Source organism: Pontibacter roseus DSM 17521, assembly GCF_000373265.1.
Lineage (GTDB): Bacteria > Bacteroidota > Bacteroidia > Cytophagales > Hymenobacteraceae > Pontibacter > Pontibacter roseus.
This window is the reverse complement of the sequence record NZ_KB890766.1, coordinates 346,029-461,371: the sequence shown is the minus strand read 5'-3', so window position 1 is coordinate 461,371 and position 115,343 is coordinate 346,029. Positions and strand designations below refer to the sequence as shown.

Below are 115,343 nucleotides of genomic sequence, written 5' to 3'. Positions count from 1 at the left end.
ATACCCTGAACGTGAATACCTCCGGCAACGGCACAGTAGTCAAAAGCCCGAACCAAACATCTTACACCAGCGGCAGCACCGTCTCATTGACAGCCTCGCCGGCAGCAGGATACCAGTTCGTGGGTTGGTCGGGTGACGCCTCTGGCACGGCAAACCCATTGTCAGTGACCATGACAGCCAATAAGTCCATAACGGCTACGTTTCAGGCTATCCCAGCCAGTGGCTATACCTTAACAGTCAATACGGTAGGCAGTGGTACGGTTATCAAGAATCCGAATCAAGCCACTTACGCCAGCGGCAGTTCCGTCACACTTTCGGCCACGCCAGCCAGTGGATTCCGTTTCGTGGGCTGGCGTGGCGACGCCAGCGGCACGCAAAACCCCTTGACGGTGATGATGACCGGTAACAAATCTGTGACCGCTACCTTCGAGGCCATCACAACGACCGGCTATACCTTGACTGTTTCGACAGTTGGCAGCGGCACGGTGGCCAAGAGCCCTGACCAGAGCACCTACGCGGCTGGCAGTACCGTCAGCCTGACGGCCTCTCCGGCGGCGGGCTATCAGTTCGCCGGCTGGAGCGGCGCGGCCAGCGGCACGGCCAACTCCACTACCGTCACCATGGATGGCAACAAGGCCGTGACGGCCACCTTCACGGCCGTCTCCACAGGGGGGGCACAGGTGACGGGCTTCGTGCTGGTGAGCGCGACCACCGAGCAGGACCTGCAGCCCCTGGCGGACGGGGCCACCATCAACCTCTCGGCGCTGGCCAGCCCCAAGCTCAACATCCGGGCCACCACCTCGCCGGCCACGGTGGGCAGCGTCAAGTTCGAGCTGACGGGGGCCATGAGCAAGACCTACGCCGACAACGCCCCTCCCTACGCCCTGCACGGCGACGACGGCTCGGGCAACTACTTCTTCGGCAACTGGAACCCGCCGGCCACCGGCACCTACACCCTCAAGGCCACCCCCTATTCGGGCGCTAAGGCCACCGGCACCCCCGGCACACCTATGACCATCTCCTTCACCATAACCTCTGGAAGTAGCCTAGCGGCGACTTCCGTGAGCACACTGCAAGACGTGAGCCCGGAGCCGGAGAAGCTGACGGTTTATCCAAATCCATTCTCCGATAAGGCGACAATAAACTTTAGCCTGGAAGAGGATAGCGACTATACGGTGAGTCTGTATGATGCCAAAGGAACTTTGGTGGCCTTGCTGAAACAAGGTCGGTCCAAAGCTGGGGAACGCAATACAGTAGAAGTGGACGGCACGAAGCTTCCTAGAGGGCTATACCTGGTCAGGCTGCAGGCAGGTTCCAGCGTAAACACAGTCCGGTTGATATTAGAACGCTGACGCTATCAGTCATCAACAAGGCACAGCATATGTAATGAGAATTCTATTTAAAAACGCAAAAAATACACCATGAAACTTCTCTTAGTAGCCCTATTCAGTATCCTCCCTTTACTGTCTTTCTCACAAGGCTTCAGTGTGATGATAGGCAACACTGCCTACCCAACGGACAAGGTGCCCGAGCATGTCACCTTGCCCGATAAGGTTAAGAAGCTCAGGATAAAGACAGATAGAGCGGAGCCAGCCTCCGGACCCTTCATTGTACAGATAGGAGAGGAGGAGCACAGCTTTGCAGGAGATGGAGCTTACCATGATGTGGAATTCTCCCATGACATACGGGGCCTGGTGGTATACCTCATGGACAACAAAAGAAAGGTACGCGGAAAGCCCTTCATACTGAAGAAAAGAAAATAGCCAATTCTGCAAACCATACGGGGGGATACCAGCTGCACTGCCTTGTCTGAGGCAGTGTAGCTGGTATATGAATCACGGTGATGCCCGGGCGCCTGCTCAGGCTTGGGGAACAGAAAAAGTGAATGACAAATGCGCGTGCCATAAGAAACACATAGAATCCACATGAAAAAGAAATCCAACCCTGGAAGCAGTGATTTGGCTCAGAAACCGAATCAGGATGAAGTCATACCTGCAGCAGGCATCAAGAAGTTTTCTGGGAGCTGTTTTTCATCGCAGCGTATACCTGTAAAGTCATTCTGGCTGCTTCTGTTGCTATGGGCCACGAGCCTGATGCCTGTGGCGGCACAGAATCCCATTGTAGTAGAAAATGCCAAGGCGGGTAACCCTTCCTCTGAGTGGCAAATAAGCGGGGCAGGTGACCTATCCATCCAGGGCTTCGCGACGGACATGAGCTACAACGTAGGCACTACAGCGCGCTTCAAAATCAAGACAAGTGCACGGGCCTATACCATCAGAGTCTATCGCATCGGGTATTATGGAGGAAACGGCGCTCGTCTTCAAGGTACGGGAACTGTAACGGCCACTTTGCCGCAGAGCCAGCCCAACTGCCTGACCAACTCCACAACAGGTTTGGTAGACTGCGGAAACTGGGCTGAGTCAGCGAGTTGGGCTATACCTGCCACCGCTGTGTCTGGCATTTACATCGCCAAGCTTACCCGCACAGACACAGGAGGCTCCAGCCATATCACGTTCGTTGTTCGTAACGATGCCAGCACATCCGATTTGTTTTTCCAAACCTCTGATGCTACCTGGCAGGCCTACAACGTGTACGGGGACAACAACAATGGAAAGAGTCTTTATACAGGTGCCGGTGGCAAAGCCGTGAAGGTAAGCTATAACAGACCTTTCCTGACCCGGGATGGCGGTGGGGGAGGTGGCCCGCAAGAAGACTGGCTCTTCAATGCAGAATATCCAATGGTCAGGTGGCTTGAATCCAATGGCTACGATGTTACCTATACCACAAATGTAGACAGCGATCGCAGGGGCAACCTGATAAAGAACCATAAGGTGTTTCTCTCGGTAGGCCATGACGAATATTGGTCTGGAACCCACCGGGCACACGTAACTGCCGCCCGCGATGCCGGTACTCACTTGGCATTTTTCAGCGGCAACGAGGTTTACTGGAAAACACGCTGGGAAAACAGCATTGACGGAAGCGGCACATCACACCGAACGCTGGTTTGCTACAAAGAAGGGGGTTCTGGGGAGAACACCTGTAGCGGTAAGTGCGACCCAAGCCCAGAGTGGACTGGCCTGTGGCGTAGTGGGTGTGAGTACAGGACAGGCAATCCCTTAGTGGATGGTTGCAACCCCGAAAATGAGTTAACTGGGCAAATCAGCTGGAAGGAAAACACGGTGGCTCTTCAGGTTCCTAGTACCTACAGCAGGCTTCGCTTCTGGCGGAATACGAGTGTTGCATCCTTGGGCAGCGGACAGACAGCCAGCATGACCTTTGGAACCATCGGCTACGAATGGAACGCGGAACAGGAGCAGTTTAGGTCAACCTACCCCAGCGGCAGAATCATTCTCTCCAGAACTGTAATTGATGGCAATAACCACCATCTGTCGCTCTACAGGCACAGTAGTGGAGCACTTGTTTTTGGAGCGGGCACTGTCCAGTATTCCTGGGGTTTGGACAGCAATCACGATCGGGGTAGCGCTGCGCCAAGTGTGGCCTTGCAGCAGGCAACGGTCAATCTGTTTGCTGATATGGGGGTTCAGCCCGGAAGCATTCGTGCCGGTTTAGTAGCTGCGACAGCCTCTACAGATGCGCAGGCGCCGGTAACGACTATTTCCTCCCCTGCAGAAGATGCTAGTGTACCCTTTGGAACCTCAGTCACCGTAACAGGCACTGCCACAGATAACAGTATAGTAGCAGGGGTTGAGGTGTCAACGGATGGAGGAAATACCTGGCGACTCGCAAACGGCACCACCAACTGGAGCTATACCTGGACGCCTGCGGTACAAGGCACTGCCACCATCAGAAGCCGCGCTTTTGACGACTCGGGCAATATGGGTTTACCTACAGTACGCAATGTGACCGTTGGCGGAACCGTGACCGTTAACTGCCCCTGCACGGTCTTTCAGCCATCTTCCGCCCCAACCGGGACTCTTCAGAGCGACGGACAAGCTCTACAACTGGGCATGAAGTTCCGCTCCTCAGTCAACGGGTTTGTGACGGGGGTTAAGTTCTACAAGCAGAGCGGCAACACGGGCACCCACACCGGCCAGCTCTACAGCGGCTCCGGGGCGCTGCTGGCCTCGGTGGTGTTCCAGAACGAGACGGCCTCGGGCTGGCAGCAGGCGGCCTTCTCCAGTCCGGTGGCCGTCACGGCCGGCACCACCTATGTGATAACGTACCACAGCAGTGCCGGCACTTACTCTGCGAATGATGATGGCTTCAGCCAGGCGATTCTGAACGGCCCACTAGCCGGTCTTCAAAATGGGACCGATGGACCGAATGGCATATACCGCTATACCTCCTCACCCGCTTTCCCTACGAACAGTTTTTCCTCCAGTAACTATTGGGTAGATGTCGTGTTCAATACGTCAACTTCTCCTGGTAACCAGATTCCAACGGCGGCGCTCACCTCCCCAGCTAATAATGCCACCTTCACCGCACCAGCCACCATTAACTTGTCAGCTTCAGCAGCTGATGCTGATGGAACCATTAGCAAAGTAGAGTTCTTTCAAGGCACCACGAAACTAGGGGAAGACCTGACCAGTCCCTATACCTTTTCTTGGAATAATGTTTCGGCAGGCACGTACCAACTCACTGCCAAAGCAACGGACAATGGAGGTGCTGTTACTACATCTGCTGCAGTAAATGTCACAGTTTCTGGTACTGCCAATGTTCCCCCGACGGTTGCGCTCACATCTCCGGCTAACAACGCCACGTTCACCGCCCCGGCGAGCATCAGCCTCAGCGCCACGGCCTCCGACGCGGACGGCAGCGTGGCGCGGGTGGAGTTCTACAACGGCACCGCCAAGCTGGGCGAGGACCTGACCAGCCCCTATGCCTTCAGCTGGGCCAATGTGCCCGCCGGCACCTACCAGCTCACGGCCCGGGCCTTCGACAATCTCGGCCTGTCCGCCTCCTCGGCGGTGGCCAGCGTCACGGTGGGCGGCGCCCCATCAGGTTGCCCCTGCACGGTCTTCCAGCCATCTTCCGCCCCAACCGGGACTCTTCAGAGCGATGGGCAGGCTCTACAACTGGGCATGAAGTTTCAGGCGTCGGTAAACGGCTTGGTTACGGGAGTTAAGTTCTACAAGCAGAGCGGCAACACGGGCACCCACACCGGCCAGCTCTACAGCGGCACCGGCACGCTGCTGGCCTCGGTGGTGTTCCAGAACGAGACGGCAACGGGCTGGCAAGAGGCGGCCTTCACCAGTCCCGTGGCCGTCACGGGCGGCACCACCTATGTGATAACGTACCACAGCAGCGCCGGCAACTATTCTGCAGACGACGGTGGCTTCAGCCAGGCTGTTGTCAATGGTCCGCTCCGAGGCCTTGCCAATGGTGAAAGCGGTCTGAACGGAGTGTATAGGTATACCAGTGCCCCCGCCTTCCCTAGCAGCGGTTATCAAGCCAGTAACTATTGGGTGGATGTGGTGTTTAATACAGGAACTACCACAGCCAACCAGCCGCCAGCTGTTAGTCTGACTGCGCCGGCTAACAACGCCACCTTCACGGCCCCTGCTAGCATCAGCCTTAGCGCCACAGCCTCTGATTCAGATGGCAGTGTGACCAAAGTAGAATTCTACAACGGCGATGCTAAGCTAGGAGAGGACCTGACCAGTCCCTATACCTTCAATTGGAGTAATGTAGCAGCGGGGACCTACCAGCTCACGGCCAGGGCTACAGATAATAGTGGGGTAGTTACAACCTCAGCTGCAGTGAGTGTAACGGTAAATCCGCCAGCCAACCAAGCTCCAGCAGTTGCAATTTCCTCCCCGGCAAACAATGCTACCTTCACGGCTCCAGCCTCCATTAGCATTTCGGCTAATGCCTCAGACGCAGACGGTACAGTATCGAAAGTAGAGTTTTACAATGGCTCCACAAAACTAGGTGAAGATTTGTCCAGTCCCTATTCCTATAACTGGAGTAATGTAGCAGCGGGCAGTTATCAATTGAGTGCAAAAGCCATTGACAATAACGCGGCTGTCACGACTTCAGCGGCAGTCACTGTTACTGTTACCGGAGCAGTCAATACGCCTCCAACGGTGACCATCATATCGCCTGCTAACAACGCCGCTTTTACTGCACCGGCTACCATTGCTATCAATGTGAATGCCTCAGATACAGAAAGTGGTGTAGCTCTCGTAGAGTTCTACAATGGGACCACGAAACTAGGGGAGGATGCTACCAGTCCCTATACCTATACCTGGAACAGCGTGGCAGCCGGGAGCTATGCTTTGACTGCTCGTGCCACTGACAATGCTGGTGCCAGTGCCACTTCTGCTGTAATAAACGTTTCGGTGAACGCACCCGCTAACCAGCCGCCAGTCGTGAGCCTAACCTCCCCGGCAAACAACGCCACGTTCACGGCCCCAGCGAGCATCAACCTCGGCGCCACGGCCTCCGACACGGACGGCAGCGTGGCCCGGGTGGAGTTCTACAACGGCACCGCCAAGCTGGGCGAGGACCTGACCAGCCCCTATGCCTTTAGCTGGGCCAACGTGCCCGCCGGCACCTACCAACTCACGGCCCGGGCCTTTGACAACCTCGGCCTGTCGGCCTCCTCGGCAGCGGCCACCGTCACGGTGGGCGTTGCTACATCAGGCTGCCCCTGCACCGTCTTCCAGCCGAGTGCGGCCCCAAATGGCGCTCTTCAGAATGACCGTCGGGCTATACAGTTAGGTATGAAGTTCCGCTCCTCGGTGAATGGTTTTGTCACGGGGGTTCGGTTCTACAAGCAGAGCGGCAACACAGGCACCCACACCGGCCAGCTCTACAGCGGCTCCGGGGCGCTGCTGGCCTCGGTGGTGTTCCAGAACGAGACGGCCTCAGGCTGGCAAGAGGCGGCCTTCTCCAGTCCGGTGGCCGTCACGGCCGGCACCACCTATGTGATAACGTACCACAGCAGTGCCGGCCATTATTCTGCGAATGACAATGGCTTCAGCCAAGCCATCGTGAATGGTCCTCTCCGAGGCCTTGCCAATGGAGAAAGCGGTCGCAATGGGGTGTATAGGTATACCAATACTCCTGCCTACCCAACCAGTAATTACCAAGCCAGTAACTACTGGGTGGATGTGGTGTTCAACACAGCCGTTGCCTCCAGCAGCCAGGTCCAGACTGCTGTGATAGTGAATGAGGTGGTGGAGGAGAGCGCTCACCCTTCTCTGCTTATATTCCCTAACCCTTCTTTAGGAGAAGGTATACAAGTGGAAGTTCAGGGACTGGAAAGCATGGAGGGATTCTCGATTACACTCTATAACAGCACAGGCAGCGAAGTGGCAGGCTTCATCATGCAGGCAGATGAGGATGGAAACTTTAAGGAGGAAATAAAGTTCTCACCAGAACTGCCTAAAGGAGCTTACACTGTCAGGATGCAAAGTGAAAAACATGCACTTGGACAGACGCTCATCATCAGCAAATAATCTATGGAATCAGGTATAGCGAGCTGAGGCAGAGGCATTATTTTGGCTCAAAAATTTGCTGTTGCAATTCGACAGTATCCTCAACAGCGGCGCCCCCCGTAATAATGCTGACGTAAAGCTCCTCCACTTTTTTTGAGTCGTCGGTTATCGTGCTCTCAATGCGTACGGAGGCGGCGTTCTCAGTGCTCAGCAGAATATCCAGAAACTCAGCCACTGTAAAGACGCCAAGTATGCTGTCATCTATGTCTACATGGATGATGGCGTTATCTGTGAAATAACGTCGGATTGACGGGCGCCATTGGTCTTTCGTTTCAAGAGGTATCTCGGTATTCAGTAGGCCGTTGAGGTAGCCATTCAGGCTGGTTGGCCGGGTATAGGCAGGTTTCCTCTGCGCTGAAGGCTTTTGCTCTACCACGGCTGGTGCTACCTTCGGGCTAGTAGCAGGCGCTTTGGTCTGTGTGTCCTTCTCCTGTCGGACAGGCGAGGAATTAGCCGGTTTCGGTATAGTAGTCTGCTTTGACGGGGAGGCAGTAGGTAGGCTAACATTTTCATCTGTTTCTGCGGCAGAGTCCTCAGCCGAATGTCCCGCATTCTGAGAGGTGCTCTTTAGAGTAGCCACGATGTTTTCTGGAAGTTTTCCGCCAAGCAGGTAGAAATACGCCCCCGCCAGCACCGCCAAGGCTAGCAGAGAGCCCAGCAGGATGGGTATCCAAGGTTTTCGCCTTTTGTAGACTATGGATTTCGCCGTTACATTCCCGAAGTTGCCATACGATTTCCATTTGCTATACTGCAGAAAATAATTCGCCTCCTCTTCCAATACATGGGCGCTGGGCCGTTTCTCAGGTTCGGGTTGCAGGCAGGCTCTGACCAGGTTACTCAATATGCGCGAGTAGGGGCCAGGCAGATAGGGTATCTCAGCTCCTTTGAGCAGGCTAACGCCCCCGTTGCCTAACCAGGGCAACTGGCCCGTACAGAGTTCATAGAGTACAACCCCGAGTGAGAAAACATCACTTGATTCACTGTGAACAGGATGCTTGCCAAACAACTCTGGCGCCGCATAGGCGGTAGCTGATAGCTGTTCTATACCTGCCGCTTTGTGCAACCTGTTGTGCAAGGGGCTGCTGACCTGTGGCGTGGTCAAAACATATAGCCCATCTTCAGACAATAGAATGTTATCCGGAGTCACCTGGCGGTGTATCACAGCAGGCTGACGGGAGTGAAGGTATGCAAGCGCACTGCTCACATGTGCCAGCACCTCTGCTACCTGCTGTTCTGAGAAGGCACCCGCTTCGACCAGTTCATCACTCAACGAGCCGTGCGCCATCAAGGGCATCACCAGGAACGGTACGTCGGTATGGATTCCAAACCGGATGGGTCGCAGCAGGTGTGGGTGGTCAAGAGAGGCCAAATCCTCTTGTTCCTTCTCCAACTGTTCCAGCGTACGGTTATCCAGGCGGATGTGTGGCGTGAAAATTTTGACCGCGACCCATGTGCCGTCTGCCGTCCAATCCTCTGCTCTCCAGACCTCCGCTATACTTCCTGAACTCAGCCGCTCCTTCAACAGGTAATGTTCAGCAAATATTTGGTTTGTATTCAGTGTACTCATAGATAAGGATTCCTCAAAGGGTAATACGGGAATTAGTAGGCAGGGGTAGGGGAATCTTAATTGCTTACGGTACAAGAAGGGATTTGCAATAGAAGAGAGGCCACAACTTTAGCACAAGTTGCAGTTTTAATTATAGGCTGTCATGGGTTACATGCTCTAATGTTGCTGTTTTAGCTTGATTAGGTGTAACTAAAATGTTGGATTATAAACGAGTTACCAATACAACAAAGTTTAGATAGGAGCCTTAGTCTGGCTTCGACATTTACATTAACTTCCAACAGTCGTTAGTAGTACTTACTCTAAAGCTCATGCACTAGCTTGATGCTTCTATCTCTATTGTTGGTTTGCAATTTCAGTAAATAGAGCCCCTTTGTAAAAGCAAAGCGCTCCAGGCTGATAGTGTTCAAAACACCCGCCACGGCGCTCCCTTCCTTGATAACTGCTATTCGGGCACCTTTGCTATCATACAGGGTTAAGGAATAATTATCGTCTTCGGGGATAACGAAATTGATAGTTGTCGTGAATGAGAATGGATTGGGATAAGCTATAAATAACTTGTCCTCTGATTCTCCGTCGTCCCCGGTACATGCTAAGGGGGGGTCTGTGTTGGAAGGGTCATCTGTCGCGAGTACTCCAACTACATTTGTTTCATTAGAAGCAAGTATAACTGCTTCATTATCAGTGCTTTTTTTGGTGGTTGTTGCATAATTGAAGAAACCACTCATTAGGCTATACTTTTTACAGAAAGATATACTAGAGAGAAGAGATTCCTTGTATACAATGTCTCCTCCATAGGTTTGTGAGGTATAGACAATGCGTATTTTACCAATTTTTTCATTTAGGAGGATTATGGGCAAGGTGCCTGATTGTGATACTTCGTAAAGTTTGTCCCATTCTCCTGAAGGTCGTCTCACCAAAAGGCCTATGAGCGGGTATCCCTTCGTGTTATAACCAGTTTTTATGGCACAATACAATGTACCATCACTTGCAACCTTCATGTTGATATGGTCATCAGCCATTCCTGAGCCTATGCCTAAAGCTGAACTGGAGGCAGGAACTTCATCGGCGGTCCAATCGGAGGGGCTTTTTCCATCCAAATGTGTCTTGAACCCCCACCTTTTTGTGTTTTGGTTTGACCAGAGAACACCTATTCTACTTGACTGAGGCATAGATATCACAGCACTCATGTCATCTCCCCTTACTCCAGAGGCAATCGTAATGGGGGAACTCCAGTTACTGTAAGGCGAATCACTCCAGCGGACGTTGATATCACCGCTAGCTCCGTTTGAGGCAATCCATAGCCTTCTTGTCTTGTCCATGTCCATAGAGGCTAACGCGACTCCTTCTTCGAGAGTGATTCCTACAGCAGCGTTTTCTCCCTGAACGTGTTTGAACGTAGAGTTTGACTTGTCATATTCAACAGATATGAACTGTGATGAAGTACCAGAGAATAGGAGGATGTGTACCAAATTCCCATCTATTACATAATCTGCCAGAGAGTTTCTGGTTACAAGCTTCAACACATGCTTCCAAGATGTTCCCTCCAATTGCCAGAGATGTGTGCCATCAGTATTTGCTAATATTGACCAATGTTTATCATCATATGTAAAAACCTTAGCCTGCTGTTTTTCCCGAGTAGCATAAGCCTGGGCCTCTAATGGCTCTAAATCAGTGACAGATGTGAACTGAGCAGCTAGTTCAAAAGAAAGAGTTAGGCAAAAAATCAAGATAAGGGTAGCTGTGTTTTTCATGTCGCGGACTTTGGGTCTAAATCAAAAATATGAGGTAATGAAATTTGAAAAAGCTTAATGTCTAATGAATGTAAGTGATAGCTCACACCATGAAAAATAATATTAAGCCAATTGCAAGGAGAAAGCGCTTATATGCATTTACGTATATAATAAACAGTAGATTCATTTAAACACTCTTAATAATATTTTTTAAAATTTATAATGATTTAAATTATAAATCGGATAAAACTCATTATAAACCCTACACGAACGCTAGTTCTGTTTTAGGCTTTAATCTATATTACTATGCTTCTGTAGTTCTATCAGGGTATATATTTTATACCTTTAGTTCATCCACCATATACTAATCTGCACCGTGGTTTTATGCTTATAGATGAATCAATTTGAATATGGAGTAGGTTAGTTATATATAAGGGCTGGATTTATATAAATCAATATGAAAAATCATCCGCTTTATATTTGAAGGCGACATAACACATTTATTTTTCAAACGAATACTCAAACAAGTTCTAGCAATTCGGGGCGAATAGCATGTTCCAGTTGTCCAACATCAAGGGACAGATGCTACTTATGTTGATTTAATAAATGGCATCTTAATTTGAGAATAGCTAGGCTAAATCACTTCAGATTGACTAATCATGGACATGGGCTAATTCCATTTACCGAATATGAGGCGATCCCAAAATAGAAGAGCTGCAGCACTTGCTGCAGCTCTTCTATTTTGGGATCGCCTCTGGACAATTCTTCTCACGTTCCATACGCATATGGAATTTGGGTGGAAGCGCTACCTGTTCAATATGAGTTTTACTGTCTGGGTAGCAGTCGCTGTTTGTAACCTGACAAGGTAAATCCCTTTGGGTAGATTGGCTCCGTCTACATCAAGTGAAATGTTTTCCCCTGTCGTTGCATTGCCTTGCGCCAGATTTCTAACTACAAAACCTCTCGCGTCATATAGAGAAACGGAGTATCCGCCCGCTTCAGGGAGGGAGAAACTTAGGTTGGCTCTATCTGAGAATGGGTTAGGGTATACCCTAAGATCGGCTTGTGGCATTCCAGGAGAGCTTTTGTGGAGGGTGTTACCATTGCTCCTGGAAAGACTATTAGAAGTGATGGTGAAGGAGATGGTCATGGGGGTGCCAGCCGTTCCCCTGCCCTTGGCCAGCGAGTAGGGTGTGGCCTTGAGGGTGTAGGTGCCGGTGGCCGGCGGGCTCCAGTTGCCGAAGTAGTAGTTGCCCGAGCCGTTGTCGCCGTGCAGGGCGTAGGGAGGGGCGTTGTCGCTGTAGGTCTTGCTCATGGCCCCGCTCAGCTCGAACTTGACGCTGCCCACCGTGGCCGGTGAGGTGGTGGCCCGGATGTTGAGCTTGGGGCTGCCCAGCGCCGAGAGGTTGATGGTGGCCCCGTCCGCCAGGGGCTGCAGGTCCTGCTCGGTGGTCGCGCTCACCAGCACGAAGCCCGTCACCTGTGCCCCCCCTGTGGAGACGGCCGTGAAGGTGGCCGTCACGGCCTTGTTGCCATCCATGGTGACGGTAGTGGAGTTGGCCGTGCCGCTGGCCGCGCCGCTCCAGCCGGCGAACTGATAGCCCGCCGCCGGAGAGGCCGTCAGGCTGACGGTACTGCCAGCCGCGTAGGTGCTCTGGTCAGGGCTCTTGGCCACCGTGCCGCTGCCAACTGTCGAAACAGTCAAGGTATAGCCGGTCGTTGTGATGGCCTCGAAGGTAGCGGTCACAGATTTGTTACCGGTCATCATCACCGTCAAGGGGTTTTGCGTGCCGCTGGCGTCGCCACGCCAGCCCACGAAACGGAATCCACTGGCTGGCGTGGCCGAAAGTGTGACGGAACTGCCGCTGGCGTAAGTGGCTTGATTCGGATTCTTGATAACCGTACCACTGCCTACCGTATTGACTGTTAAGGTATAGCCACTGGCTGGGATAGCCTGAAACGTAGCCGTTATGGACTTATTGGCTGTCATGGTCACTGACAATGGGTTTGCCGTGCCAGAGGCGTCACCCGACCAACCCACGAACTGGTATCCTGCTGCCGGCGAGGCTGTCAATGAGACGGTGCTGCCGCTGGTGTAAGATGTTTGGTTCGGGCTTTTGACTACTGTGCCGTTGCCGGAGGTATTCACGTTCAGGGTATACTGAGTCGGTGTCGGAGTTGTGCCCTCCTGCACAATCGTGAAGGAGATGGTCATGGGCGTGCCAGCCGTTCCCCTGCCCTTGGCCAGCGAGTAGGGTGTGGCCTTGAGGGTGTAGGTGCCGGTGGCCGGCGGGCTCCAGTTGCCGAAGTAGTAGTTGCCCGAGCCGTTGTCGCCGTGCAGGGCGTAGGGGGGTAGGTTGTCGGCGTAGGTCTTGCTCATGGCCCCGCTCAATTCGAAGAGCACGCTGCCCACCTCTCCCGGCGAGGTGTTGGCCCGGATGTTGAGCTTGGAGGTCGGCAGCGCCGAGAGGCTGATGGTGGCCCCGTCCGCCAGGGGCTGCAGGTCCTGCTCGGTGGCCGCGCTCACCAGCACGAAGCCAGTTATCTGCTGCGCGGATGGAACAACAGGCGGGTTGATTGTGATATTGAAGTTGTCAGTGGCGTTACCTCCCTTTCCATCATTGGCTGCTAACGCAATGCTCAGCGATGCTGGACTACCTGTAGGGGGAGTGCCACTGAACGTGCGTGTGGTTCCATTGAAACTCAGCCAGGCTGGCAACTGACCTCCACCTGCTAGACTAGCTGTGTAGGTCAACGGGTCGCTGTCCGGGTCAGAGAACGTGTTGGCGGCAAAGGTGAAGCTGAAGGCAGTTCCTATCGTGGCAATCTGGTCAGGCACCGGGTTCAGGACTATAGGTGCCTGGTTGGCTGGCGCATTGACCACAACAGTTACTGGAGCCGTCGTGCTCACCGCTCCGCTGTTGTCTGTGGCCATAGCCGCGATTTGATAAGTACCCGCAGCCACATTAGTCCATGTGAAGGAGTATGGGCTTGCGTTATCCACGTTTAGTTTGGTGGTGCCATTGAAGAACTCCACTTTGGCTATGGTACCATCTGGGTCAGAGGCCGTTGCAGCGATAGTGATGCTGGCAGGTGCGGTGAAAGTGGCATTATCAGCCGGAGATGTAAGTGTCACCACAGGTTCCTTGTTGGCAGGCGCTGTCACTGTTACGCCCACGGTAGTTGAGGTTGCCACGGCTCCGGCGTTGTCTGTGGCTTTTGCCGTAAGTTGGTAGGTGCCTACCGGCACAGCGCCCCAGTTATGTCCCCATCCGTCGAGGCCATTAGTGTCTTCACCTAGTTTGGTAGCCCCGTTGAAGAACTCTACTTTACTGATTGTACCGTCCGTATCGGAGGCATTCGCGCTGATGCTAATAGCGGCAGGGGCTATGAAAGAAGCGCCATCGACAGGCGAGGTGATGGCAATGACCGGCACCTGGTTGGCTGGAGGATTGACGGTAATGGCCACTGGAGCAGAGAACGCCTCGCCCCCTTTGTCATCCGTCGCCTTAGCTACCAACTGATAACTGCCCAATGGCACATCAGTCCAGGTATAGCTGTATGGGCTTGTGGCATCCTCACCCAGTTTCGTGGCGCCGTTGTAGAACTCCACCTTGGCAACGCTTCCATCCGAATCAGACGCCGTGGCCGTGATGGCAATGGTTGCGGGCGCTGTGAAAGTGGCATTGGCAACCGGACTGCTTATGGCGACTGTCGGTGCCTGGTTGGCTGGTGCATTCACGGTAATGTTTGCTACATTGGAGACCGTTACAGCTCCTTTGTCATCGGTGGCTTTCGCTGTCAGGGAGTAGGAGCCAACAGGTACGGCTGCCCAGGTAAAGCTCCAGCCGCCGCTCTCGTTTGTATCTTCACCAATCTTCGACTCCCCATTATAGAACTCCACTTTGGAAATACTACCATCCTCATCGGAGGCAGTTGCCGTGATGCTAATAGATGCCGGAGCTGTAAACGAGGCGCCTGCCGTAGGTGAACTGATGGCAACTACCGGCGGCTTATTCGCAGGGGCATTCACCACTATATTCGCCACGTTAGAAATAGTGACGGCGCCTTTGCTGTCGGTGGCTCTCGCGGTCAATGCATAGGAACCAACAGACATACCACTCCAGGTATAGGTATAGGGACTGTCCGTACTCTCGCCGATTTTGGTGTCGCCCTCGTAAAACTCTACCTTACTCACAGTGCCGTCGCTGTCTGAAGCAGTCGCTGTCAGGGAGATAACGGCCGGAGCCGTATAGGTGGCCCCATCTGCCGGTGCTGTCAGGCTTACGACAGGCGGAGTATTGGCTGGCTCGTTGACTGTGATGTTCACTGCTGCGGCAGAGGCCGCGGCTCCTTTGTTGTCAGTAGCCTTTGCAGTCAGGGCATAGGCCCCCACGGTCACGTTGCTCCAGGTATAGCTCCAACCATCACTGCCGTCCGAATCCTCTCCCAGCGGTATGTCACCTTGGAAGAATTCCACTTTGCTTACGGTGCCGTCTGAGTCCGATGCATCAGCGAGAAGCGTAATGGAGGCTGGCGCTGTGAAAGTGGCTCCGTTGGCGGGCGATATAAGCGCTACAGTAGGTGCCTGGTTGGAAGACGGTGTTTTGGAGTCAAATACCACATCTACCCAATAATTTGCCGCCCGGCTGTTATTATCCGTTGGGAACGTTGGGGTGTTGCCATAGGCGTACACTCCATTAGGCCCGTCCTCACCATTGGCTAGTGCGCTGAGTGGACTGGCATTAAGGGCAAGGGTGAAAAACTCGTTTGTGGCAGAGTAAGTTCCTGCGCTGCTATGGTAGGAGATGACGTAGGTAGTACCCGCCGTGACGGCCACCGGACTGGAGAAGGCCGCCTGCTGCCAGCCCGTTGCCGTCTCGTCCTGGAACACCACCGAGGCCAGCAGCGCCCCCGAGACGCTGTAGAGCTGACCCGTGTGGGTGCCCGCGTTGCCGCTCTGCTTGTAGAACCGAACTCCCGTCACAAAACCGTTGACCGAGGAGCGGAACTTCATGCCTAGCTGCAGACCTTGACTGTCATCAAACAGTGTGTTAGTGGGTGCATCAGCAGGTTTGAAAACTGTACATGGGCAGACCGCAGTCACGCTTATGCTGATTGGCTCAGAGGTTGTCGTGGCTCCTCCATTGTCTGTTGCACGTGCGGTAAGCTGGTAGCTTCCTCCTGTAGCAGCATCCCAGGTATAGCTCCAGCCGTCACTGTTGTCTGTGTCTACGCCCAGCGGTACGTTACCTTGGAAGAATTCCACTTTGCTCACAGTACCGTCTGAGTCCAGCGCATCTGCCGTGATGGTTATATTTGATGCGGCATCAAACGTAGCGTTGTTAGCCGGCGAAGTGATGGCTACGGTAGGCGCTGCGTTGGCCGTTCCTGAGACAGAGATAGCAACCGCTTCTGAAGTAGAAGACAGGCCTGAATTATCGGTGGCTTTGGCAGTAATTTGGTACGCACCTGCTGCTACCCCACTCCAAGTGAAGGAATACGGGCTGGTCAGGTCCTCCCCTAGTTTGGCTGTCCCATTGAAGAACTCCACCTTCGCCACAGTTCCATCGGAATCTGCGGCTGTGGCAGCAATGGTCACCGTAGCCGGTGCTGTAAAGGTGGCACCAGCAGCAGGTGAGGTCAGCGCTACGGTGGGGGTTTGGTTGCCCGGCGCAGCGGTGGTATTGAACACCGCATCTACCCAGTAGTTGGCAGCTCCAAAGCTTTCATTTGGAAATGCGGGGGAAGAGGTATAGCGGAATACGCCATTCGGTCCATCTGTTCCATTCTGGAGCCCACTTAAGGGCTCATTCAGAATAGCCTGTCCAAATCCGTTAGAAGTGGCAGAGTAAGTTCCTGCGCTGCTATGGTAGGAGATGACGTAGGTGGTGCCCGCCGTGACGGCCACCGGACTGGAGAAGGCCGCCTGCTGCCAGCCCGAGGCCGTCTCGTCCTGGAACACCACCGAGGCCAGCAGCGCCCCCGAGCTGCTGTAGAGCTGACCCGTGTGGGTGCCCGTGTTGCCGCTCTGCTTGTAGAAGCGAACCCCCGTCACAAACCCGTTGACCGAGGAGCGGAACTTCATGCCCAGTTGCAGGGCGCTATTGTCGTTATTCAGGTTGCCTGTTGGAGCGTCATTTGGTTGAAACACGGTACAGGGGCATACGGCTGTGACGGAAACAGTAATAGCTGCAGAAGTAGTAGTGGCGCCTCCATCGTCAGTGGCTACTGCGGTAAGCTCATACGCCCCCGCCTTAACTTCAGTCCAAGTATAGCTCCACCCGTCGCTGCCGTTCGTATCCACTCCTAGCAAAGCACCACCCTGGTAGAAATCTACTTTGCTTACGGAGCCGTCGTTGTCCAATGCGTTGGCTGTGATGGTAATGGAGGCAGGTGATGTGAAAGCTTCATTGCTGGCAGGTGACGTGATATTCACGACAGGCGCCTGGTTAGGAGTAGCATCTATATCATAGACTGCCACATAATTTCCCGAGGTACAAGGGAAAAAAGCATATTCTATACCCTTGATGGTCTCCATTCTGAAAGTGACTGGAGCCCCGTTTACTGTAAGGCTTAACAAGCGTCCTGTTGCCTCTGTGACAGGCAGCATCCCTTGCAGGTTTCGTGCCCCGCTTGCCACACTTGCTGTGAAGCTTAGCTCACCTCCATTCCAAGCCATGGAGCTGAAAGAGGAACCGTTTCGGCCATCGAGCCAGGTGAGCAGCTGCTTGGAAGAAATAACCGGCACGTTGCGGGACTTGGCAGAGGCGATGATGGCATCAGACCCATCGGAAGTGTTGGCATCCGTATGCATGTTCGCGCAGAACACCCCGTAATACCCTTCTTTTCCTAAGGCTTTGTTAAGCAACTGGTCTATCGTGTAGGGGAATGACTGGTCTGACTCGTCTGTCATCTGCGTGGCCAGTTGGTACACGTCGATGATGCCGCCATCCAAATCAGCGAAGCGCATGGGTATACCGGAACCTGTGAACATACCAGGTCTGTCCTGCACCCAGGGGCTGGGCCAGTAATAGTAATTGGCGTCTAGGCGTATACCCTTTGGTCTTATCACTTTGGGCTGCGTGTGCCAGTCGCTCCAGGCTATACAGTGTGTACGGTTGGTAGTGGGTGCGGCAACTCCAGAGTATTGTGACTTGAATTCAGCCAGTTGGCTGGTCAGGTTCTGCTCCAGGGAGGTTGGGGTGTAGTTGGAGCAGTTGGTGTTGAGGTGCAGTGCCACTTCAAAGCCCTGCTGCTCAAACGCCACTGCCTCTGAGTTTGTGAGTGGTGTGCCAGGGTAGATGTACGAAGTTCCCCTAATCGCTCTCCAGTCTGCCACCGCCGCGGCGCTGTTGTCGTCGCTCATCTGCAGGTATTGGTTGAAGCGGGCTTTCGTGCCACCGTTGCCATGGTCATCTCCCGTCATCACCACGGCCGCCTTAAGCCCCCTGGGCAGGTACCACAGACGGGGCATAGGCTTACGGGAATGAAGCGTGATGATGTTCGCCAATAAGCGCTGCTGCTCATCGGCCTGCGGGATGGCTACCTTGCTTAAATCCACCCAGTCAGGGTAGTATTGGTCATCGGAGCGTATAGGGCCAGCCTGCCCGTCCCTTTTCTGTCCTGCCCACTCCGGGTTCCCTTGGCGGGTATAGATGATTGATTTGGCCAAATCGAAAGTGAAGGCAACGGCTGTGCCTCCCAGATTGCCTACGCTGTTTGACGTAACTGCCGGGTAGGTAGTGGCTGAGTTGGCTGAAGAATAAAGCGTAGCTAATTTTGTGGCGCCGTTGACTGCATATAAATCAGCTTCGCCCTGGTACTGCATGGTCTGGCTGACGATTCCTTTACCGGGCCCGGTAGCGGTGTGTACGAGAAGGTACTTGTTTGCCAAGCTACCGCTTCCAGGAGTCAGGCCTAAGAGCGGCGCAAGTTTGGCGTCGGGCCTGAAAGCTATCAGTGTGCCGCCTGCGTTGGTCCAGTCGCTGAACATGGTCACCTGTGCGCTGGTAAGCGTAATATGTCCGAGGATTACCACATCATAGCTGCTGAGCATGTCTGCTGTGACGGCGCCAATGTCAGCGGTGGTGAAGCCATTCAAACCCTCTGCGGTCAGAATCTCAGAGGGATACTGGCTGAATTTGTTACCTGATGAACTTACCAGCAGGATAGACTTTCCGGATTCGGCAACAGCAGCCTGTGGCTGAACGGATACATCCACTGATGCATTTTCTCGTTGGCCAATCTCTTGAATGGCACCTCCCCTTTTCAGCTCCACCGTATTTTTGTTGGTGGCTAGAAGGTATGCCGGACTGCTTTCTGTCTCCTTCATGTAGCTGGAAGCAACAGCTGATGAGCTGGGCTGTGCTGGGCTCATCCTAGACACTAATTCCAGAAAGCTCTCAGGTAAAGCTTGATGCACCCTTAATTGTGCAGAAGCGACAAAAACGGTAAAAATGGCAATCAGGTGTAAGAGGAGCTGCTTCCTAGAAACAATTGCGGTAGATTTCATGCGCATAATGTTTTGTTAAAATTTAAGCGATGTGTTAGGTGAAAAGCCTAGAAAAGCTAAGTCGCTAGCGTAGGAATATCAGGTATGGCAACATGCGTCAAGCGGCCTGGTGGTAACAATCAAAATAACCAGGCAAGTGGTACTACAGCACTAATCGATACAATTGCACTTAAAACAGTAAAGCACAATTAGCTTGCGTGATACTAAAGGAGATTATGATAGATGCGGAAGTAAAGCAGTATTTACAAATATTATAAATCTGATATTTATTTTACTTTTGCAAGCAAATATTTACTCTAATTAATTACGAATGTAAATTTATATTAGATAGATGCAAGTTCAAGTTTTTGACGAAAATGATGTGCTGACTGGTAAAGGTATAATTTCAACTATGTTAAAGGCTAAAATATTAATAAGGTAATATAAAGCCAAAAGTGCAGCGTGTAGAAGCTTTTGGTTGTCCGAAGTAGAAACGTACTCAATGTGTTGTGATTACCAGTTAGCACTGTACCTGATTTATTTGAAAGGCCTGAGCACAACTGACACCTGTACTGACTCTAATTTGAATTCCTGGGCGCTGTTGCCATACTTAATGCCAATGTGATTGATACCATGCATGACCCTAGCATCAATTGAAAGTATACTCGTGGGACTGTACTCAATACCTGCTGCAGCCCCAATGTTCCTTGCTTCGGTTTCGTGCATGATGTCCAGCGAACTGCCCTCAAAATCCTGCTGAGCGTGTAACAACAAATCGAACTGTGGGCCAGCTAGAACCGCGATTTTGGGCATCACCTGGTATTTGAGCAGCACAGGCAGGGAGAGATAGCCAAGGGTATACCCGAGTCCCTCGGCTTTTGCTTCTCCTTGTAAGTGCGCATACAAGTACTCCTGCTGCAAGTACAGCCTTTTGTAAACCATGATTTCAATCACCGCGCCTCCTGCTGCACCTACACCCCAGAAGCCCTCCACTGGAGTGGCAGGCTTCGGATAGCCTTTGTTGAAATTCATGTTTGACAGGCCAATGCCCGCCTTTGCACCCAGGCGAACCTTTTTCTGAGCGGTTGCCTCCTGTGTTCTATTTGACAGCAGTGTGCTATCTATTGCCGGTCCGTCCGACAGTTGAGCAATATGTCTATTCCTCGCATTAGCCAGGCTGGGTAGAGCGAACAAGAGCAGGAAAAGAAGGGGCAGATGCATATAAAAAGAAAGATAGCCTATAATCACAGTTCATCAGAATGGCAAAGACAGCAGGTGTCCCCTACTGCACGAAGAGGAGACGTTCTCCCATTTACGCCCGCCCCTACATGGTTGAGCAGAAGTTATGGGTGCACTAACCGGTCACAACATTGTGTTTACCGACTTCCCGCGCCCACTCCTTTTCATTCGCTTCTTCATATGAGCGGCTTATACCTTCTTCCAGAGTGGTACTCGGTCTCCATCCCATCGAATGCAGTCGGGACACATCCAGTAATTTGCGGGGCGCTCCGTCAGGTTTGGATGGGTCCACGATAATTTCACCATCATACCCAACCGCTTTCTGAACTAGCTTTGCCAGTTCAAGTATGCTTATGTCTTTCCCAACCCCGATGTTGATGACTCCCGCCTCGTTGTAGGACTTCATCAGGTATAGAAGCGCATCCGACAAATCATCGGCGTGAAGGAACTCCCGCCTGGGCGTACCGCTTCCCCATATCCAGACTGAAGGCTCTCTTTTGTTGCGGGCTGTGATGAATTTTCTCAGCAAGGCAGGCAGGACGTGTGAATTCTGCAGGTCGTAGTTGTCATTCGGCCCATAGATGTTTGTGGGCATCACGGAGATGAAGTTGCAGCCATACTGAGCCCTATAGTAATCACATAATTTGATGCCGGAGATTTTGGCAATAGCATAGGGTTCATTGGTAGGTTCAATGGAACCGGTAAGTAGGTATTCTTCCTTCATGGGCTGCGGGCAAAACTTGGGATAGATGCAGGAAGAGCCTAGAAACATCAGTTTCTTTACGTTTTGTTCATAAGCAGCATGGATGACATTATTCTGAATCATCATGTTGTCGTAAATGAACTCCGCCTGGTAGGTACTGTTGGCAATGATGCCTCCTACTTTTGCCGCCGCCAGAAAAACATAATCAGGCTGTTCTTCAGCAAAAAAACGGTTCACTTGCTCCTGATTCCTTAGGTCCAACTCCTGTGAGGTACGCACCAGGATATTGGAATAACCCAAAGACTCCAATCTTCTTATGATGGCTGAGCCGACCATTCCTCTATGGCCGGCTACATAAACTTTGTCAGTTTTTTCCATTAGAATGCTGCTTATATGGATAGTTTAGTTTTAATCGGTTATGCTCGGGTGATTTCTCGCTCGTTTGAAAGCCTGTGTTTGAGCTTGTCTTCTTAACCTGCTAGCGGAGGATGGTTGCGATGCGGGCTGTTCGACAGGCTCTATGGACAGACATGATTTCTCGAAGCCTCTCATGATGCTTTCTATGGCAAGGTGTGACTCGGCATATCGCCGGGCGTTGTGCGTAAGTGCTTGAGTATCCTCGGTCAAGGCCTTAAGTATACCCTGGTTCAGCGCCTGCTGGTTCTCAGCTTCCACCACCAGCCCCATGTTGTGTTTTCGTATGAGCGTGTGCATGCCGGAGCCTTCGTTGGTAGTCACCAGCGCGAGCCCACCTATAGCCAGAACCGTGTTGAGTTTGGATGGCATAACCAGGTCACCGGCATTTGCTTTCTGAACAATCAGATGAACGTCGGCCATGTTAAGGAACTGGTTAAACTGCTCCATTGGCTGCAAGGGCATGAAAGTCACATTCTGAAGCTTCATTTCCTTTGCCAATGCTTGCAGTTTCTCTTTGTAAGGGCCTGAGCCGCAGATTACGAATCTCAGGTCGTGGTGCTGTTTGAGCTCTTCAGCTGCGTGCAGAATCGTTTCGACTCCTTGTTTTTCGCCGATAGCACCTGAGTACAATATTACCCTTTCGTGTGGCTCAAAACCGAACTGCCTTTTCAACTCCTCCCGGTTGTGGAGTGGGAAAAACTGCTCCAGGTCTGTCGTATTAAAGAACAGAGAAATGTCCTTTAGCGCCTTTTCCTTCACCTTTCGTGCCATACCTGCCCCTACGCAGGTTATCTTGTCGCACCTGTCAAACATGAATTTCTCCAGTTTGAAAAGAAGATTGATGGCTGTTTTGGATTTTATCATATTCAAATCCCGGGCCGCCTCTATCTGCAAGTCGTGCACGTGGCAAATAAGCGTTGTGCCCCTGATGGCCTTGTAGAAGAACCCCAGGAGCCCGAGGCTTATAGAAGGCAGTATGGCAATGGTAAAGTCATACCTCTTGCCCGGCAACAGGTATAGCAGTCGGAAAAAAGCTGTAAGGAAGAAAGTCAAATCGAGTAGCACCCGCTTCATGCCCGTTGGGTTTTTCGGGATGTACATAGGGCAGCGATGCACAGTCACCTTCCCCCCTGATTCGAAAAGCTCTACCTCAGTTTTATACCACAGCCTGCTTTTGGAATAAGGCTCCTGCACCTCCCAGAAAGGATAGTAGGGGTAAGAGGCAATTACTGTGCAGTCATACCCGTTGCGGGCCAGCCATTGCATCTGCTCTCCACTGTATCGTCCTATACCTGTTGGTTCAGGAGAAAAGTTATATCCGATGAGTAACACTCTCTTCTTCATGATTCGTACTCTTAAAAATGTAATAAAACCTCTTTGGGTATAGAGAAGGCATACAAGTAGTTATTCCTGAGCTGGGGCTAATACAGACAGGCGGGTAGATGGATAGCAAGAAAGAAGGGCTGCTGAGTAAGCTGGATAAGCTAGGTCTGGGGCGGCTTTGGTTGGTTTTTCTACTGGTTTATGGCATCATGGCTTTAGGTCATTCGGTTATAATCACGTTTGAGACGGCTCAGGCTCTAAACGAATATGTTCCTTGTAGTATGGTTCGCTCTGCGCTGACAGGGCCTCCTCCTCAATGGCTCTTTGGCTGTCAGTACTGCTGCGTTCGCCCCTCCTGATTTCCCGCATCTTGATTTGGATCAGGAATTCGTGATAGCTCATATTGATACAGTATATTAAGCCTGGCACCCCCTCCAGAAAGCCAAGGCTGAATACGTAAGCCTGCATAAACCGCAGGAGTGGCCAGCCGGGCACCCTGCTCAGCCAGGACTTCAGGGCAGGATTCCGGACACTTCCATGCCTGGAGAACATATTGCGCCAGGGTGGCGGTGCGTGGAGCCGGGCGAATGCCTCCTGACAGGAGTACCTGTTATGGCGCTCAACCCACTGTGCCCACCCCTTGGAGAAACTGTAGTGCAGGTATGGCTCCTTAATGTAACCGATGCTACCTTGCACCTCCCCCTCCTTCTGCCCGTGGCCAAAGTCTACAAACCTGGCTCTGCCTTTTCTCAGTAGCCGGAACTGCCATTTGGGAAAGTTGTCGCAGTGTTTAAGCCAAGTTTCTTCCAGCATCATCTTCCAGCAGCAGTAGAAACCTGCCACGTCGTCACCGGCAGTTTTCACCGCTGAAACGATGGATGCCTGAAACTGCTCCGTCGTCACTTCATCTGCATCCAGAAACAGCACCCATTCATGCTGTATAGCTAGATAATCCAAAGCAAAATTCCGCTGCTGTCCAAAGCTTTGGAATGGATGCTGGAACAGCTTTGCGCCATAGCTCCGGGCAATCTCGCAAGTCCCATCCATACTTCCTGAATCGAGCACATGCACATCGTCACACCACCTGAGTGATGTGAGGCAGGCGGGTAAGTCGCGCTCTTCATTTTTGGTAAGGATTATGACTGAAATCATACGGCTATAGCTTATTGCCTCACTGACAGAACCTGTGGGGTATACCCTTCCAGCACCCTTTCCTTGATGGGTTTACAGGGATGTCCGCCGCACACCATCCAGGTGGGCATGTCTCGGGTAACCACTGACCTGGCGGCCACCACGCTTCCCTCGCCGATGTTTGTGCCCGGGTGAACGAACGCTTCAGCTGCAATCCAGGCATGGTCACCGATGTGTATAGGTCTTGTGACTAAAGGAAAGCCCGGCTTGGTATAATCATGTGTTCCAGCAACCAGGTGAGCCCCCTGCGAAATAACTGCCCGCCGGCCAATCGTGATCTTGTCCATGGAGTACAGGTTGGCACCATTCCCAACCCCACATTCATCCGCGAGTTCCAGATTCCAGGGGGCCCATATTTTGACTTTGGGATACACGTGCACCCCCTGCCCTACTTTTGCTCCGAAGATTCTCAGGAGAAACGACCTCCAAGCATGTAAGGGCTTTGGTGAATACCGGAAGAATAAAAGCACAACCACTCCCCAGACAGCTCTGCTCAAGCGATTACGCATGGAAAAAGAAGCGCCTGTATATGTATCCTGGTTGTGCATAGAATCTTATTGAAATGTTGAACCCACGTTAAATGGCACGAGCAATCACGTCTCTACAGCGTTCAAAAACCTTTGCGCAGCTGGCTCCATAGCAAAGCATGATTCAAATGTATCTCTGGCCTGTAAGCCCATCCTGCTTCTAGCGGAGTCGGATAAGGCTTGCCATACTTCCAGCATGTGCAGCGTACCTGCTACTGTATCCTCTTCCACTATACCGCCTCCTCCGTTTTCAATTTCCCGCCAGATGTTCACCTGGTTCGAAATTAAGACTGGTTTACCGCAGCTGAGGGCTTCTACTACGGCAATGCCAAAATTTTCCTGATGGCTCGGGAGCACAAAAGCGTCACACCCATAAAAGGCTCCCCACTTCGCCTCGCCTGTCAGCATGCCTGGAAAGAAGACAGCGTCTTGTAAGTTAGGGGACTCCTTGACCAGATTTTGTAACGATTGACCATAGGGAGTTTCCAGCCCTGGTCCGGCGATAACTAATTTTGGTAAATCGGTTTCTGCTCCCACTGGCTCCATTACCTCCTCTCCACCCGCAACTGCCGGAACTGGGCCTGACTTCTGTCTTTTGCTTAGTGCAAGGGAATATGCCTTAACCAGTAATTCAACACCTTTTTTCTCATGAATTCTGCTCAAGAAAAGCAAGTATGGTTTTCCTTTCAGTTTTGGACAAGACAGGGCAAAAGCTTCCTGCATGGATTGGCGGCATAGAGGTGGGGCAGCAATGCCGTACCCCACATTAATTTCCTGCTTCGGTTGGTAAGGCCTGAATGGCTCTCTTGCCAGCTGGAGCTCCGATTCACAGGTGAACAGCACACCATCCGCCTGATTCACTACCTGGCTTTCTACCAACTTCCAATAAAACCAGTTTCTGACTGCCTTCAGCCTCCTTCCGCTGGCACGTTGGAAGTAGGGGTCCAGCATGCCATGTGGCATCACATAGAGGCTAGGTACCTTCACCTTTCCACCACTGCTTGTTCCCTCTCGTTTCTTCAGGCGCTTAATGGCTTGTAAGACCGCATACCCATGGTAGAGCCAAAGCCCATGCACCACAACAGCATCAAAACGGGGCAGATTTTCCAGAAGCCAAGGCATAAGCTTGCCACTGTAACACCACGGCCTTCTACCTGGGCCAAGCGCATGTATCTGCAGACTCTCTTCTGCAAGGAAAGGGGCGCTGGGACTGTCTAGGCAGACCACCTCATTTCTGACTCCCAGTTTTTCCATTTCAGGTATAGCATTGCGTATTCCCTGGCAGGGGCCGCCCTGAACAGGATCCATACTGGCTATGACTCGGAGGATATTCATGTGGTATTGGTATGTTATATCAGGTTTATCAATCTGTTGGTGCAGTTAAGCTTCAATCAGGCAAGCACCCTCTTTCTGCTTTCTGGCTGCTAGCCAGTGGCCCAATACGCACCACTGCCAGACTCGCGTCCAATGCACTAGCCCCTTGCCAAAATTCCGCAAGTGCTCAGATGGTGTCGGTACCCGGATAAAATCAGAGGCTGCAGCTATGCCTTCCTTTGTGAACTCCTTCAGGGGGCCACGCATCCACACATCCATGGGCAGGGCAAAGCCTTGCTTAGGCCTGTTGTATACCTCTGCTGGCAACTGATTTTTGAAAGCATCTACCAGTAAGGGCTTTATAGTTTTTCCTCTTTTATATTTCTGCGGCATGCTGAGCACCTCCTCCACCAGGCTGTGGTCCAGGAACGGCACCCGAATCTCCAGGCCTACGGCCATGCTCATCTGGTCGCTGTCACGGAGTAGCATCGGGATGGTATAACACTGTAGTTCAGCCCAGGACACCAAGCCCATGGTGTCCAAACCATCGGGAGGGCAAGGTATACAAGGCGTGCCGTCTTCCATACCTGATGAAACCAAACTCTCTATGGAAGCAAAACGGCGCCTGTTCACGGCCAGGTTGAGGACGCTATACGCATCCAAGCCTTCTAACTTTTCCCGGACAGGTTGAGGTAAGACAGAGAGCAACTGAGCGCGCAAACCTGCGGGCAATGCATTCAGGTGGCGCAGCATCGGTACATCCCGAAAACTAGGGTAGCCACCGAACAACTCATCGCCACCCAAGCCAGACAAGGCTACCTTCAGGCCAGCTTTTCGCACTGCTTTGGAAACAATGTATGTGTTTATGGCATCCACCGATGGTAAGTCAAAATTTGCGACAGCCTCCACAATCCAATCGAGGCAAGCTGACTCATCCACCTCAATTTCAGAATGGTCTGTGCCGGCTGATTCTGCTACTCTTCGGGCGATGTGTCGCTCGTCGTGCGTGCTCTGCGGAAAGCCGACTGTAAAGGTTCTAAGATTTTTTCCCAGTTCCTTTCCGGCCACCAGGGCAATGATGCTGGAGTCCATTCCGCCACTTAGAAATGTCCCTACTCCTAAATCTGAAATCAGGTGCTCCTGTATGGCTTTCGTGACCAGTTCATTCACTCTGCTGATTGCTGCATCCCGGCTGTGCAATGGCCTGTGAGCGAATTTGTGTCCCGGCCACCATTTCCCCTGCTGCACTTTGCCATCGCCACTGACCTTTAACCAGCTTGCAGGCGGAAGCGCATGAACACCCTCCAATATTTCCCCGCTGCTCGGCAAGCGTCCATAGCTGATGTACTCACTCAAGGCCATTGTGGTCAGGAGTGTAGCATCCGGCTCAAGCAAGGGGCTTGCTTCAGAGGCAAACCAGAACTCGTTCTCCTCTCTTTTAAACCACAAAGGTTTGATTCCTAACCTGTCCCGGACCAGCAACAGGTCATCTTCTTGGCTGTCGTACATCGCGAAAGCAAACATCCCCTTTAGCAGCGGCAATGCCTCCAAGCCTTTGCTGGCAAGTAACTCTACCAGTGTTTCCGTATCGGACATTCCTCTCCAACTGATGTCGGGTAAAAGAGCTCGTAACTCTAAGTGGTTATAAATTTCGCCGTTGAACGTGATGGTATAGCGTTTGCTCGAGTCTTGCATGGGCTGCTGACCTGCTGGGGTTGGCTCTAGAATAGCAAGCCTGGTATGGCCCAGGTATACCTGTCGCTTTTCGTTCACCCACTCACCCTCCCCATCAGGACCTCTGTGACGGATTAAGTGGAGTTTCGAGACTGTAGGCTCGATTCCATTCTTAACGAACGCTCCGACTATACCACACATAGTTTAATTTTAAATTATTATTATTATATCTTATTTACCTAAAATATAAATTAAGGTTTACTTTATTAAATAATTTTAAGAAATATTTGGGTGAAGGGTAGTAAATATGCTATTAAGGTGTGACTATACGCTGGTATATCTTTTCTACTTGATTCAAATGCTGCTCTGTACTAAATCTCTGGGCGTTCACCAGCCCAAGCAGGATTATCTTTTCACGTTCCTCAGCAGGTAAAGAAAGTATTTGGTCTACAACCTTGGCTGCCTCCAAACTCCAGACTGAAATTGCCTGCTGGCTTTCGGGGCGCCGAGGGATTAGGAAGCCTGCCTCTCCCGCCACCTCAGTCATAGGGGCCTCATCTGTCGTAATCACAGGACAGCCACACGCCATGGCTTCGGCGATTGGCCATCCGAACCCCTCGGCAAGCGAAGGAAACAACAATACCGCAGCGCCAGCATATGCAAGCCGGAGTGTATCATCATCAATACCGCTAAGCCAGTGGATATCATCTTTATGTGGAGACTGAGTGTGAAGCACTGATAAGTCTGCTGAAGGCTTATGACCAACTAGAAGAAGCGGCAGCCGGAGATGACTGCCATCACGCCAGGCGTTGTAAATCTCGATAACTCCTCTGCGGTTCTTATACCACTCGTTCCCACCGACGTGCAGTATATACCCCTGCGTTAAGTCCAGACCTGTAGCCTCTCCTAGCCTGGCTCTGGCCAGACCAGGGTTCTGGACACAGAAATTCCCATTCAGCCCATTGTAGACTACCTCAGAAATTCTAGGTGATGTTTTCAAAAGCCTGTGTAGTTCCTCGCGCGTCCTAGAGGAAACAGAAATAAAGTTTTTACCTTTTGCATAACCCCGACGGATGTAAGCCTGGTAAAGCCGACCGGTCCAACCTACACGGATTTCGGCTACCTCTCCTAAGGCGGATAACTGAGCCAAAAAGTCGTGACAATGTATAGCGTGGCGTCTATTGGCAACCAAAGGGACCCACGGGCCCAAGCCGTTGTCCGTAAAAACAAACAGTGCATCATCAGCGCATCGCATTAATCGACTGCGTACTTTTGCGGGGAAGAGCAGGAACTGGTCTATATACCCTAACCACTTTCTTAGGTATGGAGGTAATGGGATGCGGTGTAGCATGGGTTTTGGCGCCCAGATTTCAACCTGATGCCCACGTTTCTCTATTCCCTTCGCCAGCATCCGGGTAAATCGGGGCATGCTTTGTGAACCGAGAAAATCTGGATGAGAGAAGAAGACGATGCGCATAAGTCAAAATCATCATATAATTGGAGGGCTGTATATCAGCTGGGCAGGAGAAACCTGTATTAACTTTTCATCTTTTGCAGGACACAGCGTGCATACGAGCGCCGGATATGCCACATCCGGATAAGTTGTGCACGAGTAAGTTTATCAAAAAGCCCCGACCAGTTCCTTTCAGCATACTGATGCCAAAGCCTATACCCGTTATGCAGGTAAGAGCCGAACGGATCCCATGGCTTTGGAGAACCTATAAAATGTAAAATCATTTTTTCTGCTACTCGAGGCTTGGGATGAGCAGCTTCCCATTGGCAATTAAAAGAAGCTGGCAGTTTTGCAAAGTTGCCAGCACAAACCATGTTCAGCAATGATTCATCGTGTGAGGGGAGGACAGTCAAATATTGTTTCGCCAAATCAAAACACAAATCCCTTGTACCTTGCTGCCTCCAGACAGCTAAGTTTAACAGCAAAACACCGGAATTGAAATACGCTGCAGTTGGCGGTATTCCTATTGTGTTGATATAGAAATCCTGCCCCAGGGAATACTCGAATGTTCCTCCTCCAACTGCTGCCAACACATGCCCCGTGAAGTCAAAATTCGCGATTTCTAAGACATCAACTTCGACCAGCAAATCTGAATCCAGGTATAGTATCTGGTCTTCAGGAACCAAGTCTCCTAGCAACAAGCGCCCATAGGCGGTCCAGTCACCGTGTAAGGATGGGAAAGAGCCAAAATGATGTTTCTGGTTAAAGTCGATGAATGTATGCTCCCCCGTATACCCTTCAGCACGCAGGAGAAGCGCTATTTGACTCTTTTCACCATCACCCATATCGGCGCATAGGAACCACATTTTTAACTGGCTCTGGTTGGAGCAATTCCGAATCGGAGATGACAGGGTTCCTCCCAGGCCTAACATACCCAAACAGTTGATGCAGAATGCTATGTTCATAGGGAGTATGGAATTTTTATAAAACAATCTCCTCTAGGAGCCTTTTCTCATAGATGCAATCATAAGTCCTCCAATCAGGACGCTAAAGCCTAAAGATGTTGGCTGGGCCCACTGGCCCTGCATAATATTGAACAAGCCGAAACTTAGTAGCACCCAAGGCAAGATGTTACCCTCGTTCAACTTCTCGTAACAGGCTAATCCAATTTTTAGAATCAATGCTAACCTTAGCAATATCACTGTAATTCCAAGCAATGGACCCTGCTCCCCAATGATTCTTCCCCATTCTCCTTCCGCAATTAAAAACTCCGTTTTGCCAGTCAGCAACATACTGCCCACATTGGTTCCCATACCTATTCCAAATCCCCAAAATGGCAACTCTGAGGAAGTGGTCAAGGCACTTATCATACCTCCTAAAAATCTATCCATTAATACGCCTTCTAATCCGCCTTCCATTTTATTCGCATCGACATACCTGGCTGTAAAAGCTTCTGTCGCTGTATTGAAAAAGCTTAAATTCGACAATAACACCACGGCAAAAGCCCCAACAACGCAAGCCATAACCATTCGCAGCAGGTGCTCTGATTTTTTTGAAATAGCAATCAGAGTGAAGAAGAGCGTAGCAGCAACCTGGAACATCAAGCCCCGACTGATGGATAAGGGGATTGACACGAGCAAAGCTGCTGTGGCACCTATGAGCAGCAGGCGGGACACGTTGTTGGGGTTAATCCAGAAATAGAAGACAAAGCAGGCCGCAAAACTAAAATATAAGGAGGTGCCATTTGTAAAAGAGAAAGTGGCGGGTGGCCTAAAGTAACCCATTGCTCCTCCAAAGCCGGCTCCCCCCGCATCACCACCGACCCCAAGGTTAACCCATGCTGACTGTGGGCTGTAAAACTGCATTGCTATCAGCACCGACATGGGGATAGTCAGATAAAGTACTGCCACTCCGAGCTTCTCTACATCATCTTTATCAAAAAGGCGCCCAATTACGAAAATCAAAGGGATGTGTATGAGGTAAATTCTGGCTCCGAATAGCGCCACAAAGATGTTCCCGTGCCCAAAGAAGCCTGCCGTGTAAAAACCGATAATGCCAATAACCACTATGCTGCTCAGATACACATTTGCTGGTAGCAGGCCTCTGTGCCATGCACTCAGCACCAGCCAAAGCGCCAATGGATCGCGGACAATCAGTAAGGGGGTAGACAACTCAGGTAAAACCCATTTTCTTAATGCTCCTTCAAAAATCAGTAGCAGGAAGTAGGACCAAATTCCATGTTTGAGTAGCTTGAGCTGTTTAGCAGAAACATCCCTGTCGTACCCAGCAAACTCTATTAAGTTTGATGCGGCACCAGGTCTTAATCTTTCTAAATGGCTTGCTACTTGATTCATTTCTTTGGAAAAATTTCTAAAGGTTAGTTTCACACAAGCAAATGTCTTCTGATTGCTGCTGCCAACTCAATCTGATACATGACCCAAGGCCTTTTTATGGCTGTTTCCATGGCTTGGTAACCAACCTCAGCAATGGAATCAGGACGTTCAATGCAACCTACCATCGCTTGTATGAGGGCTTCCGTAGAGCCAGCCTGCACCAACCAGCCATTTTTCTCATGTTCAATCAAATCGGGACCAGCTGTGCGATGTGTCGTTATTACCGGGGTACCCTGGGACATAGCCTCTGTGACGACCAATCCAAATCCATCAAAAAGAGAGGGGAATATAAGTAAATCATGCTCCCGCATAAGTTCCAGAATCCGATGATGTGGCAGTGATGGAATCCAGGTATGCTTTGATAAGGCAGCATTTAATGCCGGACAATTGTCAACAGCCTTATGTCCAACTACTGTCAATTGAATGAATTTTTTGAGTTTTTCGGCTGCATCAAAGAGAACTGCTACTCCTTTTTGCTGGGTTAGCTTTCCCACAAACAAGACTTTAAGAGGCTGTCTACCCGAAAGTTTGCGATACGTTCTATTTTCAGCAACAGAAGGAAAACCGTATGGAATCACTTCTATCGGAGCTAAGTGGCCAGGATATTCCTTAAGAGTCTCTGCCACAAAATTACTCGCAACAAAAATGCAGTCTGCTAACTGAAGTTCATTGTCTTTCCGGTTGAGCTTTTTTAGCGAGTCACTAAAGCCTGTCATTGTGGATGCCCATTCCGGCCGAAGCTCTCTCTCAGCCTCCAATAGTCTTTTTGCAGCGCGCCAATAGCCAGTGGGTAAATCATAAAAACACTTGATAAGATGCTTTTTAGCCTCCGTAAAAGAAAACTCTGCCCCATCCTCATAGGCATAAATAGCTTTAACCTCTTGCCCATTGGTATTCCTCAATTTATCTGCAACTGCTTTATCCAGAGCGGAATAAACCGCATCTATACAAAACAGACCTGTTTCATGCGCAATAAGCCTATGGAGTCCACTTTTGGTTGCAGCCAGCCTCCCCAGTTCCCTCCAGGGTGCCATGCGGGTGTATGGCTTCAAACTTGCCTCGAAACTGCGGCGACCGATTTCACTGAAGGGTTTGATTGCGCTTAGCTGATTTATCAAGTCTCCGGGAAAAGTCGCGATAGAAGTACAAAACTCGTACAGCATCCTCTCCTTCAGCAAGCCTGAAGCGACAGCCCGAACATTGGCATTGCCGGTTGGATGTGAAAAGATTAACGCCATACCTTATTTTGATTTATGTAGTGTGTTCTTGCTGTGAGGAGCTTAAACCTCTCATTAGTTTGATTTATTTTGCCGAAATACGCTATTCATTTAGGTTAAACTTGTGCTACTTCTATTTTGCCTGTCTTCTCAGCAATCACTTTTTGCAGCAGGTCTATGTATTGAGCTACGAAAATAGAGGGCAGAAACTCCTTAACCCTTTCCCTCCCTACTCTCAACTGACTGCTTCGGGCTGATGCATCTGTCAATAGGGTATACATGCGCTTTGCTAGTGCCTCAGCATTGCCATTTGGGAAAGTTAGCCCTGCATCGCCCACACACTCTTTCAATCCCCCTAGCTCAGATACAATCAGGTTTTTGCCCGCAGCCATCAACTCAAGAGCTACGCCCCCCATGGGCTCATACCACTCAGACGGTACAATGGCTATCCTGCCTTTGGAAACATAATGCACCAGCTCATCCCCTGCTTTTCTTCCGACAAATGTCACGTGTTGCGCAATTTGAAGGTTCTCGGCGCAGGCCTCCATTTTAGTTCTCCAGTTCCCATCTCCTATTATCAACAGGCTAATAGGGCGGTTTACATCTTGTAATACTATTGAAAAAGCCCGTAACAGAGTCGCTACTCCTTTCTCGCTGACAAGCCTGCCCACAAAAATAAAATCATACATTATGGCAGTGTCTCCTAAACCCAGAAAGCTGTTCAAAGGAAAAGGGTTGTAGATATGTACCTGCCTAGGCAATGGCTGTGTATTGTACATCCACTTAGTAATAGCTACATTCCTGGAGACTAAATATTTAGCAAAAATCCTTTTTAAGAATAACTTGAATCCTCCTTGGCCCCCTGCCTTCCAACCGTTTTTTCTCACATGGTAAATAACCGAAGAAGCAGGCGTCAACGGAGCTCTTTCCCCATCTACCCAACCACATCCATCAACACATGATACTTGGTATCCCGTATGTACCCAAATGAAAGGCTTCTTAAAGAGCAATATCCATGGTTGTAAGGCCAAGCTTGCTCCATTAAAAAGTATAATGTCAGCCCATCTAACTAAATCTATCTGATGCTTTTTCCCAGGGTTCCTTATCACTTCGACTCCTAGATTGTCTGGGCCATCCGCAGCTGTTGTGGTAACTACTTTACAGTCTACATAACTAGAAACGAGTAGCCGAGCAAGTGTCAGTGACACATTCTCGAGGCCTCCAATAGAGGGATAAAAAAAATGTGAATATAAGAGCACTCTCATACTGCTGTCCTTCATTTATTCTTCTACTCCGGTAAATCAGGATGCCTTAATGACATCATACTTGAACTTGTAGGCCTTTTTAATCCACACTGACTGTAACACTTACATCACTCGTAGTTTCTGATAGAGGTGCGTAATAGGCTAGACACCTGTTTTGTAAGTCGGAAACGTTGTATCGGATTTCTGATTAGGATTTGGACGCTTAGTAACTCAAACAAGTGCCGCACCGTGAGCAGTACTGGCCAGGCTAAGAAGACACTTTTCGGGTGGTGACGCTTAAAGTACCTCAGGCGCCCTCGGTGGCTCTGAATCATCCTCGTATTAGACCAGTTCGAAAGAGTTGCCTGGTTATCATGGACTACATCATTCGTACGAATCACTCCCATTTTCCAACTTAGTTGCCACAGGCGACGAGCCCAGTCAACATCACAATCAGAGAAAGGGAACATTGTTGCATCGAGCCCCCCCGACTCTAGCCATGCATCTAGCCTTACCAATAAGGGGCTTGTATACACCACGTCAACCCGACTAAAAGCAGCTCCTCCTATCTCCTCCTGCCATACATAAGGAATTCTCTCGAGTTGAAATCGGTTTACGATTTTATTTCCCAATATGAAGTTCAGTAGGCTTGGAAAAGACTGACCAACTCCGGCTGGATTACCGTTATGCAAACGAACCGTGAACCCGCAAGCAGCAAGCCTGCTGCGATTCTCAATTTGTTCGATGGCTTGGAGCAGCGGATAAGAACTTAATATCTGATTATCTGTTTCATAAAAGAGCAGGTACTTCAGAGATGGATAACGAGCATGAGCGTAAGCCACTCCAGCATTCAAACCGGCTGCAAAAGAGGTGTCTTCTTCAGGTTTCGGTGTTATCACCTTCAAAGCAATTCCCAGCTTGGGGGCTTCCTTTATAAGCCATTGCAAACTTCCATCTGTTGAACCTGCATCATACACCACAGCCACGCAACGCATCTTAAATTGGGTTGAAGGTATCCATGTTGCTAAAGCCTTCAGACACTCCTTCAGGAGGTCAAGGCGATTGAATGAGTTTATGATAATGGCGATGTCAGGCTCCAGCATACTTCACTTCCCCTAAGTCAGATAAGAATTTATTCGCAACAGTAGTCAGTTCAATCTCCTTTTTCGCCTGCCTTGCCTTTGTTCTAGCCTCTTTGAGACTGCTGTAGTCAGGGCAAAGCAACACGGCTGACCTAAGTTCATCTGAAAAGAAACCTATTTCAGATGAACTGAAATCTATATGAACATTTGGCGCTGCTACTGGTACTCCATGTGCAATAAAGGCTGCAACGCTACCACTCTTCCCCAAACCATGTCGAGGAACAGGAGTAAGACCTAGCGTACAGCTTTGCAAAACACCTGACAACTCTTCCGGACTCAGGAAACCCGTACAGGATACTTTGTGCTTATATTCAAGCGAGGCCTCTATTTGCTTTTTAAATGAATTCATTCTTCCCTCTGTTCCCCCTATTAGCCATACCTCTACATCCAGACTATGCACCAAAGCCTGCTGCATTAACTGACTGAGGAATAAAACAATAGGCTGCCGAAACTCTACCTGACTGAAAAAACCAATCTTCAACACTTTATCCTTAATTGAGTCTGTCCTTATAGGAACTACTCCTATGTTTGAGAACACTGGTAAGCTATTTACCTGCTGCCCTAAACCTTCAAGCATTGACTTATAGGCTGGCAAGTGTGTGTGTACCAAATCTGGATTAAGGAGACTCAGCATGCTTCTGATTATGAACTTTTGTAAAGCTGCTATGGTGTATGTTTTTATGAAGCTCCCTTTGTCTATACCTATCCATAATTCATGGAACATTATATGCAGCTTTTTACCTTGTGTAATCTTTCTCAAATTGTGCCCAAGCAGGAAAGGGAGACCATTTGGAGCAAAAGCATACATCACGTACTGCAGACTCACCCAATCAGGATTGAAGCTATCAAGCCACTCCTCTACATGACCGAGGCGCTTCCTTGATGGCCAAATTGCAGGTAAACGAAGCACCTGCAGCACGGTGCCCTCAGTGTTCACTGTACCTGATACCTTTTCCTTTAAATGTGCATCATGAACCGCAACTGCAACAGCAGTATGCCCCATCCGATTTAACTCTGCAGCTAGGCGAAGCGTGTAATCTCCTACACCATCCTTTCCAGGTTGAAGGGAACCGCAGATAAAAGCTATCCTCATGATAATTCATCTAAAGCGACATACTTCCTAATGAAACTGTAATCAGTCAATCCTCCCGCAAATTGTTTATGCCACATTCTCTTCATGCCATGATAGTTATCTCATCCTTTTGTGGCAAGTAACTTATCTAATAGACCTGCAGCGACCTTAACAGTAGTATATTTTTCTACCCAGCGGTACTGAGCTTCCTGGATTGCCTCCAACTCACCTACAGATTTCCTTTTAATTTTGGTTAGCAGGTCATCTTTGTCAGTATAGGGTAAGCAATTTGTTTCATCCAATCCTAAAGGAGCACATAAAACGCTCTTGCTTTTCAAGTCTTTAAAGCATAAGATGGCCCCTAATGCAGCATACTCATAATGCCTGAGGCAATCCCAGCCTGCTCTCTTGGCCGTGATACCGAACCTGGACTTTCTTATTTCATCACAATACTCAGCCTGGTTCTTGAAAGCTGGCTGCCACTTCCCAAGTTCGGCGACACCTCTGTCTGGGAACAGGCTATTCAACTGTGCGTCAACATTGTAGTTGATAAAGTCTTGCGTCTTGTTCCGAAATGAACAGTATTCAATTCTGTCCTCTGGAATAGACATAGTTATAGGATGAAAGTTATTCTTAGGTCTTTGCAGGAACATCGACACGATGGTGTTAAGAATCAGAAAACGGTCTTTTGACACACCATAGAGCTCCCCCGTATTGCTAAATTCTCTTTTGAAATAATGAGCACCTTGGGTACTGTACAAAAAAGCCCAAGGCCTTATCCTAAGGTTCAGGAAAAAATTGAAATAGGGAAATATAGAAGCGCTGTCATAACCATCTACCACACAAAGAGTCTTCCTTCTGTTCGGGCTGATGGATTTGTATATAAAATTAAACAAATCACATTGCTCAAAGATGTCACTAAAGATAACGTAATCGTATTGCTCTATGTCAGCCTGCCAATAAGTCCTTTTACCTTGTGCATTTTTATCCTCTTTCAATGTCCCATACAAGGTGTTTCCTTTGCTCCCTGTCTTCTCCAAATCCTCCTCCGATGCATCCGTATACATGTAGTTCATCCTGGGAACATCAACAACTGTTACATCAGGCATAGAATAGAACCCGTGGAACAGACCATCTGTTACGTAGTTTGGGATATTAGAATTAAGGAATAAGATTCTCACTTCTATAGTCAATTATATAGTCAGCGCTTTTATAATTACCTGCCTCCTGCCAGTAGCTCAGGCATTTTTTCTACTGCTGTTTCTGTAACCTGTTTTTTTCGGTTAATAAGTTCCTGGTATACTCTGGCTACTCCTAAGCCAATTCTGTCCCAGTCATAATGCTCTGCTATGCTCAAAACCACCTGGCTGTATTTTTGGCGCTCCTCTGGAAATCTCAACAAGTCAATAAGCCTACTTGCAAACTGATTTGTATCACCAGGCTTAATCAGTAAGCTGTCCGGAACAAAGTCAGATGGTCCTGGGGAACTGTAGCAAACTACAGGTATGCCTGCCGCCATCATTTCCAAAACCCCTATGCCGAAGCTCTCTATATAAGAGGGGAACATACCTACCTGACAGTTAGAAAGCAGGTATGGTAATTCTTCGGGAGAAAAAGTAGGTGTTACAGATATAGATGCCCATAATTTTTTAGGGAAGAAGTCAAGCACCTGCTGGGCATTAACCAGCATACCTCTTGTACCTAAGAATCTAAAGGTGCATTCCGGTACCTGGTCGATTACTTTTGCAACGATTTTTGGAAAATCAACAGCCCCCTTCCTAAAATCGAACGTCCCAATAAATGCCACACAAGGTGCTGCCTCATTATAATTTTCCACCTGGTTCAACAAGGCCTTTCTCTCTGCGGTTAATCCACACGGCACTGTTATAAGCTTCTCAGCCGCAAATCCATGCTGTTCAAGTACTGCTTTGTCACAGATATTCTGAACCTGTACAACATCGGCCTGCTGGAGCGTATACAGAGTCAATGCATGATGTTTCGTTTGTGTATTACTTATCAAACCGTATAGGAATTTCCTTACCCTGTTTTTAATGTTCAATGGGTACTTTATGGTCTGAAAATGGTAAAAGAGTAAAGCAGGACTAGCGATAAAGAGAGGTTTTTCGGGGAATAGGCTTCTGGGGTATGGTAAAGTATCACACTCATACAGAACCACATCGTACTGTGAAGCATTCTCAATCAAAAATTCTTTCAAGGCTGCACTGTATAATTCCCTGTAACTCATACTCCCAAAGCACTTTTCCGTCAGGCCCAAATCCCTATAGTCGAAAAGCGAGGTATACCAGCCAAGTTTTTCCAGCGCTTTTGCCTGCTCCATTTTGTGCTTTGATGCTCCTAATGTCGGGTCCAAGGCTATTGGGGAAAATACTGCTAACTTCATGTTCAGGCTCTTTCAAGTTCTACAACCTCAGGCAATTGTTTGAATCCGGCTATACTGTTTGCAACATACAGGAACAAGTTCGTGGAGGCCCCGATAATGGACAGAGTCAGTACACCCTCCAGAGTGCTTAAATCGAACAGCAGCACCCCTAGTCCTAATGAGAAGATGTTTGCCGGAATCTCCCATACTGGCGTAAACCTTATCCATCCCCTATAGGAGTTCAAACAGAAAACAGTACTTGCTGCCAGGTGAATGGAACATGCTACAAAGACCAGAAATAACTCATGAGAAAGCTGCTGATACTGCTCACCCAATATCCATAAAAACAGGGAGGGGAACAGATACACCGTTAGCAGAGTAACCGTAGCGAGAACAAGTATAGCCAGCAGCATTGATATATAGGACCGAACCAGCTTTCCCTTATTTTGGCACCTCCCAAAGGCAGGCCCCACTATGTTGGATACAAGTGCCAGTAGGGCTGTAAACAAGAGAGAGAATCTGGTTAGAGCACCCAGTTCGGCCAGGCTTGCTGTTGTGCCAAGCAGCGCTATCAGGAAGATTGAAATCTGGCCTTGAAAGGAGAAAAACAACGCGTTATGCCAGTTGGTCTTCAGGTATTGCAGCAAGGTAGACTTATATTCCAAGTTGACTTCTGCTGAGGGGCTCCTGATAGGCTTGCTCTTTTCCAATATATATAAAAAGGAAGCCCAGGAACTCAATATAGATATGACTAGAATCAGCTGGATGCTTAGGCCAAATTTCATAATGAATAGCGCCAGGCAAATCAACACCAGACGCATACCTTGGTACAGGATGCTTGTCAGCTGCACACTTCCGATGTCCTTCTTTATCAGCAAGGCCTGTTGAATAAATGATTTATGCACTTCAGGTACGACAATAAGCCCGAGGCATGCCACAAATAGCATCGCCATCAAGACAGAAGAGTTCTGATTCATGAGCAGCGTCAGACCATAAATCCCGGCTACAGCAAATGCAACCACAACCACTCGTATCCTCAGGTATGCCACCGTCTTGATGAGCGAGGCAAAGTCATCCTCCTTCTGCCATACCTTACCCCCAATGGCATTGAAGCCAATCATGATTCCGGAGTCAGAGAGTATAGCTAGCATAGACTGTATTGAAAAAAGCACGGTATAAATGGCGTAGTCTTCTTTGGTCATTTCCCTTATCAGGAAAATGCTTATTCCGAAACCAAGCGCCTGTAAAAGCACCTGCGAACCCAGCACCTTCAGAACCGATTGGACCCATTGTTGAGGGTTCATTTCCGTGACAGAGGTTATAAACAGGGATTTGGTTCTTCTAAGAAGGTGCATCCTTTCGTATCGATAAATATCCCTGGCTGAATAAATGAAGCACTTCAGCTTATTGAAAATTTCTTACTCTTGTTGTTGTATTCTCCATAACCATAGCCATACCTGCTTCCGCTTCCCTTCCTAGCATCGTTCAGAACAACCATGGGACTGCTCAGCTCTTTGTTTCTGTAGATGTTCTCAAGTATTGCCAACTGCTCCTTATGGGTGTAGTTATACCGGATGATGAAAATGGTGGAGTCTATCAGGGGGCTCAGGCAGAACGCGTCAGCCACTTGTCCCACAGGGGCAGTATCTATGATGATGTAATCAAAGCTAGCCTTCAGGTTGTCAATGAACTGTGCCAGTTTCACAGACATCATCAATTCTGCAGGATTAGGTGGAATCGAGCCTGCACTCACAACAAACAGCCCCTCAGTATTCTCCACAGGCAATACAATATCATCAATCAGGATGCTGTCGGATACCAGATAATCAGAAATCCCAAAAGAGGAGTTCATTCCTATGTTCTTGAAAAGCTTTGGGTTACGTAGGTCTAGCTCAAGCAACACTACCTTTTTTCCTGTTAGTGCTAGGGTGGCTCCCAAGTTGATAGTGAAGAACGTCTTGCCCTCGCCACTCATACAGGAGGTAACCAGCATGACCCTGTTCTCCTTATCAACGGCAGCAAAATTCAGCTTCGCCCGGATGAGCCGAAACGTCTCAACGATAGGGGAACGGTTGCCAGCCGTTACGACAAGTGTTTCACTTGAAGTATTGTGCATCAACTCTCCCAGTATGGGCACACTTGTCAGGTGCTCCACTTCTTTTTGAGTCTGCACTTTGGTATTGAACAATCCGTACACAAACACGCCTGCAAACGGCACAGCCAATCCGAGTAAGATGGACATCAAAAAGATATTTCGTTTATTAGGACTTATCGGATAGTCTGTCGCAATGGCCGGGTCGATAATCCTGGAGTTAGATATGCTGGCGGCTAGCGATAAAGCAGACTCTTCGCGCTTCTGAAGGAGGTATAGATACAGGTTCTGCTTGATGGCCTGTTCCCTGTTTATTTCCAGCAGCTCCCTCTCCATAGATGGAACCTTGCTTATCTTTGATTTATATTGCCCGGAGCTTGCCCTCAGGTTATTGCTCGTAATAATGAGCCCTTTCTTGATGTTTCTCAGGTTTTCGATAATGTTGGTACGCAGGTCCTCCAGTTGTTGGTTGATGTTGTGCACCAAGGGATTATTAGGGAAGGCATTGCGTAGAAGCCGCTCCCGCTCTAGTTGTAATTCATTGAACTTTGAAATCAGACCCGTAAGTGTAGGATCTTGGATGGACAAGGTACTCGGCACCATCTTATACTGGTTATGACCGCTTCCTAAGTACTCTTCTATTGACTCTAAAATCTCAATCTGTATGGCCCAATCTGACAATTTGCTGTTATACCCACTGGCCTGCTCCAGATACTGCGAAGCCTGCGTGCTGACATCCGTGAGTTCGTTATCACGTTTATACCTCTCCACATCTTTCTCCACGTCAGAGAGCTCCGTCGTAATAAACTTTAAGCGCTCATCCAGAAAATCAATGGTACTGGAAGCCTGCAGATTTTTATCCTCTATCGCTTCCTTGTTATACACCTCCACCAGTTTGTTGATGATGTGTATTCCCTTCTCAGGCACGGGTTCGACCAGGCTTATTCTCAAAACACTGGCATCGTCACGTTTTGGCAGAATAGAGATGCTTCGGTTGTAATGCTGCGCCACCCGTTTCAGATCCTGGAAGACTACCTGTATTTTTTTTCCGGATGGTACCTCATTTGCTAATACTCCCCTTGCTGCAACAACAGTGAAAGCGCCATAAGGCCTGTTGACTTGCTGTCCGAATTTGTGAGTGGCTACCTTGCCAGAATCCTCTTCCAGCGTATACGTGTTGTCTGATTTCAGGTGGATGATTACGGACTTCCCAAAAGCGCTTGAGTCATACTGGCTTACCAACACTTTGATGGGCACATCCTTCCCATATACCTCCTCGCTCTTCACGCGTCCCTCTACCAGATAACTTGTTGACAGGTCCAGTTCTCTGACTACCCGCTCCATCAGGCTTAGAGAGTAGAGCACCTCTATTTCATTGTTGATGTTCTTGGACGTTTTGCCTATGCTCAGGTCTCCCAAAGCCCCTGCGTCCGCTTCACTGTCTCCTTTCAGCAGAATGGTACTGCTGATGCTATACTGCGGGGTGGTGTAGTAAAGACAGTATAGATAAGCTCCTCCATAGCCCAGTGCACCGCCAATCAAGAAGAGGTACCAGTACTTGAGGTACTGGCCAATCATCTCTTTGATGTCTTTAGCCTGTGGTTGCTCTGACTTGAGTGGAAACAGCTCTCTATCTTTCATTTTGCCTACTCCTAAAAAACCTGTGATACCAGTATGGTGACGACAGACAGCAAAGCCAAACCTACGGAAAGGCCAAACTGTAAATTGGAACGCCCCGGACTGACTTGAACGGCCTTCACCCTATCCGGCTCCACATAGATGACATCGTTCTGCTGTAAGTAGAAGTAAGGCGAGTTCAGCACATCTTTACTGTTCAAATCGATTCTAGACGTAATGCGTTTCCCATCCTGCTCCCGCACTATCAAGACGTTTTCCCGCTTGCCGTAGGGTGTCAAATCCCCTGCAAGCCCCAATGCCTCCAACACGTTTATCCGCTCATGGGGCACCGTGAAGGTCGAGGGATTGTTCACCTCGCCGATAACGGTTATCTTGAAATTCATGTACCTCATATCCACTATCGGGTCTCTGGCGTACTTGCCCAGAACCGATGTCAGGTGCTCCTTGGCCTCCTCTTTTGTAAGACCTCCCAAATGCACTTTTCCTAACACCGGGATGAGGACATAGCCATTCCTATCGACTTGGTAGCCCACCGGCTTTGCCGACGCACCTGAGCTGCTGCCAGCTCCCCCAACCTGAATTATACCGCTGTTGAACATGACGTTAGACTCAGCGCTAAGGCTGGTGATAGTAATATCCAGAATGTCATTTGGCTGAATCCTGGGGTCCACATCATTCAGAATCGGCTCCTCTTTTGTCTCCTGCTCCTTCAAATCACTCAGGTAGGTGAGGTTCCTTGGAGAGCAGGAAATCAAAAACAGCAAACAACATATAGTAAGGGCTTTGGTAATCATGTATTGTAGGTTAGCAGTCTCTAAAAGGTATACGCCACTTATAAAATTATAACCATATAAATTTGCAATTATTTCATATATATTTTATAAAATTGTACTAAGTCTGTCTCATCAGGTATAGCCTAGCATTTTTTTAGAAATGCATAACTTAGCAAGTTTCAATTCGTCATTATTTTTTAACATGTTTTTTTGCCTGTACACCCTATGTTATATGTGTATCACTAATAATTCCCTCACGACTAGTCTATAGGCTCACCTTGTCGCCTTTCTTACTAATTATAAATTCTTGGTCCATTAAATCATACCATAGCTTTACCCGTATCAGCTGCTGCAAGTATCTCATGTGTGAAGCAATCAATTACATGTACTATGTCCTCTGCCTTCATCGGCACATACAGTGGCAGCATGATTGAGTTTTCCTGCAAATCTTCAGACACTGGAAGAGAAACTCTTGGCATGTAATTTTTATAGGCAATCTCCCGATGTGTGTTCATAATGCCTCTTCTGGTGGCTATACCTTTGTCCAGCAAGTGCTGCATCAGCGTGTTCCTGTCTACTGGAGCAGTGCCTTTCAGGTAGATGCTGTAGGATTGGAAGTTGCTGAAGTACCCCTCCTTTTCCTCTGGCAAGCGAATGGAGGCTATACCTTTGAAGGCCTGGTTATAAGCTGCTGCAATCTTTCTACGCTCCTCCACAATCCAATCCAGCTTTTCCAATTGTTTAATCCCCACGGCTGCCTGTATGTCGGTCATCCGGTAGTTATACCCCAGCTCAACATGGTCTTCAAAAATCACCTTGCTGGCTTCATGGCGTACCCGGTCGTTCACAGACATGCCGTGCTGCCGCAGGAGCTTCAGCCGGTTGTAATAATCCTCCCGGTTCGTCGTAATCATTCCGCCATCACCCGTTGAAATCACTTTTCTGGGATGGAATGAAAAGCACACCAATTCAGAGTGGGAACCTATCTTTGCTCCTTTGTAAGCGGAACCTGCGGCACAGGCGGCGTCTTCAATCAGTTTGAGGCTATACCTGTCACAAAGGTCTTTGAAGGTATCTATGTCCGCCGGCATACCTATCTGATGCACCAGGAGTATAGCTTTTGTTTTGTCGGTTATCCTTTTCTCGGCATCGGCTACATTAAGGTTGTAGTCGTTTGGCTGCACCTCTGCAAAAACAGGTATAGCACCCACATACCGGATGGCGTTGGCAGTGGCGATGTAGCTCATGGAGGGGCAAATCACCTCATCTCCCGGACCTATACCCGCGACTATCATGGCTAGGTGTAAGGCTGTTGTACAGTTAGATACTGCCACAGCATACTTTGCACCTGTGTAGGCGGCAAACTTTTCCTCAAACTCCTGCACTTTTGGCCCTTGGGTTATCCAGCCTGTCAGGATGGTGTCATAGGCAGCCTGGGCTTCATCTTCGGTCAAGTAGGGTTTTGCGATAGGTATCATATGCTTAGTGCCGTTTCGCGTTTCTTCTCAAAATACCACTGACTCAGTTCACGCAGCCCTTCTTCGAGACGCACGGTAGGAGAAAAGTTCAGCAACTCGCGCGCCTTGCTGTTGTCAGCCAGCCTCCTGCTGACTGGGTTTATAGTGTTGTCTTCTCTATGCTCTGGTGTAAGCGTTGAGTTGTTCACCTTGAGCAGTGCCTCCAGCAGCTGCTTTAAACTTGTCTCTTCGCAGTTGCCAATGTTGAAGGCCTGGTCGGTAGCAGCTGACAAAAGAGCCGCAATGTTTGCCTTTGCCACGTCCCTTACACACACAAAGTCCATGCTGGTGCTTCCGTCTCCGTAAATCAGCGGGTTCTTGCCTTCTTTGATGCAATCCAACCAACGTATCATCACTTCCGTGTACTTTCCGTCCGTATCCATCCGGGCTCCATACACATTGAAATAGCGAAGCGCCACGTAGTCCAAACCATACATAAACTTGAAGCTCCGGAACAGCTGTTCGCCCCATAGTTTCGCGGCGCCATAAAAGGTCTGGTTGTCATAGGGATTATTCGTCTCAGGTGTAGGGAAGTGTTGGGCCAGCCCATATACAGAAGCGCTGGAGCTGTAGACGACTTTTTTCACCTTGTGCCTGACACACAATTCAGCCAAATTGTACGTTGCTTTCAGCATCACATCAAACCCTTCTGACGGATTCGCCGCGCATGCATTGATTCGCAGCGCGGCCATATGGAATACATAGTCTATACCTTCCAGGCATTGCTCCAGCAAGCCAGAGTCCCGTATGTCTCCCTCGACAAACTCCACGACAGGATGCTGCAAGAAGGAATTCATGTTCTCAAAGCTGCCCCGAACCAGGTTATCGAGGATGACGATTCTGGCTGGTTCGTGCTGGAGCAGTTCTTCCACCACGTAGGAGCCTATAAAACCCGCACCACCAGTAATCAGGATGCTGCTGTTCTCTATTTTATTATGCATGGGCTTGGTTGTTTATGCTGAGTACTATGATTCCGGTGATGATGAGGATGAAGCCGATGAAGGAAAGCATCGATAACCTATCCTGAAACAGGTAATAGCCAACCCCGATTGTCAGGATGAAATTTATACCTGTCGCAATGGGTATAATCAGGGAAAAGCTGTTTGTCGACAGGGCTTTAAAGAAAGCGAGAGCCGAGAACACAATCAGTAGAAAAGCGGCTATGAAAGGCAGGTTCAGTACTAACCTCAGCCACTCCCCCAGTGTCTCCAGGCTCTTGCCCTTCAGTTGCCACTTAATCAAGGCAGCTCCCGACACGTTGAAGGCAGCGTAAAGCAGGATGTATACTATTGTTTTGCTCATCTATTTGGCTTCTAAAAGAATTCTACTCACAGGTGTTGCTTCAAAGGCTTCCTCTACCACCTCGTCAATCACAAACACAGGTCTTTTTCTGCTGGCATCCAGCGTGCGCCACAGATACTCCGCTATGATGCCGAGTGAAATGTTCGTGATGCCGAAACCCACCATCAGTATAGAGAGAAGCGCCGGCCAACCACTGGCCAGGTCATCAAAAACTATTTTCCGGAAGATGATATACCCCGACCAGGCGATGCCCAGCACGAAGAAGACTACACCTATAAAAGAGACCAAACGGATAGGGGCAAAGGAGAACGCCACAAAAGAGTCTATGAGGAGCTTTATCTTCTTGGATAAGGTCCACTTTGATTTGCCGACAAGGCGCTTCCTTTTGTCATACGTGATGCCAGATTGCCTGAAACCCAGGTTCAGAATCTGAATGAAAACAGAGGAGTTGTTCTCGACGTTTTCATCCAGGCAGGTCTTCACTTTCTTGCTGAACATGACAATATCGAAACCCTTTTTAGGAAAATTGGGCACCGCATACTTGCGCATTAGGGTGGCGTAGGCCGAGGAAAAAACCCTTTCTGTAGCAGCGACCGCTGTCGTATTCCTGAATGCCCAGGTGATGTCCACCTTCTTCTCTTCCACCTCGTCGTATAGCTGGCTTACCAAGGTGAGGGGGTCCTGCAGGTCGGCATACATGAAAGTGATATAGTCCCCTTTTGCTTTTTGGATACCTGCACGCAGGGCGGCATGCGACCCGAAGTTTCTGGAGAAACTGATTATTTTGTAGGTATAGGAATGGTGTGGCGCGTTCTTCAGTTTGTCTAGGGTAGCATCCGAGGAGCCATCGTTTACAAAGATTACCTCTGTTGCAAACCTGGTTTCATCTTGAAAGTACGCATTCAATTCATACACTAGATGCTGTATGTTCTCCTCCTCGTTGAAGACTGGTATAATCACAGATACTTTTGCCATGCAGCTAGTGGTTAGAGTATTTTTTGCTCGACAAGGGTATTCAAATCCCTAGCAGGGTTGCCTACCATTTTAGCATTCCCCAAAACGCTTTTCAGTATATTGCTTCCTAAGCCAATCAGTGATGCATCACCTATGCTTATACCGTTGATGATGTTCGTGCCGCTCCCGATGTAGCAGCTTTCCCCTACAGTGGTTCCTCCGGCAATGACCACATTGCTCCCAACTAGCGTGTACTCCCCCACAACAGAATCATGGTGAATGACTGAATTGGGGAGGATGCATACATGGTCCTTTACCTGGGCATTGCTGGTGAGCACGACCCCTGCCATGATGAGGCAGTTCTTGCCAACCTGCACGTCTCTGCCGATAGAGGCTCTTGGGTGGATGGCGGTAATATACCGGCTCCTGTCTATCCCCAGTGAACTAATGATTTCCTTTCGCTTCCGGAACGAGGCAGGGCTGCCCGGCACTGCCAGCACATGAAGCTCCCTGTACTGGTGCAGAATGTCGCGGGTGTAGATGTCATACTGCTTCGACTGTTTGCACGCATCATCGTCTACAAAGCCAATCAGCTCATACTCGTCAAAGCTGATGCAGTCCAATGCCTCAACGCCGTTTCCGTTGAAAGGGAATATAATCAGCTTCTTTTTAAGCATTACTGTAAGCATTTACCACCTCGATTACATACCTTACCTCTTCATCCGTCAACTCTGCATACATCGGCAAGGACAGACAGTGGCTGGCTAAATATTCTGCGTTAGGAAAGGCCCCTTCTGAATAACCTAAATGCGCATATGCCTTTTGCAGATGACATGGCACCGGATAATGCAGGCCAGGGATTATGTTATGTTCGTTCAGGTAGCTGAGCAGTCCATCCCGATTCTCAGTTGTCACCACGAACAGATGGTACACAGATTCGGCCCACTCCGGTTGAGCCTGCATCTGGATGTACGGATTCGTGATTTCCTGCTGGTAGCATTTTGCTATCTCCCTTCTGCGGTTGTTCCAGTCAGGCAGGTACTTCAGTTTCACATTCAGGGAGGCGCCCTCTAGTCCGCCCATTCGCATGTTATATCCGATTTCGTCGTGGTAATAACGGACAGATGCACCGTGGTTTCTCAGGCTCAGCAGGTGCTTGTAGTAGGCTTCGTTATTAGTCGTGATGCATCCCGCCTCTCCACAGGCTCCCAGGTTTTTGCCCGGGTAAAAGCTAAAACAGGCCATCTCCCCAAAACCTCCGACAGGTATATCTTTGTACTTAGCTCCCTGCGCCTGGGCAGCGTCTTCCAGCAAGTAGAGCCCATACTTATTACATATACCTTGCAAAGCTTCCACATCGAATGGCTGTCCGTACAGGTGCACTCCTACTATGGCCTTGGTGCGTGAAGTAATCTGCTCTTCTATCTTGGCTGCGTCTATCTCCCAGGTGTCGGGTGTGCAGTCAACAAAGACCGGTGTCGCGCCTGTGTAAGTCACCCCCCAAGCAGTGGCGATAAACGTGTTGGCTGGCACAATCACCTCATCACCTGCGCCGATACCCAATGCGAGCATCGCCAGATGCAGGGCCGAGGTGCCGTTGTTAACACCGACTGCAAATTTTGTTTGGCAAAACGCTGAGAAGTTCTTTTCGAACTCCTCTACAAAAGGACCACCCGAAAAAGCAGTACTCTCATATACCTTCTCAAATGCCTCGAACACCTCGGCCTTTATTTGCTGGTGCTGTCCCTTCAAATCCAGGCAGGGGATTTTCTCCTGTACGGCTACCGTAGTCATATCAGATAAGTATATGGTTGAAGTATTTCATCAGCCTAGCTGGGTTACCGGCGACAACCGCGTTATCAGGGACATCTCTGGTCACCACAGAGCCTGCTCCCACAATGGCTTTCTTGCCGATGCGGACTCCACACAGTATGGTAGCGCTGGAACCAATAGAGGCACCCTCTCCCACATGCGTCTCAATACAACTCCAGTCTTCTTCTGTCTGCATAGAGCCATCCTCGTTTGTGGCCTGCGGAAACTTATCGTTGATGAAGGTCACGTTGTGCCCGATGAACACATTGTTAGCGATGTGCACCCCTTCGCAAATGAAGGTATGGCTGGAGATTTTGCAGTTCTGCCCAATCGTGGCTCCTTTCTGTATCTCCACAAAAGTCCCCACCTTAGTACCATCGCCAATGGTGCAGCCATAGGCATTCACAAAGTTGTAAATCTTCACATCCTTGCCGAGCCTGACATTATGCAGGCTCTGTTTGTCATTGTTGATTGTGATTGTATCCATGACTTTAGATTAAGACTTCTTGATTGGTGTGTACAGCAGGTATAGATGATGGCTCCAGAACCACTTCGCGGCCATTGTGCTTGATTGACTCATTCGATGCCTCCAGAATCCTGACCACATCTAGCCCCAAGTGGCAAGAGGACTTCGGCTGTTTTTGCTCCTGAATGCAGGAGATGAAATCAGTAGCCATACATAGAAGCGCCTCGGTAGTGGCCAATTTTGGAACATGAATATCGCCTGTCCGGTAATCCACACGCACCTTGTTGATTTCTTCATTGTTGAGATAGCTATACCCTGTGTCATACACCTTGATTTTCTCTGTTGGCTCCAGGTCGTTGTAGAGAATCATCTTCTGGTCGCCGCCAATCAGCATCATCCTGACTTTAACAGGGCTTGTCCAGGAGCAGTTGAAATGGGCTATGAATCCGGAAGCGTAGTTGACAGTGAGATAGGCGATATTCTCAATGTTATTGTTGGTATGGGTGATTCCTGTTGCATTTACGCTATAGGGACGTTCGCGCACGATGTAGTTGAGGATGGATATATCATGTGGGGCCAGGTCCCACAACACATTGATATCCGACTGAAACAGCCCCAGGTTGATTCTGGTAGAATCCAGATACTTGATGTTCCCGAGCTCCTGGTTCTCCACCAGCTGTTTCATCTTGTCGACAGCGCCCGTATACAGGAAGGTGTGGTCCACCATGAGCAGCACATTCTTCTGCGCAGCCAAGTTGATGAGCAGTTCTGCCTCCTCAGCAGAGGAAGTCATGGGTTTTTCAATCAACACATGTTTTCCCTCAGTCAGTGCTTTTCGGGCCAGCGTGAAATGTGTCGACACGGGAGTGGCAATGATGACGGCATCAATGTCTGGGTCATAGATGATGTCGTCGGCGTCTCTGACTCCGGCAATGGATGGAAAAGCCTTTAGCAGTTGCTGCAAGCGCTCGGGCCGTGCGTCTGCCACTGCCTTCACGCAGCAGTTGTCTGCAGCGAAAAAATTTCTGACAAGGTTAGGTCCCCAGTACCCATATCCTATGATGCCTACATTTACCATAGCTCATTACTTTAGAAACAGTAGCGTATATTTCAAGTCCATATTAATTATTCATTCACTGGAGTGGCTTGGCCCTTTTCCCGTACAAAGAGTCTGTAAGGCCCGTAAGGCTTCTCGAAAATTGAATAAAGGTTGCGCACCCTAATCTCGTTCGTGGTCACGCCAGTGAATGGCTCTGCTGGCTCGCTATACAAGGCTAGAACACCTGCATCATGCCAACCTTCCGCCAACAATCCATTTTCCACTTCCTCTGTGACCTGGTATTGAATCATGATGACATAATCCACATATGGCAAAACCTTGTTCAATACTTCAAAGGTCAGTGGGTTATTGTAAGCCAGATAGGCTCTGTACATCTGCCAGCCGAGCTTTCGTCCAGCATAGTACATATCATATGGAATATAGACCCTGTGATTCCCTGGCCCTACCAAGGAGAGGGCCGCTTGGTATACCAGGTTCCTGTCCCGGTGAGCCGGTGCATCAAAAGCAAGAAAAGTGCGCACACCGAGAGACATACCGATTGACCAGAAAAGAAGAATGGCTATACCTCCGATTCTCAATAGGCGATTTGAAGAGTCAGCGTTATCCTTCGTATACAAGTAGCTGATGCAGACAGCAAAATAGGGAATCAGATACTGAACACGGTTGATGTAAACCAATGTAAAAACCATGAGGGCAGTCACAGCACCAAACGCAATGACAAGCAAGGGTTGTTTGACCTTGATAGCTGCAACTACGGCTAAAATCACAATGAAAGGGCTGAACTTTAAAACCCGTAAGAGTCCTAAGTAATTTTGGAATACAGCCCTCTCCTCCCCCGATGAGCCAGAATGTGCATTAGCTTTAAAGCTAGCCAGTGCGTTGCTGAACTGAGCAGGAAGTTGTGATGCAATGGGCGCTAGCAGAAACAGCATTGCAATTCCTCCACCTGCTACGAAAAGCAGTACAGGCTTTAGATTATCCTTTTGTATAGCTCTATGGATACTTCCCTGGCCAAGCACATTCAACAACTCCAGGGCAATGAGTGGGAATAAAAATACAGCAGAAGGCCAGGTAAAGAAAGCTATACATGCTAAAGCACCAGCCAGAAGAAGACGAGCACTGAAAGCCTTTCCTTTAAAATCATGATCCTGATTGCCTCTGAGAATCCAGCAACTGGATAAACACAAAGCCATCGTCCAACTGTCTATCCTGCCTATGGTAAAAGACTGCACAAAAAGCGGGTCAAACAAAAAAACCAAACCCAGCCAGAAGGCAGGCCATATAAGCGTACCTCTTGCAACCAGCAATCCGACCAAGGCAGTGGCCGCTGCTAATGCCCCAATCAAGGCTGAAACCCGTGGACTGTATTGCCCTCCAAACTCAAAAGAAAGCTCCTGCATAACGTTTCCTAAATAGGAAATAAGATAAACAGGCTGCTCCTGATCGGCTAGCCAAGCAATAGACCAATTGGTTTTGGGGTCTAAGATTGTTCTACCCATATCTAAAATCACAAACTCATCAGAATGCATATATGGTCCTATGTCCATGGTTGCCAGAAATACAACCGAGATTACGGACAGCGCCAATACCCATAACCACCAATACCACTGGGCAGCCGTACCATGTAGAGCATACATGTTGCTTGAGGCAGGATATGTTTTTGCTTGTATTGACATGCTAGTGAAGTGGTTTTGTACCTTTCATATTTCCTTTGCAAGAACTCGCTGAAACTTTTCGATGGAGTGGGTAGACGATATTGGTGTGGACATAGAGAAGAAGTAATCGCTTTAGGTTAGTATACCGTGCTGGCATCCAGGCTGAGCCGTTTTTCCTTTATGAAAAGTTGGTAAGGTCCATAGGGTTGTTGTGGCATGAAATAGAATGTCTGTAGCCTGGTTTTGTTAGTAACTACTTTGTCAGACGCATTGAGCGTGCTCTCATAGACATGGTATGTCCCTTTACTGTACAGGCCCGATGTTTGAAATTGATTTTCAAGCTCAGGAGTCATTTGGTCTAATGGCATAATAGCATAATCTACTAGGGAAAGCGTCTGGTGCAGAACGTCGTGGTTAATGAGAGGATTGACCCCAACTGCCAGGTATGGCTTGTACATTTTCCATCCCAAGTGCCGCCCTACATAGTAAAATTCATAAGGGAGAGAGTAAACTGCTTTCTCACCAGGGCCAATCATGTCTTGGGCGGCTTGGTATACCTGGCTTCTTTTCAATTCTGATTTATTTTCCAGTGCTATGGCAGTGCGGGCAACCAATGATAGTCCTGCAGCCCATGATACCAGTAGTACTAACCCGAAGACATTCAGGAAACCAACTCTCTGCTTAAAGCCCAACTTGCTCTCTGTGGTGAACCGTGTAGCGGCTGCCACAATGAAATAAGGCAGTAAGTATTGAATGCGATGGGAGTACACCACCGTGCATACCATGAGAAGAGTGGCGGCCATCCCTGCCGCAACCAACCCCAACTCTCTGCCCTTGATAAGGCCTACCAGAGCTAACAGTACTAAAACCGGAGTGAATTTTAAAACCTGCAGGAGATGAATAGAGCCACTCATGATTCGATTCGAATCGAGCAGGGAATGGTTAGATGTACCGGTGCGAGAATTGATGATTATTCCATCCACTACGTTGTCAGCCAACTCAATCAGTTTAGGAGCAATAGGAATCAGAAGAAGGATAGTTGCCACCAGACCGCCCACACAGAATAAACCGAAGAAAGGCAAGTGATACTCCCTCATGCTTTGGCTAACCTTAACCCTTTTAACTGCGGCACCCAGTTCAATCAGCAGCAACGGAACAAGGAATACAGGGGAAGGCCATATAAAGAAACCCAGTGCGGTTAGGGAGCCGGCAATCAATAGTTTTTTCTTAACACTGCCTGTTTCTTCTTCACCACCAATGCTCCTCAATACCCAACAGGCTGTAAGGCATGCTGCCATGGCCCAGCCGTCTACACGACCTATAGTATAGGCTTGCACAAACACAGGGTCCAGCAGGAAGGTCAAGCCCAAAAGGAGAGCGGCGATACGATAGGCTCCTCTGGCAAGTAACCAGCCCACCATAGCAGAAGCCGCCATGGCTGCACCTAGAATTCCTGATAGCCTGGGGCCATACTCCCCCATACCCTGGAATGTGAGTTCTTGCAGTACAGGCCCAAGGTAGAAGAACACGAATGCGGGCTGGCTCCTCTCATGCATCCACGCAATCGACCAACCCGAATCAGGCTGAAGTATCGTTCTACCCAAGTCTACTGTCATGAATTCATCAATATGCAGAAAAGGCGCTATGTCCAGTACCGTTAGAAGAGGAATCAGCGCTACGACTACTACACACAACCATACCCTCCACGTCCCATAGCCGGACACCTTCGCTGGCACCAGTCTGGATTCTTTAGCAGATATAAGTACATGATTTGTAATGCTCATAGCGCGGTCGGAAGGTCAATCAAAAGGATTGTTCAATAATAGCATACGCAATAATGCAAAATATTATTGGTTTGATTCCATAAATGAAGTTAATATCTGATTAACAAATGTTTTTTGTTAGCTAATATTAATATATCAATAGTAAACACACTCATTATCGTGACTCCACATCATAAATAGTTATAATCCGACAAGATGGCTTACACCATATGTACTATAGTAAAGCCCCATCTATGATATAATTTTATCACTATAAAAAATAATATAAACCAGGCGAGATAGCTAAATATATAGAATACGTCTGTTTACCTGCTTATATTAATACTTAGCTAAATAAAACTATTTATTAGAATCATTTAAAATTAGCTTCAGTATATTGTAATACACAACCCTACATACTCAATTCTTCACCCTCGTCTGCTCTTCTTATCACACGATTCACCAACATGCCTTTTTTCATATATAGTTAGCAAGCACCTGTATACCCTACACCATGACACATAAGTATTCTACAATATTTAAGTGGCTTAATGTCCTTATGGACTACGCTATATTGAATGGTACTTTATACCTGGCATTCATAATGGCGGACTATGATTTTGGGTGGGTAGACGTGTACGACTATAAACTCACAATATTACTCCTGAACTTCTGCTGGTTCTACTCATCTCATATATTTGATGTTTACAGCCACCTGCTGAAGCGGGAGGCAGTTCCCATCATGGGGGCTAACATTGGGGCTTTGTGCCTGTTTACGCTAGTAGCCATCATCATCAAAATCATCCTGCCAGGACTCTACATCCCGCCTACCCCCTTCATCTATTATTTTGCTCTGTTCCCGATTCTGATTCTAAGTTGGAGGTTCTCTTTCCTGCTCATGAGGAAATACAAGCGCATAGCATGGATAGGCCCGAATAGCATTGCCATCATAGGTGCAGGCTCGGCAGGTATAGATTTGTATAACTACATTGTGTCTAACCCCCAGTTGGATTACTACATAGCCGGAATCTTTGACGATGACCCTGCCAAGGTACCTCCTCACATCAATTTCCTGGGGAGCATACAGGAAAGCATAGCCTGTGTTAGCAACAATAAGATAGGTGAAGTGTTTTGCGCTTTGCCCTTCCATGAGAGTGACAGAGTCGAAAAGTTGATGGAAGAAGCTGATGAGCACATGGTACGGTTCAGGGTGGTTCCGGACATCAAGAGCAACATTCATCATACCTTTCTGGTGGAGATGTTCGGTATAGTGCCTGTGCTAAAACCACGCCAGGAGCCGCTAGAGAACAAAGCGAACGAGATTATTAAAAGGATGTTCGACATTCTTTTCTCATCTCTGGTATTGTTCCTGCTCCTAAGCTGGCTGATTCCGATATTAGCACTCATCATCAAGCTAGACTCAAAGGGACCAGTTTTTTTCAAACAGCTTCGCTCCGGCAAGAACAACAAGCCTTTCTACTGCCTCAAGTTCAGAAGCATGACGGTGAATCACGAGTCTGACACGCTGCAGGCCTGTCCTGGAGACGCACGTGTGACCAGGATAGGCGGGTTTATGAGAAGGACTAGTATAGATGAGTTGCCGCAGTTCATCAATGTGTTCATGGGGAACATGTCCGTAGTTGGACCTAGGCCGCACATGTTAAAGCACACGCACGACTACTCCCAACTCATAAAGAATTATATGGTGCGGCATTTCCTGACCCCTGGCATAACCGGCTGGGCACAGGTGAACGGCTTGCGGGGCGAAACGAGAGAGACAGCCTCGATGCTGAATCGCGTAAAAGCTGATTTGTGGTACCTGGAGAACTGGTCTATACTTTTAGATTTGAAGATTATCTTTCTCACCATCTGGAACATGGCGCGCCATGATGACAATGCCTTTTAAATCAGCTGTGCGAACGGGCGACCGGGAAAAGAATAGCTAACACTAGTAACACCGGTTGTTCCAGCTCCAGCTATACCTGCTCATCCATTCGCGAGGCCTATCCCGTATCAAGATTAAGGGTGAATCACAAATACTATAGCTTTCTACAAATGTGGGCGCATTGAGATTTGCATTTCTGAGAATTCCTGGCAATATTTAAAAAGCAATATATTTTATAACCCATGCTTGGAACTCTACTCACGCACCAGTGGAAACAGACCCGTCGCTCCCCTGTGTTTCAAAGGAGCATCGCCGTCAACATCATCCTGGGCCTGCTGGTCGTCTACTTTTCGCTCATCTTCATCGCGATTGGTTTTTTTGCCGATAAAGCTTTGCTCAAGCTATACCCTGGCCAAAGCCCAGTGGACTCGCTCAACGGATTCCTGCTGTTCTACTTCCTGGTCGATTTGTTCATGCGCTTCCTGCTGCAGGAACTGCCTGTGCTGTCGGTGCAGCCATACCTGCACCTGCCTATCAACAAAAATAAACTCATTCACTTTACCCTGTTGCGCTCCATCCCCAGCATGTTCAACCTGTTGATGCTGCTGGTGTTCATCCCTTTCATGTACAAGGCGGTGATACCGGCACAAGGTATGGGCGTGGCGCTGGTATGGCTGATAGCCTTGCTGCTGCTCACTTTCTTCAACAATTTCCTGCTCATCTACTTCAAGCGCCAGCTGAGCAGCAAACCCACACTCACCCTGCTGTTCGGACTGGTCGTGGGTGGGCTGATGCTGCTGGATTACTGGGAGGTGCTGTCGCTGAAGCAGGTGTCGATGGCGGCCTTTGGACAACTGCTCCAACAGCCATGGCTCGTGGCCGTGCCCGCAGCGCTACTGGCCTTTGCCTATTGGCTCAACTTCCAGTTCCTGAAGGCACACCTGTACCCCGAGGAAATCGCGGTGAGGAAAGAAACAGCCGTAGAGGGCAAGGAGATAGCCTTTCTGAGCCGCTTTGGAAACACAGGCAAACTCATCGCCCTGGAAATGAAACTTATATGGCGCCACAAGCGGCCTAAGTCCATTCTTATTCTGTCTGCCTTCATGCTGTTCTATGGCATGATTTTCTACACGAACGACCTTTACCTAGAAGGTTATGCGATGCTCATCTTCGTGGGCATTTTTATGACAGGTATGCCGATGTTCAACTACGGGCAGTTCATGCCGGGCTGGCAGAGCAGCCACTTCGATGCCCTGCTCACCCAGCGCATCACACCCTATCAGTTCCTGCAGGCGAAGTACTGGATGTTTGTGCCGGCCATGCTGCTGGCTTTCTTCCTGACGCTGCCCTATGCCTTTTTCGGATACAAGGTGGTGCTCATCAACCTAGCGGCGTGCCTGTTCAACATCGGCATCAACAGCTTCATCCTCTTCTACTTTGCCGTGCTCAACAAAGAGCGCCTGGACCTGAGCAAAGGCTCCGCCTTCAACTGGCAGGGAGTGGGAGCCTCTAAGTTTGTGATGATGCTGCCTTTGATACTGCTGCCTCTCCTTATTTATGCGCCTTTCGGGTATTTTGGTGTGCCAGAGTGGGGCATCTTTGCGATAGGTATGGCAGGAGTGGCAGGCTTTGTTTTCCACCGCCAGCTGCTCAGCCTGTCCGAGCGGCGCTTTATAGAACATAAATACAAAATGGCTGCAGGCTTTCGGCAAAGCTAAGGCACCTTCTACAGCAACATACATCAGACCTTATCCACCTACAGAAATACTATTGGCATCATGATAGAAGTAAAGAACCTTGAGAAAGCCTACAACGGCAAAACTGTTTTGAACATACCTGCGCTACGCGTAATGGCCGGGGAAACTTTCGGATTGGTCGGGAATAACGGCGCCGGCAAGACCACCTTGTTCCGGATGATTTTGGATTTGATTCGGCCTTCCAAAGGCGAAGTCTTCTCGAAAGGCGAGCCTGTGGCTTTGTCAGAGAAGTGGAAAGACTATACCGGCTCGCACCTGGACGAAGGTTTCCTGATTGATTACCTGACGCCTGAGGAGTACTTCAAGTTCATAGGCGATTTGCACGGCCTCACGGCTGGCGACATACAGGAGCGCCTGCAGCCTTTCCTGGATTTCTTCAACGGGGAGGTGCTGCAGCAGCGCAAGTACATCCGCGATTTTTCAAAAGGCAATCAGAAAAAAGTAGGTATAGCCGCGGCGGCGCTCACAAACCCCGAGCTGTTAATCCTGGACGAACCATTCGCCAACCTAGACCCCAGCTCCCAGATACGACTCAAGAACCTGCTCAAGCACCTGCACCAGCAGCACAACATGACCATGCTCATCTCGAGCCACGACCTCAGCCACGTGATAGAGGTCTGCGAGCGCATCGTGATACTGGAGAAAGGGCAGGTGGCGCAGGACATGGAGACAACGGAGAACACACTGGAAGCGCTGGAGGCGTACTTCACGGTCTAATTCGCTTCACCTGTAGGTATACATCTGTTGCACCTCAATCACGAAGGCACCTGAACGACAGGTGCCTTTTTGCTTTGGCTATACCTGGTGCAGGCGCCTCTCGCCTACTTTTACAGTTTTTTCACGTTTAAATACCTGCCGCTCAGGTATAGGTATTCAGCATACATCCTACGAGAACCTTTTCAACCTACCGACATGAAAAAACCTTACCTTCTTCTGTTCTTCTTCCTGCTTACGCTGAGCGTTACCGCTCAAAATCCGGTTGACTCCCGTAGTCGCGAGATTGTGTTTCGGGGAGTCCATGTGATACCCATGGAGAAAGAGCAGGTCCTGGAGAACCAGGTGGTGGTGGTGAAGAACGGAAAGATTACGGCTATGGGCAGCGCCGGGAAAGTGAAATATGGAAAGGATGCCCTGGTAGTGGATGCCAAAGGAAAGTACCTGATGCCGGGGCTGGCCGAGATGCATGCACACGTGCCTCCTGTGGATGACATGGAGCCGATGAAGGAGGTGCTGCAACTGTTCACGCTGCACGGCATCACCACCATACGCGGCATGCTGGGCCACCCGCTCCACCTGGAACTGCGCGACCAGCTACAGAAAGGGCAACTTCTCGGGCCACGCTTCTATACCTCCGGCCCCTCGCTCAACGGCAATAGCGTCAAAACACCGGAGGCGGGTGCCGAGATGGTGCGGCAGCAAAAGCAGGCTGGCTACGATTTTCTGAAGCTGCACCCGGGACTCAGCCCCGAAAGTTTCGCGGCCATTTCCAAAACGGCCAACGAACTGAAAATGCCTTTTGCCGGCCACGTATCCTATGACGTGGGCGTGTGGCGCGCCATTGAAGCCGGTTACGCCTCCATAGACCATATGGATGGCTTTATCGAAAGCCTGGTGCCCAACCTAGAAGCCATACCTGAACAGGAGGCGGGCCTGTTTGCCATGTACATCAGCGACAAAGCCGATACTACCCGCATACCCAAACTCATGCAGGCGCTCCGCGAGAATAACATCTGGGTGGTGCCGACCCAGGCACTGGCCGAGCGTTGGATGTCCCCGGCCGAGTCGCCGGAGGTACTGGGCCAGAAGCCGGAGATGGTGTACATGAACCCCAAAACCGTACAGAACTGGGTAGCCACCAAACAGAAGCTGCAGGCTAACCCGCAGTACGACCCAGCCGCCGTGACCCGCTACGTGGCGCTTCGGAGAAAGCTCATCAAAGACTGCCAGGAGAACGGCGTAGGCCTGCTCCTGGGCTCTGACGCCCCGCAGGTGTTCAATGTACCGGGTATCTCTACGCATCAGGAGCTGCAGTACCTGGTAGATGCGGGTCTGACTCCGTACCAGGCCCTCCGTACCGGCACCGTAAACACCGGCAAGTACTTCAATCGCGCAGACCTAGGCGTAATAAAAGTCGGTGCCGTAGCTGACCTCATCCTGTTGAATGGCAACCCCTTGCAAGACATCAGCCAGACCCGGAACATAGCGGGAGTCGTAACAGGCAGCGTATACCTGCCTCAGGCTTACATCGAACAGGAGCTGAAAAAACTGGAGAAACGTTAAACCAAGAGTACAGAACAAATCGACAGGCCGACGGTTGTGCCTGTATCTATACCTAAAACACAGAAACTATGATAGCCAAAACACTCCTAACCTCCCTCTGCCTGCTACTGGCACTTGTGGCCTCCGCTCAGCAGAACAAAGCCACAGATAAGATAGACACTAACAAAGGGCCGCTCACCATTCAGCCTGTGCTGCATGGCACCGTAGTGATGAACTGGAACGGAAAGACCATTTATGTAGACCCTTACGGCGGGGCAGAGGCCTTTGCAGGTATAGCCGCACCGGACCTGATTCTGATTACAGACATCCACGGCGACCACCTCGATATGAAAACCATGTCCGCCATCAACACCTCCAAAGCTACCTTGGTAGTGCCGCAGGCTGTGGCAGACATGCTTCCGGACTCGCTCAAACAGAAAGCGATTGTGTTGGCCAACAACAAGCACACGGAACAGCTAGGTATAGCCATTGCCGCCATACCTATGTACAACCTTCCCGAGGATGCAGAATCCAGGCACCCAAAGGGACGCGGCAACGGCTATGTACTGGAGATAGGTGGCAAGAACATCTACCTCTCCGGCGATACCGAGGACATCCCCGAGATGCTTGCTCTCCGCAACATAGATGTAGCATTCGTCTGCATGAACTTGCCTTATACCATGGACGTGGACCAAGCCGCCTCGGCTGTGCTGGCGTTCAAACCGAAAACCGTATACCCGTACCACTACCGCGGCCAGGAGGGACTGAGCGACGTGGAAGCCTTCAAAAAGAAAGTGAATGCCGGAGACAAGAACATCGACGTGAGGTTACGCAACTGGTATCCGGAGAAACAGCGATAAACTTCACTACAAAACCGAGTATAGCATCGCCTTGAAAATGGCTTTCTCCTCACTCCATATCCTTTCTCTTGGAGTAAAAAGTACATCAGTTTTCAAGGCGATGCTGTCCCGGCTGTAAAAAGGCTGAAGAGTAACTTCTCCAGGCCTAAGTTCCGGGCTAGTGCTTGAGTATGACTCAAGAGAACCAACATGCTACCTTCCCAGGCAAAGCCTTGGAATACTATCGGTTTGGAGTATACCTTTAACCCTATACAATAGACAATACCATTCTACAGGAGCAGCTATACCTATGTGCTGGATTGGACAAGAATTGGCTTCTTCCTGAAAGTGTCGCTGCTCCCTCACCTCTCAAACCCCTATACCTACTCCTCTTCATCCTTATCGCTCCGCGTGTTTGATGAGCCGGTAACGTGCCATGCAACACTGATTCTAGCTACTACTGCGCTTTGTTCACCTACACATTGCCCTGAGATAGAGCATATTGCTAGTTTTAAATACCTGTCAATTCTCATTTAATGATTTATCGACTTGCCTATTGGCACCACCATTCCAAAGTGGAAAAATGCAGGAAAACAGGCCAGTTAGGGTATATTTAAAGGCCTTACATGCACCCCACATCCTTAGTCGCCCTTTGCAAGCCTACATGGTAGCTATTTGGTAATCAACACCATACCTGGATGCACACAGACTCTAAAACGTCACCGACAGAACTTATTTCTGGCGCAGGCTGTTGTGCGGGAATGTGATTGCAGTGCTTTTGGCGGTGTTGTTGCCGCTTAGATTCCAGTTAGCCTAAGTTTTGCAGGTGCCTCGCAATAAAAGAGGAGATTATGAAGTTAGTCTAAGAAGGTTTTAGGTTTACAAGCACAAAATTTCACAGGTTGCTTTCTTAAAAAATTATTATTTCTATATTTACCGCAGTACAAATTTTATCCTTATTCAAATCATCATGAAAGCATTCTTTCTTCCCTTACTGTTTGCGCTGGTACTTTCAGCACCAGTAGCTCAGGCACAAGGAACAGCTAAAGAAGACAATCAGGCTGTTAATTCCCTTTCGGGCCAGTTCAACGAACTGAAGACCAAATCTAACTCCTACAACGAAGGGAACAGGGAGTATAAGGTAGTGAACGTAAGCCTGCTCAACTCTTTCTGGCAGAGCGTACAGGCCACCATCAAGCAGACGGAGCAGAAGCAAATAAAGGACTTAAACGCCGCCCGCGAAGACCTGGCTGCCGCCCGCACAAAAATTGAAGAGCAGGAAAAGCAACTGGCCGCCCTGAAGCAGGACAACGCTGAAAAAGAGGCCGCCGTGCAGCAAAGCGAGGACGCTGTAAACAACCTCTCGGTGCTCGGCTTGAACGTCCACAAGCAAGTGTACGTCATCATCAACACCGCGATCATCGCCCTTCTACTGATTGTGCTGGGCATCGTTTTCACGCAATACAAGAGCAGCAAGAAGGTGACGGACGAAAAGAAGAAAGAATACGAGGACATTGACCGCGAATACAACGACTACAAGAAGAACGCACGCGAGCGCGAGCTGAAAATCAAGCGGGAACTACAGACCGAGATGAACCTGGTGGCTGAGCTGAATGAGCAGATTGCCGCCCTGCAGAAGAAAGTGCACGCCTAGCCGAAGGCGCCATACGCAGAAAATCAACACGCCGCTTCCTGGCTTTCAGGGGGCGGCGTGTTTTGCGTTTGGGGGAGGCTGCTGAACCGTTACACTACCTTTTTAAGGTCGTATTTGGTCGTAGAACTTGCGTCTCCGCTTCCGTGAGGAGTCGTCTTTGGCATACATGTAGTAGAGCATGTAGCCAACGGCGTAAAGCGCCAGTACCGATACGATAACAATGGTTTCCATGGGTTGTCTATGTTTGGCTATGTAACAATGGACATATCCGGTTTTAACGTAAATAACGGGTGCTTCGTCCTAAAAAAGAAGCAGTTAAGCTAAATTTTTTCAAAAAATCTGAATATTGTTGACCTCTATAGCAGACTTATACGTTGTTTGCCTAATTCACAGACGTTCAGCACTGTGAGTGCCCGAAATCATAATTTACTAGCATTACCCTATCCGCAAGCTACACTCAGCGACTATCTACAATCCCCAGTATAGCATCCGAAGATTCCATAGCTATCACAAGCTCCCGAAGACCCAAATCACACGGTGCTACATACCTACGTTACCTACCTGACTCTGCCAATTATATCGGGACTTCTGCAAGAATTGGCACACCTGGAACTACCTCGTTGCGCGGTTGTGCAACAAATCCGCTCATAATGAAACATTTATTGCCAATTTTCATATACATAAAAGTCTATCTAAATCTACTTGAAAAGTGGCAGCCAACGGAGAATTTCTAAGCCAATACCTGCCACAGTCACTGTTCTTGCGTCGCAAAAGCATGTTTGACAGGTTCGTAGAACACACACAGCCTCCCCTTCCGAAGCAGCTCAGCTCTCCGGATATCAGCAGCAAGCGCGCTGCTTCTCAGGTATGCCCCTGCTTCACCCCAAGACCTTATACTTTTTCACCCATTCACTATTCAGAAATTTAATGGAAACACTATGAAAAACACCTTTACTTTATTCGTCATGTTACTGCTCCACATCTGCTGGGCCTCCACCGCCCTGGCCCAGCAAAGGCAAGTGAGCGGAAAGGTAACGGGCGCAGACACAGGCACAGGTATGCCTGGGGTCAGCGTGGTGGTCAAGGGCACTACAGCCGGTGTCTCAACAGACGCCGAAGGCAACTACGAGATTAACGTACCCGACAACAACGCCACCTTGGTGTTCCGCTTTCTGGGTTATCAGACACAGGAGGTACCGGTAGGCACCCAGTCCACTGTCAACGTGACGCTGGCCATCGATGCCCAGGAGCTGGGCGAGGTGATGGTGACTGCCTTGGGCATTACCCGAGAGAAAAAGGCACTGGGCTATGCCGCACAGCAGGTGGAGTCTGAGGAGCTAACACAGCACCGACAGCCCAACGTGCTCAATGCCATGCAGGGCAAAGTGGCCGGTGCTACCATATCGAGTACGGGTGGTGCACCGGGGCAGGGTACTAGCATCCAAATCAGGGGCATCAACTCCATTGACCCTACCCGCCCCAACCAGCCGCTCTTCGTCATTGACGGGGTACTGATGGACAACTCCACCTCCACCTTCGGCGCAGGCGCTGAACTCAGGGGCATGAGTAACCGCCTGGCCGATATCAACCCGGATGACATCGCGAGTATCAACGTGCTGAAGGGTGGTGCAGCCACAGCGCTCTATGGCCTACGAGGAGCGAACGGTGTGGTGGTCATCACCACCAAGAGAGGTGAATCAGGTGCTTTGCGGGTGAGTTTAACCAGCACAGCCGGTTTAGAGGAAGTGAACAAATTCCCAAAGACGCAGGATACCTATACCCAGGGCTACACCGGCGTGTACGACCCCGCCAGTTTCTGGCCCTCCTGGGGACCAACGGTGGAAGAGGCACGCAGTCTCGACCCGACACACCCTGAAAAACTTTACAAACACTTTGAGGATGCCTATGAAATGGGCCACCAGTTCCGGAACTCGCTGTCTTTCTCGGGGGGCAACGAGACCATCACTTACCTCTCTTCCCTCTCCCACCTGAAGCACGAAGGCGTGCTGCCCTTCACAGATTTCGAGAACTTTTCTGCCCGCCTTAACACCGATGTAAAGTTGAGTGACAAAGTACGGACGGGTGCCAACTTCAACTTCTCCAAATCTGGGGGTATGCGCTATAATGCTGACCGCTTCAACGAGATGCTCAGCTACTGGTCACCACGCTGGGACGTGGAGGACTATAAGAAACCCGACGGCACCATGCTAAGCTACGGCAACGATAACGCAATTTATGCAGCCTCCACCAACCAGATGGAAGATGACGTGAACCGGTTCATCGGCAGTGTGCACCTGGGCTACGCCCCGCTCAAATGGCTGGACCTGAGCTATCGCATCGGCTTGGACAACTACACCGACGACCGAACACGCACGGCGCCAGGTATACGTGGCTTTGCTGATGAGCGGGTGCTGGAAGACAACGGGCAGGGCTTCGTGTATGAGTATACTACCAAGTTCCGCTCTATCAACTCCAACTTCATTGCGACCGCGACCACCAGTTTTGGCGAGAACTTCAACACGACGTTCCGTCTGGGCCACGAACTCTACGATGAGCGGGTGAGAAGCTTTGGTGCGGAAGGCGATGAACTTACCGTATTCAACTACTTTGACCTGCGCAACGCCCGCCTGCTCACCGCCAGACAGGACCAGTCAGAGTATAGGCTGATGGGTATTTTCGGAGAAGCCTCCGTTGATTACCGGGACTTCCTGTTCCTGACATTGACTGGACGTAACGACATCACCTCCACCCTGAGCAAGTCTAACAACTCCTTCTTCTACCCTTCAGTGAGTTTGAGTTATGTATTCTCAGAGCATTTCGGGTTGCCGTCGTTCATCAACCAAAGCAAGCTGCGACTGTCGTACGCCCAGATTGGTAAAGACGCTCCCAGGTACTCTATCTCATCTGGGTTCTCGCCTTACTCCGGCTTCCCGACGGGTTATACCGGGTTCACCCGCGCTGCCCTGTTGGGTAACGTAGACCTGCGTCCCGAATTCACCGATACCTACGAGGCCGGTCTGGAGATGTCGTTCCTGGACAACCGCCTGGGCTTCGACTTCACGTATTATTACTCGCTGAGCACCGACCAGATTCTGCCGATTGATGTGGCCGCTTCCACGGGTTTCGTGCGTGCTGCCGTGAACTCCGGTGAGATGCGCAACAAAGGTGTAGAGATAGTACTCAATGCGACCCCTGTCAGAACGAACGACTTCACCTGGGACTCCAAGCTGATTTTCTCGGCCAACCGTAACAAGATTCTGAGCATCCGCGAGGGCTTGGAGGAGATTCCGTACGCTTCTCAGTTCGGTTACCTCAGCTCTACCGTCACCATGAAGCTTATACCTGGGCAGCCTTATGGCAACATCTACGGCTCTAGCTGGCAGCGCTACTATGGGCCGGGCGACGAGGAAGACCCTTTGTTCATTGACGAGAACAGGCCGCTGCTGATTGGTCCAGATGGCTTCCCGGTACGGGCACCCCTCTCCACCCAGAAGATTTTGGGCAACTCACAGCCCGATTGGATTGGAGGCTTCACCAACACCTTCTCTTACAAAGGCCTTAGCCTGACTGCCCTCTTAGACGCCCGCATAGGCCATGAGAAGTACAACCAGATGGGTAACTTCTTCTCTGCCTTCGGCATAGCCGACTATACCGAGAACCGCAATGAGTTCAAGGTGTTTGAGGGCGTTCTGGCCGACGGTACGCCTAACACCAAGCAGGTATGGCTGGGCCAGGGAGTGGGTCCAGACGGCATAAACTACGGAGATGGCTTCTATCGCCGCTTCCATAGAGGCGTTTCAGAGGAGTTTGTGGAAGATGCTTCGTGGGTGCGGCTACGTTCGTTGACGCTCAGCTATGCCATGCCGAGCCAGTGGTTTGAGGACATCTTCATTCGCAACGCCTCCGTCTCCCTGACTGGCAACAACCTGTGGCTGTCTACGGATTACTCAGGATTTGACCCGGAAAACAGCTCCAACCCGAGCGGCAGCAACGTGGATGGATTTGCTGGTTTCACTTACCCGGCTGTGAGAAGCTACCTGTTCACCCTGAACCTTGGGTTCTAAAAAGAGAGAAATATTATGAGAAAGATAATTAGATACGCACTCGCCTTTACCATGATAGGGGCTGCGATGACTTTTCAAAGCTGCGAAGATTATTTTGACCTGGACGAAAACCCGAACCTGGTATCTAGTCCTCCGCTCAGCGCCATGCTGTCTACTGCTACGCACAAGACTGGCCTGAACAGCCAGCGTGTGGCTGCCACCACCTCCTTTTTTGTGCAGCACCTGGCCAGCCCTACAGCCGGCAGTGGCACCGATACCTACCAGGTGACAGACTTCACAGGCACTTGGGATGCGCTATACCTGGCCATGGCCGACATCTATGACATGAAGCAGAAAGGTATGGAAGAAGGCGCCTCGGATTACGTGGGTGTGGCCAACATCCTGATGTCCTATCACCTGAGCCTGGTGACAGACCTCTGGGGCGATGCACCTTATTCGCAAGCCTTCGACAACACTACCTTGACGCCTGACTTTGACACGGAGGAAGAGCTGTATGCGGAGGCGCTTCGCCTGCTCGACGAAGGTATAGCCGAGCTGCAGAAAACCGACTCCAGGATTGCGTTGGATGAGGATAACGACCTGATCCATGGCGGTGACAAAGACGCTTGGATTATGACAGCCAATGCCTTCAAAGCAAGGATGCTCAACAAGGTCAGCAAGCAAGCGTCTTATAACCCGGCGGCTGTACTGAGCGCTGTTGAGAGCTCCTACAAGTCCAATGAGGATGACGCGGAGATGGCCGTTTTTGCGCTTCGAAACCCCTGGGCTGCCGTGGCACAAAGCAATGCTTCCCTCATACTGGGCGGCTGGCTATCGGAGCAGTTGGTGAATCAACTCAATGGCACTACCTATGGCGTGGTGGACCCCCGCATATCCCGCATCACGGACCCTACGGTGACTGGCACTTATGTGGGCACTCCAAATGGCGTAGGCAACGTGGGCCCGGCCAACAACACAGTGAAGGACGAGGTATACATCTCGCGCAACTCTCCGCTGACAGGCGACTTGTCTCCTATTATCATTGCCTCTTATGCTGAGATGAAGTTCATTGAAGCAGAGGCAGCCTTCAGAGCTGGTGACCGTACCCGCGCCTACGACGCCTACCTGGCAGGTATCCGGGCGCACATGGACAAGCTTGGCGTGCCAGCCGCTGAGCGCGAATCCTACATTTCGAATCCGGCTGTGGGCGTGGGTGCAAGCAACCTGACGCTCGACCTGATTTTCAAGGAGAAGTACGTGGTAACCTACCTCAACCCCGAGGCCTGGAATGATGCCCGCCGCTTCAATTACCAGTACAAGGATTTCACACTGCCTGCCAACGCAGCCCTTCCAACGTTCATACGCCGATTGGCATACCCTCAGGGCGAAGCCAGCAAGAACCCCAACACGCCTAACAGTCCAGTGCTGTCAGAGCCGTTGTGGTGGGATGTATAAGGTATACTTTAGGTATGGAGTAAAGACAGCCACCCCTGATTGGAGGTGGCTGTTTTGTTTAGAGGCTCGCTGGCTTGAAGATGCTATACATAGAAAGAACCTGCCCCTCCCAAGAGGGGAATCGGGAACGATTGACATCCCCCTGCCCCTTTTGAAAGAGAAATCTCCTTCACTAACTGTCATTTCCTTGCAACTTTGTCATTTCGACGATAGGAGAAATCTGTTACCATACCTGCCGCCTGTGCGAGTGCAGCGGGAACGGGCGGTGAAAATAATGTAAAGGCTGTAGAAGAAGTTTATAAAAGCCGCATCTGCGCTGACGCCAGATTTGCGCCAAGAAGAGTATAAGCTTCCTCCTTCCGTCGGAATGACAGAATTAATGGCAATGACAGTATTTGGTATGCTAATATTTCAGCCTGAACTTGCTTAGGTCTGGCAGGTGCTCTTTCTTACGCTTTACCTCGTGCTCGTATATGGCGCGGCCCAGGTTTCTCAGGAAGGGGTAGCCTATCTCCTCGTATTCATACTGGCCATCGTTGTATGTGCCATTCTCGTTGACTGAAATCACGGCCGTCAGCATGAACTCCACACCTTTGTCAAAGTCCACGATGTAGGCATTGTCAAGCAGAAAACCATAGGCGTTGCCGATTTTGTTGAAGATGCGGACATTGTCCGGTATGCGCTCTTTGGAAGTGCCGTATAGCAGGAATTTCACGTAGCTGTCCGGGTACTCCTTGGGGTTATAAGCAGGATAATCGCTTTCGCGGGGCAGCATCGACATGTACCTGTACAGGAAGGCATAGTCGTCGTCGGTCAGGTTAAAGCGTTGCTGCTCTGGTACGGCCTCCGGTAACAGCACGCTTTTGAGTATACCCTGAAGCACCTCCAGCGTGATGTAGTTCTTGCCCGTGAAATCCATGGGGCCGTTAATCAGTTTGTCGCCATCGATATAGCCTTTACCGAGCATCCCGTCATACCTGGCCTGGTGGAAACGTGTAGGATTGTGCACCAGGGGCTGCTGATAGATAATCTGGTCGTCCTTATAAAAAGTGAAGGGGTTGGTATGACGGTTCTCGTCTGGGGTACGCGAAATATCCAGCCGGTGCACCAGTTGCACATCCTGGAAGCCCTTCTCATGCAAGGCTTGGTTCAGGCGCTGCTGCCCCACAAACTCATACAGCCGGTTGTAGGCATCGTTGTCGCTCACCAGAAACAATTTCTTGATGTAGTGCGCAATGGAGGCCTTTCCGTCGGCGGAGGTGCTGTCGCCGGTCACGGCGGTCTGCCGGGAATAGGCGCTGTCCACCTTCAGGGGCGTGTACTTGTCAAGTCCAGGTATGTTCAGTTCGTTGAGTTTCTCCAGCGCCACCAAAGCACCGGGCAGCTTGACGGTGCTGGCTGGGTAAAAGTATTCCTGCGGATTGACGCGGTAGGTATAGGAGGTGAAGTGTGGTCTGTTCTGCTCATCGCGGTCAATCTGCGTGTACAGGATTTGCAGCCTGTGCTTTTCAGCGTTATCCAGAATCTCCTTGAACTGCTCAGGCTTGGCGGAGAGAATGTTTTCTATCATGTTGTCGGGTTTGCTGGTACTCTTCTGGCTACTGCTACAGGCGCCTGAAGTCAGTCCTACAAAAGCGCCCAGGTATAACGCCAGCCTTCGAAATGTAAGTATACAGGTTTTGCTCATGCCGGAAAGGATACAGTCTTTGAATTAGCAGCTTTCCGGCAAATAAAACCATCTCATCAGTATTGACAAGGTATAGCGGATTATTTTGCTGCCCCGGCTTGCGGTGTTGGGTTTATGTTCTACCTGGAATTGCTATATTGTGCAGGTACACACAAAGCTAGAAGCAACCCATCATGACCCAATACGGACTCCACGGAAGATTAAATGCCACCCCAGGCAATGGCGAAAATCTCGCCCACATTCTCTTACAGGCGGCTGAACTCGTTCGTACTGCCCAAGGCTGCCGGCTATACCTGGTGAGCCGCGACAACAGCACCCCTGATGCCGTGTGGGTGACAGAGGTTTGGGACAGCCAGGAAGACCACGACAACTCACTGCTGGTGCCTGGCGTGCGAGAGCTCATCGGTGAGGCCATGCCCTTGTTGGCAGGCAAACCCGAAAAAGGCCAGGTGCTGGAAGTGCTGGGTGGAGTTGGGTTGAAGTAAGCGAGGATCAGACTATCACTTACATGGCAGATAAACGTCATCGTGATGTTTACACGGTAGTTGGCAGTCATTATCAAGAACAAAGTGAAACATGTATAAAGGATTTTTAGTCGCATTTCTGTTCTACACAATCGGACTTGCCATTGCAGGGCTGTGTTATTTAACTATCGGACATGAATACATACATGCACCTGGCCTACATCACATAATAACCCTCATAACATTCTTTCTTGGCTTTTTGTGGTTATTAGCGGCAGCTATCCGATACATAATTGGAAAAAGAACAGAAGTATTACGCGGAATAATCTTTACTAATTTATTGATGTGCTTGGGTTTTGCTCTGTACATGGTTTACATCATCAAAGGAACTGATGACAACAGCGAACTTGGAGCCAATTCCGACAAAATTTACATAGAAGAATCCGGTGACACAACTACATTGTATCATGGCGGTTCACCGGTGTACTTAAAAGTGAAGGATTCTGTGCTAATCAATTTCATAGACTCTACGGAGATAGACTGGAATAAGGTAGAAAGCTCTACAAAATAACCTCTGCCAACAACTCCTAAACGTCAACCTTCGGCAAAAGGCCTCACCCGTCGCTTAGCCACGTATGTCAGCTGAAATACCAAAACGAGTCCATCCACCTGGTCTTAACAATGCCCATACCTGGATAAGCGTTTGGCAAAATACAACGCCTCATGCAACCCTTTCGGGCAGAATAGAATCTTCTTTGTGACAGGTATAGCAAATGCCTGTGGTATAGCACCACAATCCACGAAGACCCTATCCATGCCCCAAAACCCTTTCACCCGACTTACCCTGACAGGGTTGTTTCTGTTCATCGCCTCCCTGTCCTTCGCGCAAACCCTTACGCTGAAAGGAATGGTCAAAAGCGCCGCGCAGCAGGAGGCTATACCTTATGTCAACATCGGCATCAAAAAGAAGAACATCGGCACAGCGTCCAAACTGTACGGCACATTTTCCCTAACTCTGAAAGAGGAGAACCGGCAGGATACACTCACTTTTTCGGCAGTGGGCTACCAGGAAGTTTCCCTGCCCATAGCAGTAATCCTGGCTAATCAGACAAGCGAGTTTTTCCTATCCGAGAAAACAACGGCACTGCAGGAGGTGGTCATCCGTAGCAAGACGCCTAAAACCAGGAAGTTTGGCACCACCTCACGCAACCCGTTTCTCTATGGCTCTGCAGAAACAGTCCACTCAGATGATATTTCGGAGTTGGCCAAGCACATCGGCCTGAACAACAAACCCTCCGAGATTCTGTCTGCCACGGTATACCTGCGCAGCGTCAAGCGTGATTCGGCAACCTTCCGCATCAACCTTTACAAGCCTGAGGCAGGTATGCCAGGCGAACGTCTCATCGAGAAAAGCATTATAAAACGATTGCCGCTGAACCAGGGCTGGGTGACAATTCCGCTGGAGCCATACGGTATAGTGGTGGAAGATGACTTCTTCCTGGGGATAGAATACCTGCCGGAACACAGCCAGTACGAGAAATACATTTTCACATACGGAGCCGCTCTGGGAGGCAGTGGCTATACCCGAAAGGCAAGCCTCGGCGATTGGGAAAAATTTGTGGGCGCCCGGTTGGCAGCCTATGTGACGGTGCGGCAGTAATCACTTCAACAACGCATCTTCTAATTTGGACACCAATCCCTTGCCTCTTCAGGAGAGTAGGGAATAGCCATACCTGCATGGACACCAGAAGACTGCCGCTGCTTATTTCCTTCATCTCAATGCTCCTGTGGCACCAGGATGTCCTGGCGCAGCAAGCGACGCCACTTCAAGAGCAGGTGGTGCAGGTATCGGGAAAGGTAGTGGCTGGGGACAGCCTGAGCGGATTGGAGGGAGTGGCCGTATTCGTGCCGGGCACGACACGAGGCACGCATACCCGCAAGAGCGGTTATTTTTCGATGCCGGTAGTGGCAGGCGATACGATTGTCTTCGATGCCTTAGGATACTCCAGCAAAAAGCTCGTGATACCGGCTGATGAGTCCAAAAACAGCCTGACGGTTAAGGTTGTACTAGAGGAACAGCCCAATCCACTTCCAGTTGTAGAGGTAATGCCATGGGCTACGGAGTATGACCTGAAACAGGCTTTGCTGCGAACCAAGCTGCCTAAAGACTCCAGCGAACTGATAGCGCCCCTGCCACCGCCAGTTGTCTACAAATCCATAACTAACATGCCGGCCATGGACGCTAATGCGAACTTCAAGCATGGTCTAAATCAACAACAGGGACAGCGTGAAAGCCGATTCAAGGTACCTGATATCCTGAAGGTGTTTTCTATACCTATCCGCTACTACTAAACCCGACAGGTATAGTGCTTAAGCCTCCTGCTTCTCCAGGTTGAACAGAGCGCTCAAGCCTTCGAGCAGCGCCTCTGACTCACCGCGCTGGCACGCTGCTTTCAATTCCAGCGCCGGCAGTTTCACAATCTTGTTGAGGATATTCTTCGTGATGGCCTCCACCAGTTCCTTCTCTTCTGCACCCAGCTTTTTGGTGTAGCGTGCGATTTCCTGCTGACGAATGTCCTCCAGCCGGCTCTTGAACTGCTGCAGCGCCGGCGACATCGCCATCTCGCGTGTCCAGGCCTGGAACTCCACCATCGCCTCGGTAATGATTTCCTTCACCTGCGGAATAGCGGCCAGTCTTATCTCCAAAGCCTCTGTCGCGCGGTTTTTGATGTTGTCTACGTTGTATACCTTAGCCTCTGGCAGCGTCTCAATGCCGGCGTCGATGCTTCGTGGCATCGAAAGGTCGATGAAAAGTTTGCTGGAGCTTAGCCCCTGCTTCTCCACCTCCTCTTTGCTGATGAAAAAGCAGTCGCCCGGCACGGAGGAAATCACCACGTCTGCCTTGCTGATTTCTTCCCATACGTTCTCCCAATAGACCGCCGTGGCGCCTGTCTTCTGCGCCAGTTCCAGGGCTTTGTGGTGCGTGCGGTTCGCGATGGTTACGTTGTTGATGGCCGATTTCCCAAAGTTGTCGCATACATTGGCGCCAATCTCCCCTACCCCAATCATCAGCACGCGCGGTTCCGCCATACCCCTGGTCAGTTCCTCCACCAGCTCTACCGTAGCATATGACACCGAAGCGGCTCCATCAAAGAAAGCGGTCTGGTTGAACACTTGCTTGTTGGTATAGAAGATGGTGTGCAGCAGCCGGTGCAGGAACGGGCCGGCCATGTCGGCATCGGCCGCCCACTGGTAGGCTTTTTTCACTTGGTTGAGTATCTGCATATCGCCTACCACCTGCGACTCCAGCCCCAGCGCCACATAGAACAGGTGCTGCACAGCCTCCTGGTGTCCGGTGATGCTCTTGAAGAAGGGAACAATCTCTTTGGTGGCGATGAAGCCTTTCTCCAGCGCAATCAGCTTGATGATTTCACGGGAAAGGTCCTGCTCCGCAGCATAGTACACCTCAGTGCGGTTGCAAGTAGAAAGCACCAGCACGTCCTGCGCCACCGTGAACTCGTTTATTTTGTCGAGCAGGTTCCGGCAGGCTATCTCATTCAGTGACACTGCTTCACGAACGGCAATGGGGGCATGCTTGTAGGATAAAGTGAGTGCTTTGAACTGGTTTTGCATTGTTTTTCTATCAGATACAATGCAAATTTCCTCAAAACAAGCCGTTCGAAACATGACTTTGGTCACTTTTGAGTAGGATAATTGTCACTACTTCAGTTGTTACCACTGTGTCACTTGGGAGAAGTTTTGTGGGGTGGTAGCAGGGATGGGTTGGTAGCAACTGCTTCTGCTCCGTAGCGGTGGCGCAAGCCTTTTGCCCGCTGAGTTGCTCCGTAGCTTGCCCTGGCCGGGCAGGCCTTACTTTTTGTCTTGACACAAATCGAGGGCCCCTACCCCCAAAGCAAGCAAAAAAGTCAAGACGCTCCAAACTCGCTGAACGCTCGAACAGTGGAGCGCCAAAAGGTGCACCTGGCAGTTGCTATACCTTCGTAGCCGCTGTTGTAAGCACGCCTTGGTATACCTGCCAGTGTTCATGTGCTACAATGCTCACATGTGACGAACAGTCACGGCAGAAAGTCCCCCTCCGAAGGGGGCAGGGGGATGTAATCGTTCCCAATTCCCCTCTTGATACGGGAATCAGGTGTAGCTGCAAAGCTACAGCCGTGAGCTACCGAATAAATACCTACTGCTCGGGCCACCGCGGCCTGAGCGCTCGAACAGTAACTAACACATGAAAGGTACAAGGGCATTGGCTCGGCTGAATTTGATTACTGTGAAGCAATCCGCCCCTATTAATAATCAGGTATAGTCAGCAACAAAAATCCAGAGCAACACCTCCTTAATTCCGCATACGCTCCAGCTTGGTGGCGTTGAGGATTGTGATTTTACTGCCTCGGGTGTCAATCAGGTTTTCATCTTTGAAGTCGGCGAGGGTACGGATAACGGTCTCCTTGGAGGCTCCTACGATGCTGGCCAAATCTTCGCGGGTGATGGACACTTCTGATTTATAATTAGGGTCTTCTTTGTACTGCTTCTCCACGAGCAGCAGCGCTTCGGCCACACGCTTGCGCACCGAGTTATAGGCCAGTTTCAGCAGCCGCTCCTCCTTATCCGCCAGGTTATCGGCCAGTATCTTGATGAACTTGCCCGCCACATCGCGGTTCTGGTACAGCAGCGTAAAGAAGTCCTCTTTGGGGATGATGTATACCTCCGACTCTTCCAGCGCCATGGCGGATTCGCGGTAGGCTTTCTCCTCCATCAAATCCAAATAACCAATGAAGTCACCATCTTTGTAAAGGTTGGTGATGTACTCTCGACCTTCCTCATTCGACTTGTAAGCCTTGATTCTGCCCTTGTTCAGAAAGTAGAGGTTATTGGGGTAGTTGCCCTCCGAGAACAGGTGTTGTTTTTTCCGGAAGATGGTCACTTTTCGCTTATCCGAGATAAGCTTGTTCAGCTCCTCATAGCCCTTTGCCTCCTGTATGAAGTTGTCGATGCCCTGTACGCTCTTCTGGAATTCAGTCTTCAGAATCTCGTTCTTCTTCAGGCGCATCTCCACCGCATCCAGCAGTTCCAAATCATCAAAGGGCTTGGTCAGGTAGTCGTCGGCACCCAGGTTCATCCCCTTCCGGAAGTCCTCTTTCTCTGATTTGGCAGTCAGGAAAATGAAAGGTATGCTGGAGGTGGTCGTGTTCTTGCTGAGCATGTGCAATACGCCATAGCCGTCCAGTTGCGGCATCATGATGTCACAGATAATCAGGTCCGGGTTCTCCTTCTTGGCCAGGTCTACGCCTACTTTGCCGTTCTCGGCTTCTATCACTTCATAATTAGCCAGTGAGAGTATCTCGGCGGTGTTTTCGCGTATCTCCTGGTTGTCTTCTATCAGCAATATCTTTTTCATGTCTGCGCTGTTTGCGGAATTGTGATGCTAAATTCGGTGCCTTTCCCCAACTCGCTCTGGTAGTCAAGGGTGCCACCCATTATTTCGACGTACTTCTTTACAATATTCAGTCCCAGGCCTGTTCCCTGGATGTTGGTCACGTTCTGCGCCCGGAAGAATGGCGTGAACAGGTGCACTTTATCTGCGTCCGGTATACCGATGCCTTCGTCGTGCACCACCAGCCGGATGGATTGCTCCGTTACCTCGGTGGTGAACCAGATGGTCTTACCCTCCCCGGAGTACTTGCTGCCGTTCGAGAGCAGGTTCAGGATGATGTTCTTGAGCAACTGCTTGTCCAGCGTGACCGCTGACGCCTCACTTAGGTGCTGGTAGTCAATGCGCTGACCATCTTTCAGAAAGCCCTGCATTTCGTCTACCACTTCCGTATTAAAGGTATGCAAATCAAAGGTAGTAGGTACGTTGTAGATTTTCCCTTCCTCCATCCGACTGATGGACAGGAAATCGTTCAGGATGTTGGTCAGGTTGTTGACCGCAGATTTTATACGGCCCACATGCTTCAGGCGCTTGTCATCGTCCTCAGCCGACTTGTATTTGGTGATTAAAGAGGCCGAAGACAGGACGGTACTCAGCGGAGTCCGGAACTCGTGCGAGGCGATGGTCACGAACCGGGATTTAAGCTCGTGCAACTCCTTCTCCTTTTGCAGGGCCTTGTGAATCTCCAGCTGCGCCTGCTTCAGCGTTCTGTTCGTGTGCTCCAGTTCCCGGTTGGCTGCTGCCAGCTCGCGGGTGCGTTCCTCTACCCGCTGCTCCAGTTCCATGTTGAATTTCTGAATCTCTTCCAGGCTCTTAGCGTGCTCAATGCTATACCGGATGGAGCGCTCCAGGTCGAAGGGGTTGAAGGTGCCTTTGACAAGGTAATCCTGAGCGCCCACGCGCATGGCCTTTTCGTCGGTTTCGCGGTCGCTTTGGCCGGTGAGCAGAATAAAGGGAGCCGTGACACCCTCGTTTACGGACTTTTCGATGAGTTCCAGCCCATCGCGCGCGCCAAGCCGGAAATCGACCAGGTATACGTGGTGCCGCCGCTCCCGTATGATGTCCACTGCCTTGTCAAAGGAAGAGGCCCATTCTAGCACATAGTTCCGCCCCGGAATATCATCCATTATGTCCCGCGCGATGATGAAGTCATCCTCATCATCGTCTACTAACAACACGCGAATCTTGTCAAGCATAGTTGAGTTAGAGAGTTATAAGTTCTGAGTCTCGAGTTCTGAGTTAAAATCTTTTGAGACTCAAAACTCAAAACCCGAGTCTCAAACCTACGGTTTTGGCAGTTCCACTATTTCGAACCAGTACTTGCTCAGGGTTTTCATCACGTCCACCAGCGAACTGAAGGTGACGGGTTTGCTGATGAAAGAGCTCACGCCCAGGTCGTAGGTACGGAGTATATCCTCTTCGGCCTTGGAGGTAGTGAGCACCACAACCGGAAGCACGCGCAGGTGGTCATCGGCCTTTATCTCTTTGAGCGCCTCACGTCCATCCTTCTTGGGCATGTTGAGGTCGAGCAAAATCAGGCCAGGCGTCGGGAACTTCTCTTTTTCGGTGAACCTGCCCCGGTTGTGCAGGTAGTCCATCAGTTCCTCTCCGTTCTCTACAAACTGCACGGCATTGCTCAGCCTGCTCTCATCCAGTGCTTCCTTGATGAGCATGCGGTCTTCGGCATCGTCATCGGCAATCAGTATGACAATCGGTCTCTTTGAATTCATAAGCTATCTATTCCAGAAGGTGGTTTTTTGCTAATGTCACGATGAAATGGGTGCCCTGCCCCGGTTTACTCTTGGCAGTAATGTCACCGCCGTGGCGTATGGCTATTTTGCGGCAGATGGCCAGACCTATACCTGAACCCTCGTATTTTTGCCCCTCTAGCCGCTGGAAGATGTTGAAGATGCGGTCGAGGTATTTCTCGTCGAAGCCGATGCCGTTGTCCTCCACGTGCAGTTCAATAATCTCGTCGCCGGGCGTGCCACCTGTGTGTGCTTTCGGCTGCAGGCTGTTGGCGTATACCTTGATGTGGGGCTTCTCGTCTCCGCGACTGAATTTGATGGCGTTGCTGATGAGGTTCTGCAGCAGTTGCCGCAGCTGGGTGGGCTCCGCCTGCATCACCGGCAAAGGAGAGGTCTCGATTTTAGCCCCCGATTTTTCAATGGCAATCTCCAAATCCGACAGCACCTCCGCCAGTATGTTGTTCAGGTCCACACGCACGAAGGGTTTGGCACCTGAGGTGACCCTGGAGAAGGTGAGCAGGTCGTTTATCAGGTTCTGCATACGCGAGGCGGCGTTCAGCATGCGGTCCACGTAGTCCTTGCCTTGGTCACTCAGCTTTTCATACTCCTTCGTCTTCAGCCGGTCGCCGAAGGCTTGTATCTTGCGGAGCGGCTCCTGCAGGTCGTGTGACGACACGTAGGCGAAGTCCTGCAGCTCCCGGTTGCTCCGCTCCAGTTCGGCGGCATAGCGGCGCAGGCGCTCCTCACTTATCTTCTGCTGCGTGATGTCGTGGATGAAGCCCGTGTATACCTTGCGGTCAGAAAGATACACCTCGCTGATGCTCAGGTATAGCGGAAAGATGGTGCCGTCCTTCTTGAGCCCCGACACTTCCCTGCCTATACCTATAATGCGCTTTTCGCCTGTCTCATGGTAATGGTGCATGTAGTTATCGTGCAGGCTGCGGTCCGGCTCGGGCATCAGCATGTTTATTTTCCGGCCCATGAGCTCTTCCGGGGCGTAACCAAACAGCCGGCACGCCGACGGGTTAACCATTTCGATGACGCCTTGCAAGTCAATGGTAATGATGCCATCCACAGCCGTCTGGATGATGGAGTTGATGCGGCTCTCGCTCTCGCGCAGGGCCGCCTCCGTTTTCTTCAGCTCCGATATGTCGTGGATGATGCCCGTGAAAATCTGCTTATCCTGCAGGTTCACCTCACTGATGCTCAGCAGAAAAGGGAAAACATTGCCGTTCTTCCGCTTGCCCAGTACCTCGCGCCCTTTGCCTATGATTTGGCCTACGCCGGTGCGGTGGTAATTCTGGAGGTAGGTATCGTGCAGGCTGTGGTCTGGCTCAGGCATGAGCATGCTCACGTTCTGGCCGATAATCTCTTCCGGCTGGTACCCGAAAATATGGGCGGCGGCCGGGTTCACGGTTTCTACTACACCGCGTCGGTCGATGGTGATGATGCCATCTATGGCCGTGTCGATGATAGCTTTGAGGCGTGATTCGCTATCGAGGTTCTGATTATAGTGGGCTCCTGTTTCTTTCAAACTGCGTAATTTTTTTAAATATAGGCACTCCGGCTTAATTGTCAAAAGGCTGTTCTGTTTTTGGACGGTCCCTTGCGCTACCAATCTGCCTATCTCTTACGCTTAGAACAGGGCAAATGCTATTCGAACGCCTCTGCTTCCTCCTCCATTCCCAGGCAAACCTGCTGCAGGCAGGACTGGAGCAGCAACCCATCGCAGGCGACACAGGCCAGCAACTGCTGCTGGTCTATCTCTACTAGCGTGGCATTTTCAAGGACGAGCGCAGAGGTGGTATGGTGCTGGCGGAGCAAATCGGGCATGGAGAGCATGCGGGGCTGCCGGACATAGCGAAGGCAGCTGTCCTGCCGCTCGCCCAGCAGGCAGACGCAGCCGGTGGTGAGGTAGTACAGCTTTTGCAGGCGCTCCCCGGCTTGGTAGAGGTATGAGCCTGCCGAATAGGCTACCTGTCTGTAGGATATGGCATGTTGCTGCAGCAATTGAAGCATCTCGTCTGGCTATTTTTGGGGTGAGAACCAACCAAAAGTACTAACCTGCTCCCCGCCAGAACATGATGGATATTAGCCTGAAAAGTAACTTTGGTCACTTGCATCCTATACCTTGCTTCGCTACAGTGGCAGACTGATTACAGCCGTTTCCTCTACAAAATGCCCGCCTACATTCTCCTTCCGCTCCAGGCTGGCCCGGAGGATGCAGGAAGCAACGGTCATTAGGTTCTGAAGTTCCAATACCTCCTGGTGGTCACCTGCCCGTTCACGGATAGTATCCACCTCAATCTGCAGCTTGGCCAAAGCGGCAAGGCAGTTCTCCATACCCTCCTTGGTGCGGACAATCCCAACACGCTCCCACATCAAGCGTTGCAGGCGGATTCTCAGGTCATTAACATCAAGAAGAATATCTTCCGTTAGACTGCCAAAACAATGTACCGGAGCATCCGGGGCAACCCAAATCTTCTCTGAGGCAGACAGCGAAGCTACGTGTGCCGCGGCATTCCGGGCAAATACTACCCCCTCCAGCAGCGAGTTGCTCGCCAGCCGGTTGGCGCCGTGCACGCCCGTGCAGGCCACCTCTCCTATGGCGTATAGCCTGTTGATGGAAGTTCGCCCATTCAGGTCCGTCTGCACGCCGCCGCATTGGTAATGCGCCGCCGGCACAATGGGAATGAGCTGTTGCTCGACATCAATACCCATAGTAGAACACTTATGATAAATAGAAGTGAAGTTTTGCCGCACTTGGCCAGCCGGAAGATGGCGCACATCCAGGTATAGGCAGGGACTTTGGTGCCGCTGTATCTCAGAGAGCACGGCACGGGCCACGATGTCGCGCGGTGCCAACGACTCCAAGGGATGGTATAGGTGCATAAAGTGGCTGCCGTCAGGCAAGACCAATTCCGCTCCCGCTCCCCGTAGCGCCTCGCTTATCAGGAACACCTCCTCGCCGGGCTGGTTAAGCGCCGTAGGATGGAACTGGAAGAACTCCATGTTCCGGATAGCAGCTCCTGCCCGTGCGGCCATGGCCAGTCCGTCGCCGGTTGCAATAGAGGGGTTGGTGGTATACTGGTATACCCGCCCGGACCCTCCTGTAGCCAGTACCACCGCCTGTGCCTGTAAAGACCTCAGCTCCCGCGTATGGGTATCCAGCACCTGTACGCCATAGCAAAACGTACCTGTACTGCTGGAATCAGTGAGCAGTTCTATACCCATCTGATGCTCCCACACGGAAACGTTGGGGTGCTGAAGCACCGCCTGTTCCAGCGCCTGCTGTATGCTGCGCCCGGTGTGGTCTTTTACATGCACAATGCGGTGGTGGCTGTGGCCTCCTTCGAGTCCCAATTCCATCTCGCCTGTTTCCGCCTCATCAAATGCCACGGCCATACCCTGCAGCCAACGGATGGCTGTAGGGGCCTCCTGCACCATGTGGCGTACAGCCGCCTCATCGCAAAGTCCGGCACCGGCTTCCAGGGTGTCCTGCACGTGCTGCTCAAAGGAATCAGCCGGGTCGAGCACGGCGGCTATACCTCCCTGGGCTTGGGCGGTGTTGGTATCAGACAAGGCGGTTTTGCAGAGCACCAGCACCCGGCCATGCCCTGCGGCATGCAGTGCAAAGGTGAGCCCGGCTATACCGCTGCCCAGTACCACGTAATCGTAAGCGGGCACTTTCATGACTTAGGCCTAAGCGAATGCCAGCATACGTTCAATCGGCAGCAAGGCACGTTGCCGGATGTCTTCGGACAGATGCACGGCATACCATTGCTCTGCCTCCGTTCCAATCGCCCGCAGCGCCTGCAGGGTGCGTTGCATCGTGATTTGCTTCATGTGCGGACACTTGATGCAAGGCACGATGAACTCCTTCTCCGGATACATGCCCCGCAAAGTGGCACCCAAATCACACTCTGAACCCAGAATGAACTGATTGGATTTGCTCTCCCCTACAAAGCGAAGGATGTCAGACGTGCTGCCTACCACGCCGCCTGCCCCTGTCAGCGCATCGGCTACCGTGTTGTCCGGCACTTCCCAATGCACCAGTACCTGCGCTTCGGGGTACATCAGTTTGAGGCCGTTGATGCGTTTCGGCGTGAACTGTTCGTGCACCTCGCACTTGCCTTCCCAGAGGATGAGTTCTTTGCCTGTCTCTGCCTTTATCTTGTTCTGCAGGTTGCGTCCCATGAACAAATCGGGCAGGAAAATAAGTTTGTCGGAATCAAAGGAGCGGGCGATGTCCAGCGCGTTGCGTGATGTGCAGCAGATATCAGATTCGGCCTTTGTCTCGGCGTAGGTATTGATGTAGGCTACCACCGGCACGCCCGGATACTGCGCCTTCAGCCGGCGCACATCGGCACCGGTGATGCTCTCGGCCAAGGAGCAGCCGGCTTCAAAACTCGGTAGCAGCACCTGCTTGGCCGGGTTCAGGATTTTGGCGGTCTCGGCCATGAACTTCACCCCACAGAAAATGATGTTGTCGGCCTCCACGCTTTTGGCCGCCACGCTCAGGCCCAGCGAGTCGCCCACAAAGTCGGCTATGCCACCGTCAGAGTGCTGCACCTGCAGCTCCGGCGGCATGTAGAAGTGCGAGAGCACTACGGCGTTCTTCTCCCGCTTCAGTTCTCTTATTTCCTCCACCGCTTCCTGCAGAGCGGCAATCTCTTCGGTTTGGGCAAAAGGGTGCATGGCTCTGAGTTTTTCAGAGAAGGCGCCCCGTGTCAGGGTAGCTGTCATGGTATGCTGTTGGATGTTTAAGTTGTGCCGCGCAAGTCGTCTTGCAGCACTTCCTCGGGTTGGTTTTTGATGAAGTATTTGCCTGTTTTCACGTCGTCTACCAGGCTCTGTATCGTCTTCTCGCGGAACACCTGCAGCAGGTGATTGCGATATACCTTGATTTCATCGTGGAGCGGACAAGGATGCTTGTCGGAGCACTGCTTCATGCCCATGCCGCATTTTTTGAAGGCTTCGAGTCCATCAATGATGTTGACTACCTCCAATATGCTAATCTCGCTGGCCGGGCGGTGCAGAAAAAAGCCTCCGTGAGGTCCTTTGATGGAGGCAATGACGCCTTTGCGCACCATGTCCTGCAGGATTTTGCCCATGAAATGCACAGGCAGCTCCAGCTCGTTGGCTATCTCCTTTATGCCCACGCGCTTGCCTTCAAAGTCAGCCATCGCAATGTATACAATGGACCGCAGGGCATATTCTGTTGTTTTCGAAAGCATAACCTTTGCTTTAAATCTCCTCAGTCTCCGGAAGCAAATGTATCAGGTATTTCCCAGTAATCGCATTCCTTCTTCACTTATCATCTCGGGTGTCCACTGGGGCAGCCACACTAGCTCGATATCGATTTCCAGGTTAGGAAAGCGTTTGTCCAGCATTTGCCTGGCCGCCGTGGTGATGGTGCCACTCATGGGGCAACCGGGTGTAGTCAACGTCAGTTCTACCTTCAGTTTCTCCTCCTCTTCGTTGAGCTTCACTTTGTATACCAGACCTAGGTCCACAATGTTTATGCCCACCTCCGGGTCTATGATATATTTGAGCGCCTCATACGCCTCATCTATGATTTCCTGCTCCTGCGTTTTCATATGCGAATGGTTTTAAGTCTTTGACCTTGTGCAACAGCACCTTGAACACATTGCTGGCGTACAGCACGGCGGCTACGCTCAGCAGCACGGCCCCCAGCAGAATCACCAGTTGCTCGGCCAACAGCACCCCCGCCAGCAGAGCGATAAGCCCCACCAGATAGGCCACGTTCTGCCAGCGCAGCAGCGCCACGCTATACAGGTCCTTGGGCAGCGGTGTTTTGAAGCGCCCTACGTGGTCTTCGTAGCTGTGCATCCAGACGATGAAGGGAAGCGTTTTGAACGTCTGCCCCAGAATGAGCGCCGACACGAAGCCGAAGAACATGGAGAGGCCGTACACCAGGTATAGCGCAGACATCAGCCGTTGCGGTATGTCGAGTTGCAGCGTCACCACAAACACCAGCACCACCGGCAGTAGTAGCAGGGCAAGCGCCACAAAGGTCTGCTTCATGCCGAGGTCAATGTCAAGCCGCTTGGCAAAGGTTTTGGCCTGGTATACAAAGTGCAGAAAGCCTCCTATACCTGCCACCACCAGGGCAGCATATATTGCATTGTAGCCTGTCTGCAGGAACAAATGGTCAGCGGCAAAAAGCACCAACCCGCCGTTTATCAGGTAGTAAGCCAGGTGCAGGCCTTTGGTGTTTTCGGGGTGCGAGAGCAAGAACATCGGAATCAGTTTGGAGCCCACGCCCACGATGAGCAGCAGGAACCAGCCCGCCATACCCAGGTGCGCATGCAACTGTAAATAATGCAGGTGTTCTTTCGGCAGGAAAGCATACTGAAAGTTGAGCGCCATCAGCAACCCGACAAAACCTGTAGCCACCAGCCATACCACCGAGGTCACGATGAAATCTGCCTCTACCCCCCACTTCTTCACCTGCCGGGCGGTCTGCACCACGTTATACCCAAAGAGCAGAAAAGACGTGAAAAGCAGGCAGGCGGCAATGTGCATCGTTTCGCCTACCCAGAAATTCCAGAAGGAAACGGATAGCAGTATGGTACCTGTCGACAAAAGGGCAAAAGCCAGCATACCTAGCCTATCGCTGTAAAGGCGCACCTCCAGCACGACGGGCAGTAGCTGATATAGCGAACCAAAGATAATCATGGTCGCCCAGCCCAGCGCCGCCACGTGTGTAAGCGTGAGTAGTTTCGGATGGAAGTAGTGTCCGCCGAAGGCATCAACAGAGAAAACCAGCAGCAGGCACAGCACCACAAACGACACCGCCGCGAAGGCGTAGTGCGGCAGCACAAGCCATTTGGAGGGTGAGTTGGATACAGTTGCGGCGCTCATGGTAGTTTATTGTTGGTTGTTGGTTGATATCTGTTGGGGAACGATTGATTTGTCTTTCCGTTAATCAAGGGTACATTATATTCTTATAGAATCTTCAAATCTAGGACTCCAGCTAATCCTGCCGAGCCCAAATTCTCACCTCGAGGGGAGTTAGAGGGGTGTTGGCGTTTTGCTAGAAAATTTTGCTACTGGCTTTACACCCCCTAAAGTCCCTTCAAGGGGACATTCTCTATTAGAATTTAGACGCGCTCTGCCTCCTGAGAGGGATTAGGGATAGGTTAATCGCTTTCCAACCTCTTCTCCTCCTTGTAAAATTCCGAATTTATACTGCCAGTCAAAATGATAAAAATCAGTTTAAATGGAAGCATTGATACTCCCTAATGCCTACCTGTAAATAAGCAGGTATACCTCGTTCGGCCCTACTTCCTTTATGCTCACTTTGAATCCACGCTCCGTCAACTGCGGCAGCAGGAACTGTGGCACTTTGCGGTGGTGCACATACAGCGCCTCCTCAGCGGGCAGTGTTTCGAGTGCGCCTAGTATGGAAATCATGGGTTGTGGCATCTCCAACTGGCGCACGTCCAGTTGCTGCAGCTTGCCGCTATACCTGCCCAGTAGCGCGTCAAAGTCCTGTTCGGCCTCTGGCGCTGCCATTTCCAGCTTCTCCCCTGCACCCTGCTTTTTGAAATAGGTTTTCACCAGCATCGGTCCCAGCGTTTCGGTGTAGTAATCGAAGCCTTTCGGACGGATGATGGCGATGAGCGGAATAGGCTCAAACGTGTTGACGATGCAGAGCACCTGTTCCGTACGCAGCTTGTTCACAGCGTCCATAATCTGCAGAAAGGGGTCGTCGCCTTTGGCAATGGTGTCGCGCACGTCCAGCACGGTGGTGTCTTCCTGCTTCAGGTTCGCCATGAAGGCGGGTCGTTCCAATACATCTGTTTCCATGGGTATAGCCCGTTTGTTGTAACTTGGTGTTAATGCCACGCTGAAGCCCAGCGGCTGCAGCTTTTCATAGAAATCCTCCACCCGGCATTTGCCAATGCGGGCGGCATCGGCGATGGTGACCCGCGAGGCCAGCACCTTGCGCAGCACCGGGTTCCGCAGCTTCTCAAAGTGTTTGTTTATCGACACGATGGCCTCAATCGCCGCAGGGTTCTCCCGCAGGATAGTCGATATCCGGGTAGTGGCAGACAGTTCCATCGTTAAGCGGCCTTTGCTTTTTTCTCCCAGAAAGCGGGTTCGAACTCATCTACCGGCTCTTTCAGGTCATGCTCCAGCAGCCGGCTGATGTCAGCCAGTTCCTCCGGGTCGGCCACGGTTTGCAGGTAGGGGAACAGCTCGCGTTCCTCCCAGCGGATGTGGTCGGTCAGGTCCTGTTGCAATGTTGATATAAGAGACGTATTCAGGATTTTCTGCTCGTTAATCAATTCGATAATCGCTTCAATCAGTTGGTGCTCTTCATGCAGCCTGATGGCGTTCACATCATCTTCCGGCAAAAGTCTTTTCGCAATCACTTCCTCCTCCAGGCAGTGCGCTTTTAGAATGTTACTCCAGAAATACTGGATGTACTGACGCATCATCTCAAAGGGAGTGCCGTTGGCTATACCTTGTTTGAGCTTCCAGCAGAACAGCAGCCCGAAGTGGTGCTCCCGTGAGAGCGGCACCAGGCTTTTGTCGCGTTTCAGTGGCTTTGGTTTTGTTGCAGTTGTCATAGTTGCGGTGGGCCTTGCCCGTTGGGGTAATGGGGCAGACCACGGTTCCATCCACAGCCTGCCCTGCTATCCTTGTTACTTCAACACTTCTTTCTCCAGTTCCAGCGCTTTCGGGAACAGCACGTTGTTCTCCAGGTGGATGTGGCGGTGCAGGTCGTTTTCGAATTCCTCTAGCTTCGAGAACATTACTCTATACGTGGCACAGGCATCGGCTGGCAATGTAAAGTCGTTTGTCAACTTGCGGATGGCCTCCATTTCGCCACCGGCTGACTCGTGCTCCATCTCCATCATGTTGATTGGGTTCTGGATGCTGCCGAAGGCAGGACGGTCTAGCTTCACGCCGTTCTTCTTGGCCTCTTCCATCTGCTTGATGAATGGGAACAGCACGCGCTCCTCTTTTGGCATGTGGGATTCCAGTTCGTTGGCAACGTTCACAAAGTGCTTCGCTACCTCAATCACCTCGGGGTGACGGCCACCGTGCACGCGCGCCACTTTGGTGGTGTATTCGTACAGCGCAGGTATAGCCTCACGCACATAGCTGTGGTGCATGTTTACGATGTAGTCGCCCAGGAAGCCCAGCTCCCACTTATCGTATTCATTTCCGCGTGATGTCTCGGCGGTTTTCTCTGGCATGGCGTTCAGTTCCTGCTCCAGTTGTTCCTGGCTGATGCCTTTCTCTTCACAGGCCTGCTTAAGCGATTTCTTGCCGTTGCAGCAGAAGTCGATGCCATATTTCTTGAACACCTGCGCCTTGCGGTAGTCCTTGGCTACGAGTTCGCCTACGGTCTCCCCTTCTTCCGGTGTCAGTTTGGATATTCTCACTTCCCATATTTCCGGTCCCTGTAACAGGTACTCCCACTTGAAGATATTGCCGCGCTCACCCAGCAGCTGGTAGTACAGCGGCTTCGGGTCGTGGTCGTTGTGAATCACAAAAGCTTCGCCGCCATTCAGTTTGTCGAACCACTGGAAAATGGTCGGGTGCTTCATGCGGGGTTCCAGTACAGTAACGTCTAATTTTTCTATGGTTTCCATGGTGTTTTTGTAAATGATTTGGTCTGTTATAAATGATTGCCGATGTAAAGGTATATACGTGTTCAACAAATTAAAAGATAAAAAGGTCTTTTTTTCTTAAATATTTTTCTGATATATTTATCAAACCAATTACTGGATTTTAGACAGAAGTCAATAAGCTGATAATCAAATCATTAAACTAATAGCCATTTTATGAAAAAAGAGAAGACGAAAAGCGGGGGCCTCACCATTCCCCGCTTTTTTACCCGGCAAGGTGAGAGCGCCTATACCTTGTTTGATTATGAAAAAAGGTCTTCTACCATCCGCGACCCTACCGGAGCAATCGTGGCCGAGATACAGGACGTGGAAGTGCCTGCGAACTGGTCGCAAATTGCGACAGACATACTTGCTCAGAAGTACCTGCGCAAAGCAGGTGTTCCGCAACCGGATGGCAGCACGGGAGCAGAAAAATCGGTTAAGCAGGTGGTGCACCGTCTGGCCGATTGCTGGAGAAGCTGGGGTGAAGGGAATGGCTATTTTAAGACCCAGGAAGACGCGCAGGCTTTTTACGATGAGCTGGTGTACATGCTCCTCGGGCAATATGCCGCCCCCAACTCACCGCAGTGGTTTAATACGGGTCTCTACTCCTCTTATAGGTTAACTGGCAAAGCGCAGGGACACTATTATGTAGACCCCAAAACCGGGAAGCTGAAAGAGTCGACTTCGGCTTACGAGCGTCCGCAGCCGCATGCCTGTTTTATATTGGCGGTAGATGATGACCTGGTGAACAAAGGCGGTATCATGGACCTGTGGGTGCAGGAAGCCCGCATCTTCAAGTATGGCTCCGGGGTGGGTACGAACTTCTCCAGCATCCGGGGCAAAGACGAAGCGCTGGGCGGTGGCGGCAGCTCCTCTGGCCTGATGTCTTTCCTGAAAATTGGCGACCGTGCGGCCGGGGCGATTAAGTCCGGTGGCACGACGCGACGCGCGGCCAAGATGGTGTGCCTCGACCTGGACCACCCCGAAATTGTGGAGTTCATCAACTGGAAAAAAGAAGAGGAGAAAAAAGTGGCAGCCCTGATTGCGGCAGGTTACTCCTCTGACTACAATGGTGAAGCTTACCAGACCGTGTCGGGCCAGAACTCGAACAACTCGGTGCGCATTCCGAACTCCTTTTTTAAGGCACTGCAAAACGATGAGCCGTGGCACCTTCGCGCCCGCTCTACTGGTAAGGTGATGCAATCTATACCTGCGCGTGCGCTCTGGGACCAGATAGCCGACGCCGCCTGGTCCTGCGCCGACCCGGGACTGCAGTTCGACACGACTATTAATGAGTGGCATACCTGTCCCGATGAAGGACCTATCCGCGCCTCCAACCCGTGCTCGGAGTACATGTTCCTCGACAACACGGCCTGCAACCTTGCCTCGCTCAACCTGATTCGCTTTTTCGATGAAGCTACGCAGACTTTTGATGTAGCCGCTTACCGCCACGCCTGCCGTCTCTGGACCATGGTGCTGGAGATTTCGGTGCTGATGGCGCAATTCCCTTCCGAAGAAGTGGCGCAACGCTCTTACGATTACCGCACCATCGGGCTCGGGTATGCCAACCTTGGTGCTTTGCTGATGGTGCAGGGACTGGCCTACGACAGCGACGAAGCACGCACGGTAGCCGCCGCACTCACCGCGATTATGACGGGTACTTCTTACGCCACTTCCGCCGAGATGGCCGCCGAACTGGGCGCTTTTCCGAAGTATAAACCCAATGCAGAAGCCATGCTACGCGTCATCCGCAACCACCGGGCGGCCGCGTACAACACACCTGATGCCTACGAAGGACTGGCTATACCTGCGCAGCCGCTTGACCCTACCCTCTGCCACGAGTACCTGCACCAGGCCGCCTGCTCCGCCTGGGACGAAGCTCTGGAACTGGGCCAGAAACACGGCTACCGCAACGCACAGGCCACGGTTACCGCCCCAACGGGCACCATTGGTTTGCTGATGGACTGCGACACGACGGGCGTGGAGCCTGATTTTGCGCTGGTGAAGTATAAGAAGCTGGCCGGTGGCGGTTATTTCAAAATCATCAACCAATCTATACCTGCCGCGCTGCGCAAACTGGGCTATACCGAAGCCGAAATGCAGGCCATCGTGAACTACGCCAAAGGCCATGCGACATTCAAGGGCGCTCCGCACATCAACGAGACTTCACTGGCTGCTGCCGGCTTCACACCAGAAGAAATCCAGCAACTGGAAGCAGGCCTCTTGACGGCCTACGATGTGGCCTCGCTGTTCAGTGTCTACAATCTGGGAGAAGCTTGCCTGCAGCGGCTGGGTTTTGTGCCCGAGCTCTACAACCTGCCCGATTTCAACCTGTTGCGCGCCCTGGGCTATACCTACCAACAGATAGAAGAAGCCAGTGACTTCGTATGCGGCACTATGACGGTAGAAGGCGCGCCATACCTGCGCGAAGAACATTACCCGGTGTTTGACTGCGCCAACCGCTGCGGGCACAAGGGCAAGCGCTTCATCAAACCCGAAGGCCACATCCAGATGATGGCCGCCGTGCAGCCCTTCATTTCGGGGGCCATCTCCAAGACCATCAACCTGCCCAACGAAACCACCCGCGAAGAAGTGGCCCGTTGCTACCACCTGTCCTGGGAACTGGGACTGAAAGCCTGTTCGATTTACCGCGACGGCAGCAAGCTTTCGCAGCCGCTCTCGTCGAGTAGCCAAAAAGCCGAAACCGACAAAGCCCCCGACGCGGAAGCGCCGCAGACCGACAACAGCATAAGTGCCGAACAGGTGTTGCAGGCGGCCAAAGCCATACTGGAGGACGCCGCCAACGAGCCGTTCCGCAAGCAACTGGCCCATATGGTGGAGCGCCGCAAACTGCCCGACAAGCGCACCGGTTTCACCCAGAAAGCCAAGATTGACGGCCATACCGTGTACATTCGCACGGGCGAGTACCCAAACGGGGAACTGGGCGAAGTGTTCATCGACATGTACAAGGAGGGCGCTTCGTTCCGCTCCATCCTCAACTGTTTCGCCATTGCGGTGTCGCTGGGCCTGCAGTATGGCGTGCCGCTGGAAGAGTTCGTGAACCGCTTCACCTTCACCCGCTTTGAGCCGGCGGGCCGCGTGGAGCACCCAAACATCAAGTCCGCCACCTCGGTCTTCGACTACCTCTTCCGCCTCCTCGGCTACGAGTACCTGAAACGCGAAGACCTTGTGCATGTGCCGAGTGAGAAGATCCCGGAACCGGCCGCGCCAGTCGCCCTGGCTATACCTGCCGTCGCCACGCCAGCGACCCAGCCCGAGCCGGCCACCGACGTGAAAGCCAATGGCTATACCCTGGTGACGCAGAGCCGCACCGTGCTGATGGAACAGACCCAGCAAGTACTGGCCAGCATGATGGGCGACGCCCCCATCTGCAACGTCTGCGGCCACATCACCATCCGCTCCGGCACGTGCTACAAATGCCTGAACTGTGGGAACAGTCTGGGGTGTAGTTGATTGAATGGAGTAGAAATGAAACAGGAGCGTCTGAGTATAGACGTTCCTGTTTCTATTTACGATAGGATTGGTCAGTTTATAAAAGACCTATATTAGCTTTTTTTCAATGCATATAGTGCGTGTATGTCTTAGGAAGATTGAAAATGAATCCATTATCCATACAAACACATCTTCCCATATATTGCAGATAAACGTCACTGTGACGTTTACACAGTAGTTAGCTGAATTAAAAAGTGTATCATGTCCCCTACTGACACCCATGATTGGGGAAGCAGCAAATTAGCATAACAGCACACAAACTTTTACCAAATGGCGGGGGCACATAAAGTGACAAATCCTGATTCTTTTATCTCGGTTTGATTGGTCGTGTTTTCTTCGCTTTCGTTCGATTTAAATGTACTGCTACATTGACCAAGTACCACCCAAATAATTACAAAAATTAGAATCGTACTGAAGCATCCTCCGCCTAATTTTTTAGCACCATAGCCAGCAAGCAATCCTCTGAATAAGTTATTCATAGTAGTATTCTTATGTTTCTCGTTAGAAACGATATTTGGAATATGTAGTTTTATATACTTGCCCAACAGTTCCTAAAAAGTTATTTGCATAAGGTTGTATGGTAGGCTCGCTACTTTGTCCTGGTCTAAAGGAGTGGTAAGGTGGAGTATGGGAGCTAAACGTAGAGAAATTGCAAAGACGAAGGTTAGAGATTTTCTTGAGTATAGCGCAGAACACTATACTGAAGAAATAAAGTGGTGAAAAACACGATACGCCAACAAAGCACAAAGATTACGTTCGGCTGACGCCTCACACATTGCATGTGCGAAACCGTAAGCAACAATGCCCTTCCTTATAACCCGACAAATGCTCTCAGACAACTAAGAAACGTTTGACAATCCTAACAATAAGCTTCTCCACGGCAAACACCCACTGAGATAATTTAAGTGCCGCAGTCTCATTTGAGTGTATCAAATCGTACAGTTGAGTGTTCGAAATCGAACAGAGTCTACTAAACAGTTGATTGAAGTTTAACCAAACAATTGTCTAAAATGGTGATAACTAATTAGTTGAATTTAGGCATTAACTTTGCCAATGGCATTGAAAGGAATTCCCCTTAGTATGTAGCCTCTTTTTAATAAAAATCAACACTTTACGTCGTGATAAGGAACAATCTCAAAATCGCTTTACGGATACTCTGGAAAAACAAGCTTTTTTCATTAGTCAATATACTGAGCTTGTCACTGAGTATGGCGGTTGGTGTTATTCTTTTCACAGGCCTGAAAGCCACTCACGATACAGACCATTTTCATCCAAAGTTAAATCAGATAGTGCGGATACTCACACAAGAAACAAATGAGGTGGAACAAACCAAATGGGCAACAGCTCCAATGCCTTTGGCGCCTCAAATTGAAAGTATCTCCTTTATTGAAAAAACGGTGAAAGTGCGCCTGGCTGGAAAACATAACTTGCAAACCGAAGGAGGTGATGTACCTATTGACATAAAATTTTCAGAGCCTTCTTTTTTTGATGTTTTTGGCTTTAAACTGTTGTCAGGTAATGCACAAAGCCTTATTGATAATCCCACTTCCCTTTTTTTAACTGAAAAAACAGCAGAAAAGATATTTGGCAACACTAATGCTGTAGGGCAAACTGTTCAATTTGAAAAATTAGGTTCTTATACCGTTGCCGGAATTATTCAGGACCCGCCTTTAGAATCACACCTACCCATCGAGGCAATGGGTTCTATTCATGCTGCTGAAATGCTTGAGAAGAAAGGAGCAATCCCTAATAGTTCTCAAAATTGGGGAGACTATAAGAGTTCAGCAATTTATGCACGTTTAAAATCAGAAGATGATTTAAAGCAGCTCAATACCACGCTCCAAAACTATAACCAGAAATTGGATAAGAGCAGTCTTCAATTTTTGGCACAACCCATAGAGGCTATCACCCCCCGAAACAAAGACATCAAAAATGACCACAATGCGGGCACCGATTGGACGGGCATAAATACACAGCTATTTTTGATTCTAGCCTTAACCCTTTTATCTGCTTTCAACTATATCAGTTTGACATTGGCACGTGCCTTCTCCCGGGCGAAAGAAGTAGGTATTCGCAAAACCTTAGGCGCAACAAGAGGCCAAATTATTGGTCAGTTTTTAATAGAATCGACCCTGATTGCCCTATTTGCTCTGTTGTTTACATTGCCATGTGTTGAAATTTTAACGCACTTTATACCTGAAATGGATGTGGCGTTTTCTTATGATACAATCTTAATGTTAGGCTTGTTGACCTACGCAGTTATCACAGGCTTAGTCGCAGGGGCATTTCCGTCATGGCTATTGTCAGCGTTTCAGCCCATACAGGTTTTGCGTAAAATGAAGAATATCAAACTGTTCCGGAGTATTGCTGTTTACAAAGCTTTGATTGTCGTACAGTTTTCAGTGACCATCATGCTGATGATAGTCGTTGTCATAGTAGCTGATTATGAAATGAAAAATCTTGCAATCATCAAATCAACTGTGTCACCTAATATCCTGACACTTGATTTAAGAGGTGAAAAATATGAAAACCTGCAAAACGAAATAAGCCAGCTAAGCCAGGTAGAGACGACTTTGGCAACTAACTGGTATTATAAACCGATGCAAAAGGGCAAATCTTCTGTAACATTAAATGATAAAATATTGGAAATGTATTACGTAAGTATTGACCCTAAAACAATTGAAACAGAAGGTATCAGCTTAAAATCGGGACAGAATTTTCCTGAAAATATGCCTCAAAGTGCTGAGCAATATGTGTTGGTGAATGAAGCTGCCGCAAAATTACTGGAGTCTGAATCGGAGACTTTAGTGGGGCAAACGCTATTACTGGACTCTGCCTATGTACAAGTCATTGGCATCATGCCCAATGAAATTATTGGCGAAACAAATCCTTTACTATACAGGTATTTGCCAAATGAAATAGCCACCTTGACAATAAAAATAAATCCAAATACAGAATTGGAAGCAACCAAAGCTATTCAATCCATATGGGAAAACCATTTTCCTGAAAAAACAGCAAATCTTCAGAATTTAAAAGATGGTTATTTAAGAATTGGAGATAGATTAGGTTCTATTGGAGGCTTAGCCCTTATCGTCATGACAATAGCTGGTCTGGGCATTTTAGGCATAGCCAGTTACTCCGTAGAAACACGCACTAAAGAATTGGGTATAAGAAAAGTATTGGGAGCAAGTAACAAAGAACTGGTGTGGGTAGTTACCCGTAATTTTGGCATTCTTATCCTAATTGCAGGACTTATTGGTGTTCCGGCTGGCTTGTTTGGCGGTGATTTAATTAGACAAGATTTAGGCAGCAGTCTTGTTGATTTAAGTTTTATAAATGTAAGCATAGGCTTTGGTTTGGTTGCCATAGTCGGGCTACTGACTGTCCTATCCCAAACCATTCGGGCGGCACATATTGAACCTGTAAACGTTTTAAAAGTGGAGTAAAAGAGGTTTCCGCTTTAAGATAACAACGCAGTCTAAAATACTTATTGACATTCTTAATCCTGCCAATCCTGATTCAGACAATCCTCCCCATCCCACTCACCTTCAACCCCCGCTGCCCCAGAAACAACAGCACCAACCCCAGCGGCATCGGTACACTCGCCCAGAACATCAGCCAGTTGAAACTCGGCAAAGCCGTCAGCCCCAGCCAGAGCAACGTGCCCTGCCCGAACAGCATCAATTCCGTAGCGAAGAAGCCTGCCAGAAACAGAATCAGTCCGATACCGCCATATCGGCCGAGTCGGTAGAGGCCTTGCTGCAACAGGAAGGCCAGCATAAACAGCGACACGAAACCCAGTAACGACAGGTGCAGGTAGCCAATGATAAAGTAGCGTAGTTTGTAGGCCAGGTCCGCCATATACGGAAAGGCAGAAGCGGTTTGCAAGGCCAGTTTCAACACCAGAAACAGGAGCGATAGACCTACCAGGGCACGTACCCATGGCTGGAGCAAACGCTTCGTTTCAGACCATACCTGCGCGATGACTTTGAACAGGTAATACCCGCCCACCACCTGCATGGCCACAGCCACATAGCCGATGGCGTATACCCAGTCTGCCGGTTGGGTCCACAGCACCGAGAGCGCATAGGCTGGCAGACAGGCCAGCGCCAGCCACCAGAAAGCACGCACGGCCCAGCTTCGGTTGAAGTATACTTGGTGGTGCTCCAGAAACCAGAACAAAAGCCCGAGCACCGCAAAGGTGAACCAGCCGTTGTACTGGAAATGCAGGTAGAAATAAATGGCCGAGTAGTAGAGTTCACCGCCGATGGTGCCCTTCGCCATAATCGGCCCCATGGCCCACGGACCGATGGAAGACACCAACATGAACAGCAAAGCCGCCCCGATGTACTTCAGGGAAGTGCCGTGTGTGCGGGTGTCGACGTTAAGCTGCACATGCTGCCAGTAGCTGCGGGCAAACCAGTAGCTGAGCAGGATGTGCATCGTCGAGAAGGTGATGGAAAAGAGCGCATAGCCCTGCACAGGGAAGGTGAACAGCATACCCAGCACCGATACCTGCGTCAGGAAAAACTGCCTCCGGAACGACTTGCGCTCAGTAACTGTTGCAACCGGAAAAATGTAAAGCAAAGCTGCAAAAAAGGCGCAGTAGAGCCAGCCCAACAAAGCCACATGCGAGTGCGCATGCAGAAAATATTTGAAGTTGACGCCCTCCACCGGCGACACCAGTAGCCAGCGCAGGAAAAGGCCCAGCAAGGCCACCAGCACAAAATACCCCAGCGCGATACGTGCCCGCACCAGGGTATCCTGTCCTATGTTTAACCTTGCTTGTCTTTCCCTGACTTCCGCCATTCACTTATTTGAAATAGGTGGTATAGGCCTGCAAATGGGTGCTGATGCGTCCTAAGGCCGCTTCAGCGCTGGCTTCGTCTTTCTCGGCCAGCAGCTTCACGTCCGCCATCAGGGGCTCCAGGTAGGTGTGCAGCATATCGTGGGCCGCCCCTTTCATGGTGCAGTCCTTGAACATCAGCTGCAGTTCCGCTTGCATGGCCTGTCCCAAGTCATTGTACGCCTCGGCCGTTTTGTTTTCCGCCTGCTGCTCATACTCTTTCACCAGTGCCTGCAACTGCTGCACGTGCCAGTTGGTTGGCTCGTCAGCCTGCCAGCGCTCGGTGCCGTTCAGGGATAGCACCTGCGCCTCTTCCTGTACGACTTCGGTGTGTTGCGATTCCAGGTCGGTGTCGTGCCCGCACATGGATACCAGGCTAGCCAAAATAATATAAACGAAGGTGAATTTCATGTTTAGTTTCGGTTAGGTTTAGTAGATAGCTTAAAACTGTATAACAAAATCGGCTCCGGAAAATTACCGCTTTGCTCAGGACACGAGTTCCTCATCGGCTCGCGCCACAGGTATAGCACGCTTCACCAACTCCAGCAAATCCTGCTGCATGGATTTGCTCCGGTCTTGGGCGTATAGGGTGTGCACCAGCGTACCGATTTCCTCTTTCGTGGCATTCGGATACTTGTCCTTGAACTGCAGCACCTGCTCCATGATTGCCATCGGCCGCGGGCCCCACGTGAAGAGGCGCTCGTTGGTATCGGCGTTCATGCAGACCAGTTTGGGTATGGCGCGGCTGCCGTTGGTAAGGCAGGTATCCATCCAGTCGGGGTTCTCATCGCGCAGCAGGATGGTCAGCTCGATGGTAGGAACGGCCTCTGAAATAGCAGCCAGCGCTGGCAGTTGCTGGGCGCCGTCGCCGCACCAGGACTCCACCAACACCACCCAGTGCCACTCCGGGCGCGGCTGCTGCAGCGCGTCCAGCAATTCCGGGTTGATAGCAAATTGTTTCTCCACCCGCTTCATGCGATGCTGGTTGAGTTTGGTGAAGGCAATGCGCTCATCGGTCTGCTCGGGGCCGGTGGTGCCGTTCTGGCTCACAAGTTCATCTACCAGGGTTTTGTAACTGGCGTAAGTAAGCGGGTTTATCAGGTCTGGGAAAAAGGCGTTCGGTGTATGCATGTCTTAACTGAATTAACAATGCAAGTTTAAGCAAGTATACCCACCCGCAAAATGACTTAAGTCACTTAGGTTCAACCATAAAAACAGCATTTATCACTTGTAAAAGAGAATAGACAGAAAATGACCTATGTCATCATTCTGCCTGACTATGCTCATTTCTGCCGCCTGCCAGCCGGCCTAACTTGTGCCTGCAACCAACACCGCCTATGCCTTACTTCCTACATCGTGTGATGCGCTCCCCAACCGGACAGCTGAGTGTTTACAGCAGCCTCTTCGTAGCGTTTGTTCTGTTTACGGGCTATGTGTATGTGGCGGAGGTGCCTGCTGTGGCCATGGGCGACAGACAGGAAATAGCCTTAGAGGGCAAGCAGCTCTGGCAGCAGCACAACTGCTCTTCCTGCCACCAGTTGTATGGACTGGGCGGGTATTTAGGGCCAGACCTCACCAACGTGGTGTCCGACAAAGGTATACCTTACGCCAAGGCCATCATACGGGGCGGAACCGGCACTATGCCCAATTTTAAACTTAGTGAGCAGGAGGTGACGGCCCTGCTGGCCTTCCTGGAGCACGCTGATAAGACCGGGAAAGTATCCCGTGAACATTTCAGGATAGACTCCCTGGGCCAGATACATGCAAAGGAGGTGGCAGGTGAATAGGCAACTGGGCTCGCTATACCTGATGACGGGTTTAATGTTCCTGCTGGCGGGCGTGGCCTTCGGTGTGCTGGGAGGCCTGGTATACCTGTTCCCGCAGGAGCTGCGCGACGCCTTGCCTTTCACCCGGCTACGGCCGCTGCACGTTTCTTCCATCGTGTTCTGGATACTGTTCTCCTCCATCGGCGGGCTATACCTCTACCAGATAAAGAAAGACGGGAAAAATATCAACGGCTATACCTTGGGACACCTGCAGTTCCTGCTCCTGCTGACGGCGGCCGTCACCATCATGTGCTGCTACCTGGCGGGTATCTTCGGAGGGCGTGAGTACTGGGAGTATCCTCCCGCTTTGGCTATACCTATCGCCGTCTCGTTCCTGCTGCTGGGAATCAACTTTTACAAGTCTGTGCGAAGGGAGAAAGGACCATGGCCCATCTACCGCTGGATGTGGGCGTCGGGCATCGTTTTTTTCCTCCTCTCCTTCTCCGAGTCCTACTTGTGGCTGCTGCCCTATTTCGGTGACCACTTAGTACGCGACATGGCCGTGCAGTGGAAGTCCTACGGCTCGCTGGTCGGCTCCTGGAACATGCTCATTAACGGCGGGGCTTTTTACCTCATGTGCCGGCTCAGCGGCGATGCCAGCCTGGCCCGGAAACCGCTCACGTTCTTCTTCTTTTTCCTGGGGCTCTTCAACCTGATGTTCAACTGGGGCCATCACATTTACGCGCTGCCTGTCAGCAACACCATCCGCTATACCGCCTACCTGGTCAGCATGACCGAGCTCCTCATCCTGGGTAAGATTATCTGGACCTGGCGCAGCTCGCTCTCCGATGCCCGCAAGAACGCCGGTCTGCTGCCATACCGCTTCCTGATTGCGGCCGACGCCTGGATATTCTTGAACCTCTTCATGGCCATCCTGATGTCTATACCTGCCATCAACCTTTATACCCACGGCACCCACATCACCGTGGCACACGCCATGGGCACCACCATCGGCATCAACACCATGCTGTTGCTGGCCTCCGCCTGCTACGCCTGCACCCGTTACTTCGGAGGGTTCAGCGCGGCACAGTTGCGCCGCATCATGCGCGGCCTATACCTGAGCAACGGTTCGCTGCTGGTGTTCTGGGTGGCGCTGATTGGGGCCGGCGTGGGCAAGGCCGTGCTACAGGTGCAGACACCTGACTTGCCACATGCGCTGCTCATGCAGCAGCTCCGGCCTTGGTTCATTGCTTTTGCCATCTCAGGGGTAGGCATCGCGGCAGGTATAGCCTTCGTGGCCTTGCCTCTGCTACAAACCTTGCTGCTGCGCCGTGCTAAACCGGAACAACAGCCTCAACCAGAAAAGGAAATTTACGCATATGAATAACACCATTTTACAACAGACCAAATCCTTCGACCCGGACAACCTGGAGGTTGCCTTTGGTACGAAGTCGGACCACGAACTGCGCCTGGCGCACCTGCTCTTCAAGATGATGGGCAAACCTTCGCTGGTCAAACTCGGAGGCATCGCCACCATTTGGGCGCTGAAGCTGGGGCTGCCGGTAAAGGGGCTCATCCGCAGCACCATCTACCGCCACTTCTGTGGCGGCGAGACGGCGCAGGAGGCCCAGCGGGCCATCCGCAGGATGGCGAATGCCCGCGTTCAAACGGTGCTGGACTATGCCGCCGAAGCGCAGGAGGACGAACCTGGTTTTGACTTTGTGCGGGACGAAATACTCCGCAACGTACGTCTGGCCAAAAGCACCGGCGACATCCCCTACATCAGCGTGAAGCTCACCGGCATCGGCTCCCGCGACATCTTCGAGAAACTGCAGGACCAAAAGCCCCTCAGCCAGGAAGAGCAGGCGGCCTTTGCCCGCACCGAAATGCGCCTCGACATGATTTGCAAGGCAGCCGCCGAGGCCGACATTACGGTATACCTCGATGCCGAGGAAAGCTGGCTGCAGCAGCCCATGGACGAGCTGGCCGAAAAAATGATGCTCCGCTACAACGAGCACCGTGCCGTCGTCTTCAACACGCTCCAGATGTACCGCACCGACCGCATTGCTTACCTGACTGACCTGCTCAAGCGCAGCGATGGCTATGACGTGGTGCTGGGCATCAAGATTGTACGCGGCGCTTACCTCGAGAAAGAGCAGGAACGCGCCGCAGAGCAGGGCTACCCCTCTCCAGTCTTCACAGTGAAAGCCGACACCGACCGCAGCTTTGACAAGGCCATTGACATCTGCCTGGAGAACCTGCACCGGGTGGAACTCTGCGCCGCCACGCACAACGAGGCGAGCACCCGCTACCTGGTAAACCAGCTCAACCGGCACACGATGGTGGAGTACCACCAGCGCATCCACTTCTCACAGCTCTACGGCATGAGCGACAACCTGACTTTCAACCTGGCCAGCGCGGGCTACAGTGCATCCAAGTATCTGCCTTACGGCGATGTGAAAACCACATTGCCTTACTTAATCAGGAGAGCCGAGGAAAACACCTCCATCGCCGGACAGATGAGCCGGGAGTTGAGCCTATTGGCGGCGGAGATGAAACGCCGGAAGCTGCTGTAGCATCTTCCTGTCTCCACTCAGAGTCCCTCCTCGTAGCCCGCTCGCATGAGGTGAGCGGGGCGCAAAAACAACCAGTAATCAACCAGTAAATCGATACAGCATTTTCATTCATGATTAAAAACACACCGCACACCTTCCACATCCCGGTTATGGGTTTGGCCTTTTCCATTGACTCGCCCATGAAAGTGGCGCAGTACGGCATTTCCTCGGTTATATCCCTGAGCGACGATACCCTGCTGGAACAGATGCGCGAGCACTACAGCCAGGTATACCAGGAGCCTTTCATGCCCATCACCACCAAAGATGAGGACTACCGCGCCCGACGCGTGACCGCCTACCTTGACTTAGCGGACCGAATCGTAGCCAGGCAGGTACAAGTGATGAAGCGGGACACCTTTGATGCGGAGTCCCGGTTGACCCGGTATTTCCTGCTGCTGCCTGACTCATCGCCTCTGAAGACGCTCTACCAGAAAATGGTGCAGACCTTCAACCCGGAAGTGAAGAAGAGCATGCAGGAAGCGTTGCGGCAAGCCGTGGTACCGGGCAGCATCGATGTGAACATCATGACGAAACTCGACAAAACAAACTACGACAAAGATGGCAATCCGCTTCCGTCGGAGTACTCAGATGCGCTGGCCGCACTGCGTGGTTTTGCGAATAGCACCGTGCATGCCTCGGTTATTTTCTCGGCTGGCATGAACATGCGCCTGTACTCTTACCTGGAGCAGTTCCCCTGCTTCTTCCCGGACGAAAATGGTTACCTGCAAAAGCAAGTGGTGATTAAGGTGAGCGACTACCGCTCGGCTTTCGTGCAGGGCAAGATATTGGCCAAGAAAGGCATCTGGGTGTCGGAGTTCCGCATTGAGTCGGGCCTCAACTGCGGCGGCCACGCCTTCGCCACGGACGGTTACCTGCTGGGGCCGATACTGGAAGAGTTCAAGCAGAACAGGCAGGCCATGCAGGAAGAGCTCTATACCTTGTACAGCGCCGCGCTCAGAACGAAAGGTATAGCCACCCCGGAGCAGGCGCCCACGACGCACATCACCGTGCAGGGAGGTATAGGTACCTCAGCAGAGCACGATTTCCTGCTCCAGCACTACGGCCTGGATGCAGCCGGCTGGGGAACGCCTTTCCTGCTGGTGCCCGAAGCCACCACCGTGGACGCCGACACCATGGAGAAGCTGGCCAGAGCCAAAAAAGAAGACCTATACCTGAGCCCGATATCGCCATTAGGCGTGCCCTTCAACTCCCTGCGCGGTACCAGCAGCGAGGCGTTGACATTGGCGCGGATAGCGAAAGGCAAGCCTGGTAGCCCTTGTGAGAAAAAACACCTGGTATCCAACACTGAATTCACCAAGGAGCCCATTTGCACGGCCTCCCGTAAATACCAGCGCAACAAGCTAGTGGAGTTACAAGGATTGGGCTTGCCAGAGCAAGAATACAAAGCGGAAGAGGCAAAAGTACTGGCGAAGGAGTGTCTCTGCGAAGGCTTGGCCAACACGGCATTGGTAAAACTAGGTATAGCACGCAAGGCCGTTGCTTCGCGGCCGGTAGCCATCTGCCCCGGCCCGAACCTGGCTTACTTTTCCAACATCTTCAAGCTGCAGGAGATGGTCGACCACATCTATGGCCGCGTGAACATTCTCAACAACACTTACCGCCCGCACGTGTTCATCAACGAACTCAACATGTACGTGGCGTATTGGAAGAACAAGAAGGAAGAGCTGCAGGCCACCATGACGGACAAGCAGGAGAAATACCTGCAGAGTTTTTGGCAGAATCTGCAGCAAGGTATAGCCTACTACAAAGAGATACTGCCCACCCTCTTCCAGGACCAGTTGGAGAAGCACGTGCTGATGTTGGATGAATTGTTAGAAGCAGAGGACCAATTGCAACTGGCCAACCAGAAGGTATAGCAGCTTATGAGTAGAATACGATTGACCCGCCTGTTCACGTTTGAGGCAGCGCACGCTTTGCAGAATTACAAGGGCGGTTGCCGCAACATACACGGACATTCCTATCGGTTGGAGGTGACCATCATCGGCACGCCTATCGTGAACGAGGCGCACCCAAACGATGGGATGGTAATGGACTTCAAGGAGCTGAAAAAGTTGGTGCAGGAAACGATTGTGGAGCCGATAGACCATGCGCTGCTGCTGCGCCAGGATGCGCCGCAGGAACTGGTGGAGGCGCTCCGACACCTGAACCACAAACTGGTGCTCACGCCTTTCCAACCGACCTGCGAGAATATGCTCATCGACTTCAAGCAGCGCATCGGACACCTGCTACCGCCCAACGTGGAGTTGCATAGCCTCAAGCTCTGGGAAACGGAGAAGTCCTTTGCCGAGTGGTACGCCGCCGACCAAGTGGATTAAGGTGCGCTATACCTTTACAGAACGCGGAACCGGCGCTAAGCGCCAGTTCCGCGTTCTGTTTATGGCGGGAGGCACTAGCCCCTACTGCAAATTTTCGTCCTCCTCCATGAGTTTTGCGATGGCGCGGCTCAGCCGGTCTTCCTGGGTGTGCTCCTTCAGGAAGTCAAGGGTTTCATAGAACTTGATGCGCCCGTCCACCAGGCAAAGCACCTTGTCAGCCACCTCCTCCACCTCGCTCATGATGTGCGAGGTAATCAGAATCAGCTTGCCCTTTTTCTTCTCCTTCAGGATTTTGCTTTTCAGGATTTCGGCCGAGATGGGGTCGAGGCCAGCGGTGGGTTCATCCAGGATGAGCACCTGCGGGTCGAAAAGGAAGGCCAGCGCTGCGCTTACCTTCTGCTTGGTGCCGCCCGACAGGGAGCCCATGCGCTTCTCATACATGCTCTCCAGCGCATACAGTCCAATCAATTCTTCATCTGTATGGGCAGCATCTTTGCGTATGTCCTGCAGCATCTCCACCACCTGCCGTATCTTCATGTTCTCGGGGTAGCGACCGATTTGCGGCATGTAGCCAATCTGGCTGCGGTAGGCATGTTTTCGGAGCACGCTCTCCCCGTTCAGTCTGATGTCGCCGCTGTCGGGCAGCACCATACCCAGTATGCACTTGCCCATGGTGGTCTTGCCTGCCCCGTTCGGCCCGATTATGGACACTACCTGCCCTTCGCCGAACTCAACGCTCACGTCCCGGAGCACCTTCAGTTTTCCGTAGGACTTGTGCAAGTTTTCTATCGTTACCATGGTCTATCCTCTTCATGACAGGCTGGTTGTCTACCAACTGGTCGGGTATGATGCTGGGCAGCACTTTCTCCATGTTGTCCATCAGGTCCACCATGAAGCTGCGCATGAACATGACGGCCGGCGGAACCCGCTCCACCAGCATGGAGTACAGACTCACCGGCAGGTATGGCACATCACCTATACCATCTTTGTCTAAATCGTAGCCTGTGTATTTCTCCCAGTAATTGTTCTCAAAATGATTCTGCTGGCTTGTGCCGTTGGTGCTGATGTCAAATGAATTACCCGTGAAATTGTTCAGTCGGAAAGTATCGTCTACGCAGGTGGTCATTAGTTTGATGGCCCAGCCATTGCGCTCGAAGTCGTTGTTCTTGATGTCCAGCCGGCTCGAACTCTCCATGTGTATGCCCGTGGTGTTGCGCCGGAACGTGTTGTTGTGGATGACGCTGTTGCGGATGTCCTTTAAGAGCAGGCCGTAGGAGGCGGCGCCCCAGTTATTCTCAAATGTGTTGTGCTCCATCCGCACGTCATCGGTATACATCACGGCCACGCCGGCCCCGTTGTTCCGGAAGATGTTGTAGGTATAGGTGTTGCCGTTGGAGAACATGAAGTGCAGGCCATAGCGTTGGTTGTCCTGGCTGGTGTTGCGGTGCACTTTGCTGTTTTTCACCACCTCCAGGTAGATGCCGTCACGGTGTCCCTGTACCACGTTGTCACTGATGTCCACGTTGTCGGTGTAGTACAGGTGGATAGCATTCGCCAGCGCCGATTCTGTTTTGTCGCCCCGCTCCCCTTTCACCACATTGCCCTTGATTACGCAGTCTTCTGAGTTCTGCAGGTAAATGCCAAAGTAGGTGTTCAGGATGGTGTTGTTGAGGATGCGGATGTTGCTGCGCTGCAGCACGCGGATGGCGGCATCGTCGCGGGTATAGCTGGTGGCGATGTTCTTCAGCGTGAATCCTTCAATGGTCACATCATCGGCCATCACGGTGATGATTTGGCCTGTGAAATTGCCATCTATCACCGCCTTGTTTTGGGCAAGCAGGTGTACCGGTTTTTTAATTTCGATTCCAGATTCCTGGTAGGTGCCGCCCGTAACGAGCACCGTGTCTCCGGGTGCAGCCTGTTGCACTGCCTGCTTTACGGAGGTATAGCTGCAGGTCTTGCAGACTTCCAGGGTGTTGGCCATGACCGGTTGTATGCTCAGCGGTAGCAGCAGGGTGCCAGCCACCTGCAGGAGCCTTTTAGTGAAATTTAGCATCGTTTTGAACAGCAGTAAGCACTTGGTCCCAGGTAAGCAGGGTCCCGCCATGCTTCTGCTCCATTTGTTTAGCGGTTAAGTCATCTGCCAGCGCCGTCAGGTTCATGCCCATGGGGCTGGGTAGTTTCGGGCTCTGCAGGAAATGGGCGTTTTTTACCTCTATCAGATTTCCCGGGTTGGTATAGTCCGTCACTAGCACAAAAGAAGCGTTCTCCTGCAGCTCGGGTTGCTCGGATACGTAGGCAGCCAGGCACTCGGCCGCATCGAAGAAGAACGCTTTTCCTTTGTCGTTTACCAGTTCGGCGCCATACCTGTTGTCCGAAATGGTCATGTTGCAGTGCGTGCAGTTGGCCTGCCCGTACGGAATGGCTTGAGGCTCCACGGAGCAGGCGGCAAAAAGAAAGAGCATAGCCAGCAGGCTAAGCGTATGAATAGACTTGGATTTCATGCGTTTAAGGGTCACGAATAGGTTAGTTCTCGTTTCGTATGTTTCCTGCTTACGACGTATACCACACCAGCTATCACAATCGCCAGGAATATGCCCAGGGCTCCCCAGGAAGGCAGTGAGAGCGCTGAGAAGTTAAGCAACTGCTTGCTTCCAAACAAAGGAGGAATGTAGGTCATACCGGGTACCTTGATAGGCGCCGTAGGGTCCAGGTTGGTGCCGAATTTCACGAGCCAGAGGTAGAAGTCCAGTATACCGGCAGCCCCGGCTATAGCCAGCAGCACCACCCATATCAGCACCAGTTTTGGTTTGCCAATCAGCCCAATCAGTACACCGGTGACCATGAAGAGCACCACGATGTAGGGCATGTACTTCAGTTCGGCGAAGGAATCCGGATTGATTTTTTCCATACCGATGTAGTGGTTCAGGATGTTGAAGTTCTGCAGTACGCTCTCAGAGCTGCCTCCGAGCTTGTTCACCCAGATGTGGAGCTCCAACCCCTCCGGATATTGGGGTGCTTCCAGGTAAATCTTCCACATGGGGTATAGGAACAGCAGGCCCAGTGACAAGGCTGCCACCACCATCAGTATTCTCAGGTATACGTTCATCGCTTTTGTTGTTAAGGTTAGCCCTATAAAAACACAGCGGAGCCTGCCCAAGACAAACCCCGCTGTGTAGCCAACTCAGAGCAATTTAATTAACTGATGCCTGAGCTGGCGGTACTGGTTTTTTCTCACCCGTCGAGAACTTCAGCGGAACATTGGCTCCTCTTGGCGAAACCCGCACATAACCCTGCATTTCCTGGTGCAGTGCTGAGCAGAAGTCAGTACAGTAGAAGGGGTACACGCCTTCCTGCTTCGGCACCCATCTCAGCGATTGGGTAGCGCCTGGCATGATGAGGGTCTCGGCGTTGTTAGCACCCATCACCGCAAATCCGTGCGGCACGTCCCAGTCCTGTTCCAGGTTGGTCACGTGGAAAATCACGGTATCTCCTACCTGCACACCTTCAATGTTATCTGGTGTGAAATGGCTTCGGATGGAGGTCATGTTCACCTTTACGGTTCTGCCCTGGCGTGTCACACTCACATCCTTCTCCGACTTCACAGCATCCGGGTGAGTGTTCTGGTCCAGTTTGAAGAACTTCACGCTGTTAGGCGCAACCTTGTCAGCAGGTATGGCCTGTGCGTAGTGCGGCTCGGCTAGTGTTGGGAAGTCGAGTAGCATGCGCATCTTTTCGCCACTGATGTCAATCAGCTGTGCCGAGTGCAGCAGTTCAGGCCCGGTTGGCAGGTAGCGATCTTTGGTGATTTTGTTCATCACCACCAGGTACTTGCCATAAGGCTCTCTGGTATCGCCGCCAGGTATGAGCAGGTGTCCAGGAGAGTAGTATACCGGCAGTCTGTCTTTCACCTGGAAGTCTTCCAAACTCCACTTCACCACTTCTGAGGACACGAACATGGTAGAGTAAGCGTTTCCTTTGCCGTCAAACTCGGTGTGCAACGGTCCCAGGCCTGGCTCTTTCACCTCAGCATGCAGCACAGACTCGTACTTGAAAACAGGTATGCCATTCACCTCGCCGTCAAAATCCTTGTTCTCGATGGCCTTCTGCATTTTAGAGAAAGAGAAGACAGGAAGCGAAGAGGCCAGTTTACCGTTCACCACCATGTATTCCCCGCTTGGGTCCACGTCGATGCCGTGTGGTGATTTAGGCGCTGGAATCAGATACATCATACCGGGGCACTCTTCGGGAAGCAAGTAGCGAACCGTCTTTTTAACATTAGAGGTGGCTTTGTGCGTGCCGTGGTCCATGACGTTGTGATAATAATTAGCAGGCATCTCATGCGCTTTGCCCTCTGCCGCATACTTGGCGGCCAGTTTCCAGTTGATGGCTGCCAAATAATCCCGGTCGTTCTGGGAGGCACCGAGTTCTTTCAGTGTAGAGGCTTTCTCGGTATTGTAGGTCGTAAAGAATACCCAGTCTCCGGATGGACCTTTGCCACCGTTGGCCAAGTCATAGTCGAAGCCTGGTACCAGTACCTGGAAGTCCAGCTCCATTTGGCCATCCTTTTCATTTGTCTTGATGAAAGAGATAGAGCCACGGAACTTGTCTTTATACTCTGCCAGACTAGCATCTGCCACTCCAGCTTTATCGGTGTTTATCGGCACGCTAAAGCGTGTACCCGCTAGAATGTACTCGTTGTTATTGGTTGGGTACGGCGAGCAGTGGTTACCGGCTGAGTTGGGTATCTCCATAATCTCTACGGTCTCGAAAGTCGTCAAATCCACTTTCGCCACGCGGGGAGTGTTGTTGCCGTTCACGTATAGATATTTGCCGTCTGCCATCCCATCGGTTCGGGAGAGTTTCGGGTGGTGCAAGTCATCCCAAGGAACGAATCCGTGCGAAGTCATCAGCATAGGCTTGGTCTCCTCGTTGTAACCATAACCATTTTCAGGAAACTGCGAGAACACCGGAATCACTTTCAGCAGCCTGCCCGACGGAATGCCATATACCGATACCTGTCCGTTGAAACCGCCTGACAGGAAGGAATACAGTTCGTCGTGCTCGCCAGGCTTTACATAAACCGCCTGGGCGGCATCGTCTGCCACGGAGTCGTTTGCAGTGCTGGCCTTGTCAGAGTCGCCGCAGCTTTGCAGCACGGCACCGGCTGTCAACAGCAGGAGCATGCTCTGCAACCTGTTCGACAGCCTCTTGAAATCATACGTCAATTTTAGCATAGTAAATTGGGTTGGTTTACTTTCCTTGAGCTTCTAAATCGTTCAATCTCATGAACTCTAAAAGGGCACGCGCATCCTTCTCAGAGATATCCTGATTAGTCATCTGCGTCAAGTGCTCAGCCAGCAGTTTCTTGGCGGTAGGGTCTTTTTTGGTCATCTCTTCCGGGTTGATGACCATGTTCATAATCCACTCTGATTTGCGTCGCTCGGTAACCCCCAGAAGTCCTGGTCCCACTACTTTTTGGTCGGTCAAGGTATGACAGGCTGAACATTTGCTCTCGAAGATGGTTTTACCTTCAGCTGCCAGGGCTTGGTCAATATCGGCGCTTACCTCAACGGAGGTGATAGGTCCGATTCCTAATCCGTTATCCTCTACTGGAGCCTCGGGTTGCTGGTGGGCCAGGCCGGTCTGTTCCTGTGCATCAGCACCCTTGTTTTCGTTCTCGCCTGAAGAGCAACTGAACAGCAGTGCGCCACATAGTATGGCTACGAATCCATGTTGTACAGGCTTTAGAAGGCGGGCTGCAAAAGCTTTGTTGGTTGTGACTGGTCGTTTTTTCATAATTGTTTAAGGCTTTTGGAAATTTGGCATAGTTTGTTAGTGTCTTACGCATTGATTCATTGACAGTTATTGTTTGGCCTGTAAGTGCATGGCTAACTTAGTTTTCTCATATAGTTTTTCATTAGCACCTCACATAAGTGTAACTAACTGATAGGTAGCGCGTTTTAAAGGACTGCAACCAAAAAGAATACTATGAAAAAGCTATTATTTATATCGATTGGATTGATTGCATTTGCTTGCGGTGGCAACAATACGGATGCAGAAAGGGAGGATAACACGATAAATGAAGAGGTAGAAATCGGGGCTGGGCAAGAACAAAACCCTCAACTGGAAATGGACTCCGACTCAGCAGAGAACTTCGAAATCGACACCATAACATCTGCAACCGAAATTGATGACAGGAAGGAGCAGTAGTCGCTAAAAGCACCATAAAAAGAAAGAGCGCCGGATTGATTCCGGCGCTCTTTTCGTTAATGACTAATTCTTAAATAGAGGTCTGATACTTTACAAATCCCTTCGCGAGAAAATCCTTCTGGAGCCCATTACCGGCACGATAATCCAGAGCAACAGCAATCCGAAGGCCAAACCTATCCCCCATAGGCTTCCCAAGATACTCTTGTAGAGCGCACCCGTATAGCCCATCAGTGCCGACACGTCGAGGTTCAGCAGCACGATGATTCTGCCCAGGTCGATTGGGTTGAGTGCCGTAAGGGCGAGGGTGGCTTTTTCCAGCGGGTAATCGGCAAAGGAATACAGGATGAACAGCACGATGCCATCGTAAATCAACGCGAAGTAGAACCACAGCAGCAAGGCTATACCTATACCTTTGGCTTTGTCGCGGGTGATGACGGAAGCCAGGAAAGCCATGGCCACGAAGATGAAGGTGATGAAGACACCGGTCAGCACCAGGTATAGCCCTGTGGTGCTCGCTCCGAAAACCAGCACCGGCACGCCCACTCCCAGCACGAACGCTCCCGATAGCGAGCAGGCCACACCCAGGTACTCACTCATGAATATCTTCTTGCGGTTGATGGGCTGCGCCACCAGCAGCTCTATGAACTCATAGGAGTTGTAGAAGTGCGTAGTGGCAAACACGATGCTGATGAGCGGTACGGTCAGCAGCACCAGGTTCAGCAGGCTCAGCAAGGCTTTGTCCGGGCTGCCGCCCAGGTTGAACAGGCCAATCGAAAGCAGCAGCAGAAACAAGGTATAGGCCAGAACGATTCTGTTCTTGACGATATCGTAGAAAACGTATTTGATTATCTTACTCATGGCTTAGTCCTCCCCGTTCATGATTTTGGCGATGGCGCGGCTCAGTCTTTCCTCGTTCGCCTGCGCTTTGATGCTCTTAATGGTCTCATGGAATTTCACCTGCCCGTCCACCAGACAAAGTACCTCATCGGCCACTTCCTCCACCTCGCTCATGATGTGCGAGGTAATCAGAATCAGCTTGCCCTTCTTCTTCTCCTTCAGGATTTTGCTTTTCAGGATTTCGGCGGAGATGGGATCAAGGCCAGCGGTGGGCTCGTCCAGAATCAGGATTTGCGGATTGAACATAAAGGCCAGTGCCGCGCTCACCTTCTGCTTGGTGCCCCCCGACAGGGAGCCCATGCGCTTGTCGTACATGTCCTTCAGTCCGTACAGACCGATTAGCTCTTCGTCCACCTCCTTCACGTCTTTCCGGATGTCGCGAATCATCTCGATTACCTGCCGGATTTTCATGTTTTCGGGGTACTTCCCTATCTGCGGCATATAGCCGATTTGGCTCCGGTAGGCGTGCTTGTTCAGCACACTCTCGCCGTTTATTCTGATGTCGCCGCTGTCGGGCAGCACCATACCCAGTATGCACTTGCTCACGGTGGTCTTGCCTGCACCGTTTGGTCCTATGACAGAAACCACTTTCCCTGCATCGAAAGTGACAGACACATCATTCAGGACCTGAAGCTTACCGTACGACTTGCGCAAGTTTTCTATCGTTATCATAATCTATCTTATTCATCATGGGCTGCTCGTCCACCAGGTTCTCTGGTATGAAGCTAGGCAGCACCTTCTCAATATTATCCATCATGTCCACCATGAAACTGCGCATAAACATCACAGATGGCGGCACCCGCTCCACCAGCATGGAGTACAGGCTCACCGGGCGGTACGGCACGTCGCCTACCTGGTCTTTGTCCAGGTTGTAACCGCTGTACTTGTCCCAGTAGTTGTTGCTGAAGGTGTTCAGGGTGGAGTTACCATTGGTGGATACATCAAAAGAGTTTCCTGTAAAGTTATTCAATTTAAACACATCGTCGGAGCAGCTGCTCAGCAGCCGGATGGCCCAACCGTTGCGGTCAAAGCTGTTGCGCTGTATGTCCAGACGGTTAGAGCTCTCCATGTAAATACCGGTGGTGTTGCGACGGAACGTGTTGTTGTGGATGACGCTGTTGCTGATATCCTTCAGCAGCAGGCCGTACGCCGCGGCACCCCAGTTGTCTTCAAAGGTATTGTTTTCCATTCGGATGTCCCGGGTATACATCACGGCCACACCGGCACCGTTCTTACGGAAGATGTTGTGGGTATACACGTTGCGGTCAGAGAACATGAAGTGCAGGCCGTAGCGCAGGTTGTTCTGGCTCAGGTTGTTTTTCACCTCGCTGTCCTTCACAAACTCCAGGTAGATGCCATCGCGGTGGCCTTTTACCCGATTGTTGCTGATGACGGCATTATCGCAGTACCACAGGTGTATGGCGTTGCCCAGCGCCGATTCGTTCATATCGGTCACATCCTGTCCCGTCACCACATTGCCCTTTATCACACAGTTGTCTGAGTTTTGGAGGTATATGCCGAAGAAGGTATTCAAGATGGTGTTGTTAAGTATACGGACGTTGCTGCGCTCCACCACACGGATGGCGGCATCGTCGCGGGTATAGCTGGTGGCAATGTTCTTCAAGGTAAGTCCCTCCACCGTCACGTTGTCGGATGTGATGGTGAAAATCTGGCCTTTGAAGTTGCCGTCTATTACCGGGTTGTTACGCCCTAAGATGGTCAAGGGTTTGTTTATCTCAATTCCGTGCTCCTGGTATACCCCGCTTTCAATCAGGATGGTGTCGCCGGGTTTGGCTTTGGCTATCGCCTGTTTCACAGAGGTATAGGAGCAAGTGGTGCACACTTTCAATGTACTGCCGACGGCAGAAGTCGCCATCAGCAGCAGCACGAAAGTGCTTATCACAAAAGGTATGTTAGTCAGGTTTTTCATTTTGTTGTACGGCTGTCACCGCCTCGTTCCAAGTGAGCAGGCGACCGCCTACTTCCGCTTGGATTTTTAAAGCTGCAGCCTGGTCGGCTACAGCGGTCATGTACATGCCCATGGGGCTTGGCAGGGCTTTCGCCTGCAGGAAATGCGCATCGCGTGCGTCTATCAGTTCATTGGGTCTGGTATAGTCCGTCACCAGCAGAAAAGCAGCCTTTTCGCCCTGTTCCGGTTGTTCGTTCACGTAGGCCATCAGGCACTCGGCTGAGTCGAAGAAGAAGGGCTTGCCTTTGTCATTCACCAGCTCGGCTCCGTAGCGGTTGTCGGCCACCGTCATGTTGCAGTGGGCGCAGTTGGCGCCTCCGTAGGCGATGGGTTCCGGTTCTGGTGTGCAGCTGATGGCCACTATGAGCAGCACCAGCACAAAGATGTTCAGCAGTGTTCTCATGCCACTGCATGTTTCGGGGTTCTTGCCTGGCTTAATGGGGCGGCCTTGCGGCCCAGTATCCATACCAGCAACGACAGGCTGATTCCCAAGAAGATACCCAGACTACCCCACGCCGGCAAAGACAAGGCCTCAAAGTTGAGCAATACCTTGCTGCCCAGCAGCGGCGGGATGTAGGTCATGCCCGGCACTTTGATGGCGGCCATGGGGTCCAGGTTGGTACCGAATTTCACGAGCCAGAGGTAGAAGTCCAGTATGCCGACGGCACCACCCAGCATGAGCAGCCCGCTCCAGCCCAGCACCAGGTTCTGTTTGCCAATCAGGCCAACCAACACACCGGTTATCATGAAGAAGACAACGATGTAGGGCATATACTGCAACTCGGCAAAGGACTCGGCGTGGATGGCTTCCATACCGATGTAGTGGTTCAGGATATTGAAGTTTTGGAGTACGCTCTCAGAGCTGCCGCCGAGCTTGTTCACCCAGATGTGCAGTTCAAGTCCTTCGGGGTATTGTGGGGCCTTCAGGTATATCTTCCACATAGGAAACATGAACAAGAGACCGAGTGATAAGGCTGCCACAATCATCAGCGCTTTTTGGTAAGTTTTCATCCTTTTATCTTTTTAAGATGATTGAAAAATAGGTTGCGTTTGGAGCTTTGTCTTATTGTCTGCTTCAGCTCTGTTCATCCCCTATCTCCTATCCATCTGAGACCTCAGGATGATGCTCCTGCTATACTGAAGTGCTATCGCAACTCGCTTTAAAGAATCAGCGGAGGTTACTTTGGGTAACCTCCGCTGATTTACCCAGTTGGAGCCTTATTTAGTTGATGCTACCCCTGGTATGTTTTGTTTCTTCTTACCGGTTGAGAAGGTAATCGGAACGTTAGATCCTTTAGGAGATACCCGGATGTATCCTTGCATTTCCTGGTGCAGCGCAGAGCAGAAGTCTGTGCAGTAGAAGGGGAACACGCCGGCTTTCTTCGGTACCCAGGTCAGGGTCTGTGTGGCACCCGGCATGATGAGGGTCTCAGCGTTGTTGGCTCCCATCACCGCGAATCCGTGCGGTACGTCCCAGTCCTGCTCGAGGTTGGTCACGTGGAAGTACACGGTGTCACCTACCTGCACACCCTCAATGTTGTCTGGGGTCATGTGGCTTCGGATGGCTGTCATCTTCACACGTATCACATTCTTGCCTTCGCGCTTCACACTCACATCGGCTTCTTTCTTCACAGCGTGTGGGTGCTTGTTCGCGTCGAGCTTGTAGAACTTGGTGCTGTTCGGAGCCACTTTGGAAGCTACTATGGCCTGTGCGTAGTGCGGTTCAGCTACGGTTGGGAAGTCAAGCAGCATCTTCATTTTCTCGCCTGAGATGTCAATCAGCTGCGCAGAGTGGGCCAGTTCAGGTCCGGTTGGCAGGTAGCGGTCTTTGGTGATTTTGTTCATCGCCACCAGGTACTTGCCATGCGGCTCTTTCGTGTCACCACCAGGAATCATCAAGTGACCTACGGAGTAGTAAACAGGCATTCTGTCCACCACTTCCAGCTCGTTCAACTTCCATTTCACTACTTCAGAAGACACGAACATAGAGGTATAGGCGTTGCCTTTGCCGTCAAACTCGGTGTGCAATGGTCCCAGGCCTGGCTCTTTCACTTCGCCTTTCAGCACAGACTCGTACTTCAGCACAGGTATGCCGTTTTTCTCGCCGTCGAAAGCCTTGTTCTTGATGGCTTCCTGCATCTTAGAGAAAGAGAACACAGGTATAGCGGAGGCAAGCTTGCCACTCACTACCATGAACTCGCCGCTAGGGTCCACGTCGATACCGTGCGGAGACTTAGGAGCTGGCAGCAGGTACATCATACCTGGGCAATCTTCCGGCAGGAGGTAGCGCACTGACTTCTTCACAGTTGACTTAGCGATGTGCGAGTCCTTGTCCACCTTGTTGTGGTAGTAGTTGGCTGGCATCTCGCGGGCCTTGCCTTCTTTGGCATATTTGGCCGCCAGTTTCCAGTTCACAGCCGCCAGGTAGTCCCGGTCGTTCTGAGAAGCGCCTACTTCTTTCAAAGTACCTGATTTCTCAGAGTTGTAGGTTGTGAAGAAAACCCAATCCTCTGATGGGCCTTTGCCACCGTTAGCCAGGTCGTAGTCGAATCCAGGCACCAGGATTTGGAAGTCCAGGTCCATGTCGCCTTTCTCCTGATCTACTTTGATGAAGGAGATGGAGCCTCTGAACTCCTCTTCGTATTTGTCGAGGCTCACGTCACCGGTACCGCCTTTCATGTCGAGCGGAACGGAGAAGCGGGTACCTGCAATCACGTACTCGTTGTTGTTGGTAGGGTATGGCGAGCAGTGGTTACCGGCTGAGTTCGGGATTTCCATGATTTCCACGGTCTCGAAGGTCTTCAGGTCGATACGGGCCACGCGCGGCGTGTTGTTACCGTTCACGAACAACCAGCGGCCGTCGGTCTGGCCATCGGTACGGGAGAGTTTCGGGTGGTGCAAGTCATCCCAGGGAACAAAACCGTGGGAAGTCTGCAACATAGCCTTTGACTCTTCGCTGTAGCCGTAGCCGTTCTCACCGTGCTGCGTGAACACCGGGATGATTTTGAGCAGGCGGCCAGAAGGAAGACCGTAGACAGACACCTGTCCGTTGAAGCCGCCTGACAGGAACGAGTAGAGCTCGTCATGCTTGCCTGGCGCCACATACACGGCAGAGGCTGCATCGGAAGAGACTCCCGCAGCTGTAGCGCTACCCTCCCCAGGTCCGCTGCTGCAGCTCTGTAGTGCCGTGCCACCGACCACTGCCATCAGCAGGGCGGCCGCAGGGGCTACTTTTTTGAATTTATGAATCAGTGATTCCATTATAGTATGAATTTTAGCTTATTGATTCTGTTAGGAATTTTTGTCGTTCTGTCTCAGGAACTCCAGAAGCGCTCTGGCATCCTGTTCGGTCACGTTCTGGTTGGTCATCTGGGTCAGGTGCTCAGCCAGCAGTTTTTTGGCAGCAGGGTCTTTCTTGGTCATCTCCTCTGGGTTGATAATCATGTTCATGACCCACTCCGGCTTTCTTTTCTCCGTTACACCGGCCAGGCCTGGGCCAACCACTTTCTGGTCAGACAGCTGGTGGCAGGCAGAGCATTTTCCTTCGAAAATCGACTTGCCTTCGGTTGCAAGGGCCTGGTCAATCTCATCAGTCAGCTGCACTGTTTTCACGGGGCCAACACCTAACCCATTGTCTTCTACAGGTGCCTCAGGCGCCTGATGCGCCAGCCCTGTCTCCTGTGTGGTCTCGGTGGTTGTGCTGTTGTCTGAAGAGCAGCCATACACGAGCATGCCCCCCATCAGTAACAAAGCCAGTGTGTGCAGCGGTCTGCCAACTCCCCTGCTGTTTCTTTTTCCATCTTTCTTATTGGTTCTCATGGTTTTTGATTGTTAGGTGTTGTTATATGATTTGGCGATCATTTATGGTTCAAAGGTATAGCGACTTGGCTTCGAAATAAAAGACCTTAATCTCTTTTATTAGTGACATTTGTCATCTTTTTTATTCTGGTCTGCCTCATGCCGCTGAAATGCTACCAATTGGGCTGCTTTTCTGCCATTAGGCGTTAGGCTTTGGTGGCGAGTGGCGACATGGACAGTAGAAAAGCAGTCTCTTTTAGCGCCTCCACATTGTGCCGCACATGCTCCTGCAAGGTGAGCAGTTGCCCTTCCCCCAGTACCACAGATTCCTTTTCTGTATTGAACCTGATTCGTCCCTCTACCACCTGCACGCTGATGGGTCCGGCGGTATGGTGCGGTTTTATTTCGGTGCCGGCCTGCATCACGTTAAGGACGATGCACATGGCGTCTGACTTGTAGAGTGTCCGGGCTCCCCGTCCGCTCTTCTGCCAATTCTCCTCTTCTTTCAATTGTTGGGTTAGTTCTGCAAGTTGGAAGGTCAACAGGCTGCTGCCTTCCTGCTGAGTGGGTGGGGTGCTCTGCTCCTGCTTATTTCCTGATTCTGTTCTCATGGTTCGCATACTTTATAGAAGCATGGTTGCCTCTGATTAATGCCCAAAAGTATGGCGGCTAGCGTTTATAATAGAAGACCTTAATCTCTTTTATTAATGACCTATGTCATTTTTTCAGTTGCACCGCGATATGACCTTTGCCTCAGTCAAAAAATCAAAAAAGAGAAGGTGCCATGAATCGGCTTGCTGTTATAGTGTGTGTGGTGTGTATGCTGGTGCAGCCGCTGAGCAAGCAGGGAATCTATCTGGTATACCAGCTCAACAAGGACTACATCGCCAGGGAGCTGTGTGAACAGAAAGCCATACCTGGCTCA

The 115,343-nt window shown here is 50.9% G+C and carries 90 protein-coding genes (2 of these 90 cut by a window edge); 24 read left to right on the top strand and 66 right to left on the bottom strand.

Annotated elements, in window-relative coordinates:
• The 3 genes from B051_RS22745 to B051_RS22890 all read left to right on the top strand — a co-directional run.
• A protein-coding gene (locus B051_RS22745) for an InlB B-repeat-containing protein (RefSeq protein WP_083919462.1) crosses the window boundary here: on the top strand, positions 1-1,352 show its 3' portion. 55 nt of this gene lie to the left of the window's left edge; only the last 1,352 of its 1,407 coding nucleotides appear in the window; its start codon lies off the left edge, out of view; it ends in the stop codon at positions 1,350-1,352.
• Between the two features lie 69 nt (positions 1,353-1,421).
• Complete coding sequence (locus tag B051_RS0116270; protein ID WP_018479283.1) at positions 1,422-1,763, top strand: hypothetical protein; 342 nt, start codon at positions 1,422-1,424, stop codon at positions 1,761-1,763.
• Positions 1,764-1,925: 162 nt separating this feature from the next.
• Positions 1,926-7,424 (top strand): DUF4082 domain-containing protein, encoded by a 5,499-nt coding sequence (locus B051_RS22890; RefSeq protein WP_018479282.1) that lies wholly within the window; start codon positions 1,926-1,928, stop codon positions 7,422-7,424.
• Between the two features lie 37 nt (positions 7,425-7,461).
• Here B051_RS22890 and B051_RS0116260 read toward each other — a convergent pair whose 3' ends face one another.
• From B051_RS0116260 to B051_RS0116105, 32 genes are all read right to left on the bottom strand, one after another.
• Positions 7,462-9,030 (bottom strand): serine/threonine protein kinase, encoded by a 1,569-nt coding sequence (locus B051_RS0116260; protein ID WP_018479281.1) that lies wholly within the window; start codon positions 9,028-9,030, stop codon positions 7,462-7,464.
• A 299-nt stretch (positions 9,031-9,329) separates the two neighbouring features.
• Positions 9,330-10,781, bottom strand: coding sequence for a T9SS type A sorting domain-containing protein (locus B051_RS0116255; RefSeq protein WP_018479280.1), 1,452 nt, complete (start codon positions 10,779-10,781; stop codon positions 9,330-9,332).
• Between the two features lie 784 nt (positions 10,782-11,565).
• Complete coding sequence (locus tag B051_RS22060) at positions 11,566-19,095, bottom strand: Ig-like domain-containing protein (protein ID WP_169336219.1); 7,530 nt, start codon at positions 19,093-19,095, stop codon at positions 11,566-11,568.
• Between the two features lie 696 nt (positions 19,096-19,791).
• Complete coding sequence (locus B051_RS0116245; protein ID WP_018479278.1) at positions 19,792-20,475, bottom strand: outer membrane beta-barrel protein; 684 nt, start codon at positions 20,473-20,475, stop codon at positions 19,792-19,794.
• 133 nt (positions 20,476-20,608) lie between these two features.
• Complete coding sequence (locus B051_RS0116240) at positions 20,609-21,574, bottom strand: GDP-L-fucose synthase family protein (protein ID WP_018479277.1); 966 nt, start codon at positions 21,572-21,574, stop codon at positions 20,609-20,611.
• Between the two features lie 30 nt (positions 21,575-21,604).
• The gene (locus tag B051_RS21495) at positions 21,605-22,957 is read right to left on the bottom strand and encodes a WcaI family glycosyltransferase (RefSeq protein WP_018479276.1); all 1,353 of its coding nucleotides are present in this window, start codon (positions 22,955-22,957) and stop codon (positions 21,605-21,607) included.
• Between the two features lie 213 nt (positions 22,958-23,170).
• The gene (locus B051_RS0116230) at positions 23,171-24,088 is read right to left on the bottom strand and encodes a glycosyltransferase family 2 protein (protein ID WP_018479275.1); all 918 of its coding nucleotides are present in this window, start codon (positions 24,086-24,088) and stop codon (positions 23,171-23,173) included.
• 11 nt (positions 24,089-24,099) lie between these two features.
• On the bottom strand, positions 24,100-24,636 hold the full coding sequence (locus B051_RS21490; protein WP_018479274.1) for a WcaF family extracellular polysaccharide biosynthesis acetyltransferase: 537 nt from the start codon (positions 24,634-24,636) through the stop codon (positions 24,100-24,102).
• Positions 24,637-24,720: 84 nt separating this feature from the next.
• Positions 24,721-25,962: a glycosyltransferase gene (locus B051_RS0116220; RefSeq protein WP_245539650.1), complete on the bottom strand. Its 1,242-nt coding sequence runs from the start codon at positions 25,960-25,962 to the stop codon at positions 24,721-24,723.
• A 72-nt stretch (positions 25,963-26,034) separates the two neighbouring features.
• Positions 26,035-27,843: an asparagine synthase (glutamine-hydrolyzing) gene (gene asnB, locus B051_RS0116215; protein ID WP_018479272.1), complete on the bottom strand. Its 1,809-nt coding sequence runs from the start codon at positions 27,841-27,843 to the stop codon at positions 26,035-26,037.
• A gap of 112 nt (positions 27,844-27,955) precedes the next feature.
• Positions 27,956-29,053, bottom strand: a complete 1,098-nt coding sequence (locus tag B051_RS22975) for a glycosyltransferase family 4 protein (protein ID WP_281163509.1) — start codon at positions 29,051-29,053, stop codon at positions 27,956-27,958.
• A 125-nt stretch (positions 29,054-29,178) separates the two neighbouring features.
• Complete coding sequence (locus tag B051_RS0116205; protein ID WP_018479270.1) at positions 29,179-30,060, bottom strand: glycosyltransferase family 8 protein; 882 nt, start codon at positions 30,058-30,060, stop codon at positions 29,179-29,181.
• A 33-nt stretch (positions 30,061-30,093) separates the two neighbouring features.
• Positions 30,094-31,449 carry a hypothetical protein gene (locus B051_RS0116200; RefSeq protein ID WP_018479269.1) on the bottom strand — a complete coding sequence of 452 codons (1,356 nt, stop codon included), beginning with the start codon at positions 31,447-31,449 and terminating at the stop codon, positions 30,094-30,096.
• A 29-nt stretch (positions 31,450-31,478) separates the two neighbouring features.
• Positions 31,479-32,726, bottom strand: a complete 1,248-nt coding sequence (locus B051_RS0116195) for a glycosyltransferase family 4 protein (protein ID WP_018479268.1) — start codon at positions 32,724-32,726, stop codon at positions 31,479-31,481.
• Between the two features lie 95 nt (positions 32,727-32,821).
• Positions 32,822-33,970 carry a glycosyltransferase family 4 protein gene (locus B051_RS0116190; RefSeq protein WP_169336218.1) on the bottom strand — a complete coding sequence of 383 codons (1,149 nt, stop codon included), beginning with the start codon at positions 33,968-33,970 and terminating at the stop codon, positions 32,822-32,824.
• A gap of 107 nt (positions 33,971-34,077) precedes the next feature.
• Entirely contained in the window at positions 34,078-35,052 is a 975-nt protein-coding gene (locus tag B051_RS0116185; RefSeq protein ID WP_018479266.1) for a glycosyltransferase family 2 protein, read from the bottom strand.
• The gene (locus tag B051_RS0116180) at positions 35,039-36,184 is read right to left on the bottom strand and encodes a glycosyltransferase family protein (RefSeq protein WP_018479265.1); all 1,146 of its coding nucleotides are present in this window, start codon (positions 36,182-36,184) and stop codon (positions 35,039-35,041) included. Before B051_RS0116180 ends, B051_RS0116185 begins: the two co-directional genes overlap by 14 nt.
• Positions 36,185-36,285: 101 nt before the next feature.
• Positions 36,286-37,344: a hypothetical protein gene (locus tag B051_RS0116175; RefSeq protein WP_211214346.1), complete on the bottom strand. Its 1,059-nt coding sequence runs from the start codon at positions 37,342-37,344 to the stop codon at positions 36,286-36,288.
• Between the two features lie 35 nt (positions 37,345-37,379).
• Positions 37,380-38,564, bottom strand: coding sequence for a glycosyltransferase family 4 protein (locus tag B051_RS0116170; protein WP_018479263.1), 1,185 nt, complete (start codon positions 38,562-38,564; stop codon positions 37,380-37,382).
• 2 nt (positions 38,565-38,566) lie between these two features.
• Complete coding sequence (locus B051_RS0116165) at positions 38,567-39,847, bottom strand: lipopolysaccharide biosynthesis protein (protein WP_018479262.1); 1,281 nt, start codon at positions 39,845-39,847, stop codon at positions 38,567-38,569.
• A gap of 95 nt (positions 39,848-39,942) precedes the next feature.
• Positions 39,943-42,276: a GumC family protein gene (locus B051_RS0116160; protein WP_018479261.1), complete on the bottom strand. Its 2,334-nt coding sequence runs from the start codon at positions 42,274-42,276 to the stop codon at positions 39,943-39,945.
• An 11-nt stretch (positions 42,277-42,287) separates the two neighbouring features.
• Positions 42,288-43,067, bottom strand: a complete 780-nt coding sequence (locus B051_RS0116155; protein WP_018479260.1) for a polysaccharide biosynthesis/export family protein — start codon at positions 43,065-43,067, stop codon at positions 42,288-42,290.
• 299 nt (positions 43,068-43,366) lie between these two features.
• On the bottom strand, positions 43,367-44,524 hold the full coding sequence (locus tag B051_RS21485) for a DegT/DnrJ/EryC1/StrS family aminotransferase (RefSeq protein ID WP_018479259.1): 1,158 nt from the start codon (positions 44,522-44,524) through the stop codon (positions 43,367-43,369).
• Positions 44,521-45,504, bottom strand: coding sequence for an NAD-dependent epimerase/dehydratase family protein (locus B051_RS0116145; RefSeq protein ID WP_018479258.1), 984 nt, complete (start codon positions 45,502-45,504; stop codon positions 44,521-44,523). The genes B051_RS21485 and B051_RS0116145 overlap by 4 nt, the downstream gene beginning before the upstream one ends.
• Positions 45,497-45,865, bottom strand: a complete 369-nt coding sequence (locus tag B051_RS0116140; RefSeq protein WP_018479257.1) for a hypothetical protein — start codon at positions 45,863-45,865, stop codon at positions 45,497-45,499. Before B051_RS0116140 ends, B051_RS0116145 begins: the two co-directional genes overlap by 8 nt.
• Positions 45,866-46,840, bottom strand: coding sequence for a glycosyltransferase (locus tag B051_RS0116135; protein WP_018479256.1), 975 nt, complete (start codon positions 46,838-46,840; stop codon positions 45,866-45,868).
• An 11-nt stretch (positions 46,841-46,851) separates the two neighbouring features.
• Positions 46,852-47,496: a DapH/DapD/GlmU-related protein gene (locus B051_RS0116130; RefSeq protein WP_018479255.1), complete on the bottom strand. Its 645-nt coding sequence runs from the start codon at positions 47,494-47,496 to the stop codon at positions 46,852-46,854.
• Positions 47,489-48,613 (bottom strand): DegT/DnrJ/EryC1/StrS family aminotransferase, encoded by a 1,125-nt coding sequence (locus B051_RS0116125; protein WP_018479254.1) that lies wholly within the window; start codon positions 48,611-48,613, stop codon positions 47,489-47,491. The genes B051_RS0116130 and B051_RS0116125 overlap by 8 nt, the downstream gene beginning before the upstream one ends.
• Before the next feature lies 1 nt (position 48,614).
• Positions 48,615-49,118 carry an acyltransferase gene (locus tag B051_RS22970; protein WP_018479253.1) on the bottom strand — a complete coding sequence of 168 codons (504 nt, stop codon included), beginning with the start codon at positions 49,116-49,118 and terminating at the stop codon, positions 48,615-48,617.
• Between the two features lie 4 nt (positions 49,119-49,122).
• The gene (locus tag B051_RS0116115) at positions 49,123-50,175 is read right to left on the bottom strand and encodes a Gfo/Idh/MocA family protein (protein WP_018479252.1); all 1,053 of its coding nucleotides are present in this window, start codon (positions 50,173-50,175) and stop codon (positions 49,123-49,125) included.
• A gap of 47 nt (positions 50,176-50,222) precedes the next feature.
• Positions 50,223-51,833: a hypothetical protein gene (locus tag B051_RS0116110; protein WP_157578952.1), complete on the bottom strand. Its 1,611-nt coding sequence runs from the start codon at positions 51,831-51,833 to the stop codon at positions 50,223-50,225.
• Positions 51,834-51,949: 116 nt separating this feature from the next.
• On the bottom strand, positions 51,950-53,596 hold the full coding sequence (locus B051_RS0116105) for a hypothetical protein (protein WP_018479250.1): 1,647 nt from the start codon (positions 53,594-53,596) through the stop codon (positions 51,950-51,952).
• A 493-nt stretch (positions 53,597-54,089) separates the two neighbouring features.
• Between B051_RS0116105 and B051_RS0116100 the strand changes: the two genes are divergently transcribed.
• From B051_RS0116100 to B051_RS0116075, 6 genes are all read left to right on the top strand, one after another.
• Positions 54,090-55,481, top strand: coding sequence for an undecaprenyl-phosphate glucose phosphotransferase (locus B051_RS0116100; protein ID WP_026236460.1), 1,392 nt, complete (start codon positions 54,090-54,092; stop codon positions 55,479-55,481).
• A 221-nt stretch (positions 55,482-55,702) separates the two neighbouring features.
• A complete protein-coding gene (locus B051_RS0116095) occupies positions 55,703-57,178 on the top strand; it encodes a DUF5687 family protein (protein WP_018479248.1) in 1,476 nt (491 codons plus the stop codon).
• Between the two features lie 60 nt (positions 57,179-57,238).
• Positions 57,239-57,934, top strand: a complete 696-nt coding sequence (locus tag B051_RS0116090; protein WP_018479247.1) for an ABC transporter ATP-binding protein — start codon at positions 57,239-57,241, stop codon at positions 57,932-57,934.
• A 195-nt stretch (positions 57,935-58,129) separates the two neighbouring features.
• Entirely contained in the window at positions 58,130-59,497 is a 1,368-nt protein-coding gene (locus B051_RS0116085; RefSeq protein ID WP_026236459.1) for an amidohydrolase family protein, read from the top strand.
• Positions 59,498-59,565: 68 nt separating this feature from the next.
• Positions 59,566-60,336 (top strand): MBL fold metallo-hydrolase, encoded by a 771-nt coding sequence (locus B051_RS0116080; RefSeq protein WP_018479245.1) that lies wholly within the window; start codon positions 59,566-59,568, stop codon positions 60,334-60,336.
• A gap of 949 nt (positions 60,337-61,285) precedes the next feature.
• Positions 61,286-61,969 (top strand): hypothetical protein, encoded by a 684-nt coding sequence (locus tag B051_RS0116075; protein ID WP_018479244.1) that lies wholly within the window; start codon positions 61,286-61,288, stop codon positions 61,967-61,969.
• 102 nt (positions 61,970-62,071) lie between these two features.
• Here the strand turns inward: B051_RS0116075 and B051_RS22965 are convergent, their stop codons facing one another.
• The gene (locus B051_RS22965) at positions 62,072-62,200 is read right to left on the bottom strand and encodes a hypothetical protein (protein WP_018479243.1); all 129 of its coding nucleotides are present in this window, start codon (positions 62,198-62,200) and stop codon (positions 62,072-62,074) included.
• A gap of 707 nt (positions 62,201-62,907) precedes the next feature.
• Here B051_RS22965 and B051_RS0116065 point away from each other — a divergent pair.
• Together B051_RS0116065 and B051_RS0116060 are read left to right on the top strand one after the other, a co-directional pair.
• On the top strand, positions 62,908-66,033 hold the full coding sequence (locus B051_RS0116065) for a SusC/RagA family TonB-linked outer membrane protein (RefSeq protein WP_018479242.1): 3,126 nt from the start codon (positions 62,908-62,910) through the stop codon (positions 66,031-66,033).
• A 15-nt stretch (positions 66,034-66,048) separates the two neighbouring features.
• A complete protein-coding gene (locus B051_RS0116060) occupies positions 66,049-67,467 on the top strand; it encodes a SusD/RagB family nutrient-binding outer membrane lipoprotein (protein ID WP_026236458.1) in 1,419 nt (472 codons plus the stop codon).
• Positions 67,468-67,870: 403 nt separating this feature from the next.
• On the opposite strand, the gene B051_RS0116055 is transcribed toward B051_RS0116060, so the two are convergent.
• Positions 67,871-69,037 carry a serine hydrolase gene (locus B051_RS0116055; RefSeq protein WP_018479240.1) on the bottom strand — a complete coding sequence of 389 codons (1,167 nt, stop codon included), beginning with the start codon at positions 69,035-69,037 and terminating at the stop codon, positions 67,871-67,873.
• A gap of 290 nt (positions 69,038-69,327) precedes the next feature.
• On the opposite strand from B051_RS0116055, the gene B051_RS21480 reads away from it, so the two are divergent.
• The 4 genes from B051_RS21480 to B051_RS21475 all read left to right on the top strand — a co-directional run bounded on the left by B051_RS21480 (position 69,328) and on the right by B051_RS21475 (position 71,970).
• Positions 69,328-69,639: a putative quinol monooxygenase gene (locus B051_RS21480; RefSeq protein WP_033316945.1), complete on the top strand. Its 312-nt coding sequence runs from the start codon at positions 69,328-69,330 to the stop codon at positions 69,637-69,639.
• A 91-nt stretch (positions 69,640-69,730) separates the two neighbouring features.
• A complete protein-coding gene (locus tag B051_RS0116045; protein WP_018479238.1) occupies positions 69,731-70,189 on the top strand; it encodes a hypothetical protein in 459 nt (152 codons plus the stop codon).
• 132 nt (positions 70,190-70,321) lie between these two features.
• Positions 70,322-71,278 (top strand): carboxypeptidase-like regulatory domain-containing protein, encoded by a 957-nt coding sequence (locus tag B051_RS0116040; RefSeq protein ID WP_157578948.1) that lies wholly within the window; start codon positions 70,322-70,324, stop codon positions 71,276-71,278.
• A 77-nt stretch (positions 71,279-71,355) separates the two neighbouring features.
• The gene (locus B051_RS21475) at positions 71,356-71,970 is read left to right on the top strand and encodes a carboxypeptidase-like regulatory domain-containing protein (RefSeq protein WP_018479236.1); all 615 of its coding nucleotides are present in this window, start codon (positions 71,356-71,358) and stop codon (positions 71,968-71,970) included.
• Between the two features lie 18 nt (positions 71,971-71,988).
• Here the strand turns inward: B051_RS21475 and hemA are convergent, their stop codons facing one another.
• The 14 genes from hemA to ric all read right to left on the bottom strand — a co-directional run bounded on the left by hemA (position 71,989) and on the right by ric (position 86,447).
• Complete coding sequence (gene hemA, locus B051_RS0116030) at positions 71,989-73,251, bottom strand: glutamyl-tRNA reductase (protein ID WP_018479235.1); 1,263 nt, start codon at positions 73,249-73,251, stop codon at positions 71,989-71,991.
• A gap of 718 nt (positions 73,252-73,969) precedes the next feature.
• Positions 73,970-75,031, bottom strand: coding sequence for a response regulator (locus B051_RS0116025; protein WP_018479234.1), 1,062 nt, complete (start codon positions 75,029-75,031; stop codon positions 73,970-73,972).
• Positions 75,028-76,260 carry a hybrid sensor histidine kinase/response regulator gene (locus B051_RS0116020; RefSeq protein ID WP_018479233.1) on the bottom strand — a complete coding sequence of 411 codons (1,233 nt, stop codon included), beginning with the start codon at positions 76,258-76,260 and terminating at the stop codon, positions 75,028-75,030. The genes B051_RS0116025 and B051_RS0116020 overlap by 4 nt, the downstream gene beginning before the upstream one ends.
• Before the next feature lie 87 nt (positions 76,261-76,347).
• Positions 76,348-76,794, bottom strand: a complete 447-nt coding sequence (locus B051_RS0116015) for a response regulator (RefSeq protein WP_018479232.1) — start codon at positions 76,792-76,794, stop codon at positions 76,348-76,350.
• Positions 76,795-76,801: 7 nt separating this feature from the next.
• Positions 76,802-78,346, bottom strand: a complete 1,545-nt coding sequence (locus tag B051_RS0116010; RefSeq protein WP_018479231.1) for a sensor histidine kinase — start codon at positions 78,344-78,346, stop codon at positions 76,802-76,804.
• A 119-nt stretch (positions 78,347-78,465) separates the two neighbouring features.
• Positions 78,466-78,831 carry a cyclic nucleotide-binding domain-containing protein gene (locus B051_RS0116005; protein ID WP_018479230.1) on the bottom strand — a complete coding sequence of 122 codons (366 nt, stop codon included), beginning with the start codon at positions 78,829-78,831 and terminating at the stop codon, positions 78,466-78,468.
• Positions 78,832-78,951: 120 nt separating this feature from the next.
• Positions 78,952-80,505: an L-aspartate oxidase gene (nadB, locus tag B051_RS0116000; RefSeq protein WP_018479229.1), complete on the bottom strand. Its 1,554-nt coding sequence runs from the start codon at positions 80,503-80,505 to the stop codon at positions 78,952-78,954.
• A gap of 9 nt (positions 80,506-80,514) precedes the next feature.
• On the bottom strand, positions 80,515-81,558 hold the full coding sequence (gene nadA, locus B051_RS0115995; protein ID WP_018479228.1) for a quinolinate synthase NadA: 1,044 nt from the start codon (positions 81,556-81,558) through the stop codon (positions 80,515-80,517).
• Between the two features lie 17 nt (positions 81,559-81,575).
• Positions 81,576-82,049 carry an RrF2 family transcriptional regulator gene (locus tag B051_RS0115990; RefSeq protein ID WP_018479227.1) on the bottom strand — a complete coding sequence of 158 codons (474 nt, stop codon included), beginning with the start codon at positions 82,047-82,049 and terminating at the stop codon, positions 81,576-81,578.
• A 42-nt stretch (positions 82,050-82,091) separates the two neighbouring features.
• Complete coding sequence (locus B051_RS0115985; RefSeq protein WP_018479226.1) at positions 82,092-82,412, bottom strand: metal-sulfur cluster assembly factor; 321 nt, start codon at positions 82,410-82,412, stop codon at positions 82,092-82,094.
• Positions 82,381-83,700 carry a hypothetical protein gene (locus tag B051_RS21470; protein ID WP_018479225.1) on the bottom strand — a complete coding sequence of 440 codons (1,320 nt, stop codon included), beginning with the start codon at positions 83,698-83,700 and terminating at the stop codon, positions 82,381-82,383. Before B051_RS21470 ends, B051_RS0115985 begins: the two co-directional genes overlap by 32 nt.
• A gap of 384 nt (positions 83,701-84,084) precedes the next feature.
• Positions 84,085-84,903, bottom strand: coding sequence for a DUF2249 domain-containing protein (locus B051_RS0115970; RefSeq protein WP_018479223.1), 819 nt, complete (start codon positions 84,901-84,903; stop codon positions 84,085-84,087).
• 2 nt (positions 84,904-84,905) lie between these two features.
• The gene (locus B051_RS0115965) at positions 84,906-85,415 is read right to left on the bottom strand and encodes a hemerythrin domain-containing protein (protein ID WP_018479222.1); all 510 of its coding nucleotides are present in this window, start codon (positions 85,413-85,415) and stop codon (positions 84,906-84,908) included.
• A gap of 75 nt (positions 85,416-85,490) precedes the next feature.
• A complete protein-coding gene (gene ric / locus B051_RS0115960; RefSeq protein ID WP_018479221.1) occupies positions 85,491-86,447 on the bottom strand; it encodes an iron-sulfur cluster repair di-iron protein in 957 nt (318 codons plus the stop codon).
• A gap of 192 nt (positions 86,448-86,639) precedes the next feature.
• Between ric and B051_RS0115955 the strand changes: the two genes are divergently transcribed.
• Positions 86,640-89,939: a vitamin B12-dependent ribonucleotide reductase gene (locus tag B051_RS0115955; protein ID WP_018479220.1), complete on the top strand. Its 3,300-nt coding sequence runs from the start codon at positions 86,640-86,642 to the stop codon at positions 89,937-89,939.
• Between the two features lie 302 nt (positions 89,940-90,241).
• Here the strand turns inward: B051_RS0115955 and B051_RS22210 are convergent, their stop codons facing one another.
• Positions 90,242-90,457, bottom strand: coding sequence for a hypothetical protein (locus B051_RS22210; RefSeq protein ID WP_157578946.1), 216 nt, complete (start codon positions 90,455-90,457; stop codon positions 90,242-90,244).
• A 639-nt stretch (positions 90,458-91,096) separates the two neighbouring features.
• Between B051_RS22210 and B051_RS0115950 the strand changes: the two genes are divergently transcribed.
• Positions 91,097-93,424: an ABC transporter permease gene (locus B051_RS0115950; protein ID WP_018479219.1), complete on the top strand. Its 2,328-nt coding sequence runs from the start codon at positions 91,097-91,099 to the stop codon at positions 93,422-93,424.
• Positions 93,425-93,497: 73 nt separating this feature from the next.
• On the opposite strand, the gene B051_RS21465 is transcribed toward B051_RS0115950, so the two are convergent.
• The 3 genes from B051_RS21465 to B051_RS0115935 form a co-directional block, all read right to left on the bottom strand.
• Complete coding sequence (locus tag B051_RS21465) at positions 93,498-94,787, bottom strand: hypothetical protein (protein ID WP_018479218.1); 1,290 nt, start codon at positions 94,785-94,787, stop codon at positions 93,498-93,500.
• 4 nt (positions 94,788-94,791) lie between these two features.
• Entirely contained in the window at positions 94,792-95,235 is a 444-nt protein-coding gene (locus tag B051_RS0115940) for a hypothetical protein (protein ID WP_018479217.1), read from the bottom strand.
• Positions 95,236-95,310: 75 nt separating this feature from the next.
• The gene (locus B051_RS0115935) at positions 95,311-95,955 is read right to left on the bottom strand and encodes a thioredoxin family protein (RefSeq protein WP_018479216.1); all 645 of its coding nucleotides are present in this window, start codon (positions 95,953-95,955) and stop codon (positions 95,311-95,313) included.
• A gap of 206 nt (positions 95,956-96,161) precedes the next feature.
• On the opposite strand from B051_RS0115935, the gene B051_RS22055 reads away from it, so the two are divergent.
• The 5 genes from B051_RS22055 to B051_RS0115910 all read left to right on the top strand — a co-directional run bounded on the left by B051_RS22055 (position 96,162) and on the right by B051_RS0115910 (position 101,541).
• Positions 96,162-96,611, top strand: coding sequence for a c-type cytochrome (locus B051_RS22055; protein ID WP_083919460.1), 450 nt, complete (start codon positions 96,162-96,164; stop codon positions 96,609-96,611).
• A complete protein-coding gene (locus tag B051_RS0115925) occupies positions 96,586-97,977 on the top strand; it encodes a cbb3-type cytochrome c oxidase subunit I (protein WP_071594903.1) in 1,392 nt (463 codons plus the stop codon). Before B051_RS22055 ends, B051_RS0115925 begins: the two co-directional genes overlap by 26 nt.
• On the top strand, positions 97,970-99,166 hold the full coding sequence (locus tag B051_RS0115920; protein ID WP_018479213.1) for a proline dehydrogenase family protein: 1,197 nt from the start codon (positions 97,970-97,972) through the stop codon (positions 99,164-99,166). Before B051_RS0115925 ends, B051_RS0115920 begins: the two co-directional genes overlap by 8 nt.
• 110 nt (positions 99,167-99,276) lie before the next feature.
• Positions 99,277-101,082, top strand: a complete 1,806-nt coding sequence (locus B051_RS0115915; RefSeq protein ID WP_018479212.1) for a hypothetical protein — start codon at positions 99,277-99,279, stop codon at positions 101,080-101,082.
• A 6-nt stretch (positions 101,083-101,088) separates the two neighbouring features.
• A complete protein-coding gene (locus tag B051_RS0115910) occupies positions 101,089-101,541 on the top strand; it encodes a 6-pyruvoyl trahydropterin synthase family protein (RefSeq protein WP_026236456.1) in 453 nt (150 codons plus the stop codon).
• 81 nt (positions 101,542-101,622) lie between these two features.
• Here B051_RS0115910 and B051_RS0115905 read toward each other — a convergent pair whose 3' ends face one another.
• The 6 genes from B051_RS0115905 to B051_RS0115880 all read right to left on the bottom strand — a co-directional run bounded on the left by B051_RS0115905 (position 101,623) and on the right by B051_RS0115880 (position 107,340).
• Positions 101,623-102,339 (bottom strand): ABC transporter ATP-binding protein, encoded by a 717-nt coding sequence (locus B051_RS0115905; RefSeq protein WP_026236455.1) that lies wholly within the window; start codon positions 102,337-102,339, stop codon positions 101,623-101,625.
• On the bottom strand, positions 102,272-103,597 hold the full coding sequence (locus B051_RS0115900; RefSeq protein ID WP_018479209.1) for a nitrous oxide reductase family maturation protein NosD: 1,326 nt from the start codon (positions 103,595-103,597) through the stop codon (positions 102,272-102,274). The genes B051_RS0115905 and B051_RS0115900 overlap by 68 nt, the downstream gene beginning before the upstream one ends.
• Complete coding sequence (locus tag B051_RS0115895; protein ID WP_018479208.1) at positions 103,581-104,045, bottom strand: nitrous oxide reductase accessory protein NosL; 465 nt, start codon at positions 104,043-104,045, stop codon at positions 103,581-103,583. Before B051_RS0115895 ends, B051_RS0115900 begins: the two co-directional genes overlap by 17 nt.
• 11 nt (positions 104,046-104,056) lie before the next feature.
• Positions 104,057-104,650, bottom strand: a complete 594-nt coding sequence (locus tag B051_RS0115890; RefSeq protein WP_018479207.1) for a hypothetical protein — start codon at positions 104,648-104,650, stop codon at positions 104,057-104,059.
• An 85-nt stretch (positions 104,651-104,735) separates the two neighbouring features.
• Positions 104,736-106,778 carry a Sec-dependent nitrous-oxide reductase gene (gene nosZ / locus B051_RS0115885; protein ID WP_018479206.1) on the bottom strand — a complete coding sequence of 681 codons (2,043 nt, stop codon included), beginning with the start codon at positions 106,776-106,778 and terminating at the stop codon, positions 104,736-104,738.
• Positions 106,779-106,794: 16 nt separating this feature from the next.
• A complete protein-coding gene (locus tag B051_RS0115880) occupies positions 106,795-107,340 on the bottom strand; it encodes a c-type cytochrome (RefSeq protein ID WP_018479205.1) in 546 nt (181 codons plus the stop codon).
• 192 nt (positions 107,341-107,532) lie between these two features.
• Here B051_RS0115880 and B051_RS0115875 point away from each other — a divergent pair, with 192 nt between their 5' ends.
• Positions 107,533-107,754, top strand: a complete 222-nt coding sequence (locus B051_RS0115875) for a hypothetical protein (RefSeq protein ID WP_018479204.1) — start codon at positions 107,533-107,535, stop codon at positions 107,752-107,754.
• A gap of 90 nt (positions 107,755-107,844) precedes the next feature.
• Here the strand turns inward: B051_RS0115875 and B051_RS0115870 are convergent, their stop codons facing one another.
• From B051_RS0115870 to B051_RS0115835, 8 genes are all read right to left on the bottom strand, one after another.
• The gene (locus B051_RS0115870; protein WP_018479203.1) at positions 107,845-108,612 is read right to left on the bottom strand and encodes an ABC transporter permease subunit; all 768 of its coding nucleotides are present in this window, start codon (positions 108,610-108,612) and stop codon (positions 107,845-107,847) included.
• A 3-nt stretch (positions 108,613-108,615) separates the two neighbouring features.
• On the bottom strand, positions 108,616-109,323 hold the full coding sequence (locus B051_RS0115865) for an ABC transporter ATP-binding protein (RefSeq protein ID WP_026236453.1): 708 nt from the start codon (positions 109,321-109,323) through the stop codon (positions 108,616-108,618).
• The gene (locus tag B051_RS0115860; RefSeq protein WP_018479201.1) at positions 109,286-110,581 is read right to left on the bottom strand and encodes a nitrous oxide reductase family maturation protein NosD; all 1,296 of its coding nucleotides are present in this window, start codon (positions 110,579-110,581) and stop codon (positions 109,286-109,288) included. Before B051_RS0115860 ends, B051_RS0115865 begins: the two co-directional genes overlap by 38 nt.
• Positions 110,565-111,023: a nitrous oxide reductase accessory protein NosL gene (locus tag B051_RS0115855; RefSeq protein ID WP_018479200.1), complete on the bottom strand. Its 459-nt coding sequence runs from the start codon at positions 111,021-111,023 to the stop codon at positions 110,565-110,567. Before B051_RS0115855 ends, B051_RS0115860 begins: the two co-directional genes overlap by 17 nt.
• A complete protein-coding gene (locus B051_RS0115850) occupies positions 111,020-111,631 on the bottom strand; it encodes a hypothetical protein (protein WP_018479199.1) in 612 nt (203 codons plus the stop codon). The genes B051_RS0115855 and B051_RS0115850 overlap by 4 nt, the downstream gene beginning before the upstream one ends.
• 207 nt (positions 111,632-111,838) lie before the next feature.
• Positions 111,839-113,881 carry a Sec-dependent nitrous-oxide reductase gene (gene nosZ, locus B051_RS0115845; protein WP_018479198.1) on the bottom strand — a complete coding sequence of 681 codons (2,043 nt, stop codon included), beginning with the start codon at positions 113,879-113,881 and terminating at the stop codon, positions 111,839-111,841.
• A 30-nt stretch (positions 113,882-113,911) separates the two neighbouring features.
• The gene (locus B051_RS0115840) at positions 113,912-114,439 is read right to left on the bottom strand and encodes a c-type cytochrome (protein ID WP_018479197.1); all 528 of its coding nucleotides are present in this window, start codon (positions 114,437-114,439) and stop codon (positions 113,912-113,914) included.
• Between the two features lie 185 nt (positions 114,440-114,624).
• Positions 114,625-115,029: a cupin domain-containing protein gene (locus B051_RS0115835; protein ID WP_018479196.1), complete on the bottom strand. Its 405-nt coding sequence runs from the start codon at positions 115,027-115,029 to the stop codon at positions 114,625-114,627.
• A 173-nt stretch (positions 115,030-115,202) separates the two neighbouring features.
• On the opposite strand from B051_RS0115835, the gene B051_RS0115830 reads away from it, so the two are divergent.
• Positions 115,203-115,343 carry the 5' portion of a hypothetical protein gene (locus B051_RS0115830; protein ID WP_245539644.1) on the top strand. It continues 234 nt past the right edge of the window, so only the first 141 of its 375 coding nucleotides appear in the window; the start codon lies at positions 115,203-115,205; its stop codon lies beyond the right edge, outside the window.

Excerpts from the sequence above, each read along its gene's own strand:
- B051_RS0116270 (WP_018479283.1), top strand. The coding sequence starts at position 1,422 with ATGAAACTTCTCTTAGTAGCCCTATTCAGTATCCTCCCTTTACTGTCT.
- B051_RS22890 (WP_018479282.1), top strand. The coding sequence starts at position 1,926 with ATGAAAAAGAAATCCAACCCTGGAAGCAGTGATTTGGCTCAGAAACCG.
- B051_RS0116260 (WP_018479281.1), bottom strand. The coding sequence starts at position 9,030 with ATGAGTACACTGAATACAAACCAAATATTTGCTGAACATTACCTGTTG.
- B051_RS0116255 (WP_018479280.1), bottom strand. The coding sequence starts at position 10,781 with ATGAAAAACACAGCTACCCTTATCTTGATTTTTTGCCTAACTCTTTCT.
- B051_RS22060 (WP_169336219.1), bottom strand. The coding sequence starts at position 19,095 with ATGAAGGAGACAGAAAGCAGTCCGGCATACCTTCTAGCCACCAACAAA.
- B051_RS0116245 (WP_018479278.1), bottom strand. The coding sequence starts at position 20,475 with ATGCATCTGCCCCTTCTTTTCCTGCTCTTGTTCGCTCTACCCAGCCTG.
- B051_RS0116240 (WP_018479277.1), bottom strand. The coding sequence starts at position 21,574 with ATGGAAAAAACTGACAAAGTTTATGTAGCCGGCCATAGAGGAATGGTC.
- B051_RS21495 (WP_018479276.1), bottom strand. The coding sequence starts at position 22,957 with ATGAAGAAGAGAGTGTTACTCATCGGATATAACTTTTCTCCTGAACCA.
- B051_RS0116230 (WP_018479275.1), bottom strand. The coding sequence starts at position 24,088 with ATGATTTCAGTCATAATCCTTACCAAAAATGAAGAGCGCGACTTACCC.
- B051_RS21490 (WP_018479274.1), bottom strand. The coding sequence starts at position 24,636 with ATGCGTAATCGCTTGAGCAGAGCTGTCTGGGGAGTGGTTGTGCTTTTA.
- B051_RS0116220 (WP_245539650.1), bottom strand. The coding sequence starts at position 25,962 with ATGGATCCTGTTCAGGGCGGCCCCTGCCAGGGAATACGCAATGCTATA.
- asnB (WP_018479272.1), bottom strand. The coding sequence starts at position 27,843 with ATGTGTGGTATAGTCGGAGCGTTCGTTAAGAATGGAATCGAGCCTACA.
- B051_RS22975 (WP_281163509.1), bottom strand. The coding sequence starts at position 29,053 with ATGCTGGCGAAGGGAATAGAGAAACGTGGGCATCAGGTTGAAATCTGG.
- B051_RS0116205 (WP_018479270.1), bottom strand. The coding sequence starts at position 30,060 with ATGAACATAGCATTCTGCATCAACTGTTTGGGTATGTTAGGCCTGGGA.
- B051_RS0116200 (WP_018479269.1), bottom strand. The coding sequence starts at position 31,449 with ATGAATCAAGTAGCAAGCCATTTAGAAAGATTAAGACCTGGTGCCGCA.
- B051_RS0116195 (WP_018479268.1), bottom strand. The coding sequence starts at position 32,726 with ATGGCGTTAATCTTTTCACATCCAACCGGCAATGCCAATGTTCGGGCT.
- B051_RS0116190 (WP_169336218.1), bottom strand. The coding sequence starts at position 33,970 with ATGAGAGTGCTCTTATATTCACATTTTTTTTATCCCTCTATTGGAGGC.
- B051_RS0116185 (WP_018479266.1), bottom strand. The coding sequence starts at position 35,052 with ATGCTGGAGCCTGACATCGCCATTATCATAAACTCATTCAATCGCCTT.
- B051_RS0116180 (WP_018479265.1), bottom strand. The coding sequence starts at position 36,184 with ATGAGGATAGCTTTTATCTGCGGTTCCCTTCAACCTGGAAAGGATGGT.
- B051_RS0116170 (WP_018479263.1), bottom strand. The coding sequence starts at position 38,564 with ATGAAGTTAGCAGTATTTTCCCCAATAGCCTTGGACCCGACATTAGGA.
- B051_RS0116165 (WP_018479262.1), bottom strand. The coding sequence starts at position 39,847 with ATGAACCCTCAACAATGGGTCCAATCGGTTCTGAAGGTGCTGGGTTCG.
- B051_RS0116160 (WP_018479261.1), bottom strand. The coding sequence starts at position 42,276 with ATGAAAGATAGAGAGCTGTTTCCACTCAAGTCAGAGCAACCACAGGCT.
- B051_RS0116155 (WP_018479260.1), bottom strand. The coding sequence starts at position 43,067 with ATGATTACCAAAGCCCTTACTATATGTTGTTTGCTGTTTTTGATTTCC.
- B051_RS21485 (WP_018479259.1), bottom strand. The coding sequence starts at position 44,524 with ATGATACCTATCGCAAAACCCTACTTGACCGAAGATGAAGCCCAGGCT.
- B051_RS0116145 (WP_018479258.1), bottom strand. The coding sequence starts at position 45,504 with ATGCATAATAAAATAGAGAACAGCAGCATCCTGATTACTGGTGGTGCG.
- B051_RS0116140 (WP_018479257.1), bottom strand. The coding sequence starts at position 45,865 with ATGAGCAAAACAATAGTATACATCCTGCTTTACGCTGCCTTCAACGTG.
- B051_RS0116135 (WP_018479256.1), bottom strand. The coding sequence starts at position 46,840 with ATGGCAAAAGTATCTGTGATTATACCAGTCTTCAACGAGGAGGAGAAC.
- B051_RS0116130 (WP_018479255.1), bottom strand. The coding sequence starts at position 47,496 with ATGCTTAAAAAGAAGCTGATTATATTCCCTTTCAACGGAAACGGCGTT.
- B051_RS0116125 (WP_018479254.1), bottom strand. The coding sequence starts at position 48,613 with ATGACTACGGTAGCCGTACAGGAGAAAATCCCCTGCCTGGATTTGAAG.
- B051_RS22970 (WP_018479253.1), bottom strand. The coding sequence starts at position 49,118 with ATGGATACAATCACAATCAACAATGACAAACAGAGCCTGCATAATGTC.
- B051_RS0116115 (WP_018479252.1), bottom strand. The coding sequence starts at position 50,175 with ATGGTAAATGTAGGCATCATAGGATATGGGTACTGGGGACCTAACCTT.
- B051_RS0116110 (WP_157578952.1), bottom strand. The coding sequence starts at position 51,833 with ATGTCAATACAAGCAAAAACATATCCTGCCTCAAGCAACATGTATGCT.
- B051_RS0116105 (WP_018479250.1), bottom strand. The coding sequence starts at position 53,596 with ATGAGCATTACAAATCATGTACTTATATCTGCTAAAGAATCCAGACTG.
- B051_RS0116100 (WP_026236460.1), top strand. The coding sequence starts at position 54,090 with ATGACACATAAGTATTCTACAATATTTAAGTGGCTTAATGTCCTTATG.
- B051_RS0116095 (WP_018479248.1), top strand. The coding sequence starts at position 55,703 with ATGCTTGGAACTCTACTCACGCACCAGTGGAAACAGACCCGTCGCTCC.
- B051_RS0116090 (WP_018479247.1), top strand. The coding sequence starts at position 57,239 with ATGATAGAAGTAAAGAACCTTGAGAAAGCCTACAACGGCAAAACTGTT.
- B051_RS0116085 (WP_026236459.1), top strand. The coding sequence starts at position 58,130 with ATGAAAAAACCTTACCTTCTTCTGTTCTTCTTCCTGCTTACGCTGAGC.
- B051_RS0116080 (WP_018479245.1), top strand. The coding sequence starts at position 59,566 with ATGATAGCCAAAACACTCCTAACCTCCCTCTGCCTGCTACTGGCACTT.
- B051_RS0116075 (WP_018479244.1), top strand. The coding sequence starts at position 61,286 with ATGAAAGCATTCTTTCTTCCCTTACTGTTTGCGCTGGTACTTTCAGCA.
- B051_RS22965 (WP_018479243.1), bottom strand. The coding sequence starts at position 62,200 with ATGGAAACCATTGTTATCGTATCGGTACTGGCGCTTTACGCCGTTGGC.
- B051_RS0116065 (WP_018479242.1), top strand. The coding sequence starts at position 62,908 with ATGAAAAACACCTTTACTTTATTCGTCATGTTACTGCTCCACATCTGC.
- B051_RS0116060 (WP_026236458.1), top strand. The coding sequence starts at position 66,049 with ATGAGAAAGATAATTAGATACGCACTCGCCTTTACCATGATAGGGGCT.
- B051_RS0116055 (WP_018479240.1), bottom strand. The coding sequence starts at position 69,037 with ATGATAGAAAACATTCTCTCCGCCAAGCCTGAGCAGTTCAAGGAGATT.
- B051_RS21480 (WP_033316945.1), top strand. The coding sequence starts at position 69,328 with ATGACCCAATACGGACTCCACGGAAGATTAAATGCCACCCCAGGCAAT.
- B051_RS0116045 (WP_018479238.1), top strand. The coding sequence starts at position 69,731 with ATGTATAAAGGATTTTTAGTCGCATTTCTGTTCTACACAATCGGACTT.
- B051_RS21475 (WP_018479236.1), top strand. The coding sequence starts at position 71,356 with ATGGACACCAGAAGACTGCCGCTGCTTATTTCCTTCATCTCAATGCTC.
- hemA (WP_018479235.1), bottom strand. The coding sequence starts at position 73,251 with ATGCAAAACCAGTTCAAAGCACTCACTTTATCCTACAAGCATGCCCCC.
- B051_RS0116025 (WP_018479234.1), bottom strand. The coding sequence starts at position 75,031 with ATGAAAAAGATATTGCTGATAGAAGACAACCAGGAGATACGCGAAAAC.
- B051_RS0116020 (WP_018479233.1), bottom strand. The coding sequence starts at position 76,260 with ATGCTTGACAAGATTCGCGTGTTGTTAGTAGACGATGATGAGGATGAC.
- B051_RS0116015 (WP_018479232.1), bottom strand. The coding sequence starts at position 76,794 with ATGAATTCAAAGAGACCGATTGTCATACTGATTGCCGATGACGATGCC.
- B051_RS0116005 (WP_018479230.1), bottom strand. The coding sequence starts at position 78,831 with ATGCTTCAATTGCTGCAGCAACATGCCATATCCTACAGACAGGTAGCC.
- nadB (WP_018479229.1), bottom strand. The coding sequence starts at position 80,505 with ATGAAAGTGCCCGCTTACGATTACGTGGTACTGGGCAGCGGTATAGCC.
- nadA (WP_018479228.1), bottom strand. The coding sequence starts at position 81,558 with ATGACAGCTACCCTGACACGGGGCGCCTTCTCTGAAAAACTCAGAGCC.
- B051_RS0115990 (WP_018479227.1), bottom strand. The coding sequence starts at position 82,049 with ATGCTTTCGAAAACAACAGAATATGCCCTGCGGTCCATTGTATACATT.
- B051_RS0115985 (WP_018479226.1), bottom strand. The coding sequence starts at position 82,412 with ATGAAAACGCAGGAGCAGGAAATCATAGATGAGGCGTATGAGGCGCTC.
- B051_RS21470 (WP_018479225.1), bottom strand. The coding sequence starts at position 83,700 with ATGAGCGCCGCAACTGTATCCAACTCACCCTCCAAATGGCTTGTGCTG.
- B051_RS0115970 (WP_018479223.1), bottom strand. The coding sequence starts at position 84,903 with ATGGAACTGTCTGCCACTACCCGGATATCGACTATCCTGCGGGAGAAC.
- B051_RS0115965 (WP_018479222.1), bottom strand. The coding sequence starts at position 85,415 with ATGACAACTGCAACAAAACCAAAGCCACTGAAACGCGACAAAAGCCTG.
- ric (WP_018479221.1), bottom strand. The coding sequence starts at position 86,447 with ATGGAAACCATAGAAAAATTAGACGTTACTGTACTGGAACCCCGCATG.
- B051_RS0115955 (WP_018479220.1), top strand. The coding sequence starts at position 86,640 with ATGAAAAAAGAGAAGACGAAAAGCGGGGGCCTCACCATTCCCCGCTTT.
- B051_RS22210 (WP_157578946.1), bottom strand. The coding sequence starts at position 90,457 with ATGAATAACTTATTCAGAGGATTGCTTGCTGGCTATGGTGCTAAAAAA.
- B051_RS21465 (WP_018479218.1), bottom strand. The coding sequence starts at position 94,787 with ATGGCGGAAGTCAGGGAAAGACAAGCAAGGTTAAACATAGGACAGGAT.
- B051_RS0115940 (WP_018479217.1), bottom strand. The coding sequence starts at position 95,235 with ATGAAATTCACCTTCGTTTATATTATTTTGGCTAGCCTGGTATCCATG.
- B051_RS0115935 (WP_018479216.1), bottom strand. The coding sequence starts at position 95,955 with ATGCATACACCGAACGCCTTTTTCCCAGACCTGATAAACCCGCTTACT.
- B051_RS22055 (WP_083919460.1), top strand. The coding sequence starts at position 96,162 with ATGCCTTACTTCCTACATCGTGTGATGCGCTCCCCAACCGGACAGCTG.
- B051_RS0115925 (WP_071594903.1), top strand. The coding sequence starts at position 96,586 with ATGCAAAGGAGGTGGCAGGTGAATAGGCAACTGGGCTCGCTATACCTG.
- B051_RS0115920 (WP_018479213.1), top strand. The coding sequence starts at position 97,970 with ATGAATAACACCATTTTACAACAGACCAAATCCTTCGACCCGGACAAC.
- B051_RS0115915 (WP_018479212.1), top strand. The coding sequence starts at position 99,277 with ATGATTAAAAACACACCGCACACCTTCCACATCCCGGTTATGGGTTTG.
- B051_RS0115910 (WP_026236456.1), top strand. The coding sequence starts at position 101,089 with ATGAGTAGAATACGATTGACCCGCCTGTTCACGTTTGAGGCAGCGCAC.
- B051_RS0115905 (WP_026236455.1), bottom strand. The coding sequence starts at position 102,339 with ATGGTAACGATAGAAAACTTGCACAAGTCCTACGGAAAACTGAAGGTG.
- B051_RS0115900 (WP_018479209.1), bottom strand. The coding sequence starts at position 103,597 with ATGCTAAATTTCACTAAAAGGCTCCTGCAGGTGGCTGGCACCCTGCTG.
- B051_RS0115895 (WP_018479208.1), bottom strand. The coding sequence starts at position 104,045 with ATGAAATCCAAGTCTATTCATACGCTTAGCCTGCTGGCTATGCTCTTT.
- B051_RS0115890 (WP_018479207.1), bottom strand. The coding sequence starts at position 104,650 with ATGAACGTATACCTGAGAATACTGATGGTGGTGGCAGCCTTGTCACTG.
- nosZ (WP_018479206.1), bottom strand. The coding sequence starts at position 106,778 with ATGCTAAAATTGACGTATGATTTCAAGAGGCTGTCGAACAGGTTGCAG.
- B051_RS0115880 (WP_018479205.1), bottom strand. The coding sequence starts at position 107,340 with ATGAAAAAACGACCAGTCACAACCAACAAAGCTTTTGCAGCCCGCCTT.
- B051_RS0115875 (WP_018479204.1), top strand. The coding sequence starts at position 107,533 with ATGAAAAAGCTATTATTTATATCGATTGGATTGATTGCATTTGCTTGC.
- B051_RS0115870 (WP_018479203.1), bottom strand. The coding sequence starts at position 108,612 with ATGAGTAAGATAATCAAATACGTTTTCTACGATATCGTCAAGAACAGA.
- B051_RS0115865 (WP_026236453.1), bottom strand. The coding sequence starts at position 109,323 with ATGATAACGATAGAAAACTTGCGCAAGTCGTACGGTAAGCTTCAGGTC.
- B051_RS0115860 (WP_018479201.1), bottom strand. The coding sequence starts at position 110,581 with ATGAAAAACCTGACTAACATACCTTTTGTGATAAGCACTTTCGTGCTG.
- B051_RS0115855 (WP_018479200.1), bottom strand. The coding sequence starts at position 111,023 with ATGAGAACACTGCTGAACATCTTTGTGCTGGTGCTGCTCATAGTGGCC.
- B051_RS0115850 (WP_018479199.1), bottom strand. The coding sequence starts at position 111,631 with ATGAAAACTTACCAAAAAGCGCTGATGATTGTGGCAGCCTTATCACTC.
- nosZ (WP_018479198.1), bottom strand. The coding sequence starts at position 113,881 with ATGGAATCACTGATTCATAAATTCAAAAAAGTAGCCCCTGCGGCCGCC.
- B051_RS0115840 (WP_018479197.1), bottom strand. The coding sequence starts at position 114,439 with ATGAGAACCAATAAGAAAGATGGAAAAAGAAACAGCAGGGGAGTTGGC.
- B051_RS0115835 (WP_018479196.1), bottom strand. The coding sequence starts at position 115,029 with ATGAGAACAGAATCAGGAAATAAGCAGGAGCAGAGCACCCCACCCACT.